Genomic DNA, 113,816 nt, shown 5'->3' with positions numbered 1-113,816 from the left:
AGCCGGCTTAGCTCAATTGGTAGAGCAACTGACTTGTAATCAGTAGGTTGGGGGTTCAAGTCCTCTAGCCGGCACCATTTCAAGATGAGCCATTAGCTCAGTTGGTAGAGCATCTGACTTTTAATCAGAGGGTCGAAGGTTCGAGTCCTTCATGGCTCACCATTTTTATGCGGGTGTAGTTTAGTGGTAAAACAAGAGCCTTCCAAGCTCTGGTCGAGAGTTCGATTCTCTTCACCCGCTTTTTTTCTAGGGCCTATAGCTCAGCTGGTTAGAGCGCACGCCTGATAAGCGTGAGGTCGATGGTTCGAGTCCATTTAGGCCCACCATATTCCGCAGTAGCTCAGTGGTAGAGCTATCGGCTGTTAACCGATCGGTCGTAGGTTCGAGTCCTACCTGCGGAGCCATATAATATAGAGAAGTACCCAAGTGGCTCAAGGGGCTCCCCTGCTAAGGGAGTAGATCGCGTAAGCGGTGCGAGGGTTCGAATCCCTTCTTCTCTGCCAGAAATTGGCCCGTTGGTCAAGTGGTTAAGACACCGCCCTTTCACGGCGGTAACACGGGTTCGAATCCCGTACGGGTCATATTAAAAAAGATAGCAGATTCTGCTATCTTTTTTTGCATTTTAGAGATTTTTTTTCGTATTTAAGAAAGACTAATAATATGGCGAACAAAAGTGAGAATCTTTGGCATAGTTATTAAAGAAGCAACTTTTGATTTGCAGAAATGAAATGGAGCCATAAAGGCTGCTGAGGACTACTGCAAATTATAAAGAGAAAAGGATATTCTAACTTTTCTTTGTATTCGATGGTTTTATATTTTATTAAAAATAAGTTTAATATTATATATTTTACTTTTCACAATCTAAAGAAAACGCTACCATTGAAGTTGATTCCATGCTTGGTATTATAACTTTCTCCTATCTGTGAAAAAGTTCACAAATAGGTCAAAAAACGTGAATATATTCACAAAGAAACGTGCTACAATATGTATGTAAGGAAGTTAAACAATATAAAATCAGTATTTTAATTTTTTACTTAAATGACAATGCTAATAATGATATTAGAAAATAGAGAGGGGATTTTACCATGAAAAAAGGTATCAACCGCGTAGTATTAGTAGGAACAGGAGCTGTAGGTTGCAGCTATGCATATTCTATGATTAACCAAGGTGTAGTTGAAGAGTTTGTTCTTGTTGATGTAAACGAAGCAAAAGCAGAAGGCGAAGCAATGGACTTAAGCCACGCTGTTCCATTCGCTCTAGCTCCAACAAAAGTTTGGAAAGGTAGCTATGCAGATTGTAAAGATGCAGATCTTGTTGTTATCACTGCTGGATTACCACAAAAGCCAGGTGAAACTCGCTTAGATTTAGTTGAGAAGAATACAAAAATCTTTAAACAAATCGTTCGCGGTATTATGGATAGCGGATTTGATGGGATCTTCTTAATCGCAACTAACCCAGTGGACATTTTAACTTATGTAACTTGGAAAGAATCTGGATTACCAAAAGAGCGCGTAATCGGTTCTGGTACAACTTTAGACTCTGCTCGCTTCCGTTATATGTTAGGTGAGTACTTAGATATAGACCCACGTAACGTGCATGCGTATATTATTGGTGAACATGGTGACACAGAGCTTCCTGTATGGAGCCATGCTTCTATCGGTGTACAAAAGATAGAAACAATCTTAGCGAACAATGAGCAGTACAAACAAAGTGACTTAGATGAAATCTTTGCAAATGTACGCGATGCTGCTTACCATATTATTCAACGTAAAGGTTCAACTTACTACGGTATCGGTATGTCACTATTACGTGTAACTAAAGCGATCTTAAACAACGAGAACAGCGTATTGACAGTATCTGCATATCTTGAAGGACAATACGGACAAAGAGATGTTTACGTAGGTGTTCCAGCAGTTATCAACCGTCAAGGTGTTCGAGAAGTTGTAGAGCTTGAATTAAATGCAGAAGAAGAATTGAAATTTGATCATTCTGTAAAAGTGCTAAAAGAAACTATGGCACCAGTGCTATAATCCAAATTGTATAAAATCCCTTTCCGGCCTCCCCTGTATTTCACCCCTTTGCCGGAAGGGGTTTTTTTATGTATTACTTTAATGGAAAGTAATAACAATATAGTGATAAATTCCTTATCTTATCCACTGAAAAAATTATTTTAAAATAAAACGCTTACAATGAATATTCGTCAAAATTCGATATTATTCGGTTAAATTTCATGAAATTATCATGGATTTCTATAAAAAAGCGAATATTTTTTAGAAATTCGCAAGGATATTTCAATTTACCGAAGAATAGTAATAACGTATTTAAAATTCTGTCATCTTGTGAGGTGAACATAGTGATTGAGACAAAGTGTAATGTGAAAGACATGTTATTGTTCCATGAAGAAAAGTTTTATGATAGCTACGATATTCTTGGTGCTCATTTGACGATGGAAAATGGAATGGAAGGCACACGTTTTTCCGTATGGGCACCTCATGCACAAGCTGTGAGTATTGTAGGAGATTTTAATGAGTGGAATAGCGAGATCCATGAAATGATACGAGTGACAGAGAAAGGGATTTGGTCTTTATTTATACCGAATATTCCTCAGCACGAATTATACAAGTATGCAATTCAAACACGAGAAGGGCATACGATTTTAAAAGCTGATCCGTATGCAATGTGTGCTGAAGTTCGGCCAAATACGGCATCCGTTGTTTATGATATAAAAGGATATAAATGGGAAGATCAGAAATGGTTTCAAAAAAAGAAACGAAAGCCAATCTATAATGAACCATTAGCCATTTATGAGCTTCACTTTGGTTCTTGGAAAAAGAAAGAAGATGGGTCTTTTTATTCGTATAGAGAAATGGCAGATGAGCTTATTCCTTATGTAGCGGAGCATCAATTTACTCATGTTGAAATTATGCCGCTCGTTGAACACCCATATGATCGTTCTTGGGGATATCAAGGAACGGGGTATTATGCACCGACAAGTAGATACGGAACACCACAAGATTTTATGTATTTTGTCGATGAATGTCACAAATATGGGATCGGTGTCATTTTAGATTGGGTACCAGGCCATTTTTGTAAAGACGCTCATGGGCTTTATTTGTTTGATGGAGAGCCGACGTATGAATATAAAGATCTTGATGTGCAAGAAAATCGTGTATGGGGAACGGTGAATTTTGATTTAGGAAAACAAGAAGTGCAAAATTTTCTTATTTCAAATGCGCTGTTTTGGATGAAGTTTTATCATATTGACGGTTTTCGTGTGGATGCGGTTGCGAACATGTTGTATTGGGAGCGAAATGGAGAACAGGAAAGCAACGAACATGCAGTAGCGTTCTTGCAAAAGTTAAATGAAGCTGTATTTGCAGAGGATCCAACTTTCTTAATGACTGCGGAAGATTCAACGGCATGGCCGCTCGTAACAGCCCCCACTTATGAAGGTGGACTTGGCTTTAATTATAAGTGGAATATGGGCTGGATGAATGACATTTTAAAATATATGGAATGTGCGCCGGAGTATCGGAAATATATTCATGACAAAGTAACATTTTCGCTGCTGTACGCGTATTCTGAGAATTTTATTTTACCTTTATCGCATGATGAGGTTGTACATGGGAAGAAGTCGCTGTTAAATAAAATGCCGGGTGATTATTGGTCCAAGTTTGCGCAGCTTCGTTTATTGTACGGCTATTTATTTACACATCCAGGGAAGAAACTGCTCTTTATGGGCGGTGAGTTTGGACAATTTGATGAATGGAAAGACCTTGAAAATTTAGATTGGAGTTTACATGATTTTGAAATGCATAATTGTATGCATGATTATTTCAAGGAGCTCATAGCATTGTATAAGCGCTCCAAGCCGCTTTGGCAGCTTGACCATACACCGAAAGGCTTTCAGTGGATTGATGCGGATAACCGTGAGCAAAGTGTTTTTTCGTTTATTCGCCAAGGTGAAAGAGAAGAGGATGTTCTCGTTGTCGTTTGCAACTTTACAAGCGCGGTGTACGAAAACTATAAAGTTGGCGTACCGGCATTCCGCTATTATAACGAAATTTTAAATAGCGATAGTTCTACATACGGCGGTTCGGGAAAAATGAATAAGAAGCGATTAAAGTCGATTATGGAACCTTATCATAATCAGCTTGCACATGTCGAAATGACAATACCACCATTTGGAATTTCAATTTTACGGCCAGTGAAAACACGAAAGGGGAGTAGTAAACAAGATGGTTCAAAAGCAGAAGTGCGTAGCAATGTTATTAGCAGGGGGAAAAGGTAGTCGTCTAAGTGCATTAACAAAAAATCTAGCTAAGCCAGCTGTTCCATTTGGGGGGAAATATCGCATTATTGATTTTACTTTAAGTAACTGTGCAAATTCTGGTATCGAAACAGTCGGGATTTTAACACAATACCAGCCGTTAGAGTTGCATAGTTATATCGGCATTGGAGATGCATGGGATTTAGACCGTGTAAATGGAGGAGTTACTGTACTTCCTCCTTATGCGGAGTCTTCAGGTGTGAAATGGTATACAGGAACGGCAAGTGCCATTTATCAAAATTTAAACTATTTAAAGCAGTATGAACCAGAACATGTTCTCATTTTGTCCGGAGATCATATTTATAAGATGGACTATGCCAAAATGCTCGATTATCACGTGGAACGAGAAGCTGATGTCTCTATTTCTGTTATTGAAGTACCTTGGGATGAAGCGAGCCGCTTTGGCATTATGAATACGAATGAAGAGATGGAGATTATTGAATTTGAAGAAAAGCCGCAATTTCCAAAAAGCAACCTAGCTTCAATGGGAATTTATATTTTTAATTGGGCTATCTTAAAAGAGTATTTAGAAATGGATGCAAGAAATCCAGAATCTAGTAATGACTTTGGGAAAGATGTGATTCCACTTTTACTAGATGAAGGTAAAAAGCTTGTTGCGTACCCATTTAGTGGGTATTGGAAAGATGTTGGAACAGTGAAGAGCTTATGGGAGGCAAATATGGATCTACTTCAGGAAGATTCATCGCTTAATTTATATGATCTTGATTGGAGAATTTGTTCTGTAAATCCGAATCAGCCGCCGCAATATATTGCACCATCAGCAGAAGTGGAAGAATCGTTAATTAATGAAGGTTGTGTTGTTGAAGGGAATGTGCAGCATTCTGTATTGTTTCAAGGGGTAATTATAGAGGAAGGAAGCAGAATTGTCGATTCAGTTATTATGCCAGATGCTAAGGTTGGAAAGAATGTCGTGATTGAGCGTGCTATTGTTGCGCCAGGGATGGTAATTGAAGATGGAACAATTATTCGTCCAGAAAAAAATATAGAAGACGTTGTGTTAATTGCAGAGGAAATATAAAGTGAGACGTTTGTTATACAAGTAAAAAAGACTGAATACCCCCCTTTCTTTTTAGGTGGGCAAGAGCATCTAGCCATGCATAGAAGTGGTTATTGGAAACAATGTAATTTTGTATGGACGATTATTTTACTTTCTGTTAGAGCGTGACGAAAAGGGGATGAGATGAGTGAGAGAATCAATGTTAGGAATTATTAATGCGACAGAGAATTTCCCATCACTACAGCAAGTAACAAATCATCGATCGTTGGCGGTATTGCCGTTTGGCGGACGTTACCGTTTAATAGATTTTATGCTTTCTAATATGGTAAATTCTCATATTCATAGTGTAGCTATTTTCACAAGTCATAAAAATCGTTCGCTCATGGATCATCTCGGTTCAGGGAAACAGTGGGATTTAGATCGGAAACGCGACGGCTTATTTTTATTTCCTCCAAATCGCCAATGTGATCAAGATGAGTTTGGCTCATTTGCTCATTTTAGCAGACATATTGACTACTTTTTGCGTAGTAAGCAAGAATATGTTGTTATTACAAATAGTCATGTTGTAACAGCGCTTGATTTCCAAGCTGTATTAGAGCGTCATTTACATACAAACGCACATATAACGGAAGTATGTCATCGTGGGAAGTCGCTTCAGACGTATGTACTAAAGAAGGAGTTATTATTACATTTGTTTGAGACGTATCAAGATATGGGCTATTATAGCTTACTTGATATTGTTAAAGAAAAACGAGACACTTCGTTACGCATGGAAAGTTATGAACATACTGGTTATGTGGCGGTTATAGATTCAATTGAAAGTTACTATAAGCATAGTTTAGAAATATTGCAGCCGCACATTTGGAAGCAAATCTTTCAGAAAGAAGCACCAATTTTTACGAAAGTAAAGGATGAGCCGCCAACAAGGTACGGAAAAGAGGCAAGGGTACATAATGCGATGATTGCTAACGGCAGCATTATTGAAGGGGAAGTGGAAAATAGCGTTGTCTTTCGTTCCGTAAAGATTGGAAAAGGTTCTATCGTTCGTAATAGTATTATTATGCAAAAGAGCCAAATTGGAGAGAATTGTATACTAGATGGTGTAATCCTTGATAAGGATGTAAAGATTGAAGATGGAACAATATTAACAGGTTCAAGTGATCCATTTGTTGTAGAGAAAGGAAAGATTCAAAGCAGTAATGTAACAATACAGTAAGATCAGAATTGAGAGGAGGAATCTGCATGCTAGGCATAGGTAAATGTTTTACCTATGCCTAGCTATTGCGGAGAGACAATTACAGTGAATATCTTATTTGCAGTATCAGAGTGCGTACCATTTATTAAATCGGGTGGATTAGCGGATGTAGCTGGAGCACTCCCAAAGGCGTTACAAAAACTTGGGATGAACGTGCGCGTTATGCTTCCATATTATAGTTTAATTCCGGAGCATATAAGAAACAAATGTGTGCTTCATAAAGTGATTACGGTTCAGCTTGGCTGGCGTAATCAATATTGTGGTATTTTGAAATTGGAACAGGAAGGAATTACGTATTACTTTATCGACAATGAGTATTATTTTAAACGTGATTCCATATATGGTCATTATGATGATGGCGAACGTTTTTCATTTTTCTCAAAGGCCGTATTAGAGTGTATTCCGCATTTAGACTTTGAAGTGGATGTTCTGCATTGCCACGATTGGCATACAGCGATGACAAACTTTTTACTGCGGGAAAAATATCGTGAACAACCATTATACGAAAAGATAAAGACGGTTTTTACGATTCATAATTTGCAGTTTCAAGGTGTGTTCCCGCGCATTGTTATGCATGACTTATTAGAGCTTGGTGATGAGTATTTTCATAGTGAACAACTTGAGTTTTACGGAAACATTAACTTTATGAAAGGCGGAATTATTGCCTCTGATATTATTACAGCAGTAAGTCCGACATATAAAGAAGAAATTCAATATTTGTTTTTCGGAGAGAAATTAGATGGTTTATTGCGTAGATATAACGATAAACTTGTTGGGATTGTAAATGGAATTGATGATGTTTTGTACAACCCAGAGAATGATGAAACGATAGCAGCAATGTATGATGCAAATTCACTCTATAAAAAAAGAGAGAATAAACGTGCTCTGCAGCGTTATTTTGGATTACCAGAAAAAGAAAATGCACCAATTATTGCAATGGTTACACGTTTAACGAAGCAAAAAGGATTAGATTTAGTGGGTCATGTTTTTCATGAAATCATGCGAGAAGATGTGCAATTTATTGTACTTGGATCGGGCGATAAAGAATATGAACAGTTTTTTGAACAAATGGCATATGAATACCCAGATAAAGTGAAAGTATATATTGGGTTTCATGAGGAACTGGCACATCAAGTATATGCTGGGGCTGATTTATTTTTAATGCCATCTTTATTTGAACCATGTGGTCTTGGACAGCTCATTGCTCTTATGTACGGAGCAATTCCAATTGTACGGGAAACAGGCGGTTTAAACGATACGGTTCAATCGTATAATGAAGCTACAAATGAAGGGAATGGTTTTAGTTTTACGAACTTTAATGCGCACGATATGCTGCATACAGTGCGGCGTGCCCTGCATTATTATCACGACAAAAAGGTATGGCAGTCTCTTATGAAACGCGCGATGACGGAGGATTATAGCTGGAAGCAGTCTGCCCAAAGATATAAAGAGCTATATGAAAGTTTGTCAGGTTCAAATGAAGAACCAGAAACGAATGAGGAAGATAATCAGAAGCAACCGTTTTTTTCTGTAAACAAGTAGGATAGAGCTAACCAGCAGTGGAAAAACCATTGCTGGAAGTTTCACTTTGGAAGAGGTGAGAAAGTTGTTCTCAAATACAGAGAATTTTAAAGCTGCGTTTTTAGAAAAGCTAGAAACAATGTATGGAAAAAGTTTTAAAGATTCGACTGTGCAAGATCAATATAATACGCTCGGTCATATGGTACGTGAATATATTAGTCAGCGCTGGATTGGGACGAATGAACGGTACCGGACAGATATTCAGAAGCAAATGTATTATTTATCTATTGAGTTTTTATTAGGGCGGTTGTTAGGAAGTAATATATTAAATTTGGGAATCCGCGATGTATGTGAACGAGGATTAGAAGAACTTGGGATTTATTTGCAAGATCTCGAGGAAATGGAAGCGGATGCTGGCCTCGGAAATGGCGGCCTCGGTCGTTTAGCTGCTTGTTTTCTTGATTCGCTTGCTTCGTTAAATTTACCAGGACACGGGTGCGGGATTCGTTATAAGCACGGTTTGTTTGATCAAAAAATTGTGGATGGTTATCAAATTGAGCTGCCGGAGCAGTGGCTGCGGCACGGGAATGTTTGGGAAGTGCGAAGACATGACCAGGCGGTGGAAGTTAATTTTTGGGGACAAGTTGATACATTTCAGTCTGGTGGGCGTCTTGAGTTTCGGCATATTAATGCGGAAACGATTATGGCTGTACCGTATGATGTACCTGTTGTCGGGTATGAGACAAGTACTGTCAATACACTGCGCCTTTGGAGTGCAGAGCCTGTTCCCTTTCCGCCGAACTGCAAGGATGTATTGAAATATAAACGGGAAACAGAAGCAGTCTCGGAGTTCTTATATCCAGATGATACGCATGATGAAGGGAAAATACTTCGTTTGAAACAGCAGTATTTTCTTGTATCAGCTAGCTTACAAAATATTGTGCGGTTGCACCGGGAACAAAATGGCACGCTTCGTAATCTGCATGAGAAAATTGCTATTCATATTAACGATACGCATCCAGTTTTAGCAATTCCAGAATTAATGCGCATTTTGCTTGATGAGGAAAAGATGAGCTGGGAAGATGCGTGGTACGTTACAACACATACGATTTCTTATACAAACCATACAACCTTATCAGAAGCGTTAGAAAAATGGCCGATTCATATTTTCGAACCGTTATTACCACGCATTTATATGATTGTCCAAGAAATTAATGAGCGCTTTTGTCATGAGTTATGGGACTGCTATTCGTATGATTGGAATCGCATCGAAAACATGGCGATTATCGCTCATGGGCTTGTGAAAATGGCGCATTTGGCGATTGTGGGGAGTCATAGTGTAAATGGCGTTGCGAAAATTCATACGGAAATATTAAAGCAGCGAGAAATGCGATTGTTTTATGAGTTTTATCCAGAGAAGTTTAACAATAAGACAAATGGAATTACTCATCGGCGCTGGTTATTAAAGGCAAATCCGCAGCTATCGAAATTAATTTGTGACACGATTGGAACGGATTGGATGAAAGAACCGGATCAGCTGCAGTCTTTAGGATACTATAAGTACGATGCAGCGTTCCAGGAGTCACTTCATAATGTAAAACAAGTGCGAAAAGAATTGTTAATGAAACGCATTGAAAAACAAACTGGTATTGTTGTCGATCCATATTCCATTTTTGACGTACAAGTAAAACGTCTGCACGCTTATAAGCGGCAGTTGTTAAATGTACTGCATATTTTATATTTGTACAATCGGTTAAAAGAAGACGCTAGTTTTTCTTTTTATCCGCGTACATTTATTTTTGGGGCAAAGGCATCGCCAGGGTATTATTATGCGAAAAAGATTATTAAACTTATAAATGAATTGGCGCGAAAAGTAAATGATGATCCGTATGTCAATCAATATATGAAAGTTATCTTTCTAGAAAACTATCGTGTTTCACTTGCTGAAGATATTTTTCCGGCCGCAGATGTGAGTGAACAAATTTCAACTGCAAGTAAAGAAGCATCGGGAACCGGAAATATGAAATTTATGATGAACGGCGCGGTGACACTAGGCACATTAGACGGTGCGAATGTTGAAATTAAAGAGGCTGTTGGAAATGATGCTATTTTTATTTTCGGTTTAACAGCCGAGGAAGTACTGCATTACTACCAAAATGGTGGATATCGTGCTAGCGATTATTATCATCATGATATGCGCATTCAAAAAGTTGTCAATCAGCTAACAAATGGCTTTTTTGAAGATGCAGGCGATGAGTTCGAAGCTATTTTTGATTCTTTTCTTATTCAAAATGACGAATATTTTGTTCTCAGAGATTTTGCACCATATGCAGATATACAAGAAAAAATTGGAGAAACATATGAAAACCGAAAAAAATGGTTGGAAATAAGTACGATGAACATTGCGAAATCTGGCCATTTTGCAAGTGATCGAACAATTTTGCAGTACAGTCATGATATTTGGAGAATCACAGAAGAGATGAGAGCCAGATAAAGTGAAACTTCCCTCAGTGACGCTTTTCTCACTGAGGGGTAGCCCGCCCAATCGGGCTTTTACGGGCAGTTATCTTCTCTGCTTTTCTCCAGCTTTACTGCCCGCGGATAGCGGGATAAAGACTCTTCGATGTTGTTCGGCAAAAAAACGACTTGGAAAATTCCAAGTCGTTTTACTTTACCACAGAAATAGAATAGAACGCTGTATATAATATACCGTGTCCATCGTAAATAAGTATAAAAGATTGCTACAATTCTTCCAACGCATCCCTTTGAAAATGGGTCGAAATTGCCATTTTATATGTTGTAATGTGATGATTTTTTATAAAAGAATGCATATTTTTGGTAAATGTCATACTGCGATGGGTATGGGAATATTCCCATTCATTTTGTTCAAATTGCACTTTACGGGGAGGAAGCAGTGGAACGACATCAAATAAATTTACGAAACGAAAGCTATTGGCAACTTGCATTTTATAATAATTTCGAAAGGCGATATCACCGACTTTGGGAGAGCCGAAATTGTAGAGCGTGTAATGAGGGAATGAAGTGTTTACACGTGCATCTAGTATATGCAATGTAGCAAGGGCTCCGCCTAAACTATGTCCCGTAACGAAAAGAGCTTTCGAGGAAGGTAAGGAAACAAGGGTATCCATAATTGTATCTCGGCATGATTCATAAATAGAAAGAAAACCACTATGAACATTTCCGCTATTTGCAGTAAAGGGATACGGTTTTTGTTGAACGATAGAATCAGCAATCCAATCACGGTCTGACTGTGTTCCGCGAAAGGCTACAATAATTTGGTCATCTGACTCTAAAATGAATCCGAACCATGCTGTTGTTTGAATAGCGGTTGCTTGAAAGCCATGTACATACCGGAAGCCTTTCGGAATAGTAAAAATGCCATTTTGGTTATATTGCTCATATGTTAATTCACAGCATGTAGCTAACAATACAGCGGTATCCTTATGAAAGGATACGGAAGTTGGCATAGAAAAATCCTCCTCATGATGAAGTATAATTCAATATATGAGGAGGATATATGTTTCATTCTTTTACAAGATCATTCGCTTCCATCAATCATGCGGCCAATCCCGCCAAGAATGCTACCTTCACCAGAAGTTTTTGCTCCTGGCCCCACGATGCGCTGTGCTAAGCGGCTTAATGTTAAGGATTGAACCCAAACTGTTCCAGGGCCTTGTAATGTTGCGAAGAATAGACCTTCGCCGCCAAAGATAGCGCTTTTCACATTCCCAACAAATTGAATATCATAGTCAACATCTTTTGTCATAGCAACAAGGCACCCTGTATCAATTCGTAATTTTTCTCCTGGCTTTAAATCACGTTGATAAACGGTTCCGCCAGCATGCATGAACGCAAGGCCGTCACCTTCAAGCTTTTGCATAATAAATCCTTCACCGCCGAAGAAGCCGCTACCAAGTTTTTTTGTAAATTCAATGCCGATAGAAACACCTTTTGCAGCGCATAGGAAAGAATCTTTTTGACAGATTATTTTTCCTTGATATCTCGTTAAGTCCACAGGAACAATTTTTCCAGGGTACGGAGCTGCAAATGAGACGTGACGTTTTTCATATCCTGTATTTGTAAATACAGTCATAAACATACTTTCACCTGTCACAAGGCGCTTTCCAGCCCCAACAAGCTTACCGAAAAATCCACCTGTTTGGGCAGAACCGTCACCAAATACGGTTTCCATTTCAATATTGTCTTCCATCATCATCATAGCGCCGGCTTCAGCGACTACGCTCTCCTCTGGATCTAATTCAATTTCAACAAATTGCATATCATCGCCATATAATTTGTATTCGATTTCATGTGCTTTCATCGTTTCACCTCAAATAATAAATATGTATTAATACATCTATATTGTACCGAAATATTTCCAAATATAAAATACAAGTTTTGTAAAATTTTAAGCGAGATATCCCTGTTTTGTTTGACGTTTTATTTCGGGCATGATATAGTAAAAGAACTATTGAGCTGCATAATGTGGTACGGAAATAAAGCGTGTTCGTTTCAAAGCGTTAGCTTGTGAGAAAATCATGATGTTTATCTCGACCTTTGTATGTAGTTTCCAATAGATAGATTTCTTTTTTATTTTAGGAGGTACATGCAATGCAAACAGGAAAAGTAAAATGGTTTAACGGCGAAAAAGGTTTCGGTTTCATCGAAGTTGAAGGTGGCGAAGATGTATTCGTACATTTCTCTGCAATTCAAGGCGAAGGCTTCAAAACTTTAGAAGAAGGTCAAGAAGTTTCTTTCGAAATCGTTGAAGGTAACCGTGGACCTCAAGCTGCTAACGTTACTAAAAAGTAATGACAGCAAAAAGAAACATTCCTTATTCGGGAATGTTTCTTTTTTTATCCCGCTCTAACGGGCAGTAAAAGGTAGGAAAGAAGCGGGAAGGGCAATCCGATGCAAGTTTTACTTTATGGTTTTGAACTGGACTCGTCTGGGGAAAGCTCGCTTCTAAAGGTTCTTGCTTCGTGGTCATCTAGCATTTGTTCATATTCTTCATGTTCTTCTGTAGCGTATACTTGTACGTTTTTTCCGTATATATCTGTTCCGATAAAGTTTTCAAAATCCTCAACATATCCGCGGGGCTCTTCGGCATCTACATACATTTCATTGAAATTTTTAGAGTCACGGCGCTCTAAATCAGCAGGTGTTTCTGACGTTCCATATAAAGCAACGTCTTGCCAAGCATCTTCAGCATCATATCCAACAGCACTATCCATATCATATTTACCAAAAGGTGGTTCAATAAGCTCTTCCTCAATTGGACGTGCGCCTAAGATTAATTTATTATGTGTGTGTTCGATACAAGTCGTTGCAGTTGGCATTGCTTCTAAACGTTCAAGCGGAATCGGTTCGCCTGATACTTCACAGATCCCATATGTTCCAGCTTCTATTTTTTCTAAGGCATGTTTTACATCTGTAAGTTGTTTATGCCAAAATTCTACTAATCCTAAGTCTTTTTCTCGTTCATACAATTCTGTTCCCATATCCCCTGGATGATTATCATATGCGGAGAGTTCTCCAACTGCATCGCGTTCAGAAGCTTGTCCCAGGTGTTCATGGTTTTGCAGCGTTTGTTCCAGCTCTTCCTTTTGCTTTTGTAGTACAGATTGAAAATGATCCATTTGTTGTGGAGTTAGCATAAAATCCACCTTCCTACAATTCGGTTTCTTTAAGTAGTATGAGCTCAATTGCAGGAATTATTACGTTAATATAACGGCGCTTTTGTACAATATAAAGCCCCTTCGACAACAAATGGCATGAGTGTACAATGAAAAAAACGCAAGTGCCTCCACACTTGCGCTTTTCTCATAGGAAATATCCAAGTAATAATCCAATTCCCATTAAAAATCCAAAAATTGTATTCGTTTTTGCTGTGGCAATCATTGCGGGTGCCATCTCCATTGGAATGCTCTTTCCAATAAAACCTTTTGCTGCTTTAAGTGCCTTTGGAACGCTTAAAAAGACTACAAGCATCCACGGTGAGGCAATCCCAACAAGAATAAGGGCAATCGTCCATATATAAGAAATGATAAACATAGATGCTAATACGCCGATTGCATTGTTCCGTCCAACTAAAATAGCTAATGTTTTTCGACCGTTTTCTTTGTCGCCATCTAAATCGCGAATATTATTCGCAAGTAGAATGGCACCGATTAAAATTGCATTTGGAATGGACAGTAATACAATTTCTGATGTTACGATTCCGGTTTGAATAAAGAATGAAATTCCAATAATAATAACACCCATAAATAACCCTGCTGTTAATTCGCCAAAAGGTGTATAGGCAATTGGAAGTGGGCCGCCAGTATATAAATAGGCAACAGCCATACAGATAAGACCAATCGCTGCGAGCCACCAACTGGAGTTCATGCAAATGTAAACTCCTAATAAAATTGCAATGCCAAAGAATCCGAACGCTAAGTTCAATACTGTTTTCGGCTGAATGCCATCGCGAACGATTGCGCCGCCAATCCCAACAGATCCTTCATGGTCGAGTCCTCTTTTGTAATCAAAGTATTCATTAAACATGTTTGTTGCTGCTTGTATGAGAAGGCAAGCAAGAAGCATGATAAGAAAAAGAGGTACATTTATTTTGTTAATACCTTCAACTTGCATCGCATAAGTTGTTCCAATAAAAACAGGCACAAAGGCTGCCGTTAATGTATGAGGACGTAATAAGCTCCACCAAATGCGCCAGCCTGTTTGTTTACTTGGCTGCATGGGAGAGGGATTTGTCTCAACTTTTGCTTCCATATGGAATCCTCCTATCTGTTTGTTATACAAAGTAAAAATGAGTTATTATTACCTATTAGAGCGGGAAACATACACAAAAAGTACACAATTAAGTGTAGGAAAAGCCTCATAGAGTGTCAACGTTTATTTTCTAGGAATGTGCTCGGATTTTCTCAGAAATGCTAAACATTGACACACCTTTCATTTGAGGTGTATCTTAAAATCAAGCGTATTTATGACTATTTTTCGCCCATAGGGGGGAGATTCTGTGATTCAAACGAAACAATATAATGTCAAAGATGTGATTCTGACTGCAATTCAGCGCGCAGCTGAAGGGCAAGTACTCGTTAGTTTTGTAAAGCAAGTGGAATGGATCGATCCACTCCTTTTTTATGCAGCAGGAACACAATTTGGATATAGAGATAGATGTTACTTTGCAGACCCAGCGCAGCATGTTATCTTTGCTGGAGTAGGCTCTGCTTTTACTATAGCAAATTCTTCTGAAAAGCGCTTTCAAAACGCTCGTAAAGAGTGGGCTGAGGTGAGAGAAGAAGCGGTCATTCACCGCACTGCTTATGAATTTGGAACAGGACCGCTTTTGTTTGGTGGTTTTTCTTTCGATCCGCGAAAAGAAAGAACAGATCTATGGAAGACGTTTGAAGATGCAATGCTGCAATTACCAGCCTTTTTATTAACGGTAAAGAATGAAAAAGCTTGGTTAACAGTAAACCGTTTCGTATCTGGAAATGATTGTGCGGAAAAGATTTATGAGGAATTGCAAAATGCCGAGGAGCAATTGTTACAGCAAGGCAAGCATTCCTTCGCAGAAGAAAAGGTAGCCATTCTTTCAAAAGTAGAGGTAGAACCGGAGAAATGGTTGCAAACAATTGAACAGGTGCAGGAAGAAATGAAGCGAGGAGCTGTGCAAAAAGTTGTGTTAGCTCGTGAAATGCAACTTGTTATGGATAAAGATGTGGATTCGACTTCTGTTTTGGCAGCACTTCGCATGGGGCAACCGGATTGTTATGTATTTGCGTTTGATTATAAAGGAACGTGCTTCTTAGGAGCAACGCCAGAGAGGCTTCTTCGTAAAGAGGGAGAAATATATACATCTATGTGTCTTGCCGGTTCGATTGGACGAGGTGCTTCAGAAGAGGAAACGAAAGAGAATGGATATGAACTTTTGCATGATAAGAAAAATTTAGCAGAGCATGGTTATGTAGTAAACATGATTCGCAATGTGTTAACGAAGCATTGTGAAACAGTTGATATTCCATATGAACCGAGTTTATTGAAAACGAAAAATTTACTTCATTTATATACATCAGTAGAGGCAAAGGGAAATGGTGATTTGTTATCGATTATTGAAGAACTTCATCCAACACCAGCTCTTGGAGGAACGCCGCGAGAAGAAGCATTAAAACTGATTCGTGAAGTAGAGCTATTAGATCGTGGTTTATACGGAGGGCCAATTGGCTGGATTGATGAGCAGGGGAACGGTGAATTTGCGGTAGCACTTCGCTGCGGGTTATTGTCTGGTAAACATGTTTCATTATTTTCCGGCTGCGGTATTGTCATCGATTCGAAGCTGCATTTAGAGTATGAAGAAACAAGATTGAAATTTAAGCCGATGCTTTCTGCTTTGGAGGGACTATCTAGATGAGCGATCATATAGAAGCGTTATCGTATTACTTAGGCGCGTTTGTTGATGAATTGGCGCGCCTGCATGTAGAGGATGTCGTCATTAGCCCGGGTTCGCGGTCAACACCGCTTGCCTTATTAATGGCGCAGCATGAACAAATTCGCACATATTTACACGTAGATGAAAGATCAGCAGCCTTTTTTGCGCTTGGTATTGCCAAGGCAAAAAAACGCCCTGTTGCCTTGTTATGTACGTCAGGAACAGCGGCAGCAAACTATTATCCTGCTGTATGCGAAGCATTTCATTCGCGGGTGCCACTTCTCGTATTGACAGCAGATCGTCCACATGAATTGCGAGATATTGGTGCACCGCAAGCGATGAATCAATTTCATTTGTTCGGTTCGTTTGTGAAACAATTTATAGAAATGGCACTACCAGAAGCAGCAGAATCAATGTATCGGTATGCACGGATGACAGCCGGGCGAGCAGTAGCTGGGGCGCTGCAAACACCAAAAGGGCCTATTCATCTAAACTTTCCGCTTCGTGAACCGTTAATTCCCGACTTTTCTTTAAGGGAATTATGGGAAAAAGGCTGCGGGGAATATGCCGCAACTGTTCATCAAGGGAAAATAGCAATAACGGATGAATATGCAGCATCTTTACGAGAGCGCCTTTCGCATATGGAAAAGGGGCTTATTGTATGTGGAGATGATAGTCATCCCGATATTGCAGAAGCTGTCGTGGCTTTTTCAAAAGCATACGGTTATCCGATTCTTGCAGATCCGCTTTCTGGTCTTCGCAGTGGTCTTCATGATAAAGCGACCATTATTGATTGTTATGATACTTTTTTACGTAACGAACAACTTCGTGATAGCTGGAAGCCAACTGTGATTATTCGCTTCGGCGGTATGCCGGTTTCTAAAGCACTTACGCAATATTTGAAAAAGCAAACGGAAGCATTGCATATTGTCGTTGACGAATCTGGAAATTGGCGAGATCCGGTGCTTATGTCTACAGAAGTTGTGTATGCAAATGACACTACATTTTGTGAGCAACTTGTAAATGATGCGAAGCAGCAAAGTAAGCAAGAGTGGCTTCATATGTGGCAACATATGAATGCCGCAGTAAAAGAGAAACTTACGGAAATGAAATCGTATGAGCATGCATTTGAAGGAAAAGTAATTACAGAACTTGTAGATGTTTTGCCAGAATATGCAACTTTATTTGTAAGTAATAGTATGCCGATTCGCGATACAGATACATTTTTCTTTACAAACGAGAAGAACATTGAAGTAGTAGCCAATCGCGGTGTAAACGGTATTGACGGCATTGTTTCGACGGCGCTTGGCGTAAGTGTAGCTCGCACGCCGCTTGTATTAGTTGTAGGAGATTTATCGTTCTATCATGATTTAAACGGATTGTTAGCGGCAAAACTACATGATTTACATGCGACGATTGTTGTTGTAAACAATGATGGCGGCGGTATTTTCTCATTTTTACCACAGTATAAACAAAAAGAACATTTTGAAGCGCTATTTGGCACGCCGCTCGGACTTGATTATGAACATGTCGTGAAGATGTATAACGGTTCATTCCAACGTGTACATACGTGGGAGGCGTTTCGTCATGAAGTGGACAAAGGTACGAGAGAAGATGGCTTGCATGTTATTGAAATAAAAACAGACCGCGAAGAAAACTTGCAGCTTCACCGTGATATCATGGGAAGAGCAGCAACAGTTGTTTCAAGGGCACTGCAAGGTGAAGCGGAATGAAAGTGAACGTACACGGAGTTTCTTACGAATATGAAGTGATTGGAAGCGGCGAGCCTCTTCTTGTCCTTCATGGTTTTACTGGAAGTATGGAAACGTGGCGTTCGTTTGTTTCGGCGTGGAGCGAGCAGTTTCAGGTCATTTTAGTTGATCTAATCGGACATGGTAAAACAGAAAGTCCAAAGGAAGTCCAGCATTATCATATAAAAACAGTAGCTGCGCACCTCATTGCTGTGCTTGATCATTTGCAAATTGAGAAAGTGCATCTGTTAGGGTATTCTATGGGAGGGCGTCTTGCTCTTACACTTGCTTGTTTATATCCTAAGCGCATTTCGTCTCTTTTATTAGAAAACTGTACAGCAGGACTCACAGCAGAAGAAGAACGTAAAGAGCGCAGACAGAAGGATGAACAGCTTGCAGACAAGATTGAACGAGAAGGCGTTGCTGCTTTTGTTGAAAAGTGGGAAAATATTCCGCTCTTTGCTACGCAAAAAAAGCTGCCTCTCCATGTACAAGCTCGTTTACGTGAAGAAAGATTAGCGAATCATCCCAGGGGCCTTGCAAATAGTTTGCGGGGCATGGGAACAGGAGCGCAGCCATCTTGGTGGAATGAACTAGAGCACTTGCAAATGCCAGTCTTACTTATGAGTGGAGAATATGATGAAAAGTTCTTTCACATCTTAACAAAGATGAAAAAACAGATCCCTCATGCTGAATTTGTACAAATTATTGGATCGGGTCATGCAATTCATGTGGAACAACCGCAAAAGTTTGATACAATAGTAAGGGGCTTTTTACAAAACATAAAAGGAGGTAGAAATAAATGACGATTGAATGGGTAAAAGAAGGAAATTATGAAGATATTATTTATTCCACATACAATGGAATCGCAAAGATTTCGATTAATCGTCCTGAAGTACATAATGCATTCCGTCCAAAAACGGTAATGGAGTTAATCGATGCGTTTGCACATGCACGCGATGATCAAAATGTTGGTGTTATCATTTTAACAGGTGAAGGTGGCCGTGCATTCTGTTCTGGTGGTGACCAAAAAGTTCGCGGTCATGGGGGATACGTTGGCGACGATCAAATTCCACGTCTAAACGTATTAGATTTACAACGCTTAATTCGCGCAATTCCAAAACCAGTTATCGCAATGGTAGCAGGTTATGCAATCGGCGGCGGACATGTACTTCACATCGTATGTGATTTAACAATCGCAGCAGAGAACGCAGTATTTGGCCAAACAGGTCCAAAAGTAGGAAGCTTTGACGGTGGATACGGCGCTGGTTATTTAGCTCGTATGGTTGGTCATAAGAAAGCACGCGAAATTTGGTACCTATGCCGTCAATACAACGCACAAGAAGCGCTTGATATGGGCTTAATTAACACAGTTGTACCATTAGAACAACTAGAAGAAGAAACTGTGAAATGGGCAGAAGAAATTTTAGCAAACAGCCCAATGGCACTTCGCTTCTTAAAAGCTGCATTTAATGCAGACACAGACGGCCTTGCAGGTATTCAGCAACTAGCTGGCGATGCAACGCTACTATACTATACAACAGACGAAGCAAAAGAAGGCCGCGATGCGTTTAAAGAAAAACGCCGTCCGGACTTTGGACAATTCCCTCGTTTTCCGTGATTAAAAGCGGAAGCAGCTCGTTTAGAATGAGAGGGGGGGGGGAGCTCCTGACGCAGAGGTGTACTTTACCTCGCAGGAAGGCGCGAAGCCACCGAACATTCTAGCCGCTGTAGCTGGATAAGATAAAAGCGGAGCCGACTGTTGCTTAAGCTGAATAGTAAGGAAAATAAAAAGAGACTTAATGAGAATTCATTAAGTCTCTTTTTTGCATAGTAGCTACAGTTCTCAAAATTGTTTATTTTATCCGGGCGGTAAGCTCTACATTTCAAGCGCTCAATTTAGAAGTTTTGCTTTATTTCTTTATTTATATGTTAAAATGGAAAAAACAACAATATATGATAAAAATATACAAAAAAGTAAATATCTCTTCTCAATATTTTATGATTATTGTTATAATATAATCAACGAATTTCAAGAAATTGTAACTACTCAGTCCGTATTAAAAAACGCAAGACAAATAGGGATAATTGCTCCGAAGCGCTACCTCTAACCTTTGGTTGGAGAAAGATCTAATTCTCCCGTTTCAATCCATTCTTTAGTACATTGGAAAACTCCTGTAAGTTGACTAGCATTAACAGGAAATTCAGAAGATAAACTGCTAAATGAAAATATTAAACAGTTAAAACACTGGGATGACTGAGTAGTTACAAAAAGGCATCTAAGAGTTTTGATACAAATTAAATTTGTTACACTAGAGCGGGTAAATTAGATAATAAAATTATGTAACTATTTCAGTGTTTTAATAAAGTTAGAGTGTTTAAATAGTTACATAGAGTAACTATTTAAAACCTAGTGTTAACTGTATGTTAGACAAGAAGGGGGAATAAAAACTTATATGCGTAGTTTCATTTAATAAGGTTTGAAAGCGCCTTCGTCTTTATGAAACGTAAAAGTTTTTCCAATAAGTAAAAGGGGTTGTCGTATTGAAACAGAAGAAGTTATTGTCACTATTTGTAGTATTTCTTATCTCGTTAACCACGTTTATGCAACCAATGGTAACTTTAGGTGCTGGGAACGATAATGTAAATGGTTCTAAGATTAATCAAGAGTATGTAATTAAGAACCCAGATGGAACTCCCAAAGTAGAGTTCAAAAGAGGTGAACAAGTTACTTATAATATAAACGTAGCAACTAAAGGAGACCCTAATGCCGGTGTTGCTTTAGACTACAAAGTTAGATTAGAGTTACAGGATGCTAAGGCTTATCTTATTGAGATTCCAAAACATCAAGGTTATATTAGTGATGTGAAAGGTTTTGTAGAAAATGGTAAAAGGGTAGCGATTATTTCACTATCAAAAGTACCTAATGATACTAAATTAACGATTCCTGTCAAGTTTAATTTTCATGACGATGCACCTAACGGTCATACAGCAACCCTAAGTGCAACATTACAGTCAGACACAGGAGAAAATTTAGCTTTTGCTAATGATGTATCGTTTAAGGTTTTTATGCCTGTAACTCCTAAAGTAACAAAAGATGTTGAGGATAAAGACCATTTAGAAATTGCAAAAGGTAAAGAGTTTACTTACAATTTAAAAACAGTAGTATCAGAAAACTTAAAGGGATATGAGTCTTTAACTCTTTCTGATACACTAGATAACAAATTAACAATTGTAGGTACAAAAGTACTTGTTGAGGGAAAAGAATCAGAATTAAAAGCTAATGTTAATAAACAATTGGTAACATTAAAGTTAACTCGTGAGCAATTAGAAGTTATCAAAGGTAAAGAGATTAAACTTGTAGTTACATCCAAGATTAACGAAAACGCACCTATTGAAATGATAAGTAGCAAAGCAAATATTCAATTAAACGATAACCCTTCGGAAGATTCTAATGTTGTAACGGTAATGCCTACTAAAGAGGAATCAACTAAAGAGGAATCAACTAAAGAGGAACCAACTAAAGAGGAACCAACTAAAGAAGAACCAACTAAAGAGGAACCAACTAAAGAAGAACCAACTAAAGAAGAACCAACTAAAGAGGAACCAACTAAAGGGGAATCAACTAAAGGGGAATCAACTAAAGAGGAACCAGTTAAAGAAGAACCTAAGCAACCGCAAAAAGAAATTCCTAAGATGAATCAAACTAATAATTCAACAGTTACTCTAATTGGTACATTGTTAGTATTAGGAGCATTATTTTCATTCTTTATTGTAAGACGTAGGAAGAATTCTTAATATGGTAATAAAGAAACCTTCATGCATAAGTATGAAGGTTTCTTTATTACAGTTGAACCATATTTAGAACAGCAGATATTAAAATATTTAGTATATTTTAATAGGAGACTAGGAGGTTTAATATGAAAAATAAATTTTTATATGTGTTAATTGGATTAATCTTTGTAACTGGGATTGGTTTGATTGTTTACCAACCTCTTTTTAACTATTATGTAATCCCTAAACAACTAGAAAAATCGTATGAAGAAAAATATAACAAAATAACTACAAATGAGATAAAAGAGAATTTATATAATTCAAGTAAAAAGGTAAATGCTTTTGATTACGATAGTGTACAAAGCGTAGACGAGTTGGATTTTAATTCTGTAAAAAGTAAATTAGATACAAATATGATTATCGGGTTGATTTACATTCCGAATGTACATATTAAACTCCCCATTTTATATGGTACAAATTATGAGACAATGATGCTAGGTGCAGGTACTTTAAAACCGAATATGACGATGGGTGTAGGAAACTATGTACTTGGTAGTCATAGTATGAGAAACAAAGAGTTATTATTTACACCTACAAGAAATATGGATAAAGGAGATTTAATATATTTAACAGATAAGGAGTATGTATATACGTATAAAACAACTTCAAAAGATGTTATCTCTCCAAAAGAAACACATGTAATGGATGATCAGAATGGGTTAAATGAAGTAACATTGATAAGTTGTTATGACGATAAAGGAGAAACAAGATTAGTAGTAAAAGGGGTATTAGAATCAAAGAAAAAGCTAGGAGAGGTAGACGAAAAAGTTAAGTCTCAACTAACAAGTTATTGAGAGTTTCAATCCATTCTTTTGTCCATTTCATTTATATGTATAAATGAACAGGTTTATACAAAATTTGATAAATATATACAAAATAGTAAATATCTCTTCTCAAAGTTTTATGGTTATTGTTATAATATAATCAGTAAAATTAAAGTTTATTTTACAATTTTTTCAAATTGATAGGGGGAATATTTAATGGCTGGACAAATTCGTATGAGCCCAGAGGAGCTGAAATCAAAAGCAGCTCGTTATGGTAACGGTGGTAATCAAATTGAGGACATTCTAACTGGTTTAACAAACTTACAAAATGAATTACGTGGAGAATGGGAAGGTCGTGCATTTGAAGGCTTTGACCGACAATTTGTCGAATTAGCACCAAAGGTAAAAAACTTTGCCCAATTACTACATGACATCGAAACACAATTGAAAAATACAGCAGAAGCTGTGGCTCGTCATGATGAAGAATTATCTCGTAATTTTGGACTTAGCTAATTACGGTGATGTTATTAGTTGAGGGGATTTTTCATGCTTTACATATTAACGGGCGCGAGTAAATTCTCTTAGTAGTGAGCCACGCAGCAATGCTGCGTGGCTTACTTATTGGGTTTATTTGTAAATAATGGAAGAGATGCTACGATTTTTCTTGAGAGTATATAAAAAAATAAATATAAATGCTCAGTAAAAAAAGATAGAAGGTAGCTTGAAGTTTGTTTGCATTTATCCCGCATTAACGGACAGTAAGGCTCCTATTCATGGAGGTTTCACTTTACCTTGGGCATTAAAAGGAGTATCCGTTTTCGCAACCACTAAAAGCAAACGAATAACAGGACATAGATAAATAGTGTTTACTAGCAGGAGTGGTGATGTGTGAAAAAGATAAAGTGGAGCGTAGTATTTTTCATTATACTGACGCTTGCGCTGTCTGCTGGAACCTCCTTTCTAGCGCTGAATCAAGTGAAGAAAGGAAAGAGCGCTAAAGACACGCAAAAAATGACGGTTGCGCTTGTTAACGAAGATCAAGGTGCAAGCCTGGGTGGAAAAAAGATTGAATTTGGTAACGAGTTTATTACGAGTGTTGAAAAAGATACTACCCATGATTGGTATGTAGTTAGCCGCGGGGTAGCGGAAAGCGGACTGGCACGTAACGTTTATAATATGATGATCGTTATTCCGAACGATTTTTCACAAAAAGCATTATCAATTGAGTCGAATGCACCGGAAAAAGTAACGCTTAACTACAAGGTAAATGCAACTGGTAATAATGATGTGAAAGCAGAAGCGGAAAAAACAGCAAGTTCGATACTTGAAGATTTCAATCGCCGAATTATCGATGTTTATTTTGCTAGCATTATCGGAAACTTGCAAAATGCACAGGATAACATTACAACTCTTGTAAAAAAAGAACAAACTTACACCAATGCATACAATGATGAGGTTCATAGCCCATTAGCTGGTTATACACAACAGTTTAAAAGTGTGCAAGATCAAACAGGTGTATCGAAAAATAGTTTTAGAGGGTTACAAGAGATTTTAAACGGGTTTGGCAACAATTTAAATGAGGGTATGAAATCTAATCAAACATATCAGACAACCTTTGGTGATTTCAATAAAATGAAGGAAGCGAATGGCCTTGTTGTAAAAGACTTCACGACGCAGCTGACTCAGTTTGACCAAGGTATGAATACGACAGATATACTGCAGCGATTTACTAATTTAGAATCAGCGAATAAAGCAATCTATGATCAATTTCAGTTAACGGAAAATAATCCTAAGCTTTTAGCGGATTCAATTAAAAATAATTTGAAGGATAGAAGTGCCGAAATTGATAAGTATAGCAAAGAGTTGGAACCAGAATCAGAGTCAGAGCTTGAGAAATCAATAACTGAAAAGCTGAGGGAGGAGATTTCAAAATCTGCTGAGGTGAAACAAGATGTGTATTTAAATAAATTCTTTGCCGAACCGGATGATCGTGTGAATGAAAAAATCCAAAAGCTCATTGATCATTTGCCGTCATTAAAGATAACTGATATTCAAAATATCGGTTTATCAGATGGGACTAAGAAAGAATTGGAAAATGTCATTGGTATCACAAATATATATATATCGGAAAAGGAAAATGACAAGGAAAAACCTGATACACCTAAGCGAGATGAAGATAATATTCCATTGGCGAAGTTGGTGCAAGATATTAAGAATCAGCTGGCAGGAGAGGGTGTTAGAGTAGAAGATAAAGCGATATTACCAGCTACAAAAAAAGAAGGATATATCACATTGAACATACCAGATGATTATGAAGTGACAAAACTGCTTATCGGAAATGAAGAAGACCGCACTGGCGAGTATCTTGCAAATAAAAAAGTTGTTTTACCACCTGCAGATCAAAGCGATTTCAAGATTGTGGTGATGTTACGTTTAAAAGACGCTAACAGAAATATTTCTGTCTTTGAACCTGTAACTTGGAGCTGGAACTTGACACAAGAGAATACAGGTAATGTCATTGATAAACCATCACCTGTCACAGAACCAACACCATCTGAACCGCCTTTATTCAATCAATTACGTGGGATTACGAATGACAAGGTTTTGAAGAAGGCAGAGAAAAGTGACAGCCAAACGCAAAAAGACGCTAGTCAGCCAGGGGAAAGTGACACTCAAACACAAAACGATGGTGATCAGCCAGGAAAAAGTAATGTGAAGACACAAACAGATCCGCCTCTTACAAAAGATGAAGAAACAAGTACAGATGATGAATGGAAACCTGTCAATAATAATTACATCACCCACCAAGTCATGTCACCGTTGGATGGCGCTAAGGATGGACACGCGGCTGAAGGTACAATGAATAAGGTTATACACGCGGTTGAAGATACGATTAAAAGTTATCAAAAACTATCTAAATTGTATGACTTGTATTATGGTATTGATGCATCAGCGGATTTACCGGAAGGTTTTGATAAAAAATCACTTGCGGATCTAGCTGAACCACATCCTGATTCATTATATTACTTGTTCAACAAACGCGATGTGGTTGACATACTAGCAGAATATGTTGCGAAGCAAACGACAGAAGAGGTAAAGAAAGAAAAGGAAGATTTGAAAACCAAAGTAGATAATTATATGAAATTGGTTGAGGATGCGAATAAAAAATCTGCAGACTTAACAGAGGCACTTACGAAGACAATTGACCAAGCGAATGTGATGAATACGAATCTTACGCAAGCGCTAAAAGATTTAGTAACATGGCGTGAAGCAAGCCGTAAGCTAATTGAACAGCAAGGAAAAGTTGTGACAAATAGCGATGGTGAGCAAACGGCGACGCTTGCATTAGACGGGGCATTCAAGTCTATTTTTGCACAAAGTCAAACACTGGCTGATCAATCGAAGGGTAACTTAATATCAGCTGACGATGTGTATAAAACGTTTGATAATATTGATAACCAAGCGAAAACGATTCAAGATAGTGGAAATACATTAGTGAATCAGGCAACAGCGCTTTCGATTGATCTTAGTAAGAAAATGCTTGACGATAAAGATTTCTTGAAAAACTTCACAAAAGTTCTGGCGAATAGCCGTGTTGGCGAACGACAAAATGAAAACTTATATAGCTTCCTTGCAAATCCAGTACAAACGAAAAATGATGGTGTTGTCGTAGCCGCAGATACGTTTACACCATATTTATTAGTACTGATTTGTTTCATTGTTTCTCTATTTACAGCTTATGTAATTTCAAACCAAGAACGAAAGCGCATAGAAGAAAGTGCTTTTGAGGAAGAATTGTCATTGGTACTGAAAAACGTACCAACTACGACTGTTCAAGTTGGTATTGGAATTGTGGAAGGGATTCTAATTGGTGGTATTTCAGGCTATTTATTGAAAATTGGTCATGCCAAATTCTTAGTATGGATCAGCATTTTTGCCATCACTATGTTAGTGTTGGTTCTCATTTCAGGCTACTTATTACGCCAAATGAAAATGATTGGAATGTTCATTCTACTAGCTACATTTAGCATGTACCTGTTCTTAACAGATGCAGTTGGATTGAACCTTGATAAAATGTCGACTGCTGCTAAAATACGTGAATTTTCACCACTTCAATATATTGAGAGTATGATTACTGGTTTTGCAAGTGACCGAGCAGATTGGCTGACTATTATGTATGGTTTAATTGCAGCTGCCGTTATTGGCCTTGTGACAAACTTGTTTGTTGTACACAAATACCGGAAAGAAGAAGGGGATGAACATGAAGCTGATTCTCATGCGAGCTAGTTTCATTACTGCTTTTTTGTTGCTTATTCTTACACCGGTGTCCATTCACGCTGAGACGGATAGCTATCTTGATCATAACGGGAAGATGGATTTGAAAACTGATCGTGTTGAACAGACGAACCAGGAAAAAATTGAAAAGGAACAAAAGGAAAACCAAGAAACTGAACTCGATAAATATGCACCAGGCTTGTTTAAAGAACAAACAAAAGATGCAATTAAAGAAAAGCAAAAAGAAATAGAAGGCGACACGAAATACTTAAATGACTCGTTATTTGTGACATCAAACAAGAAGGATACAACTGTGAAGGACAGACAGAACAGCTTGTTTGCTCAAAATTATATGGTTAGCACAGCTGTTAACGCTAGCCAAAACACAAATCAACAAGAAACGGATCCTATTAGTAATCAAATGATAGGAATCCTAGCTGCTGTGGTATTAGCAATTTGCTGCGGCATTTATGTTGTAATACGGAAAATTTGGCGGTAAGGGAGAAGAACATATGGCAGGACAAACACATATTAATGTCACAATTGACTTTAATAAAGGGAATGGCAGATTATATGATCTACGCATCCCTACTCATCAGCCCATCAAGCAGCTGCTTATGAACATTGCTGAGGCGCTGAAGCTTGATGTGATGGAAGTTTCTCGCTGCGCTGTTAAGGTTGTTAATAAAGAACTGCTACTAACTGATGATGATCGATTAATTGATTATCAGATAACAGACGGGGACATATTAAAAGTTTTGTAGAATCAAAACCTTTCTTTTTAGGTGGACAAGAGCAACTGGCCGTGTGTAGAAGCGGTCAGTTCCTGTTTCTGCCACGTACAAGGGTGAAAACAAAGTGAGCCAGATCAGGTCACTTCTACATAGTAGCGACTTATATGTTAAAAAAACAAAATGGACTCATATAGAAAAGAACATGACAAAGAGGAGTAAAGGACTATGACAGAAAGAACGATTCAGCTAGATTCGATGCAGTATCTATTTGAAACGACTGAGCATGTACGGAAATTGAAGTTATCGAAATCACAGACGCGTGTGAAGGACATACGGCAATTGGAGTTAATCACGGAAAAATCTAATTTCTTTGTACCGGCTACAGTAGAAGACCATGAAGATATGTTTACGTTTGAGTTTAACGTTAAGGAACAAACAAAGGAATGGAAAGATGTACAAAAACTAGGGAAGAACGATAAATTACGATTATTACTTAATATTGCTCGTTTTCAAGAGTGTTTACAAACTCGAAAAACTTTCTTCCTTCATCCAGAAAACATCGTATTCGATGACAATTATATGCCATATCTTGTTTATCGCGGTATTCGTGATATTGTACCACCATATCGATTAGATGATGCGAAATTTTTACGCCAGTATAAATGTTTAGTTGTTGCGCTATTCTCGAAGAAATATAGTTTTGATGAGTTATATTCTGGTTCATTGGAAAATGCGAAGGATACAGCGTTTGATCGTAGTGTTGTTGATGCTAGTACGTTTAATGATCTTGTAAAGTTGTTAAATGATCATTACAGAAAAGAACAAACGACGACAGAGAAAAACATGCAACTTGTGCCGAAAAAACGATTCCGTTTATTTAAACGATTATCCATTTCGATGATTGTTGCTTCTGTTGTTCTTGCTGTGCCGCTTGGCTATTTCAGTTTTGTGAAAATGCCGTATCAAAATAAATTGTTAGAAGCAGATAAAAATTTCTTGGCAACAGACTATGATAAAGTAATTAGTACTTTAAAGGAGCAGGATCCTGAGAAACTACCAGATGCCTCTAAATATGTTCTAGCTTCTTCATACGTGAAAGCAGAAAAATTAACAGATGATCAAAAAGCAGCAATTATGAAGAATGTGAGTCTAAAAAGTGATAAAAATTATTTACTATATTGGATTTACAACGGGCGCGGGGATTTCTCGAAGTCTTTAGATCTTGCGAAATATATCGATGACCCGCAATTAATTATGTACGGATTAATTAAACAAATCGAACAAGTGAAAAACAATCCCAAATTAACTGGCTCGGCGCGTGAAGAAAAAGTACAGAAATATCAGAAAGAATTGGAAGATTACCAAAAGAAATACAATACGGATTCCTCAGGTGACTTATCAAATAAAAATCCATCAGGAAATAAAGCGAAATAAACATCAGATGAAATAAAAATAATAGAAACGGGAGATAGAGATGGTACAACTACTAACAATTAGTTATGGCAATCAACTGCATAAATGTCATCTTAATCCGAAAAAACGTGAATTAGTCACAATCGGAAACGAATGGTCCGATACCGTTACCTACGCGGAATTAGAAACGCGTGTAGAGGTGAAGTGGGATGGCAAAGCATGGAACATTGAGAATGAAGTCTTACGTGTAAATGAACATGTGACCGTAGATATTACGAAAGAGAAGAAAATGCACTTTTACTTGACTGATGCAGAAGAAGAGTATGTGTATGATATAGCGTCCAAATATAGTATTTCGTTTGGAGCGATGGATTGCGATGACGTAACGATTAAGAATATAAAAGCTAACTTGCTGTTCATCCGTGAAACATTAGGGGAATGTTTTAAAGTCATTGTGAATGACGGCTATGTATATCACAACTTTTTCCGCATTACTGGCGAGGAAATGCTTGAACCAGGTGACCAGCTTTATTTTGACGGTGTAACAATTAAAGTTGGAAAAGAAGATATTCAAATATTAGCTTCATCTAATCGTGTTACAACAAAATTAACACATTTAATCGAAGCTGATAATGATTTTGGTGAAGAATATCCAAATTATCATCGTTCCCCGCGGATTATTTACCGTGAGCCAGAGGAAAAGATAACGATTGGGAAGCCATCTCCCCTACCATCAAAACCAAGTGAACAACTGGCGCAGATGATTGTGCCACCGATTGTAATGATTGTGTTGACTGTAGTCATTTCAATCTTTCAGCCGCGCGGGATTTTTATTCTCACAACACTTGGGATGACAGTAGTAACAGTAATCATTTCATTAACCACATACTTAAGGAGTTTAAAGAAATACAAAATTGATACGAAAGAGCGTAACGAAAGCTATCAAGGTTATTTGAAACAGAAAACGCAAGAATTGTATGCCGCAAGTGAAGAACAAAGGCATGCTTTAGATTATCACTATCCAAACATTGAACAAATTCGTGATATGGCAGTAAGAGTAGATTCGCAAATCTATGAAAAAACAATGTTCCACCATGATTTCTTAACATATCGCGTTGGATTGGGTCGTATTGATTCTAGTTTTGAAATTCAGTTTAACGAAGAAGAGTTTACGCAAAACAAAGATGAATTAGTAGAAGCTGCAAAAGACTTACGTTCGCAATATAAGGGTTTAAAGGATGTACCGGTTGTGACCGACTTAGTAAACGGTCCAGTAGGTTATATTGGACAACGAAAATTGGTAATCGAACAGTTGCAAATGCTCGTAATGCAGACAGCGTTGTTTCATAGTTATTATGACTTACAATTCATTACGATTTTCCCAGAAGAAGAAAAAGCAAGCTGGGAGTGGATGCGCTGGTTACCGCATGCGAGTTTACGAGATATTAATGTTCGCGGGTTCGTCTATCATGACCGAAGCCGAGATCAGGTATTAAACAGTTTGTATCAAATCCTAAAGGAACGCAAATTAGCTTTAGAAGAGAAAAGCAATTCTCAAGAGAAAATGTATTTTGCACCTCATTATGTTGTATTGATTACCGATGAAAAACTAATTTTAGATCATACGGTAATGGAATTCTTTAACGAAGACCCGAGCGAACTTGGTGTATCTCTCATCTTTGTAGAAGATGTGATGCAAAGTTTACCGGAACATGTGAAAACAGTTATTGATATACGCGATGCGAAAAACGGGAACATCATCTTAGAAAAAGGGGAGTTAGTGAATCATCACTTTACGCTTGATCACTTCCCAGATGGTTTCAACAAAGAAGAGCTCTCTCGTGCATTAGCACCGCTGAATCACTTACAAAACTTAAGAAACAGTATTCCAGAAAGTGTTACATTCCTTGAAATGTATGGCGTTGAAAAAGTTCACGAACTAAATATTAAAGGTCGTTGGGCGAAAAACGAAACCTTTAAGAGCTTAGCTGTCCCGCTCGGCTTACGTGGTAAAGATGACATTGTCAACTTGAACTTACACGAAAAAGCGCACGGACCACACGGATTAGTCGCAGGTACAACAGGATCTGGTAAATCAGAAATTATTCAATCGTACATCTTATCCCTTGCGGTGAACTTCCATCCGTATGAAGTCGCATTCTTACTGATCGACTATAAGGGCGGCGGAATGGCGAACTTATTCAAGAACTTACCGCATCTACTAGGAACAATTACGAACTTAGACGGCGCTCAAAGTATGCGTGCCCTTGCATCGATTAAAGCAGAATTAAAAAAACGTCAACGCTTATTTGGCGAATACGATGTAAACCATATTAACCAATATCAAAAACTATACAAACAAGGCAAAGCGAAAGAAGCAATGCCGCACCTATTCTTAATTTCAGATGAATTTGCCGAATTAAAAGCAGAACAACCTGAATTTATGAAAGAGTTAGTATCAACAGCACGTATCGGTCGTTCCCTAGGAATCCACTTAATCTTAGCAACGCAAAAACCGAGCGGGGTCGTAGATGACCAAATTTGGAGTAACTCCAAATTCAAGCTAGCACTAAAAGTACAAAACACATCTGACAGTAACGAAATCTTAAAAACACCAGACGCTGCAGAAATCACACTGCCAGGCCGAGCGTACTTACAAGTCGGAAATAACGAAATCTATGAACTGTTCCAAAGTGCATGGAGCGGGGCGGATTATATTGAAAATAAAGAAGACCAGGAACAGCTAGATACGACAGTTTATGCGATCAATGAGCTTGGACAGTATGAGATTTTGAGTGAGGATTTGAGTGGATTTGGAGATAAAACAGAAATCACAACTGTACCAACCGAACTTGATGCGGTTATCGATTATATTCATGATTACACAGAAGAAAACCGAATCGAAGCATTACCAAGACCATGGTTACCACCGCTTCCAGAAAGAATATTCCTGCAAGACTTACATCCAGTAAACTTTAAGGAAGTATGGTCAGGTGAAAAGAAACCATTACAAGCAACAGTTGGTTTACTAGACCAGCCTGAACTACAAGCACAAACACCGCTTACATTAGACATAAGTAAAGACGGTCACGTTGCAGTCTTCTCAAGTCCAGGATACGGAAAATCAACTTTCTTACAAACTGTTATTATGGATGTAGCGCGTCAGCATAGTCCGGAGCATTTGCATGTGTACTTGCTTGATTTTGGAACAAATGGATTAATGCCATTAAAAACACTACCGCACGTAGCGGATATTATAACGTTAGATCAAGCAGAAAAATGTGAAAAATTTATCCGCCGTATAGAAGAAACGCTTAAGGAAAGAAAGCGACTGTTAAGTAAATACGGTGTTGCTAATCTTGAAATGTATGAACGAGCTAGTGGTGAAACATTGCCGACAATACTCATTACATTAGATAATTATGATGGAGTTAAAGAGGCAGCATTTGTTGATAATTTTGAACGCCTGATTGCACAAATTGTTCGTGAAGGCGCCGCAGTAGGAATTCATTTACTATTATCGGCTATGCGTCAAAATGCATTAAGAATCCAGGTGAATACGAATATTAAGGTACAAATTGCTCTCTACATGATCGATGACACAGAACCTAGAGCAATAGTAGGGCGTACTGATTTGAAAATTGAAGAAGTATCTGGTCGCGGTTTAGTAAAAATAGAAGACCCGACAGTGTTCCAAACTTGTATGCCAACAGAAGGAGAAGATGTGCTCGGTGTAATTGAGCATATACAAGCTGAAGGGCGAGATATGAACGAGTTTTGGACTGGTTCAAAACCAAAAGCTATTCCGATGGTACCAGAGATCTTGGAATATAAAGAATTTATTGCATGGCCAGAAACGAGAAAAATTATGGAAGCTCGTAAACTATCCTTTGGGGTTGAAACTGAGAATGTCACACCAATGGAATTAGATTTAGTAGAAGCTTCAAACCTTGTTGTAGCAGGAATAAAAAAAGACCAAATTGAAAATATGATTTATCAATTTACTAACCAATTAATTGAAAGTCAGGGATTTGATGTGGGTCTTATAGATTCAAGAGCACAAACATTCTCAAACTTTAAGGGCAAAACAGCTTTATATGTAGCTGACAAAGCAGGAATAGAAAAAACGATTCAGCAAGTCGAAGGTGCTTATAGATCAAGGGAAGCTGCATTTAAAGAGGAGCAAGAAGCTTCAAATGACACGATAAATCCAGCAGACTATGTTAAAAAGTTCAAGCCAATTGTCATCGTCATCGCGGACTTAAATGATATTGTTAGTAGTGTAGAAGATAGTGAAACATATCGCTTAGCAGAATTGATTACGAATGGTGCATATATGGGAATCCATTTTGTCATTGGTTGTGATGTCGATGCGATTGATAGCCGCTATGATTCAGCTTCAAAAGCAGTCAAAGCACAATCGCACGTTATTTTGTTAAGAAAATCATCTGGACAAATGGTGTTTGATGTATCCAATAAGGATTTAAGTAGTACGAAGTTAAATCCTTTTGAAGGATACTTTATAAAAGATAGATATGCGACAAAAATTAAGGTACCAACTATTCAGGGGGGATATTAATGGAATTATCGCAACTTGATAGTCAGAAAGCAAATTTACTTAGTAGCATTAGTCAGCAGCAGAGCCATTTAGCGGCTCTGCAGCTAAAAAAACAACGATTAGTACAAGCAAAAGGACAATTTGTAAATAATGTTGAATCCATTCGGCAAAACGAGCAACAATTTAAATCACTAGAAATTAATGATAGTTTGTGGAAAGGACAAAGAGCAACTACCTTCAAGTCCACATATCAAGAACAAGTCCTCTCCAATTTAGGAAGATTTATAGGCGAGTTAGATAGAGTAAAAGAAGATATTGAACATGAGATTCAAAGAATTGATGGACAAATTGCTTCATGTGAATCAGCTATTTCTTCATTAAATAGAAGTGTTTCAATTGTGAACGATAATATTCAAATTGAAAAACAGAAAAAGGAGAATGGATAATGGGCGAAATTAAGTTAAATAAAGCCGTCTTTGATTCGAAAGTAAGTGAACTAAAAAGTGGTGCGAGTGATATAGGGAAAACGAAGTTTAATGATATGAAATTGAGTCGTACTAATTTAACTAGATTAACTCAATTTTGTGAAGCGATAGAACTGTTATCTCAAAAGGTGCAACAGTATGAACAAGTGCTACAAAATGATATTAATAGAATTCAACAAGCTGGGGAAAAAATAGTTAACAAAGATGAAGAACTTGAAAAAAGTCTAAGCACCATTCCAGGCTATTAACTTTGAAATAGGGGGAATGTAAGATGGATAAAAATATTGAATTACAGGAAGTGAAGGAACTTCAAACACGCTTTAATTCAAACGCTGAAGAGTTAAATCAACATTTCGAATCAGTAGTACAAAAAATAGTGGATGTTACACAGATTAGCTCTTTTCAAGGAAAAACAGCTGATGGAATTAAAGGGTATTTAGCCATGGTTCATGGGAAAATTATTTCTAGTTATATGGAATCTGCTGAGTTGTTAAAAGTACAATTTCAAAAAACAATTGATGATTTCAATTCTACGGTTGACAGTGATGCAGATGTGAAAATTTACGGAAGTTATTTGGATGATATAAAGAAAAAAATTAATGGATATAATGAAGGATTTAACTACTCTAATGACGAAGCGAGACAAACGGTGGGATCCATTAGCGATATCATTGCAATTCAATATCCATCATCATCAGGAATTACGGAAGGAGCTGTAAAAAGTCAAAAAGAAATCAGTGACACGCTAGAAAAATTAGAAACTTATAACAGTCAGCAAAATGACCTGCAAGCGTTTCGTGAAATGATGCATGCCTTAGAAAATGGAATGAATCAAATACGAACTAATGGTGGAGATTTTTCTAGTAATTCAATAGAAAAAATTATGTCTAGCAAGTGGTACGAAACCATAAGTAATGGAACCACAGCCACGGGAATAAGTAATGGAACTGGGGGAGATGGAGGAAACATTAGCGATATTCTTATAACAATTTTAACGAAAGGCGGGGTCACAGCTGGAAAATTAGGATTTATATTAGGGACCTTAAATATAGTTCCAAATGCTAAACGTAGCGACCTTGTCGATATTCAGAAAGGTTTCTTAGCAAAAAAAGCTGGAGGGGTATGGGCTAAATGTCTTACATCGATAAATTCAGCGGTGAATTCTTCGGCACACTCTAAGAAACTTTTTGGAAAACTTGCACAAGAATTTTCAACAATTGAGAAATTTGCCGCAAAAATAGGGAATTTAAATCACTCACTACCTGATAATAGTATTAAAGCAAGTAATATGTCAAAACATATGATAAAAAATATGAAATGTTTTAGTATAGTTGGAATGGCGACAACCTCTGTGTCCGAATACTTTGAATTGAAAACAGCCTTTAAATCAGATAAAACAGCCGGTGAAAAATCAATTGATGTCGGTTATTCTGTAGGGAAAGTTATAGGTACTTCTGCATCTTCATGGGGAGGAGGAATAGCCGGTGCAGAAGCTGGTGCAGCAATAGGTACAGCTATCTGCCCTGTTGTTGGTAGTGCAATTGGGGCTGTGGCAGGTGGAATAATTGGAGCTACCATAGGAAGTGCAGCATTTGATGCAGCGGTGGACCGCTTTTTACCAAGAAAAAAAATAAAAGAATATGCATCGAATTTTACAGGCGCCGTAAAAAAATGGTTTAAATAATCTTATTAAAGAAAAGAGGGGAATAAAAGTCTTTCAAATAGACTTTTTAACAGTTATGGATAAACAATATACGTTTTCTCTAGAAGAACTAGCATTCCTATTAAATTATAAAGATAATCAAGCCTTTGCCAAATCATTATTACAAATAGTTTATGATGAGCTTAAAGAAACAGAAACAGAAAAAATCTTTTTAACAGCAGCACATTCCTTATTAGCAAGAAATTTACTAACATTTGATGAACAAAAACAAGAAGTATTCCCGAAGCCTGATGTAGAAACATTATTTAATATTTTCAATCATCCTTCTATTTCTATTTTATTACAAAAAATTGATTTTCAAAATGATACAACAATCACTGGGAATATTTATACTCACGGTAACTTTACTATTTCATATCAAAGTACGAATGGAATTGTACATACAATTGAAAATTTATCAGATTATGAATTGTATGCAGGAGCAAAAGATTTACTACAAATTGAAATTGAAGAACAAAATTTAAATATTGATTTGGAAGAAACTTTACCAAATCATTTGGTTGAAGAAATTGGTAACCTTATTGCAGTTCCTATTGAAGAAGGAATAAATATTTTAGTTGAAAACGGTGTAAAGCTTTCAAATGCAGAAATTTTCATAAACGATATAAAGGCAACAAAAAGTATATACAGTGTTATGCGACTTGATACACAAGAAAATGGCGAAATTATTTCAGATAAAGGTTTCTTTATTATTGAAACAGCACATACACAATGGATATTATCCCAATTAGACAATAGTTCTATATTTGGTTTATCCCAATTAGACGATAATGTTACATTTAGTTTAACTCAATTATCTAATACAATTTTTGAAGATAAACTGAAAACATTATTCATAAGTTAACCTGTAGAGAGAGGAATGTAATACCTTGAATAAAGATTCCAAAACTGTAAAAACAGAAAAAGGTTTTTTTGAAAGTATAATAGCACCTATCATTTCTGGGGTTATTTTCATTTTGTTAATCCTATATAAGGTAATAGAGTTCGTAATGAAATATGTTGTTATCTTAATAATAATTGCTTCTCTTGCTGCTATAATTGTATTTATGTATCTGAAAGAATTTGATGGTGTATTTGGTGCTGGTTTGGCTTTAATATCATCATTGTTTGGATATTTTATTTTTTTCAAAAAGAAAAAGGGTTAACTTATAATGAAATGTATTCTATTAAATAGGTAGATAAATAAAAAGATCTTTCTTTAAGAATATGTGATAAAAAGGGGACTTTGGTATTTTGGTCTTTCCCCCTGTCAATTAGACAATAAAAGAGTAGGTGTCTTTTCATTAAACAACCTTAGTTCTAAATTCAACAGGACAAGGTTGTTTATTTTTTTGGGAATCGTTTGTTATTGTAATACCTCATATATCTTCTAATGGCTTTGAAAACTTGCTCTTTTTTATGAAACTCAATTCTATAAAAACATTCTGTCTTAAAGTGGATAAAAAACTCTCTATATATGCATTACCAAGACCGTGATTACCACCGCTTCCAGAAAGAATATTCCTGCAAGACTTACATCCGGTAAACTTTAAGGAAGCATGGATAAAAATATTGAGTTACAGGAAGTGAAAGAACTTCAAAGTAGATTTCAAGCAAGTACAAATGAGTTGAATCAACACCTGGAATCTTTAACACAAAAAATAGGTGAGTTTATAGAAATTAACTCCCTTCAAGGGAAAACAACTGATGGAATTAAAGATTATTTACAGTTCACGGGGGTATCATCTCTGCATTTATGGTTTTAGATCTTCAATTTCAAAAAGCAATTGGAGATTTTAATAGTTCAGTTGACAGTGATGCAGATACAAAAATTTATGGTAGTTATTTAGATGAGGTAAAGAAAAAAGTTAATGGATATAGTGAAGCATTTAATCATTCCAATGAAGAAGCGCAACAAACAGTGGGGACGATTAGTGACATTGTACCAATTCAATATCCATCATCATCAGGGATTACGGAAGGATATTCTAAAAGTCAAAAAGAAATCAGTGATACGTTAGAAAAGTTAGAAGCTTATAATAGTCAACAACAGGACTTGCAAGATTTTGATGAAATGATGCGTGGGCTAGATGATGGAATGAATCGAGTCCAAGCTAATGGTGGAGATTTCTCTATTGGTGCGGCAGAGAAAATTTTACCTGAAGGATGGTTTGCGGGTATTGTTGCTAGTGCCAAAAAAAAGGTAAATATTGGAAATGCTAAAAAGGTGTGGTAGGTATATTCTCCGGGCTTCTACGCCTTGTTTATATGAAAACAACGCTTGGATTTAGTGTCAAATTTGATGTTAATGGTCGGAAAGGAAAAGGGACATATATATTTGAAACTTCTAAAAGAAACGATATTGTGAAAGTTTCGAAACTTTTAACTACAGATGCTAATGAAGATTCTATTGTTAAATTTATTTTTCAAGATAAATTTAAAATTGATTATAACAAAGTAACAAGAACTGCAAGAAAACAGACATTAAAAGATATTTATAAATTACCTGAATTTGAGGCCTATCATGATTTCAAAATGAATTGGAAGGAAAAAGGTTTTGTAAAAGCTTTTGGAAATAGGTGGGGGGACTCATTTGGAACTGAATTTCAAAAAAGTCTGGATGAATTAAATCCTAAGAAATGGCCAGAAACATTCGAAAAACTCAAGGGCACTGGGAAATTCTTTAAAGGAGTAGCAGTTGTTGGAACAGTTTTAGGACCGCTAGGGACAATAGGTGGAGCAGCAGTAGGGATTGGAGTTTCGATAGCTTTGAATACGAAATTGGAAATTTTAGGAGGAGAAAGTGTAGTTAGTGGAACAAAGAAATTAGTAAAACGGACGGAAGGTTTAGAATATAATATAAAGTCTGGTAATTATAAAGAATTTATAAAAATGACAAACGTAGTAGTGAACAAGGGAAGCTCGGCACTGAAAGAACTGAAATCAATATTTTGGTAATTTATATAACATTAGAAGGTAGGATAAATGAATGGGGAATATAAAAGAAGAAGACTTAGATGCATTTAAAATTACATGTAAAGATCGCTTTAGTCCTGATGTTATAAAAATCTTCTTTTGGGGAGTTTTTATATATACTTCTATACCGATGGGCATCATGTTTGTAGGTGCTTTACTGAATGGAGATAAGATTTCTTTAGGGCCGTTTGAGAAAATAGTTGTACAAGCCGAGATAAAATTATACATCTTGGAATTTATTTTTTTAATGCTATTCACGTCTTCAAAAATTGCTTTTAAATTACAGAAAATCCAAAGCATTGTGATGTTATTTTATTCTTTTCAGATAGCAACATTACCATATATGTTTGTGTTGATTAAAGGTGTATTTGGATTTTCCTACGAAAATAAAACATTAGTTTATTTTGCTTTGTTATTATTGGGAGCAATAGCTACTCATATTGTAGTAACAATCAATACTTTTAAAAAGGCAAAATATGGAGGCTATAGGTTGGAAGGAGGAGTAGTTTCACTTTTCACTGCTAGGAAACTACAATTATCAATTGGAATGTTTATTTATGTGATTGTCCTTTTGGTGTTGATCTTTGTAAGTATTCCTTTTCAGATAGAACCAATTATGTTTTATATTGTACAAACAGTAATATTATATATATTCGCCATTGCATCAGCAGAATTTATCCTATTGGTATACTGTCGCTTCAAATTCCCATCATTTAATATAACATGGGAGCAACACGAAAAGGAGCGTCAAGAATTTATAGCAAATAGAAGAAGAGAAGAGCAAAAGCAAAGCAAAAACTGAAATGAGATTTATAAATGATAATCGTAAACTGATTTTTTATGTATGTGGAAGAATCTATTTATGACGAAAGAAATAAATTACTGTATAAGGGGTAGAGTTTATGAAAGTTTACTATAAAGCATTGTCAATGCTAAATTTAATTAGTATCACTCAAATTGTAAAAAAAGACGATTGGTTGTTACCGGCCATCGCGCTTAGAAATCAAGTACAAAATAAAAGAGAAGACTTACTTAAGTAATATAGATAAAGAGTTATACAAGAAGTTAGACAAAGGCTCTAAAATAGAAGTACTAGAATACAAAGGCATAGTTACGATGTAAAGTAAGGGGTATTATTTTGAAAAAGAAACGGTTTAGAATTGGTTGTATTGTAGTGTTTCTAGTGTGTATGTTCCTACTCATAGGGGTAGGAACATACACACTAGAAACAAGTTAGACAACATGGTAAGTCAAGTATAGCGGAAGTCGTAGACGTGAAAGAATACACACCTAGAGGGTTTAAGACTTATGAAATCAAGTACAAAGTAGAGGGTGAAACGCACACAGGTAGCGTAAGTAAGAAAGTATACAAACGTTTAGACATTGGTTCTCGCATTGAGGTTGTTGAGTACAAAGGAAAGACTATGCTATTTGAAAGTTATGATTCAAATTGAGGGGTATGGGAAATGAATCACAGACGTAAGAAAAAGAAGAATCCAATAAACTTAAGGAAAGTACCAAATAAAGTAGAACCTGTGATAGAAGAAGAGAACTCAAAGGAGGAAAAGAGTAACAAGTTAGTGGAAATTCTCATTGTTATTCTTCTCTTTCCTATCATTATATGGGCTGTATTAGAAAGTTCTAATACACAATTTAGTAAGAAAACAACTCTTGTTATTATCAGTATTATTGTTTTCTTAGTAGTTGGGGTAGTTATAATAGGAGACAAATAAAGGGGGATATTATGAGTGGGAAAAAATTCATAATTTTAGAGAAAGACCCAGAATATGTAGACAACTATGTTGTATTTAGGAGTACAAAGTTTTAAAATACTTTGTCACTTAATCGCCTGTTTTTCTAAATGAAAGATGTAATGAAAAGAAGAAATAGATTTATATTATAACTAAGAATAGAACCAATGTTTCTAATGGAAGAAGCATTGGTTCTGTTTTTATGCAAAGAAGCTGGGAGGATTAATAATAATGTATCTGAATGTAGTAAGAAAACAGATACAATTCATATACAAACGTAAAACGAATTAGAAAAAATCTGGACTCAAGATTGCAGACAGCAGGAGCCTTTGATGCATCTGTAGCAAATAACCAGTGGCTTGAGAAAAAACAGCACCGTTTTTTGAAAACTTGAATTTGAGGAGTGGTTTGAAGGATTTAGAATTAAAAGAATTTACTAAGGGTACGGGGAAAGCTGATAGTAAGATAATTGATGATAACTATCTTATTAGAGCCTATCGTGGGACTGACTTAAGCAAACTAGAAGCGGAATATAGCAGCTACATTCAAAGATTTTGAACTAACTAGAGACGGTACAATGATAGCGAATCAAAGAAAGGGTTACTATTAATAAGCATCATCTAGAGAGAAGTAAGATTATAGATGATGGGATTAAGGAGTAACATTCACCGTTCTAATTAAAATGGTGGTAAAATAAACCATAAATAAGTGTTTAATCTGGATTCACCTGGTAGGGGTATATGGATAAAAATATAAATAAAAGTTGTTATGTAACTTTATTTTTTTAGTATTAAGGAGGATATAAATGAAACCTGATTTTTTTATTATTACAATGTATCCCACAGTATCTTTTAATCAGGAAGAGATACTAGGGCGTCTTTTAGATGTGTTTGAGTCAAATGAAAAATTTGCTCCTACTCATTGGGGCAACTGTGAAACGGTACGGGTAGAATATAATCGTGAGGAAATTATTGAAAAAGTGATTTCGGAGCGTAGGGCATCTGAAGTTCATCTCTATCGTGATAAATCTGTTAATTATAGAGGGAGTTTTCAAATTAACTGGAGCCAGCGCTCATTTTTACAGTTTGAGTTTCATAAATCTATACCAAAAAAATTATGGTCAGCTTTTTTGGAGCTATCTGACCAAATTGCAGAAATCGTGAAACCATGTTATGGAGTAACTCAAATTTTTTGGCCTTTATCCTATCCGTGGAATACAGAACGTGAACGTTTACATATGTGGATGGAAATATCTTCTCAACCTATACCGGTTCGATTTCTTCCCAACGGTCCATTAGGGATGGGAGCTAGAACCTACTTTGGTGGCCATATTTTAGAAATGTTTGGTAGAGATTTGTTGCTAAATAGTCCAGCTGTGGTATCAGAACTGAGTTGGGGTGGTATTTGCATAGATCTTTTAAAGAACCCATTAGAAGCTGATATTGGTACATTACTTGATAGTTGGTTACATGTAATGAAATATTTAGAACCAGCTCAAGTCATGTCTATACCAAGTTTTCGTGAGAATCGAAGAGGTGTAACCTTTTCTCCTAATGTTGTTTGGAAGGACTATCTGGAAAGTTAAATGAAAGGAATTTGTAATCATGAATGAGAAAAGTAATGATAGAATAAGGGTCATGGAAATATTAAATCGATCTCAATATAATGATGAGGTTATAGATCAGTTAGATATGAGTGATTTGGACCTTACTTTTTCAGACCTGTCAGAGGTAATGGGAGATCGTATTATGGCAAAACGGGTCATGTTAAGGGCTTCTTCATTAATGAGAGCGTCGTTTCTTGATTGTGATTTTGAGTTGGCTGATTTCAGAAGTTGTAATTTAGAGGAAATACACATTGCAGATTGTAGGTTTGGCGAAGCGGATTTTTCTAAAGCGAATATGAAATATGCAAAGATAAATATAAGTAGTTGCTTCGAGACTTGTTTTGATGAAGTTGATTTTTCATATGGAGAATTAATTGGAACAGTTTTAAATTATGCTACTTTCCGTCATGCGAATTTATCTAGAATTGATGCTACACAAGCAAATTGTGTTGGAGCAGATTTCAGCAGTGCTACTCTTACAGGTGGTAAATTTGAAAAGACGGATTTGGAAAATGCAAATTTATCAGAAGTAGATGCTAGAAATGCAGACTTTACAAATGCAGATTTAACAGGAGCAACCCTTTTAAATGGGAATTTTACAGAAGCGGATTTTACCGGTGCTAAACTTGACAATGTAGTTTGGACAGGAGCAAATATAGAAGGCGCTAAGTTTGACGAAAATGTGAAGGAACAAGTGTTGAAAATGATATAGAAGTTGATTTTGAATCGTATGTAAACGTGGCAAATAAGTTTTAATGTATTATTTGTCACAACATGTAAAGGGTGTCACAGTGTCACTATAAAACTTGCAAATTTGAAGCACTTGATTGTCTATGATAGGCAACAAGTGATTTTTATTTTAAGATGATGACATAGGGGAAGTGTGGTTTATGTTTTGTTCTGTTCTGAATAGCAGCTACTTATATATTGAAAAATTTAAATGGATTTATATATTTTAACCGTACTTTTAAATTAATAGCACTCAAAATTAGAAAGTAGGTAGTAAATGAATGTTAAAAATGAAGGAAGAGGATTTAGATTTTTTCGAAATAGCAAATAGAAATCGATTTCGTCCTGATAATGTAAAAATCTTTTTTTTGGGGGTTTTTATATATACTTCTATACCGATGTTTATTGTATTTTTAGCTTTTTTGCTGAGTGGTGATAAGATTTTTTTAAGCCCTTTTGAGAAGAAAGTTCTACTAACGGAGCTAAATTTATACGCTTTGGAATTCATTTTTTTAATGCTATACATGTCTCCGAAAGTTGCTTTTAAATTACAGAAACTCCAAGCCATCGTGATGTTATTTTATTCTTTTCAGATAGCAACATTACCATTTATGGTTATGGTGGTTGGAGGAATATTTGATTTTCCATATAGCAATAAGACACTGGTTTATATTGGTTTAATACTATTGGGGGCAATATGTATTCACATTGTAGAAATAATTGATGTTTTTAAACGGGCAAAACATGGAGGGTATAAGTTGGAAGGAGGGACTGTCTCGTTTTTTACTAAAGCGACATCATATTTATGGATTGGTATGATAATCTATGTAGTGGTTCTGCTTGTATTAATTTTTATAAATATTAATTATGCATTTGATGACATGGAGTTTTATGTTGTACAAACAATAATATTATATATATTTGCTATTGAATCGGCAGAATTTGTCTTATTGGCGTATTGTCGATTCAAATTCCCATCATTCAATATTACATGGGAAGAGCATGAAAAAAGAAGACAGGAAAGGCTAAAGTTGTATAAAAAGAGGGAAAAGAAGAAGAAGAAAATATCAATAGAGAGTAAACAAATAAAAACCAAAAAGAAAAGCAAGAAACATATATACATAATTTTATTTATTCTTTTAATCATTGTTCCCACTGTAGGTCAAGGGCTAATAGACCGACAACTACTTAGAAACGGTGAACATAAACAAGCGGTCATGATAAATAAAACAATATACCAAGATACAATCTTTAGGAAAAACTGTCTTAGAGTCATGGTAGACGGAGAACTGGAAGAGATATACGTAGGAGACAGGACGTTTAAGAAAGCAGAAATGGGAGACATATTCGAAGTCATTAAGTACAAAGGGAAAATTGAAGTAAATCCTAAGTACGACTATAACGAGTAATATGTGTAGAGGTAATAAAGTTGCTTAATAATGAAGGCTATACGAAAAATAAAACGGTTGCTTTGAAATAAAGTTTGATTAAAAGCATCTTAATAAAGTGAAACTTCCATCAGTGCGGGGGTACTGCCCACAAATAGGGGGATAAATCTGAGGGCATTAAAAAAGTCCATTGAAAGAGAAAAGAAGATCATCAACTACTATATCGTTGATGATCTTCTTTTGTTTTTTATATAGTATTGTAGTTTCTATTACACTTTTTGTCTCATTTTTAACAGATAACCTCCTGCAATAATAAATCCGATTCCAAAAAGAAGTAAGGACGGAAGTTTCATTCCAGTAGATGGGAGGTATCTTGTATTCTTACGTATAGGTTTATCTATAAGCTGCGTGTTTTTTGAAATCTCATTATTCGGGGGTTGTGGTTGATTTGGTGTTCCTGCTGTTTGCTTTTTCTGATCCTTCACTGTATGTTTAATAATTTGCCCATCTTCTTTAATTTCAAAAGAGAAAGTTTCATCGTTAATAACGTAGCCATCAGGAGCTAAAGTTTCTTTGTAGGTGTATTTGCCGTAAGGAAGTTTAAATGTGGCAGTACCGTTTTGATCCGTTTTCCCTTTTGCGATTTCTTTTCCTTGTATATCATAGATAGTGAACTCAGCATTCGGGAGTTTCGTGTCGTTATTTGCACTGTCAACTTTTGAGATAATTAATTCTCCAGAAATCTTTTTATCCTTCACTGTATGTTTAATAATTTGCCCATCGTCTTTAATTTCAAAAGAAAAGGTTTCATCATTAATAACGTAGCCATCAGGAGCTAAAGTTTCTTTGTAGGTGTATTTGCCGTAAGGAAGTTTAAATATGGCAGTACCGTTTTGATTCGTTTTCCCTTTTGCGACTTCTTTTCCTTGTATATCATAGATAGTGAACTCAGCATTCGGAAGTTTCTTATTGTTATCTGCACTGTCGACTTTTGATATTTCTAGTTGTCCATGTATATTTTCATTTTTAACTTCTAATAAAGCAGTTTCACCTGTTTTTACTTCAATTTTTTTAGCTGTAGTATCTAATATATAGCCATCAGGCGCTTGAATTTCTTTTACGATGTAAGTTCCAATAGGAAGTTGATGCAATTCAGCGATGCCTTGATCATTTGTAGTGATATTTTTTTTGATGTCACTTTTTTCACTTGAAACTTCAAATACAGCACCTTTTAAAGGTTGTTTCTTTTCTCCTAATTTCATAATTTGTAAAGATCCTAGTGTTTCCCAATTTACGACTAAATCTGTACTCATGTTTTCGCTATTTCTTTGTAGTAATACGCCTATATTTTGAACGATGTTTCCTCCATCAAAGGCAATGGCTTGTAAATTCGTTAATGTTGATTTTAATCTGAATTTAAAATCTCCACTAGGTGTATTTTTAGGGATCAAAATTTTAAATTTTTCATTGATAGAAAATGTAGTTTTCTTTTCCCCATTTCCATTTAAGATTTGGGTTCCTTGAGGTGCATTTTCAGTTTGAACGGTATATGTTCCAGAAATTGCGTTTGTTTGAATGGTATATAGACCTGTTTCTAAATAGTCTCCATTTTGTTTTGCAGTTTGGGGATCAGCAGGGTTTACATTAAAAACAATCTTTTGTGATTCTGACTCATCTTTAGATTTTTCAACTAATTGTTTCATAAGAGTATGTACATTTTGATTTTTTGGTATTAAATCATCTACTTGTAATTGTCCCATAGCAATCCATATCGCTAATTGGGTGGCATAATGTGCTTCAGCTGGGGTAGATACACCTAATTCGGCAGGAGTTTTTTGTGGATATCCGTGTAATAGTATACGATATACTGGATCACTTGCGTTCCCCATTTCTGGTAAATCCTCACCGTTAGGGGTACGTAAGCCTAGTATTAAACAATATGCAACATTCCCTGATCCAGTTTTGAATAATGCCGCTTTAATTTCTTTGTCTTTTGATTTACTATAACTCCAATTCATTTGATAGTTTTCACGATGAATAACTTCGGCTTTGACTTGTGGAACAGAAACTCCTAGCAACATAATAAGTACACTTAACATGCAAACCCATTTTGCTAACATTTTTTGTTTCATTTCATTCTCCACCACCATTTATCAAATTTTATGGATAGAAAATCTTATATTTTTATTGTACTTGTTGTTCGAAAAAGAGAATAGGTGGTTTTTTTGTAAGTTTTTGTAATTTTCTGAAACTAAAAAATGTCGTGAAGGTTATGTTAAGTTTTACTAGATTATGTATAATGATGGCGGGTGCGCTCGTTTGAAATAACAACTTTAAATTAAATATATAGAGAAACAAAGGGATTTTTATAAAAAATTGGGGCGAGATTAGTATGGAGATAAAAGAAGTACATAATTTTAAGTTAGATTCGGAGTTCATAGTTAGTGGTCCAAATAAGTGGAATTGACAAAAGGAACCCTAAGATAGCTGCACAAATCCACCACCAGACAGCGACATGTACATTTGGATTCAGGATTATGGGAAGACTAGGTAATAGTAGAAATAATATGGGTAAAAGAAGACGGGTTCCGTTTCCTTTAATCGGACGATACATTGCCCTAGTTCTACGCCATAAGACCAACGCAGCAACTATAATCACAATAGTGTAAAACGATGAAGCATTCATAATCTCACCTCTATACATAGTGTATTTCAATTATTTATATGGGAATTACAAATGGTTGAGCACTAGTATTCGTCTAAAGTGGAAAAAGATAAAACTACTTTATGAATATCACATATAGAATTTTGGGTTTAGATTGAAGTGATTCATAGTGAATATAAATAAGGAGAGGAAATGAAAGAATGGAACCTAAAATAATAAACATTCCAGCAAAAAAGATTGTTGGGATTAAGAGAGAAACAACTTTTGCAACAGATTCCGAAGTTACAAGAGAAATATGGAAAACATTTATGCCATTAAGAAATCGTATTCCTCATAGAAGCAACTCTTGTTTTCTTTCTATAAAGGTGTTGCATACACCTTTAAATATGAATGATATGAACTATGCTTATGAAAAGTGGGCTGCTGTTGAAGTTGAAGATTTTGAAACGGAGACTATTTCAGAATTGTCCACGCATACTTTAGCAGGCGGCTTATATGCTGTTTTTATTCATCACGGAACGGCATCTGATATGAGCACTTTCCAGTATATTTTTCAAGAATGGTTACCAAATTCGAGTTATAGTTTAGACGTAAGAGAGCATTTTGAGGTTATGGATGATCATTATCGTCCGGACGATGTAAATGCAAAAGAAGAGGTATGGATACCGATAAAGTGAAACTTCCATCAGCGGAGGGCTTACTGTCCTCAAATAGTGGGATAAAAGAAAAAATAGAAATACTTAAGTAATGTAGCAAAGCTCCATAAAATTTGTATGTAACGTAATATTGTCAAAAGATTCAGAAAAAGCACCTTAAATAAGGTGCTTTTCTCGCTTTGTTAAAAAAAATATATTTATTATCTCATTTTTAATACGTAACCTCCAGCAATGATAAGTCCAATTCCTAAAAGAGGTAAGAATGGGAACTCTGATCCAGTAGATGGTAGAGATTTTGTGTTCTTACTCACAGTTTTCTCTATATGCTGTGGGTCTGCTGTAATTTCGTTATTCACAGTTTTTGATTGATTATGTTTTATTGTACTCACAGTTTTCGCTACAGGCTGTGGGTCTGCTGTAATTTTGTTAACTAGAGTTTCTGATTGTATTGTACTCACAGTATTTGCTACAAGGTGTGGAGCTACTGTAATTTCGTATTCCAAAGTTTCTGGTGGATCTGGTAATTTGGATATTGGTTTCTTCTGATTTTCCACTATATGTTTAACAATTTGACCATCTTCGTTTATTTCAAGAGAGAAAATATTTTCGCTAAGTATGTATCCTTCTGGAGCTAATGTTTCTTTATATGTATATGTTCCATAAGGTAGTTTGAATGTGATAACACCGTTTGCATCTGTTTTCCCCTTGGTAACTTCTTCACCTTGTTTATTGTATATAGTAAATTCAGCATTTGAAAGCTTCTTATTGTGATCTGCAAAGTCCACTTTTGAGATTTCTAGTTCACCTTGCATACGTTTATTTTCCACTTCTAATAAAGCGCTTTCATTCGTTTGTACGTTCACCTTTTTAATTGTAGGATCAAGTACATATCCTTCTGGAGCTTGAACTTCTTTTACGAAGTAAGTGCCGATAGGAAGTTGACGTAATTCAGCAACACCTGTATCATTGGATGTGATCTGTTTTTGGATATCACCTTTTTCACTTACAACTTCAAATACAGCGCCTTTTAAAGGTTGTTTCTTTTCGTCGAATTTCATAATTTTTAAAGATCCTAGCATTTCTTTTGGTACTTCCGGCACTGGTGTCTTTTTATTTTCTACTATATGTTTAACAATTTGCCCATCTTCTTTTATTTCAAAAGAGAAAGTATTTTCGTTAAGTATGTATCCTTCTGGAGCTAATGTTTCTTTATATGTATATGTTCCATAAGGTAGTTTGAATGTGATAACACCGTTTGCATCTGTTTTCCCCTTGGTAACTTCTTCACCTTGTTTATTGTATATAGTAAATTCAGCATTTGAAAGCTTCTTATTGTGATCTGCAAAGTCCACTTTTGAGATTTCTAGTTCACCTTGCATACGTTTATTTTCCACTTCTAATAAAGCGCTTTCATTCGTTTGTACGTTCACCTTTTTAATTGTAGGATCAAGTACATATCCTTCTGGAGCTTGAACTTCTTTTACGAAGTAAGTGCCGATAGGAAGTTGATGTAATTCAGCAACACCTGTATCATCGGATGTGATCTGTTTTTGGATATCACCTTTTTCGCTTACAACTTCAAATACAGCACCTTTTAAAGGTTGTTTCTTTTCGTCGGATTTCATAATTTTTAAAGATCCTAGCGTTTCCCATTTTACTGCTAATTCTGTACTCATTTCTTCTTTACTTCTTTGCAATAATGTAGTTGTATTTTGAATGCTTCGTTTTCCATCAAAAGTAATTGCTTGTAAATTTGTTAGTGTTGATTTTATTCTGAACTTAAAATCTCCACTAGCTGTATTTTTAGGAATCAAAATCTTGAATTTTTCATTAATAGAAAATGTAGTTTTCTTTTCCCCATTTTCATTTAAGAGTTGAATTCCTGCAGGTGCATTTTCACCTTCAATTGTATATGTTCCAGAAACTGCATTTGTTTGAATTGTATATAAACCTGTTTCTAAATAGTCTCCATTTTGTTTTACGTTTTGTGAATCAGGAGAATTTACATTGAAAAATACGTTTTGGGATTCTTCCCCATTTTTAGATTTTTCGACTAACTGTTTCATAAGAGTATGTATTTGTTGACTTTGTGGTACTAATTCATCTACTTGTAATTGTCCAAGAGTAATCCATACCGCTAATTGGGTTGCGTAATATGCTTCCTCTGGTGTAGATACACCTAATTCGGCTGGACTTTTCTGTGGATATCCGTTTAATAGTACACGATATACTTCGTCTGTCGCTCTCCCCATTTCAGGTAAATCCTGTCCATTAGGGGAAGGTAAGTTTAGTGATAAACAATATTCGATACTCCCTGATGCTCCTTTCAGTGTTCCTGTTTTAATTTCTCGATGTTTTAATTTACTATAACTCCACTTTATTTGAAATTTTTCTTTATGTACAATTTCAGCTTTTGCTTGTGGAACAGAAACTCCTAACAATATAATAAGCACACTTAACATAGAAAACCATTTTGCTAACATTTTTTGTTTCATTTCTTCATCCACCACCATTTATCAAATTTTATGTATAGAAAATCTTATATTTTTATTACACTTACTTCTGGTAAAAGCGAACGATTGATATATCTATCAAAGTTGCGCAAGAAAAGATTTAATAATTAGAAAATTTACACTATTTTTATCCTGTTGTAAATGACATTGTAAAAAAAAGACAAATATTTTCATTTAATTTTGTCATTTTTCCGACAATTTAAGATGCAGGTATTTAATAAAAATTAAAATAGCATTATAAGTTGCATCTTTTTGAATAATATGCATTTGGTTATAAAGAGAACTGTCGGTGCATAAAAGTAAAAATTTACAAGTAAATAGGAAAATATGTATATGCAAAATTACATATTGTTATTATAAATGCTATTGTAGAAAAAGAACAGATGTTTTTTGAATTTAATTTTGTCATTTTTTTGAAAATTCAAGATGCAATTGCTTAATAAAAATTATAACAGCATTATATGTTACAGCTTTTTGAATAATAGTAAACTTTGTGTATTTATTTATCCAAAGAACTGTTGGTGCATACAAGTAAATAGAGAAATATGTATATGCAAAATTACATATTGTCATTATAAATGCTATTGTAGAAAAAGAATAGATATTTTTAATTAAAACATTGTCACTTTTTCGAAAATTCCAATGAGGCTATTTAGCAAAAAGTAAAATAGTATTGCAAAATGAATAAAATGAAACTTTATTCATTTTGCAATACTATTTTTATATCTTTATAGATGAATATAGTGCGCTTATCATTACGTAAAGAATCATAGATGTTTTTATAGATGATATAGTTGAATGATAAATATGCTTTAGAAGAATGGAACACAATTAGGTAAAGAGCTAATATTTGCTATAGGAGTAAGAGATAGATAATATGAAAGTAACGCGAGTTATACGTAAAGGAAAAGAGTTAGAGCTATAGGTTAGCTTTCTATTTTTTGAAAGGAGAATATGGTATGGAAACAATGCCGAATTGGCTTATGCAACGTGCTTTTTTAACACCGGAGCGCATCGCAATTGAAACGAAAGAAAGTACGTATACGTTTTTGCAACTGCATGAGAACGTGCTTTTATGTTGTGAACATCTTGCTTATTTACAAGTGAAAAAGGGGACAAAAGTGGCTGTTCTGATGAAAAATAGTATGGAAATGGTGATTGCAATTCATGCTCTTTCTTATGTAGGAGCAGTCGCTGTTTTATTGAATACACGTCTTTCAAGAGAAGAGCTACTTTGGCAAATGGAGGACGCAGAGGTATCTTGTCTGCTTACGGATGAAGAGTTTGAGGGAGCGCAAGTGCCTGTAAACTTATTTACAGATCTTTCGGCATTGCCGAAAAACAAGGTAACTGTGCAAAGTGAGTTTGTTTTAGCCGAGACGATGACAATTATTTATACGTCAGGTACGACAGGGAAACCAAAAGGTGTGATGCTTACGTACGGGAATCATTGGTGGAGTGCAGTTGGGTCTTCGCTCAATTTGGGGCTTCGAGATGATGATTGTTGGTTAGCGTGTTTACCGCTTTTTCATGTGGGCGGGTTATCGCTGCTAATGAAGAATATTATGTATGGTATGAGGGTGTTACTTGTTCCGAAGTATGATCCGGATTTTATTCATGAAGCGCTGCAAACGAGAGGTGTAACGATGATTTCCGTTGTCTCTAAGATGCTGACAGATTTATTAGAACGACTACAAGAAGATACCTATCCAACGTTTCTTCGCTGCGTATTACTTGGCGGAGGACCAGCTCCAAGACCGCTTTTGGAAACGTGCGTTACAAAAGGAATTCCAGTGTATCAAACGTACGGAATGACGGAAACGTCTTCGCAAATTTGTACGTTGGCCGCTGATTATATGTTAACGAAAGTTGGTTCAGCTGGAAAACCGTTATTTCCATGTCAGCTTCGTGTTGAGCAAGATGGAAGGGAAGCTAGTGTAGGAATGGCCGGGGAAATTTTTGTGAAGGGGCCGAATGTAACGAGTGGTTATTTCAACCGTGAAGAGGCGACAAGAGCGAGTATTCACGATGGTTGGTTACATACGGGAGACATTGGCTACTTAGATGGAGATGGTTTTCTCTATGTGCTAGATCGCCGCAGTGATTTAATTATTTCCGGCGGAGAAAATATATACCCAGCGCAAATTGAGGAAGTCTTACTCATGCATCCTGCTGTTTTAGAGGCGGGAGTTGTTGGAGCGAGCGATGAGAGATGGGGACAAGTTCCTGTCGCATTTGTTGTGAAATCAAAAGAGGTAACGGCAGAAGAATTGCTTGCTTTTTGCGTGGAGAAACTTGCACGGTATAAAGTGCCAAAAGAAATTCATTTTCTTTCTGATTTGCCGCGCAATGCTTCTAAAAAATTATTGCGCCGTGAACTACGGCAGCTGGCGGAGGAAATGTAAATGCGCATAAAAAAAGCGATCCTTCATGTAACAGAAATGCCGCTCATTATTCCGTTTACTGCAAGTTATGGGACGTATGAAAAGCGCGAAAGTATTGTAATTGAATTGATAGATGAAGAAGGGCGAAGCGGCTTTGGCGAAGTGGTTGCTTTTTCAGAGCCTTGGTACACAGAAGAAACAGTTCTGACAGCACTTCATATGCTGCAAGACTTTTTGTTGCCAGTGTTATTTGACCAGCGGCTGTCTCATCCTTCTGATGTTACGTCTCTTTTTCAACATATAAAGCGCAACAATATGGCGAAAGCAGGAATTGAGGGCGCATTATGGGATTTGTATGCAAAGCGTGAGAATCAATCGCTTGCAGCGCTGCTTGGCGGTACAAAACAGGAGATTGAAGTCGGTGTCGTGATTGGACTTGATACAATTTCTAATATGTTAAAACGAATTGAAATGTACGCTGAAGAAGGGTATAAACGGTTTAAAGTGAAAATCAAACCGGGCAATGACTATGCTTTGCTTCACGAAATTCGCAAAGCGTTTCCGACGATTCCGTTGATGGCAGATGCCAATTCAGCCTATACGTTGGCGGATGTGAAGCAGTTACAAAGGTTGGATGAATTTGATTTAATAATGATTGAACAGCCGTTAGCAGATAACGATTTTCTTGATCATGCCAGTTTGCAGCAGCAGATGGAAACGCCTATTTGCCTAGATGAAAGCATTCATTGTTTAGAAGATGCGAGAGTGGCCATAAGACTTGGGAGCTGCCGCATTATCAACATAAAACCTGGACGAGTTGGCGGATTAACAGAATCCATTCGTATCCATGATTATTGTCAGCAGCATGGTATTCCCGTTTGGTGCGGAGGTATGGTAGAAATGGGAATTTCCAGAGCGCAAAATGTTGCGCTTGCATCGCTTCCGAACTTTACAATTCCCGGTGATATTTCCGCTTCTAGCAGGCATTGGAAGCAAGATATTATCTCCCCGGAAGTAATATTGCAACATGGGAAAATTGTAGTTCCTGAGCAAGTTGGGTTTGGTTATAACATAAACCGGGCAAGACTAGAAGAGATAATGAAACAATGTATTGTATGTGAGAGGTGAACAGATGCAAAAGCATGAACAGGTGCTGCGTCATATCCAAAATCGTTTATTAGAAACACCCTTTGTAAAAGTAGCGTACATTTTCGGATCTCATGCAAGAAAAGAACCGACGCTTTCTTCAGACTATGATATAGCGATTGAGACAACGCATATTTCAGTAGGTGCTTTTCAATGGCTTTGGTTTCAATTAGCAGAAGAATTAGACGGAGTCGGAAAAATAGATGTAGTACATTTAAATACATTGTCTAACAGTGAGTTGAAACGTCACATTTTACGAGAAGGCCGTTTGTTTGCACAGCGGATATAAAGTAAAACTTCCGTCAGTGGAGGTACTGCCTACGAATAACAGGATAAAATGAGTGGCGTCATTCATATTGCCACTCTATTGAGCGTTACCATGTATGGTTCCATTTTCACGTTTTTTCGAATCCTTTATTGAGGTTTTTTCTACGAAATCCTTTTCGAATCTTATGCTAGAACAAGCCTGTTTTTAAATAGAACAAGCTTCTTATTTCTGTCCGAAACATAGGATAAATGGAATCCACTGAAAGGATCCCGTAAAGAAAAAGGATTTTTTATTAAAGGAGGAATAGAGCAATGGGTGAAAGTTGTGAACACGGGCACGGACATGGGCATGGGCATCGCCACGGTAATGGCTTTGCGCTTTTAATCGTATTGTTTATTTTATTAATCATTATCGGTGCTAGCTGCTTTGGTGGCTGTGGTTATGGTGGTTATGGCGGCTACGGTGGCCCTGGCTACGGTTACGGCGGTTTTGGTTGCTAACATGTTAAAAACTATTGAAAATAGCCTTGTGCTCTGCACAAGGCTATTTTATTCACAGTTTAATATGTCGTGATAATTTTTGAATGTAAAATGAGCGGATAAAGAAAAAGAAAATGATTTCAATTATGCCAAAGAGACTCAATATTAACAATTCTTCTTTTAGCAATGAGAAAGAGAACATACTTTGTAAAAATTTAATTGCAAATATTGTATGAATACAAGCAATCACATAAGGAACGAAAAATAGGATTGCTAATTGAATCGTTGCCGAACGTATCATTTCGGATTTTGTTAGGCCAATTTTCGTAACGGTCTTATATTTCTCTGTTTCCCTAGTGAGATCAGTGTACATACGGAAATACAAAACACTTCCCGCTCCCATTAAGAAAATAATGCAAAGAAATGTTCCCATAAAGAAGTTGGCAACGTTCTCACGTTTGTCAGCATATAATTCATCACTCGATGTGAAAATTTGAAAATGAGCCCTATGTTTTTGAGCGTCCTGCTGATCTGTATGGAGCAATATACTCTTTTCATCTTCTGTAGTCATACGTAACATGCGCTTTGTAAGGGGCAATGTATTTTCCCAATCATCGACTTGAAAATTATAAAATGTCATTGGTTCGAGATGTGGAATTTCGTTTTCGACGACATGATCTTGCAGTACAATTAAGTAGGTATGAGCGTCCTCCGGTATAATTGGTTTGTCAGCTATTTCTTTTATATGAAATTCTTTTTTATTAGATTGTAACGTAATAGTTGTTTGTGTAAGAAAAGGGTTTGTTAATAGTTCTAATGGCACTGGTGAATATCTTGGAACTAAATATGTTTCTTTGTTTGTTAATTGAATTGGAGGACGATTTAGAAATTTAGCAAGACTATTATAGTCACTTTGCTTTATAATCCAAATGTCTTCATTTCCCGCTTTATCTTGATAAATAATTGCCCTATGCTTTTGGTAAGTAAATTTGTCTGTACGCAATTCTTTCTCTAGTGCTTCCATATGTTTTGTTTCAAACGTATTTCCTTCATGAGAAACGTAAGCAAATGGAAAAGGAAATGCTTCTTCTATAGAAGCATTTGTATATTTATTAAAGGCATATAACGGTGTAATAATTGAAAAAGCGATTGTAGATAGTATTGTTACTATAAAAAGCATATTAATGTTGATGCGGACCCTTGATGGTAAGTCAGATATCCAGAGTATATTCGTTTTTTTCATATAAAAGCGTCGTTGCTTTTTTAATACCCGAATGAAAAGAAAACTAGCCTGTGAAAATAGCAAATATGTCCCAACTGTAACAAGAGGAATAATAGATAAAATAATGAGTAAACCGATTCCATTTGTTAAGTTTTTTTCTGTTATATAAGTTTCTGGATATGCCGCAAAAATATAACCTGAAAGTAAGCACAGTAAACTAAAAATGGAAGTGACAACAGAAGGTGATGTCTCCTTCTGTTTGCATATTCGACCATTTAAAAGATAGATTGCTTTCTGTGTACGGATTAAAGTCGGTGTAAAGAGCGATACGCTGATAAAAAGTATGAGAAACGTTTTTATCGTTATCCAAATTGCTTTTGAAGGCCAATATAAATAAAGGCCGTTAACACCGGAAATTTTTGATGTAATTAATAAGAAAAAGTTAGAAAATACAAGGCCGGCTTGAAGGCCGATACAAATAGCAAGAATCCCAATAATCATATTTTCTAAAAAAATAAGCCATTTCATTTGTTTGTTTGAAATACCTAAAATGAGTAAAATGCCACACTGTTTTTGACGTACCTTTAAAAATGTTCCAATCGAGTACAATAAAAAGAAAAGAGAAAACAGGATAATTACCACTTGAGTAAACCCGATTAAAGTGAGAAAAGGTCCTGTTTCGTTAAAATTTTTTACATTTTGCAAACGTGGATGATACCGATACACAGCAAATGAAAAGAACGCCGTAATAGAAAATGAGCTGCTTAAAAAATAAGCAAAGTAAGCTCTTGAGTTGCGAACGACATTCCTTAAAGCAAACTGCCAAAAATTCATCCACGTCTTCCTCCCAGCAATGCTAATACATCTAATATTTCTTGATAGAACTTCTCACGGTATAAGCCGCGGTGCAGTTCATTATAAAGCTCGCCGTCTTTAATAAAAATAACGCGGTTGCAATAACTAGCAGCAAATGGATCATGTGTCACCGTTAAAATTGTTGCTTGTTCTTCTTTGTTTAACTTTGTAAATAACTCCATCACATCAATTGCAGCTTTCGAATCTAAGTTTCCTGTCGGCTCATCGGCAAGGAGTAACGAAGGTTTATGGATAACTGCACGGGCCACCGCTGTGCGCTGTGCTTGTCCTCCGGAAACTTCAAAAATTCGTTTATTTAAAATATGGTCGATATCGAGTTTGCTTGAAATGGTATCTAATTTTTCATCCATTTCAGAAAGTGGGACATTATCTAATGTTAAAGGCAACACGATGTTTTCACCAATTGTTAATGTATCTAATAAGTTAAAGCTTTGAAATACAAATCCTAATTCTTGCCGACGAAAGATCGCTAACTTTTCACTGCGAAATGTATGAGGCTGTTTTCCGTTAATAAAGACTTCTCCTGCTGTAGGAGAATCAATGGTCGATATAACATTTAATAAAGTTGATTTCCCGCTTCCTGACGGGCCCATAATCGCAACAAATTCCCCTTTATCTACATGCAAATTAATATTTTTTAAAGCAGTATGTGGGACCTTTCCCTCATAAACTTTCGATACATTTTGAATATGCAGTACTTCTTCCATATATCAATCACCTTTCTAATGCTATACATCCATTTTCATTTTTTTACATATAAGTCGCTGTTATGCATTAACAGAGGTATTTATTTTTTATATTTATATATATATATCTGTTTATAGTTTAATATGCTGGGACAACTTTTGCATATATAATGAACGAATTAAAAGGAAAAAGAGAATTTCAATTGTTCCAAAAATGATCAGGACAACGCTAACCTCAGTAAACAAGGATAGATTTATTACGCCTTTCCACATTTTTGCGGCAAACATCGTATGGATGGAAGCCATTATATATGGCACAAAAAACAAGATAGCAAGCTGAATGGTAGCCGACCGCTTCATTTCTGATTCTGTTAAGCCAATTTTTGTAATCGTAATATATTTGTCTTGTTCATTTGTTAAATCCGTATACATCCGGAAGTAAAGCACACTTCCAGCCCCGATAAAGAAGATAACACCAAGGAACGTCCCGATAAAGAAAAAGGAAGCATTTTGGAGTTTCGTTTCATATAGTGTATTGCTTCCTTCAAAAGCTTCATATAAACGTTCTTCAGAATGAATTTGTTTGCGGTCCGCGTAAAGCTTTTTGATGAATGCAGCTGCGATTGTGTGTGTATTTTCCCAATTTTGTACTTGGAAATTGTATAACGTCATATGTTTCATAGTGTGTGATAGCGAGTGTACCGTATTGTCGGATAAGACGAGTACATTTGGAATAATTCCAGTGGGTATCACATTTTTATCACCAACACCTTGCACGTGTAATTTCAAGGGATTTGGCGAAAGGATAATCGGCTGTTTTTGGGATGATGGTTCCAATTTACCAAACATCAATTCATAAGAGTACCCGGGTAGTATATATGTTTCATCATCTTTCAAGAAAATCTGTTTATAGTGTAGTGCAGTAGCTAACTGATTATAATCACTTTGTTTTAATGCATACACTTCATCTCCATAGAGAGAATTTGTTTCTTTTTGTAATGATACACCATACAAGTCTACTTTTATTTTGTTGTATTCAAATTTCTCGTTTTTTAGCTGCTGTTCTAACCAGTCGATATGATGCGAAGCAATTGGATTGGCATCATAAGAAAGATAAGTGAATGGAAAGGGGTTATCTTTCACAATTTGTGCCTTTGTGAATTTACCAAATCCATAGATAAAAGTAATCATCGTAAAGGCGAGAGTAGACAACATCGTTACGACAAAGAGCATATTAATATTTGTACGAATACGGCTTGCTAAGTCAGAAATCCACAGCATATTAATTCGTTTCATATAAAATTTCCGTCTTCTTTTCAATATATGAATGAGCAGAAAACTAGTTTGTGAAAAGAAAAAGTATGTCCCAACAGTCACAAGTGTTGGAATGACAAAAATACTAGAGATAATGTATAGTACACCAATCGTATCACCTAGCGATATAAAGTACTTTGGACATATTGCTAGCATGTATCCAGACAGTAAGCATAAAATGCCGAACAAGGAAATGATGATGGATGGTTTCTTTTCCTTTTGATTTATTTTTCCTTCTTTTAAAAGACGTACAGCTTTTCTCGTTCGAATTAAAACAGGAGTGAAAGCTGATACGAAGATAAAGAGTCCAAGAAAAGTTGATGTTGTTAACAGAATTGCACCTTTTGGAAAATATAAATATAATCCGGGCATGTGCGTAATTTTTGCTGTAACTAATAAGAAAAATTGCGAAAATACAATTCCAAGTTGAATGCCAACAAAAATGGAAAGAATGCCAATTAACATATTCTCAATAAAAATGAGTCGTTTTAATTGCTTCTTTGATATACCTAAAACAGTTAAAACGCCAAATTGTTTTTTTCGAACCTTTAAGAACGTGCCGGTAGAATAGAGTAAAAAGAAAAATGAAAAGAATACAATAACAGCCTCAGATACACCCATTAAGGTGTCGATACCGGAAGTTGTGTCAGCATTTTGTAAACGAGGATGAAATAAATACACGGCAAATGAAAAGAAAATTGTAATGGAAAAGGAACTGCTTAAAAAGTAGGCAAAATAAGCACGGGAGTTACGTGTTACGTTCTTAAATGCAAATTGCCAAAATGTCATATTTTTATCCTCTCAGTCTTAAAATCATTCTTATATGTTGCAAAAGTGCATGAGGAAAGGGTTCCTCATACACTTTGTCATAAATCCATTTTCATTTTTAAACATATAAGTTACTGCTATGCAAATCAAAAAATGGCTTTCTCTGATTGTTTAAAACCTTTAAGCAATGAGAGTTTTAGAGCATTCTATAAGTTAATCTTTATCTGTTTTGTTTAGGGCAGCATTATAGAAAATAATTTTGATACTTGTCCCTTTACCAACCTCAGAATCTAGTTTGACAGAATGACCTAAATAAGAGCAAATTTTACTCACAATATATAAGCCCATACCGGTAGACTCTCCAAACATTCGACCATTTTTTCCTGTATAAAATGGTTCAAATACACGGCGAATATCTTCTTGCGGAATGCCGACACCTTCATCGCGCACTTCTAAAATAATATCTTTCCCGCTTTGAGCAGCAGATAAGAATACTTTTTTTCCTCTTTCCCCTGAATAGCGAACCGCATTTGTCATTAACTGATAAATAATGAATTTTAGCCACTTTGCATCAGAAGTAACCATCAAATCAGAATGCACTTCTAAAACAGGAAAGACACCGTTTCGAATAAATAACTCTTTTAAGCTATTTATATTTTTTGTGACTGCATCTTTTAATGAAATCGTTTCTACATGAAAGTCTTCATGGAAATTATTTAACCGTGCCATATATAATGCCATATCTAGTCCTTGATTTAATTTTTCTAGCTCTTGTTTAAATTTCGGAATAAGATGCTCATCTTCCATTTCAGATACCATGAGTTGCATAACAGAAACGGGCGTTTTCATTTGATGTACCCATTGGTTAATAAACAGTTGATGCTCTTGCTGTTTTACTTCATATGCTTGTAAGTCTTTTTGAAACAGACGATATTGTGTACGAACAAGCTCATTTACACCATGCGGCATAGGGGCAGTTGCTCGCTCAATGAACGCATCTTCTATTTTGTCAGGAAGTTCACTTAGTCGGTTATATAATCTGCGATTTCGAACGTAGCGATAAGTGAGAAAACAAATGAATAGATACATACTTAGCACAATAAAATAAAATTTATTGTTTTTAAATCCATCAACGGTATCATACAAAACGAAGATAACACCAAAGTTTAAAATATAAAGAAGAAAATAGCCAATATGATCACGTAAAAATAACTTCATTCTCTATTCACTCCAAGTTGCGTTTAACCGATAGCCTAAGCCGCGTACAGTCTCGATTGCATTTTCAATTCCAAGCTCAGTGAACTTTTTACGAAGACGCGTAATATTTACGTTTAATGTATTTTCTTCGACAAAGCTTTCATCATCCCAAAGTGCAGATAACAAATCTTCTCTGTTTGCTGTGCGCGGATGTTTAGAAACAAGCATCTCTGCTAGAATTGCTTCTTTTTTGGTGAGCAATACATGCTCATTTTTATAGTGGAGCTCTGGTCGTTCAGGATATAGTTGTAATCCTTCCACTTCAACGATGCGTTCTGTCATACTCGGTGCATAGTCACCGTAGATGCGGCGTAATTGACCTTTAATTTTTGCCATTACAACATCATAATGAAACGGCTTAGTAATATAATCATCAGCACCGCTTTCAATCGCCATAATTTGTTCCATTTCACCAGCGCGAGCAGAAATGAAAACAATTGGACAAGTGGATTCGTGGCGAATTTGACGGCACCAGTAGAAACCATCAAACTTCGGTAAATTTACATCCAATAAAACAAGATGTGGTTTTGTATGATTAAATGAAGCCATAATATCATCAAAGTTATCTGCAACAACTGCCTCGTAACCGTATTTTTGAATATGAGATTGCAGCAAAGATGAAATACTTGGATCGTCTTCTACAATTAAAATCTTGTACATACGTACATGCCTCCTCTAACTTTGTGTATATATAGTGTAACATTTGTTTTCTTCGTTTTCATTATGTCAATCCTTATTATATATACAAGTTTAAGAAACGCCATAAAAACCTCCTTTCTTTTAGAGGGAATCAAATATTTCAGCGACTTAAATGTCGAAAAGTTTTACGATGATCACGTACAGTGTCCTCTTTGTATTGTTTATTGGAAATATGGATGTTATTGCAACTGGACTGGGCTATGATTTACCGATAAATCATTTTTCAGGATTGCTTGTTGGTATTTTATTTTTAGTGATAGGAAACTATTTACCGCAATGTAAACCAAACTATTTCATCGGCATTCGTACTCCATGGACATTAAGCAATGAAGAAGTATGGCGCAAAACCCATCGTTTTAGCGGAAAAGTATTTATCGTTTTGGGGATTATTATGTGTGGAAGTATTTTTGCACCTGTTACTTGGAGAACATATATTATACTGACCGTTGTTTTTGGTGGTGTGGTAGTCACAATGCTGTATTCTTATCTCGCTTATAAGAAAGAGATGAGAGGATAGTCGGAAAAATCAGTTTTCCTTGTTTTTGTATGTAATTATCTGCAAAGTGTAAATAGTAGAGAACTTGTATGGGTACTAATAAAGAAATAAGAAGAAGGTTCTGATATAGTGCTTTTCTTAATATATAGCATAAATATTATATTAAAATAATTATAACCGAGACGTGTTTATAATATGGATTTTATATTAGTAATCTATTTATTATATTTTGTTTAAATAACAACAAAATTTATGAAAAAAGCCAAAAGAAAAAAGCCACTTTTCCATTTGGAAGAGTGGCTTTTTTAAACCTTACATAAATGTAAGGTTTATGTAAGAGAAATAGATAGTCCGCTATTGTTGGGAATGTTATAGTAACAAGATACTTTGGAAAAGAATTCTAATATAATTTTTTATAGAGATAAGGTTTCTTATATAACAATTCTAATTGTGTAAGGAAGTGTAATCGTGGCAACAGTAAGGATGAGATAAGATAAAGCGAGGGATATAGTAATGAAGACAGTGTTAGAAGCTAAGGATATTAGAAAAGTATATAATACTGGTGGAAATACATACGAAGCGTTAAAAGGCATTAACTTGCAAGTGAAAGAAGGCGAGTTCGTTGGAATTATGGGGCCGTCTGGATCAGGAAAAACAACGTTATTAAATGTTCTTTCTACAATTGATAATGCAACGAACGGTGAAATTTTAATTGATGGAAATGATATTGTGAAAATGAATGATGATAAATTAGCGTTGTTCCGTCGTGATCATTTGGGATTTATTTTCCAAGATTATAATTTATTAGATACGTTAACAGTGAGAGAAAATATTGCACTTCCACTGGCATTATCAAAAGTTAAGGCAAATGAAATTGACCGCCGCGTTCTTGAAATCGCGAAAAAATTTGGCATTGATCATATTTTAGAGCAATATCCATACCAAGTATCTGGTGGGCAAAAACAGCGCTGTGCAGCTTCTCGTGCGATTGTTACAAATCCAAGTATGATTTTGGGGGACGAGCCAACGGGTGCGCTAGATTCTAAGTCTGCAACTGATTTATTAGAGAGTTTGAAAGCATTAAATGAATACGATCAATCGACAATTTTAATGGTTACACATGATGCGTTTGCTGCAAGTTATTGTAAACGCGTTATTTTTATTAAAGATGGTGAGTTATATAAAGAACTGCACAGAGGAGAAGTAACGCGTAAGCAATTTTTTGGGCGGGTATTAGACGTAATGTCTACAATCTCTGGAGGTGCAGTAGATGACGTTATCTAGTATTGCCCTTCGCAATATAAAGCGTAACCTTAAAGATTATGCTTTATATTTTATGTCGATGATTTTTAGTATCGTCATTTACTTTACATTTGCATCGCTTCAATATAATACGCAAATGGAAAAAGCAGCGGAAGGATCAAAGAAAATTAGCGGTGCCTTCGAAGTTTCTAGCGTGATGCTTATTATTTTCGTAGCGGTATTTATTATTTATTCCAATGGTTTCTTTACACGTAAACGAAAGAAAGAGGTTGGTTTATATTCTTTACTCGGCATTCGTAAACGCCAAATTGGGAGAATGCTGTTTTATGAAAATATGTTAATGGGGTTAATGTCGCTAATAATTGGGATTGTAATTGGCAGCTTACTGTCTAAGTTATTCCTTGAATTATTAGTAGACTTAATGGGACTCGATTTACAAGTTCATTTTGAGGTGCCACTAGCGGCGATTATGAATACGACTGTTGTTTTCTTTGTTATTATTTTATATACATCGCTGCAAGGATATCGTTTAATTTATCGCTTTAAACTGATTGAACTGTTTCGCGCTGAACGTGAAGGGGAAGGAATGCCGAAAGGATCTACTATTATCGCATGTATCGCTGTATTCTTAATTGGTTCTGGATATTTCTTATCACTTCTGTTTACGAAAGTTATTAAATATGTAGACTTTATGATGACTGCATTTTATATTTTATTTGCGACTGTACTTGGTACGTATTTATTATTTATGTTCTTTACAGTTGTTGTTTTAAGAAGAGCAAGGAATCATAAATCATCCTTTTATAACGGAATGAATATGGTAACTACATCTCAGCTTTTATACCGCATGAAAGGAAATGCAAAATCTTTGGCGACAATTGCTATTTTGAGCGCGGTAACATTAACGGCTGTTGGTACATCTGTTACGACGTATTATAATACATTTACTCAGGCGAAGGATCTTGCTCCGTATAGTTTTTCTTATGAGAAAAAAGATGCCACTTTCGAACGAAAGGTGAATGCAATATTCACAGAAGAGAAGAAATACAACCCGATTACAGCGCAATTTGAAATTGAAATGGTACCGGTGAAAGGGAAATTTACAGGCAAAAAAGCAGATATAAGTATGAATTCTCATTATATGATGACAGAAAGATATCAACTTGTGTCGCAATCTGCCTTTAATATAATTGCGAAAAAAATGGATGTGGATACGGTAAGTTTAACTGCTAGAGAAGCATTTGTATTTGATGGTATGTATATCGAAGGACACGAGTTTAGTACAGCATATAAAGGAAACAAAGCAGTGTTTCCTATTGGGAATGAAACGAAGACATTAACAATTAAAGATGCTGAAGGTCTTAATGTTACGAATTTAGGGGAATTAGTTGTTGTTGTGCCAGATGACGTATACGAGCAAGCGAAAAAGACAGCTGAAACAAGAGTTGTTAAAAATATTAATGTGAAAAATGAGAAAGACAGTAAAGTATTAACGAAGAAGCTAGTAAAGATTATGCCAAGAGAGTCTGAAGCTGCACCGGTCTTTAGAGATTTCTATACAGGGTTTAAAAGCGGAATGGAAGCAACGGGTATGATGATGTTCATCGGTGTTTTCTTAGGGCTTGTATTCTTACTGGCAACAGGATCTATCATTTACTTCAAACAGTTAACGGAAGCAAATGCAGACCGTGATCGCTACATTGTTCTTCGTAAAATTGGAGTAACAAAGCAAGAAATGAAGAAGGCGATTTCAAAACAAATCTTCTTTATTTTTGCTATTCCATTAGTGGTTGGCATTCTGCATAGCTTATTTGCACTAAAAGGATTATCAAACTTATTGTCGTTTGAAATTTTAATTCCGTTATTAATGAGCATCGGTGTGTACAGTATAATTTATATTGGTTATTACTTCTTAACGGTTCGTTCGTATTTTAAGATTGTAAGCGGGGAGTAGTAGAAAAAGAGGTTGTCACAAAAGGTCTAGCCTTTTGGAGATAGCCTTTTTCTCGCCTTCAATATAAAAAACCTCCTATAAACCAGTCCAACTACATCATTTTTTCTCCTGAAAAATAAAGATAGCCGCTACTCCGATGATTGAAGTAGCGGCGTACATTTTTAGATAATGCTGATATAAATCAAAGTGTTTATCTGGATTTTCTGCCTAATTCTTCACTAAAATTGACATATAAGGCATTGTTGTAAATTCATTTTTTTTCAGTAAATCGAGTACCCCTTTTAGATAAATAACGTTATGCTCAACTGTTTTTGCGAATGATTGGATCAGTTTAATTACTAAATCAATTGTTAATCCTTTATGAAAACCTGCCATGCCGATTAAATGAAGTTTTATCATTGAATAGTGAATGACTAGCATTACATAATCATCGAAAAGCGTCTTTTGTCCAAACGGAAACAAGTTTTTAAATATATAATTGACTAGATAGTTTTCTAAAATGTATTCATGTTCTGTCATAAATGGCTTGTAAAATTCTTCATAGGCCTTTTTATAGTACGTTGTAAGTTCTTCAATAGTTGCTTCCTCTGTATATTGAATACCTTTTAACATTTCATCTAAACAGTCACGGTATCGTTGGCTTGTGATAGATTGGTTAGTACGATAACCTACTAAATCTTTACACAATGCCATTTGCACAGATAACTGAGTAGGTATTTTGTCAAGTGACTCTTTCATTCCTTGATTAGACATCCAATCAGTGAAATTAGCAATGACATTTGGAATTGCATGAACATCACCTTGATCGATGTGTTTCTGTACATTTTGATAGAACATTCCTAAAATGATAAGACGCTCCGCTAGCGTATAAGAGCGGTCTTGAATAACTTGAATAGAAAAAACACGTAATTCCCAAAAATATTTTTGGGGTGTATTATCCATTTTCAGGCCATCTGTTTTTAACTGTCTTACAATAGATCCACGAGTATTAGCTGGTTCTTCTATCTCAGCAAAATCAATTCCATTTGGATTCAAAAGAGCTAAACGTGCAGCTTCAGGACATGACATAGTGGCTGATTTCTCAATTATGCCGTTAATACTATTAATAGAGCGAGGGTAGACTGTACAAGTATTAGATAAATACTCTTCTCCTAATTTTAATTGAACTCTGCAAAGATTCTCTTCAGATAGGAAGGAACATCTTCTTCCATCCTCCATTTGAATTTTAGCGTAAGACTCAGAAGAAGGATTTGAACGTTGTCTTGTTACCTTATTTTTGAAAAGCGACTTTAATTCTAAATCACGAGATTTTTTGTATTTTTTATACGTATCTTCATCAACAGTTACTCTCCATCCAATACAACAAGAATCTTCACATTCTGATCCTATACAAGAGAATTGTTGCATATATTTGGGAACAAGCAGCGGTCTATTTTTTGCGTTAGTAAGTGTCATGGTATTTGTCTCCTTAGTTACAATAAACTAATAATTATATAATAATTGTATATTAAGAAATAAGGATTATCAATATTGGATTTGAGTCGATATTTTGGACGGAAAAAAGGGCGTTTTTTTATTAATATGAAAAGACGAGGCTGCTCAAAAGTCTTACTTTTGGGACAACCTCGTTTTTTGCTAAGTATGTATGTCGTATTATTTATCTGTTGCAACTGATGCAATAAACGGTAAGTTACGATATTTCTCAGCACAGTCAATGCCGTAACCAACGATAAATTCATCTGGGATTACGAAGCCAACATATTCCGCTGTTAAGTCAACTTTACGGCGTTCTGGTTTATCAAGAAGCGTACAGAATTTTAACGTTTTTGGTTTATGCATTAAGAAATGGTCTTTTAAGAAGTGAAGTGTTAAACCAGAATCGATAATATCTTCTACTACGATTACGTTTTTACCAGTAATATTTACATCGATATCTTTTAATAATTTTACTTTTCCAGTTGTTGTTGTTTGGTTTCCATAGCTAGATGCCGAAATGAAGTCAATTGTTACATCATTTTTAATATGGCGAATTAAATCTGCTGCAAATACGAAAGAACCTTTTAACACAGCAATAACAAAAATTTCTTCTCCTTCAAAATCACGTTCGATTTGCAGCGCTAATTCTTTTACTTTTTCTTGCAGCTGTTCTTGTGAGATTAAAGTGTCTTTTATTTGAATATCCATCGAAAGCCTCCTACGTTGTAAAACTTATGAACAGTTTGACTGTAAAGGATTGAGGTGGAAAAGTCAAAAAAGAGTACTTACTTTAAATAGAATACACATAATATTAAGAATATAATAGAGTAAAAAGGCAGGTGGACTATGCGGAAACTTCTAGTGACTCTTGTTCATATTTGTTTGCTTCTAGTGACATTTACTCTGTTAGTATGTTTACCAACATTATTTGTAGATGGAAGAGATGTTGGATTTCATGTGAAACCGTTCCTCTCGCAAATTATAAATGTTTTCTCTTCGATATTGCACCCTGCGCAGTTAAAGATGACAATTGGAACGCAAGTACGAGCCATTCCAGATAATGTAGAAGTATTTGTGATGCAGAAAAGGGAATACCCGCTCTTTCCTGTTGTAATAAAGCCTTATATATATTCGATTGGGCTTATTTTCGGCGCATTCGTTGTATCTGTTTTGTTTGCAGTTATCAGTAGTGTAGGAGTTGCTATGCTACCAAGAAACATTCGTATAATAATAGAAGGGTTTGTATCCATTTTGAAGACAGTTCCGGATGTCTTTTTTATTTTCTTTATTCAGCTTCTTATTATAAGTGTGTATCGAAATATAGACTTTTTAGCATTAAATCCAATTTCTACAGAACAAAATCCATCCATCGTACTACCAATCCTCATTCTATCTGTTTTACCGACTATCTCATTATTTCAACTGCAACTATTACTTATCGGCGAGGAACGAAAGCAAGAGTATGTTACCTTCGCAAAGGCACGAGGTTTTAGTGAAATGTATATTTTGTGTAGACATATTTTTCGGAATGTTATCGTTTCTGTTATGAATCACGTGCAATATATATTGTTAATTCTCGTGACAAACTTGTTCATTTTTGAATATCTGTTTCATGCAAATGGGATATTGTCCATTATAATGAGTGGTCAAGATCCATCGGTCATTGTGTATTTGCTTTTGCTTTTTATCGTACCTATTTATGGAGTCGTTCTATTTCTACAATGGCGAAAGGAGAAAATGTATGCGTAGGCACTTCCAGATTATATTTGTTACCATTGTTTTTCTTTTGCTTCTTATTAGTTTTTTTCTGCCATATGTACAGCATGAACCTGCAGTGAAGCAATATCGTTATGATGAAAATGACACACTTGTAGAAGCTGCACCGTTTTCTCCATCTCGTGAGTATTGGTTCGGAACAGATCGAAGAGGGGAAGATTTATTTTATAAGGTAATGGACGGGGCAAAATACACGATTTTAATTGCGCTATTTGTTGCCGTCGTAAGAGTTATTGTATCGCTATGCATTGGTTTTTTTATGAGTCATGTAAAGCGAAAATTAATTTTCTTCCATCATTTTTTGATGAATTTGCAACTATTTCCGCAAACAATCTTTTGTTTTTTCTTACTCACTCCTTTTGTCATATATGAAATACGGACGGAGCAGGTTGTTACAAATGTCCAATTATTATATATACAAATTGCGGTGTTCATTCTCGTTGCCCTTCCGAGTTTAACGCGATTATTTCAGCAAGAAATTCAGCAGATTTGGCAGAAGGATTATGTGCAAAGCTCATTCTTATTGGGAGGAAGTAAAGGGCATGTATTTCGAACGCATATGATTAAGGCACTAAGTCCACAAATTATCTTTCAAGTGGGAGAACAAATGGTACAAGTGCTCCTTCTTATGTTGCATTTGTCTATTTTTAAGTTGTTTCTTGGAGGAACGAAGATTGTTTCCGGACAAACGCACGACCAATTTAACTTGTATTTTCCATATTTAAATGAGTGGTCGAATTTGATTAGTTATTATTATGTAGAGCTCATGATTGAACCGAGAATTATTATGATTCCAGTTCTGTTTTATATGATTTTATTATTTTGTATGACGAAAATTGTGAATGGGTATAAGGAATTGCAGTTTGAGAAAGATTGTAAATGAAATTTTTATATTTGTATATTTTTATTTGATATTATAATTCTTACAAAAATGTAAGGTTCTTTGTAAGGTTAATCGATAGTTAAGCAACGTTATTTTGAATAAACTTATCTATGTAAGGCACACACATTTTAGGGAAATAAGACGTTAGGTACTACAACTGAAGGGAGAAAGAGAATGGAGAAGCACTCAGAGGCTCTTGCTTTATTATTAGAGAATGACGCAATTATGTTAGCTAATAATAAGGATTGTACAACTGTCATTGATCGGCGAGAAATACCAGTAGATTCACGCGATAAAATAGTATGGTACAAATGGAATGAGAACTACAAAGAGAACATAAATGAGCAATATCACATAGGGTATGATGTGCATAGAGTTGTTTTATGGAATGAGATGAAATCTTGGATTCATAAGCAAAACGGTAAGAATAATTTTGAGAGCAGCTGCGCACTCCATTCTCAAACTCCCGAAATCGTAAGAAAAAGAGAATCACATTAGGAAAATAACTTGGAATACTGAGGTAAAAAAAGATTGCTGTTTAAGCAATCTTTTTTCTGTTTGTATGATGTGCATTCGAGCTTGTAAATAAGCGCGGTGCTGTTGTAAATAGAACGACAAGTAGAACCGCACACATTGCGAAAGAACCAATCATTGTGATGCCGTTATAGATAAAGGAATATAAAACAGCTGATTGTCCTTTTGGTGCATATTGTCCAAAGAAGATTACGCCGGCAATGAAGTGCCAAAAGTAACGAGCTAAGCTACCAATAAACGTAGCAATAATGATATACATAGTTGCTTTTGCTTTTTGTTTATTGGCAATTGCTTGTTGAATTGGTGCATGAAATAATCCAGCAAAGCCAATAAAGGCAAAGGCGATGAAGTATTCAATAAACGCTTGTACCGGCGTAAAAATAGCTGCATCTGCTGCGACAATTTGTAATAATCCCCAAACGAGACCACTTAAGAAACTCGCTTTAAATCCCCAGCGGTAAGCAACAATAAAAATTGGAATCATAGCAAATGAGATAGAACCGCCTGTTGGAAGTTTAATAGAGAGCGGCAAAATGTCGATAACTAACGCAAATGCTGCGAGAATCGCTGCCTCTATCATTGCTTGTAAATTTGTGTTACGCATGTAAAAATCCCCCTACATCCAAGTTACAAAAGAAGAATCCTTATCATAGGGGGATGAAAATACACAAATTGAAAATCACTACTTATGTATATACGTCTGCACAATTCCTACGTTAGCATTAACTAACAGGTTCTAAGGGTCGGAACAAAGTATTCCCTCTCAGCAACGTGGCTCCCCCTGTGACAACGAGATTCTTAGATTGTTACTATTATTGTAATAACAATGGATAAGAATGGCAAATGAAAATATAAAACCTTTTCTTTTTAGGAAGGGCGAGAGGGATTGGCTGTGCGTAGAAGTAGTCAGTCCTTTATTTTTCCACGTGCGAGGTTTAAAAAAGGTAGAAAGCGAGAGCGGGTCAGACTTTATTCAATATAACAACAATTTTTATGTTAAATAAGCTGAAATTGTACAAAAAATAGTAATAAATTCACAGCATATTGTATAGTGTTTTTTCAGAGAGTCATGTTATAATTGATATTGATAATAATTATCGTTATCTTTTGAGGGGGATAATTTGATGAATTTAGTTGATATGAGTATAGATGAAAAAGTACGTGTGAAAGATTTACAATCTCTTGATAAATTATTAAAACGTCGCTTAGCTTCATTTGGATTTTCTGAAGGATGCGAGCTTTGTATAAAACAAAAAGCAATGCTTAATGGTCCATGTACATTAGAATGCCGTGGGCAATTAATCTCTATTCGTCATTGTGATGCGAAAATGATAAAGGTGGAATTAACGTGAACAAGGTTGCTTTGCTAGGAAATCCGAATACGGGAAAAACATCATTGTTTAATGCGCTTACTGGTTCTTATGAATATGTTGGGAACTGGAGCGGAGTAACCGTAGAAAAAAAGATTGGTAAGTTAAAAGATAAGCAAGGAATGTTAATAGATTTACCAGGTATATACGATTTAAATCCTGTATCCCGTGATGAAGGGGTTGTTACGCAGTTTTTATTAACAGAAGAATTTCATCGTATGTTAAATATTGTCGACTCTTCACAATTTGAACGTAATATGCATTTAACATTACAATTGTTGGAATTTGGAAAACCACTTTCTATTGGTTTAAATATGATTGATGTGGCAAAACAACGCGGGATTTTGATTGATGTAAAGAAGTTATCTGAAATGCTAGGTGTAACAGTGATTCCCGTTATAGCAAGAAGTGGAAAAGGCTGTGAGGAATTATTGGCTGCTCTTCATGAAAGCGATAAGGCGGAGCAGAAACCGTTTATTCTTTCGTATGGTAAAGCGGTAGAGACAGGAATCCAGCGCGTTATGGAGAAATTGCAGCGAGAAAATGATGACCAGGCAAGATGGCTTGCGCTTCAATTTTTAGGAAATAACGAAGTGGTAGAGAAAGAACTTGCCAAGTCGCATGTATATAAAGAACTTGTAGCAATTCGCTCTGCATTGGAAGAAGAATTAGATGTTACACTAGATCAGCACATATACGGGGTACGTGCAGCGTATATTGAAAAGTTGAAAACAAGTGTGATTCGTCATGAAAAAGAAGGAAGCATTCCATTTTCGGAAAGAATTGATAAATTAATTACGCATAAAATTTTGGGGATACCGATCTTTTTAGGAATCATGTTTTTAATTTTTCAAGTTACGTTTTCGTGGATTGGAACGCCTTTATCTGATCAATTTGATGCATTTGTCGGTGGACCACTTACAGATTGGGTAACAGCAGGGCTTACGAATATTGGAGCGTCTGATTTCATTCGAGCGCTCGTTACAGATGGAATTATTGCAGGAGTGGGTGCTGTATTAGTATTCGTACCGCAAATTTTCGTATTGTTCTTCTTTATTTCATTATTAGAAGATTCTGGATATATGGCGCGTATTGCCGTTGTTATGGATCGTGTGATGGAGTTTTTTGGACTAAACGGAAAAGCGTTTATTCCTATGATTATCGGTTTTGGTTGTAATGTACCAGGCATTATGGCGGCGAGAACGATTGAACAGGAAAAAGAGAGGTTGCTTACGATTTTAGTGACACCGTTTATGTCATGTTCAGCCCGTTTACCTGTATATGCATTATTTGCAGGGGTCTTTTTCCCAAATAGTCAAGCGGTTGTTGTATTTTCTTTATATCTCATTGGTGTTATTCTAGCGTTAGTCGTTACAAAAATTATGTCTATTACGGTTTTAAAAGAAGAGAAATCTATTTTCGTTATTGAACTTCCGCCTTACCGTGTGCCGCAAGTAAAAACATTATGGCGTAGTACGTGGGAAAAAGGAAAAGGATTTGTACGTAAAGCAGGTACATTTATCTTCGGTGGTTCTGTTGTGATTTGGTTATTAAACTATGCGGGCCCATCTGGATTTGGTGTAGATATGGGTGATAGTTTCTTAGCAATGATTGGCGGATTATTCGCTCCAATTCTTGCGCCGCTTGGGTTTGGAACATGGCAAGCAGCTGCATCTCTGTTAACAGGATTTTTAGCAAAAGAAGTTGTTGTTTCGACAATGGCAATTATTTATTCTGTGAAAGAAGATGTACTAGGAAACGTAATCGGTACGCATTTCACAACGTTATCAGCATATTCGTTCATGTTCTTTATTTTATTATATGTACCATGTTTAGCAACAGTTGCGGTTATCCGTCGTGAAACAGGATCTCTAAAGTGGACGATTTTCTCTGTTGTGTACCCGCTTGTGGTTGCATACGTATTAACACTAGTAATATACCAAGTCGGATCCATACTCGGATTCTAAAAGGAGATGTATCATAATGATAGTTAACATTGTAATTGGAGCTGTCATTTTTGGATATGCAGGATATACGCTAATGAACTTCGTAAAACGAAGCAAAAAAGGGAAATGTGCAGCATGTTCCTTAAATAAATCGTGTCAGTCAAAGATTTGCAGCCCGGATATGGAGCAAGTCGTGAATAAATAGAAAAAAGCTTTGCGAATTTCGCAGAGCTTTTTTTATCTACTTTTTACAAGTTGTAGCGGGAATGTCAGATTATCGTTTGTATATTTGTAAAACAAGATGTAAGTGCATTTTATTTTTGATATAATGTACACATGGGTTTGAAATATGAATATTCTTACTGTAAAGGGAGATTTTTGGGTTTTCCAAGTACTGAATTTGAAATAGGAAGCAATTTACTTAGGAGGAATTAGAATGTCTGTATTTAAGCGATTAAGAGATTTAACGATGTCAAATGTATATTCATTAATTGAAAAAGCGGAAGATCCAGTTAAAATGACGGATCAGTATTTACGTGATATGCAAGAGGATGTACAAGAAGCTGAGAAAAGCGTAGCAGCACAAATTGCACTTGAGAAAAAATTTAAATTGTTGTTTGAAGAGCAAGAAGCACTTGTAAAGAAACGTGAAGAACAAGCGCATATGGCTGTTCAAGCAAATAACATTGATCTTGCACGCCGTGCTTTAGAAGAAAAGCAAACTGCAGAACAAAAAATGAATGAATATAAAGCAAGCTATGAGCAAAATAAAGCGGCTGCTGATAATCTTCGTATGAAATTAGAAGAAATGCGTAAGCAATTAACAGAATTAAAAAATAAACGTGAAACGCTTGTAGCGCGTGTGAACGCAGCAAAAGCACAAAAGAATATTAATCAGGCAATGTCTGGTTTTGATGCGAATACAGCAAAAGCAGGTTTAAGCCGGATGGAAGAAAAAGCTCTTCAATTAGAAGCTGAAGCAGAAGCGAGCGGAGAAATTTATAAAAAAGAAAAATCATTAGATGACGAATTTGCGAGTTTAAACAAAAACTCAGCTGTAGATGATGAATTAGCTCGTATTATGAAGCAGTATGAGAAATAATCTAGAATAGACAAGAGAACCGACATGTCATAGAAGGAAGTCATGTCGGTTTTCTATTATTTTTTCAGAGGTGGTTTTTTAATGACAGGGATGAATATTTTAGCCATGCTTGTATGGACAGGCGCAGGCGCTCTCCTTTTATTTCTACTGATGTGGATTGATTCACTTTTTACTAAATATAAAGATTTAGAAGAAATTAAAAAAGGAAATATGGCGGTTACGACACGCTTTGCGATGAAGTTGTTCGCGCAAGGATATATTTTATCGCAATCGATTTCGAAATCAAATGATCTATGGCAAGCATTACTTGCATCAGCGGTATCTTTTGTAATTTTATTATTTGTAGAAATGTTTGTTGAACTTGTTTTGCGAAAAACAGTCAATTTAGATTTAGATGAAGGGACGAAGCAAGGATATGTGGCGCATGCTGTCTTGGCAGGTTCGTTACATATTGTCGGTGCCCTTATTTTATCAGCATGTCTATAACGAGAAAAGGATGGGGCGGTCAATGAGTTTATTTAAACGTATTAAAAATATAATAAAAAGTCCGGAACCTGCTAAACCTGAGAAAACGGTACTCACGTTAGCTCCTGGTGACATGATTGAAGTTTCATTAGTCATGTATGAAGTGATTGGAAAAACAAGCATGCACTCTCGAAATGAACTTGTTTTAACGTTGCGAGATGGAAGAACCATTCGGTATTTAAAAATTGAAAATCGTGAGAACACGTATTATAAATTATATGCGCCTATTGATGGACGATTAGATTCAATCAATGAAATTCCAACGACAATTGAAATGGACGACATTGAATATCATATGGAAGAGCAATATAACGGTCGTGTTGTTGTCATGGGGAAAACACCATTTGCAGCATCTGATGAACAATACGTATGGGAGTTTCAATCTGATAATCGAAAGCTACTTCGCGTTGAGTGGCAAGATGGACGTACAATGATGTATGAGGGAGAATTGATTCTTTCAGCTGATGTACAAATCATAAGAGCAACGTAAGGGGGCGTAATCATGTCAAAACGATTGTTTCCCATGATTAAATCGCTCGGCATCGCTATACTTGCTATTGTTATGTTACTTGTAATTGCAGGTTTTGCCTTATCGGGATGCCAAAATGAAAAGTCGATTCAAGACCGTTACCCGTTAGAATCAGTTGCGAAAGACGGTAAGCAAGAATCTTATGTGTATAGGGCTGCCAATAAATCAGTTCCTCAAGTTGCTAAAGAATTAATTGATGAACAGGAACCAAAACAAGCGTCTAAAGAAGACGAAAATCAAATGTTCCTTGTGTATTCTGATAAAATCTATAACCTTCAAAAGGATAAAGAGAAGCCATCGGATACGTTAATTGAAATCAGCAATAAAGAGTTTGTTCGTCAAAATTATCAGCCATCCTTTTTAGAAGGATATATTATGGCAAGTATATTAAATGATATATTTGATTCGCGTAAATCGTATCACGGCGATTACCGCGGGTATACAGACAGACAAAATCATAAACCGGTTATCCAAGAGCGACCACCTACAAAAGAAGAAAAGAAAACACCTCCGCCTATTACGAAACAAGGTAAAGGCTCTATTATTAAAAGAAGTGATAAAGTAGAGCAAAAACCATCTGTAGGTGATTCGGGAAATATTACGGAAAAAGGAACTCAATCTGTTCCACCTTCTACGGAGAATAAAGGGAAAATTATAAAATCACCAGGTGGTTCTAGTGAATCAGATGTGAAGCCGAAATCATCGACAACAGGCCCACCGAAGAATACGTCTCCCCCTAAAACAAAGGTTGGCGGTTCTGGAAAAGTTACGAAAAGAAGATAAAGAAAAAAGCGCAAGAAGCATACTAGTTGCTTCTTGCGCTTTTCTTGTATGTTAAGAAAATAGAAAACTAATCGCTGTAAGGAGTATGGAGAATCCTAAGATAACTCCTACAACCTTAACATGGTGCTTACGACCCATGACAACAATCGCAATATACTCTCGAATCATCGCATTTGGCCAGTAATAAAAAGCGGTTTTGGAGCCAATTCCTTGGCTGTTAAGTCCGGCTTCTTTTGCATATAATCCAGCGCGGAAAAGATGGAAATTGTTCGTTGTAAAGATACTTTTGTATTGTCCTTCTTTTCGTGAATCCATAATTTGTTTTGAAAATAACATATTTTGATACGTGTTAACAGAACGATCTTCTTTTATCGTATGCTCGGTAGGAATTCCTTTTTCAACGGCGTACATTTGCATCGCCTCAGCTTCAGGAAGGTTTTCATCAGGACCTTGTCCACCAGAGAAAATAATGATAGGCGGAAAAGAAACAGCTGCTTGTTTCCAATAAAAATCAATTGCCTTATTAATTCTGCTTGCTAAAAGTGGTGGCACTTTATCATTAATTAATCCACTACCAAGGACGATAATGAAATCTTGATTGCGTCTTGGTCTATTAAATTGATACAGAAAGTAAGCTGTTAAGAAGTTAGATAAGTGGAAAAAGAAATATACCATAATGAAAAATACTCCTGTAAAAATCGGTCCGAAATGAGGGGATAAGAATCGAGTTGGCTCAACTACTAAGAATATTATACTGAATAAAATACCTAATCCAGCTAGTAGTGTTAAACAATTTGAAAAACGTCGTCCTTCTTTTCTCATTAAAATCCTTGCATTCAAAAATAGTCCGATCATTAAAGCGAATATACCAAAGGTTAACATAAAGCCAATGATGAAAAGAGGGATAGCGGCAATTATTCGAAATATCGCATTATCGGAGCTAAAACCTAAATAAACAAACAGGATAAGGAATGAGCAAAAGAACAGATTAAATAAAAATCCAATTATTAAACTTCTTGGATCTCGTAAATAAAAGAATAGAAAAATAATGAGTAAAATAAAGGTGATGATTTCTAAAAACATATCTTTTGTGATTACCTCAACTTTCTGATAAATTCCTTTTTTATTATATATCACGGAGTAAAGAAATGAATAGAAAAAACCATCCCCGGATAGAGGATGGTTCGCAATTTTAGTGATAACCTTTTGCAGAGTCTTTATGAATTTTCTCTTTAAAGATTGTGTAGCTCCATAATTGATAGCCAATAACGATAGGCACCATTACCATTGCAACAAAGAACATAATTTTTAAGTTTAATTCACTACCTGCTGCTTGGAATAATGTTGTGCTGTATGCATCGTTAATACGCGATGGCAGCATTCTTGGGAACATGCCAGCAAAACCAGTTGCCATAAACGTAGCAATTGTTAAGCAAACAAATGTGAAGGCTAATCCAATTTTACGTTTGAAAACCATCGCCATAGCGATGACGCTCATTAACATCGCAAGCGCTGGGATTAAGAACAGTACAGGATATTCCGTAAAGTTTTGGAATAAGTTTGTAAGGTTTGACGTTGCGACATAAAAGATAGCTAGAATAATTGCGGCTGCCATTGAAAATGGCTTGGCAATTTTATAAGCGCGATCTGATACTTCACCAGTCGCTTTAATCATAACCCAAAGCGCACCGGATACGACAAATATTGCTGTAAAGAATAGGCCGCCTAAAATGCCGTAAGGGTGTAATAAGCTAAGTAAATTTCCGTCATAGCCATTTTTACCAATTTGTAATCCGTAGTACAGGTTAGCGAATGTAACGCCGAATAAGAAGGCAATTAAGAAACTACCAACGGCATATGTCCATTTACAAACAGTTTGCCAAACTGGTGAATCATCTTTATGCATGAATTCTAGTCCTGCTGCACGAGCAAATAGAGCAAGTAATACTAAGAATAACGGTGTATATAAGTAACTGAACATGTTTGCATATGTGATTGGGAAAGCAGCGAATGTTGCCCCCCCAGCTGTAATTAACCATACTTCATTTCCGCCCCAGAACGGTCCGATTGCTTCTTGCATTTGGTTGCGTTCTTGGCGATCTTTCGTAACGAATGGGAAAATCATTCCGTTACCAAGTGCATAGCCATCGAGAATAAAGTAAACTGTCCAAATCACGCCCCATAAGCCGAACCAAATAATTGCAAGTGTATCATGAGACATGATATGCACCTCCCTCTGTAGTATCTTCTAATGCTTCAGGTCCTTTTTTCGCAAATTTCAACATAAGGTATACATCAGCAATTAATAGTAAAGTGTAGAATAAGATTAAGCTAATTAAAGAGAACCAAATTTGTGGTACAGAAATTGGTGAAACGGATTCTGCTGTTCGCATTAGTTTGTATACTGTCCAAGGCTGACGTCCCGCTTCTGCAACAATCCAACCTGCGTTAATTGCTACATATGGAAGTAATACAGACCACATTGTAATTTTTAAGAAACGTTTTGAGTTTTCTAGTTTTCCTTTGCGGCTTAAATAGAAACCAAACCATGTAAGTGCCATAAAGAATGTACCAAGCGCAACCATTAAACGGAAGCTGTAATAAACAAGATTTACGTTTGGACGTTCGTCTTTTGGAATATCTTTTAAACCGACAATTTTTCCATCAAATGAATTTGTATAGAAGAAGCTGCCGAGTTTTGGAATTGTTAATGCTTCGAAATTTTTCTCATTTTTTACATCAGGAATTTGAATAATTGAGAACCCTTTTCCTTCTCCAGTGTCCCAAACAGCTTCCATTGCTGCACCTTTAGCAGGTTGCATTTTTGCTGCGAAGGCACCGGATTCGTGACCGATGAATGGTGTTGCAGTTGCTGCAAATAAACCGAATATTAAACCATACTTAAATGATTTTTTAAAGAATTCAACATCATTTTTACGTAGTAAGTGATACGCACTAATCGCCATAACGAAGAATGCACCAACGATATAACAACCAACCACAGTGTGGAAGAATATATGCCATGCATATGGGTTTGTAACTAGTGCCCAAAAGTCATTTAATTCAGCGCGGCCATTTCGGACTACATAACCAACTGGGTTTTGCATGAAGCCGTTTGCTGTGATGATCCAAAGTGCAGAAATATTTGTTCCAAGTGCGACCATCCACATAGAGAAAGCACGGAACTTTGGTGAAATTTTATCTTTACCGAACAACCAAATTCCCATGAAAGTAGACTCTAAGAAGAAGGCAACAAGTGCTTCGATTGCTAGTGGAGATCCAAAAATATCTCCCATATATTTGGAGTATTCAGACCAGTTTGTTCCAAACTGGAATTCCATTGTAATCCCGGTGATGATTCCCATTACGAAGTTAATTGTAAATAACTTACCCCAGAAGTTCGCCATTTTTCGGTATGTTGGATTTAATGTACGTGCATATTGCGTTTCCATGAACGCTACTAAAATAACAAGTCCGAGTGTTAACGGTACAAATAAGAAATGATAAAAAATTGTAATTGCAAATTGAAAACGACTCAGTAACAAAACGTCGGACATAATAAAACTCACTCCCTTTTTTCATTATCTACATTTAGTTTATAGTGAAAATATGAGCAAAGTCCGAGGTAGTTGTTACAGAACTGTGTGGAAATTATGGAAGAATTATGACTGTTGTCTGAAAAATTATATTCTTAGGATAAAGCAATACATTTTTTGTTTTTTTTATTCTTTGGTACACTTACATTATAGCTACATATAAGAAAGAGGGGATTGATTATGAAAGCTCTAGAAGAGATTTTGCAATATAATAAGGAATTTGTTGAAAGTAAAAAATATGAAGAATACGAAACAGGAAAATACCCAAATAAAAAAATGGTGCTTATTTCATGTATGGACACGCGTCTAGTTGAACTATTGCCAAAAGCGATGAACATGCGTAATGGTGACGTGAAAATTATTAAAGTAGCTGGCGCTGTTATTTCGCATCCATTTGGAAGTATTATGCGCAGCATTTTAGTCGCGATTTATGAACTTGGTGCAGATGAAGTATGTGTAATTGGTCACCATGATTGCGGTATGGCGAAAATTCAAGCGAGCAGCACGATTGAAAAAATGAAAGAGCGCGGTATTTCAGAAGAGAAACTAGATACACTTCGTTATTCTGGAATCGATTTAGAGAAGTTTTTACGCGGGTTTTCAAGTGTAGAAGAAAGCGTGGAGCACAGTGTGTCTATACTGCATAACCATCCGCTTATGCCAACAGAAGTACCTGTACACGGACTTGTTATTCATCCGGACACTGGAAAGTTAGATGTTGTTGTGAATGGTTACGAAGGTTAATTCTTCTCCTGTTTTTTCTCCGGGACAGGATCGAATCCGCCTGGATGAAATGGGTGGCATTTCAAAATGCGTTTCACTGTAAGCCAACTTCCTTTTAATGCACCGTGAGTTTGAATCGCTTCGAGCCCGTAGTGAGAACATGTTGGATGGAAGCGGCACGTCGGCGGTGTCATTGGAGAAATAAACTTTTGATAAAAGCGAATAATACCGATGAAAATGCGTTTCATAATGGTCTCCTTTCCTGCATATGCTGTAAGTATTATAGCATGGTCTGTACATAATACTTTACTAATTTGTAATTCCGTTATATCATATTGGATATATAGGAATTATAAATAAAGGCGGGAGAGATGAATATGCCATCAGTAGAAAGCTTTGAATTAGATCATACAATTGTAAAAGCGCCTTATGTAAGACATTGCGGCGTTCATCAAGTAGGAAAAGACGGTATTGTAAATAAATTTGATATCCGTTTTTGCCAACCAAATAAACAAGCGATGAAGCCAGATGTTATTCATACGCTAGAGCATTTATTAGCATTTAATTTACGTAAATATATCGATCGTTATCCACACTTTGATATTATTGATATTTCGCCAATGGGCTGCCAAACAGGATACTACCTTGTCGTAAGTGGTACACCAACAGTACGCGAAGTTATCGATTTATTAGAGTTAACATTGCAAGACGCAATACAAATTACAGAAATTCCTGCGGCAAACGAAACGCAGTGTGGCCAAGCGAAACTTCATGACTTAGAAGGCGCAAAACGCTTAATGAATTTCTGGTTAAGCCAAGAGAAAGACGAACTTGAGAAAGTGTTTGGATAAGATGTTTGGAAAGCTGCCTGGGAAAGGCAGCTTTTTTATTTAGAAATAAGGAAAAAGCCAATTTCATTGAGGTGAAATAAGTGTACTACACTAATAAGAAGAAAAGGAGGCGATTGTAATGAACTGGTCAGAAGTAAGAGGGAAATATCCTCATACATTTGTACTTATCGAGGCTGTTTCGGTATATTCAAAAAACAATAAGCGGATGATTCAAGAGATGGCTGTGGTAGATGAGTACAAAAGTACAAGCGTTGCATGGAATGCGAAGTATTTTTAGCATGATAGCACTCCTTATCATTTTTTGTGGTAGTTTTTAGTGAAAGAATTGCGAGAGCGGAACATATATCGCAAAGGCACCAGTAAGAAACAGTAAAATCCCAGTAGACGTTTGTTGTTTTTTGAATTCTGCAATACTTGAAATGACACACATGAGTCCTAAAGAGATGAGCATACAAGGTAAAATGAATAGATTGTTATCTGTAAAAAATCCAAATACTCCTAAAAGTAGCGTGATGATGGAAAAAGTAATACGTAATATTTTGAGCATATTCGTATCCTCCTTAACTAAATCCTTTTAAAACGGTACCGAGTAATAGCGCCGTTTTTTATAGTTGAATCCACAAAAGATTTATCCCGCATTAACGGGCAGTAAGACCCCCACCTCAAGATTCAGAGAAAAGCGAAGAAGATAGGTGGGGGATAACTGCCCGTAAAAGCCCGATTGGTTCAACTAACCATCAGTGGGGGATGAAGAAAACCCCCACTGATGGAAGTTTCACTTTATTGCGAGTATTTTGTTCAGAATATTAAGATTTATAACCTTGTGTTTATTTTATCATTAAACTAACTATATTTTTACATATTTTTGTAAAAAACGAAAACAATAGAAAGTAAAGTAGGTGAAAGAAGGGACGTTCTATGGATAGGAAAACATACTATATTTCAGTTGCAAATGGCGAAATTTCACAAGTGAAAACAGCCAATACATATAGTTTTACGATTGAAGCGACGGATGAAGAAATTCTGAGGCTGCGAGAGTACTTTGATAACGCGTATCGTGAAGATCTTGGGACATTTGTGCGTTCGCATGTGCCGTTTGTAGAATATCATCATGATTCCAATAATGATCGGTATGATGAGCAATTGCAAAAAGCATATCGAATGATTTATGAGCTTGGTGACAATGAGGCGAAAGAGTTAATTGCACAAATGGGTATTATCGACGGGTTATGATAGGATAAGATTAGTCATACTAGTCAGAATGTGCTACAATTTATGGTAAGAAATTTGTAACCATCAATAGGGGAGTAGGGCATGTACACATTTAAAGATTACTATCATAACACTGTACAATTATCGTTTGAACGTTACCCATTTTCTCCTGAGCCAAAGCATGTGTGGGTTGTATGCCGGTACGGAGATCAATGGTTATTAACCCATCATTTGCGCCGTGGTCTTGAATTTCCAGGTGGAAAGGTAGAAGAGGGAGAAACACCAGAAGAAGCGGCAGCTCGTGAAGTTCATGAAGAAACGGGTGGTATTGTATCAAGCTTAACGTATATTGGCCAATATAAAGTATCCGGGAAAGATAAAATAATCATTAAAAACATTTATTTTGCAACAATTAGTGCCTTAGAACAACATACGCACTATGAAGAAACGAAGGGATCTGTATTATTGACACATATTCCAGAGGACATTAAAGTAAATAGACGCTTCAGTTTCATTATGCGCGATGACGTACTTGCGCGCACGATGCGACATATAGAAGAAATCGGCTGTTTTACGAAGTAGAGCAACCGATTTCTTTTTTATTTGTACAAAATTAGGTCTGTTAATACGTGATAAACAACTACAATGTCTATATAGCTTTGTTTTGATTTTTTAAATATCTTTGTTAAGTCCTCGGTGTTTTTTGTAAAGATTGATAAATAAGTAAAAAATAATCTTTTATGATATAAATTGCTTTATATTCACTTAATTCTCTTTTCTTCTTGATGAGGAGTAATTGGCACATTTGAAACATGGTGGAAGAACAAAGAGGAATACTAATTAATTGTCCATATAAATGACATTCTAGCCGTTCTAAATTTACAGAATTACAGTAATGAATACGAAAAAATGATTCTATCTTAAATACAGAAAATCGTTATTAAAAAATATGGTTGCTAATTTTATCCCGCATGAACGGGCAGTAAGACCCCCACCTAAAGATTCAGAGAAAAGCGAAGAAGATAGGTGGGGGATGAAGAAAACTCCCACTGATGGAAGTTTCACTTTATTTCGATCTTCCTTGCACCCAAGCAGCAATATCATTTATAACATACTCAGGGATATTAGCAGGACTATAATATTCATCCGGTTTACTTAATTCTCCATTTCCTTCTGTAAAGAAGTGATTTAACTTTGGATATAGTCGATAATCAACGTTATCTCGCTCTTTTAATTGTTCTTTCCAAAGAGGAATTTCGATTTTTGATTGAACTTGATAGTCTCTTTCTCCTTGAATAATAAGAAGCGGTGTCTTTTGTTCTTTTGACATTTCTGCTGCTTTAATTTTACGGATAGAATCCCAAAATACTGGTGATCCTAAATAAAAATCTTTTGGAGGATTCTGACTAGAGAAATTGGGATCATTTAATAATTTAAATTGCGATTTGTAAAATTTATATTCTTCAGGTTTCATTGCTCCAATAGAAAAAAGATACTCAAATTGATCTAAAACAACATCTTGGATTGTACGGGCTGGTCCTCCCATCACAATTGCCCCAGCAATATTTTGATTTTGGTCTTTTTCGATCATTTTCGGAAGCATCATTCCACCTTGACTATGACCAAGGATATAAATTTGATTCTTATTTATCATAGGTTCATTTTGAAGAAAACGAGTCGCAAGAAGTGCATCATCCGTTGTCTCTTTATCAACTGTATAAAAAGGACTAAGTTGTGTTTTTAATCCATGTTCATAAGTTCGTTTATTATAGCGAAGGACAGCAATTTCTTTCGAGGCAAGACCTTCAGCTAAATCGCGAAATGGTTTTAAAGCAAACGCTGTTTCATCCTGATCGGTTGCTCCAGATCCTTGAACAAGAATAACCGCTGGGAAAGGCCCCTTTCCCTTTGGAACAGACAATGTTCCTGGTAATGGAAACGCACCACTTCCAACTACTACTTCTTTATCAACAAATGATTCAGGCTTACTATATGGTGGACGCTCTGCAACAGGACTAAATGACATGCTAAGCTGAAAATCATCTATTTTTCCAGATGGATCTAGTTTAATTAGTAAAGGTACAGTAAATAGTTCAAAAACTAATTTAATCTCTACATTTGTATGAACGGAATTTGTCTCTTTTTGTGTTACCTCTCCAATTCCTATAAAAGAACCTGCTTGTAATTGCACCGGGAGTCCCTTCCAATAGCTCTTCAGCCGTTTTTCGGAGATTATTTTCTGTAATGATCGAGAAGTTAAATCAAATGCAGATTTATAATTTTCAGTATGCATATAGCGGATAAATGTAAGAGTAGTAGATATAACAGGATTTTCATTATCAGTATTGTCTATTTTTTTTATATTTGTGTTTGTTTCCTGTAATGTCGAAATAAATTGGTGGTTGAACGGATTATTATATGTATTGGGATATAAACTTGTTTTCAATACATCTGTATTCCGTCCCTCATATAAACTTGAAGAACTCGCGAAATTTTTAGGTGAAATTACTTCCTCCGCATAAGAAACAGAAGGAATAGTTATCGCACAAATTGCACTGACAAGTAATAACTTATTCCCTATTCGTTTTTTCGTGCTCATATTTATTGATTCTCCTTTCAAAATTAAAATTTTTTAATACAACATGCCAAGTACTATAAGGAAAATAAAAATTATCAAAGAGATTCATAATCTACTACGATTCCCCTAACAAGTTAAAAAGCCATTATAAACAAACTTCAATAAAAAATGCCTTCTCCCTCTTTTTTTATGACTGGATTTTTTGAGTGGAATGGAAGGGCCGCGCTGAATCACATATAACTGACCAAAGGTAAACCAGTATCATATGGTGGATATAAAATAAAATTCCAGTAGAAATGTTATTTTTGATTTCATACTTTGTTTGAACTGAAAAAGTATTTATAAAAAAGGGGGCTTTTTAACCAACTGACTAAAGCATATTATTGTATCTTTTGCCAAAATTGATTATGATTTCAATGAAATAATAGAATGCAAGGAGGATGTTATGAGGAAAAACCATATTCATTTTTTATTTTTGCTCATATTTATTTGCTTGATTAGTAGCTGTAGTAAAGCAAAGAATGTGGCAAAAGAAGTATGTAAAACAAAAGAAGAGTGTTTAAAAACCGGAGATGCATTCCTTAGTAAAATTAATAAAAACATGCAAGGAATCTCTGAATTAGAAACACATACGGAAGTAGAAAGTAAGGAAGAATTAGCAGCTTATGAAGAACAAAGAGGAGATGACGAACGTTACTTCTTTTTAGCCTCTTATTATATTGATAATAATGAATTAGTAGATCCATATTTTGAAAAGCTAGATAAAAAAAGATTACAGAAAGTCTTTGCTGATGATAAAGAAGTTAGAGAAGAAATTAGTGCATTTCATGAAGAAACAGATTATCACGAAGCATTATGGGATATGTACAGTGTGTTAATACCAGCAAAATATAGAGAGGATATAAAAGAGTTTGATATTGTATCGGATGGATATGATAACATCGTTGCTCATGTGATGCAAAATGAAAACAATCCTGAAGACTGGGTATTAAGTTTAGATGCATTAGATTCCAACGTTAATATAAACGAAGTGATGAAAACGTTAATTCATGAAACGGCTCACGTTTTAACGTTAAATAAAACGCAAATTCCTGTAGATAAAAAGTATGTAAAAGCTGTTACGGAAGAAAAAGATATCTCCGCATATGAATCGAAATGTACGACACTGTTTTTAACAGAAGGCTGTACAAAGAAAAAGTCGTATGTGAATCAATTTTATGAACAGTTTTGGAAACTACTTGAAGGTGAATGGAAAGAGAAGAAAGTAGAGACAAATGTAGAAGCGCAAATGCAGTTTTTTAAAGAACATGAAGACAAATTTGTTTCTGAATATGCAACAACGAACGTCACAGAAGATATTGCTGATACATTTACAGCGTTCATTTTACAAGATTCTAACAAAGTGAAAGAGTCAAAAGAAGTAAAGTATCAAAAGATTGCTTTCTTTTATCAATTTCCAGAGCTTGTGAAAATGAGAGCGGAGGTGCTATCAGGATTACAGCAAATTTCGGAGGAAGTGGAAGAAGCGTAGGATAAAGATATTAATCCTATAATTTGGGAGATAATTTACAAACGAAATGTCGAACTTAGTCGAAGTTTGTTGTAATATGGAGGTTATAGTTTTAGGATGTGATTTATAGAGGAGATGCGAATCCTTTTGCTTGAGCAAGAGGAGAGAATTTATACATATATCCAAAATGTAAAGAGAAATACATAAGAGAATGGAGAAGAGAATATGAATCAAGAGCTAGCAGGGTTTTGGAGACGATTTGGGGCTATCCTTTTAGATGTATTAGTATTTGTTCCCCCTATTGTGATTTTTACATTAATAGGTATGTCTGATGAGGCATCAGACACAATAGTAGGTATTTCACAAACGCTATACTTATTAATTGTTCCTATTGTATGGTCTGGGTTTACAGTAGGTAAGAAAGCAGTAAACATTCGAATTGTACGAATGGATGGACAGAATATTACGATTTGGACTACAGTAAAACGTTACTTATTAAGTGGAATTATATATGGTTTTATGTTTGGAAGTGGTTTTATTGTAAGTGCATTTATGGTAGCACTGCGAAAAGATAAACGTTCTATTCACGATTTTATTGCAGGAACGCAAGTTATTCGTGATTAATAAGAAAGCAACCTACATTGTGTTAGGTTGCTTTTTTCGTGCGTGTAACGAATTTTTCAAATGCTGCGACAAGTACATACATAAGGGTGGCAAGAATACAAGTGAGAAGCACGCTCAGCAAGACGAGTGTAAAGTTAAAGACTTGAAAGCCGTAGCTAATTAAATAGCCGAGTCCTTCTTTGGAAATGAGCAGTTCACCGAAAATGACCCCAACCCAAGAGAGACCGACATTTACCTTTAATGTGGAAATAATCGCTGGGAACGATGCTGGTAAAATGACTTGTTTATAACATTGCCATTTATTTGCACCAAAAGTTTGCATGACCTTTACATAATTGGCGTCTACTTCTTGAAAAGCGCTATAAATGACGAGGATTGTAACGATGATGGAAATGATGACACCCATCGCTACTGCCGATGAAATATTAGGCCCGAAGATGACGATAATAATGGGGCCAAGCGCTACTTTTGGCATTGCGTTTAAGACGACAAGGTACGGGTCGAGTACACGAGCAATGAATGGGCTCCACCATAAAAAGGTTGCGATGCACGTACCGAGAAGTGTGCCAAGGATAAAGCCAAGACACGTTTCAAGGAGCGTTGTATATATGTGTGGCCAAAGGGAATGATCTTGCCATTTTGTGATGAGCAAATGAAAGATGCTAGACGGTGAGCTAAATAATAATGGATCAATCCACTCGTTTCGGCTGGCGATTTCCCATAATGCGAAAAAGAGTATGAGCAGGAGCAGCTGCAAGATTCGAACAGCAAATGTCCGCTTTTTTTCACGTTTTTGAAAACTTTGATGAAATTCTTTTATATTATTCAAGTTGTTCCAACTCCTTCCATATTAACTGGAAGAATGAAGGGAAATCGTGGTGCTGACGTGCTTCAAACGGCGAGAGGGAGCGAATGGTTTCTGGGACTGAAAATACTTTCGCGATGCGGCCTGGTTTTGCTTGCAACAAGTATATACGATCGCTCATCGCAATGGCCTCTTCAATGTCATGTGTAACGAGAAGTGATGTTTTCTTATATTCTTTTAAAATAGAAAAAACGAGTTCTTCTAATTTTAGTTTTGTTTGATAATCAAGGGCAGAGAATGGTTCATCTAGTAATAATATTTTCGGATTTGTGACCAGTGTCCGAACGAGAGCAGCGCGCTGGCGCATTCCGCCTGATAATTCACGCGGGTATTGCTTCTCAACACCTTGCAAACCAACTTGTTCTAACAAATGCAAAGCATGTTGCTTCGTTTTAGATGTGTATGTTTTTGTAATGTATAAGCCGACGGAAATATTATCTTCAATCGTTTTCCATGGAAACAAGTAATCTTGCTGAAGCATATAACCGATGGAAGACGTTGGTTTTGTGATGCGTTCACCATCAAGAAAGACGGTTCCTTCAATGGAGTGTAGTAAACCTGAAATGATAGAAAGTAATGTTGTTTTGCCGCAGCCGCTTGGGCCAAGGAAGGAAATAAATTCTCCTTCTTCGATTGTTAAAGAAATATTCGATAAGACAAGACTGGCATTGTCTTTTGAGAAGAAGCAATGAGATACGTTGGAAAGCTCTAGGAAGTTCATGAGACTCGCCTCTATTTCTTAATGACACTTTCCGCAATGGATGTGTTCACTAACTCTTTATGTTGCACTTCTTTCGGTAATTCGCCAGCTTCTTTCATAATGGTTTGCAGTTGTTTCCACTCTGCCTCGTCTAACAGTGGATTCGTTGCGTACGAATGTTGTTGTTTATAGCGATCGATGACTTTTACCATAATATCTTTTGGTGTATCTTTAAAGCGCGGTTCAACAGCTTTTGCAATTTCTTCTGCGCTATGTGTATCGACCCATTGCTGCGCTTTATAAATAGCACGTGTAAATTTCTCTGCGGTTGCCTTATCTTTCTTTAAGAAGTTTTCTTTTGCCATAAAGGTTGTATACGGAACAGTTCCGGATTCAACGCCGAATGAAGCAACGATATAACCTTTTCCTTCTTTCTCGAAAATGCTAGCAGTCGGTTCAAAGAGTTGCACGAAATCGCCGGTACCAGATGCAAAGGAATTTGCGATATTCGCAAATTCGATATTTTGAATTAAATTTGTATCTTTGTGCGGATCAATTCCATGTTTTTTCAGTACGTATTCGCCAACCATTTGCGGCATCCCGCCTTTACGCTGACCAAGAAAAGTTGTGCCTTTCACATCATTCCAGTTAAAAGAATTAAGTTTTTTGCGAGAAACGAGAAATGTTCCATCTGTTTGTGTTAATTGGGCAAAGTTAATTGCCGGATTTTTTGCTCCTTGCGCATAAACATAAATAGATGTTTCTGAACCGACAAGCGCAATATCGATGCCATTTGATAATAAAGCTGTCATCGTTTTATCGCCACCAGCAGTTGTTTGCAGATCAACTTCTAGTTCTTCATCTTTAAAAAATCCTTTTTCCATTGCAACATATAACGGAGCGTAAAATAATGAATGTGTCACTTCACCAACGCGTACTTTCTGTACCTTTGCATTTTCATCTTTTTTATTACACGCAACAAATGTAAAGGCAGTAAGAAAAACAATTAAAAAACACGCTAGAATTTTTCGCAATGTATGACACCTCCCAAAATACATTTACTTTAATGTATGTAGGTAAATGCCTATATGTGAGTGGACATAGGAGGAATTTTTTGAGCATGGAAGAAGTGAAAGATAAGGGATAGCTAACAAAGAAATAAGGAGGATTTCTATGATTAATTTTCTTTTTTTCTTTTTCATATTGACCACCGGTTTCACAGTACTACAATTTCTATTTTATAGGTATGCAATGAAAAGCATTCATAAGTATAAGGAAGGAAATTTGGTTCATACGTTGTTAGAGATGCAAGTGAAGAAGGGACCAAAATTAGATTTCAGTGATTATTCATTCGTTTTTATCGTGTGTCTCCTGTGGAAATTTTGGCTTTTTTCGTCATGAAAATGGAAGTGTCATTTTGTTAATAGAGACGAGGTATGTAACATGAATACGAAAGTAAAACAAGCAATGCAATATTTTAGAGGAAAAGAAGAAAGCTGTAAGAAACTCTCTAGTGGGTTTCAAAATGAAGTATACGAGTATACATATGAAGGAGAAAGCCGGATTTTACGAATAACTTCAAACTCTCGTAGAAGTGTCAAACAAATCCAAAGTGAACTGGATTTTATACGTAGCTTACAAGCAGGCGGCGTGAATGTTTCCTTGCCGGTTGCTTCTTGTTTTGGGAATGAGGTTGAACAAATAGATAGAGAAGAAGAATCATTTTTTCTTACTTCATTTATAAAGGTACCTGGTCAGTTTGTGAATGTGGCGGATGAAAGAGAATGGAATAGGAAGCTATTTCAAAATTGGGGGCAAACAATTGGGAAGATGCATGCGATCGCGAAACAAAATGCTAGCAATTATGAATCGTATGAGAGACCCGTTTGGAAGTGCGATATAAAATCTATGAACTTTTTAAAATCGATCAGTACAACGTTAGCTGCAAGCTATGAAAACATGATTAGCGAAGTTCAAGAACTGTCTAAGGAGCAAGATACATACGGGCTCGTTCATAATGACCTTCATCAGGGGAACTTTTTTGTTCAAGACAACACATTAACAATTTTTGATTTTGATGATTGTTCGTTTAACTGGTTTGCTCAAGATATTGCTGCGTCATTTTACCATGCAGTGTGGCAAGGATTATCAGTAAGGCCAGAACATGTATCGTTTCCGCAAGAATTCATGAAGTATTTCACCGAGGGATACAACAAAGAACATTTAATGAATAAAGAGATACTAAGGCAAGTTCCGCTTTTTCTAAAACTGCGCGAAGTCTTTTTATTTACGCTGTTTCATAACGTGTGGGATGCAAAAAATTTAGAAGATTGGCAAGCGTATACACTGCAAGATTTACAGCACCGGATTGAACATGAAATTCCGTATACGAATGTAGACTTTTTGACGTTTGTTTAAGAACTCCTTTTTTAAACTCTGTTTAGTAACAGGGTTCTTTTTGTGCATAAAAAAATACAGCAATCGTTACAATAAAGTACATAAAAAGATTATGGAGGATACACGTGGAAACGAAGTCGATTATAGCACTAGGGATTTTCTTGATTACATACGCTGGGATTATTTCAGAAAAACTCCACCGTACACTTATTGCAATGTTAGGTGGAATCTTAATGGTGGTCTTCGGGGTCATCGATCAAAAAACAGCTATTCATCATATTGATTTTAATACAATCGGTTTGTTGGTTGGGATGATGATTATTGTATCAATTACTGCGCAGACAGGTGTATTTGGCTACATTGCGATACGGGCTGCGAAAAAGGTGAAAGGAAATCCAATCCGACTTCTTTTTGTGCTCGGACTGATTACTGCCATCGCATCCGCCTTTTTAGACAATGTCACGACAGTTTTACTCATCGTTCCAGTTACATTAAGTATCACATCACAACTGAAAGTAAATCCTACTCCTTATTTAATCACTCAAATTTTCGCTTCGAATATTGGTGGCACTGCTACTATGATTGGAGATCCGCCTAATATTATGATTGGTAGTGCTGTAAAAGAACTAACATTTCTTGCATTCATTAATAATTTATCATTGATTAGCTTTATTATTTTATTAGTGTCTCTTGTTATATTTACGCTCATTTATAGAAAAAAACTCAAAACAACACCTGAGTTAATAAACGAATTACTGAACAAGGATGAAAGAAACGAGATTAAAGATGTAAGGCTATTGAAAAAGTGTGTCTTTGTTATTGTAGTGACAATTGGCGGTTTTTTTCTGCATCAATTTATCCATATTGAAACAGCTACAATTGCCTTGTTTGGGGCCTTTCTTTTACTGCTGATGACAGGAGATAGATATTTAGATCGAACATTAGAAAAGGTAGAATGGACCATTCTTTTTTTCTTTATCGGCTTATTCGTTATAGTTGGTGGATTGGTGGAAACAGGGCTTATCGCAATGGTGGCTAAAAAAGCGATGGCTCTAACCGGGGGGGAGGTAAAAATGACAACGCTCTTAATTTTATGGATGAGTGCGATTGTCTCTGCTTTTGTTGACAATATTCCATTTGTAGCGACAATGATCCCCATGATAAAAGAAATGGGGTCAATTGGAATCACAAATTTAGAACCATTATGGTGGAGTTTATCACTAGGAGCCTGTTTAGGTGGTAACGGAACGCTAATCGGAGCCAGCGCCAATTTAGTAGTAGCTGGACTAGCCGCAAAGCAAGGACACCATATCTCCTTTATGAAATATTTAATAGTTGGATTCCCTGTGATGATAATCTCCATTATCTTATCAACGATTTACATATATGTTCGGTATTTAATGTGAAGAAAGAAGAGAAGAAAAGTTTTCCTCAAAAAAATGTATAGGAGAAACAACTATGAAGAACAAACGGATTTATATGGATCCTCCGAAAACATTAGTAGTAGGATTCGCTCTCATTATTTTCATCGGCGCGCTTCTTTTAACGCTTCCAGTTGCAACAACAGATGGTCAAGGTCTTCCTTTCTTAAATGCATTGTTTACAGCTACATCTGCTACATGTGTAACAGGACTTGTCGTAGTGGATACGGGAACAACTTTCACGTTGTTCGGCCAACTCGTTATCTTGTTTCTTATTCAAGTAGGCGGTTTAGGATTTATGACATTTGCGATCTTTTTTTCCGTTTTGTTAGGAAAAAGGATTTCTCTGAAAGAAAGGCTGTTATTACAAGAGGCATTGAACAATTTATCCATTGCGGGCATTGTTCGTTTAGCAAAAAGAATTCTTATTTTTACAGTTGTAATTGAATTCATCGGTGCCGCTTTATTAGCGATTCGCTTTGCGTTTGATATGCCTCTTTCCAAAGCAGTGTATTACGGCATATTCCATGCTGTTTCCAATTTTAATAACGCAGGATTCGATATAATGGGAGAGTTTAAAAGCTTGACTGCGTATGTAGAAGATCCAATTGTTACATTGGTCGTCTGTGCATTAATTACACTAGGCGGTATTGGATTTATCATTATGAATGAAGTATATGAATATAAACGGATTAAACGCCTTTCCTTGCATACGAAGGTAGTTCTGTTTACAAGTTCTTTGTTAGTAGTGGTGGGAACGGTTCTAATTTTCTTATTGGAATTTCATAATCCAAAAACGTTACAACCGTTATCTGCATTTGGAAAATTTTTAGCTTCTTTATTTCAAGCTGTCACCCCAAGAACAGCTGGGGCAAATACACTCAATATTCCAGATTTACATCATTCAACCCTTTTTATTATTATTATTCTCATGTACATCGGGGCATCTCCTGGATCTACGGGTGGAGGAATTAAAACAACTACATTTGCAACTCTTTTAGGTGCAGTATGGTCACAAATAAAAGGAAAAGAAGATGTAACCTTTTTTCGAAAAAGAATTGCATACGATACAATTTATAAATCACTTACCGTTATGTTAGCTGGTCTTTTCATCGTTATAATAGCTGCCATGTTGCTAACAATAACAGAACCAGGGAAGGACTTTTTAATGATTCTCTTTGAAGCAACATCTGCTTTTGGAACGGTAGGGCTCTCTATGGGACTGACCCCTGAATTATCTCCTCTTGGAAAAATTATCATTACTTTAACGATGTTTGCAGGAAGGGTAGGACCATTGACTATCGCTTTTGCCGTTACACTGCGAAGAAATGCAGATCCGTTCAGTTATCCGAAAGGAAAAATTATGATTGGTTAGATGTTCATTCATCCTTAGAGGAGCGATAGAAATATGAGAAAGCAATACGCAGTCATTGGACTCGGAAGGTTTGGTTCAAGTATTGTAAACACATTAGTAGAAGCAGGACATGAAGTGTTAGCAATAGATAGCAATGAAAAACGTGTAAATGAACTTGAGGATGCGGCTACCCATGCTGTTATCGCTGATGCGACAGATGAAGAGGTATTAAAAGCAATCGGTATTCGAAATATTGACACAGTCATTGTCGCAATTGGAAATGATATTCAAGCAAGTATTTTGACAGTGTTGGTACTAAAAGAATTAGGGGTAAACAAGGTTGTGGTCAAGGCGCTAAATAAACGACACGGACAAGTGTTAGAGAAGGTAGGCGCGGATTGGGTCGTATTTCCTGAGTGGGATATGGGTGAGCGTGTAGCACATCAGCTTATGTTACCAAATGTTCTTAATTTCATTGAACTCGCTAAAGATTATAATATTGAAGAAATTAAAGTGCCTCCTAGCATGTCAGGAAAAAGCCTGAAAGAGTTGGATATTCGAGCAAAATTAAATTTAAATGTCATTGCGATTAAAAGTAAGGGGAGAATCAACATTTCTCCTTCTCCAGATGAGGTTGTGCAAGAAGGGGATGGTTTAGTGATGATTGGAGAAAAGATAAATTTGCATCGTTTTGCAGATTTTGAATAAGAAGTAAGTTTGAAAGGGATGTAACTTAAATACCTTTCTTTTTAGGAGGAACGAGAGCATCTGGCCGTGCATAGAAACGGTCAGGGGCTTTTTCTGCCACATGCAATGTTTAAAACAAAAGAAGAAATCAAGAAAAAAGCGATGTAATAGCTCACTACATATGTAAGCTATTACATCGCTTTTTTATACAGACCTCATTCAATATGGTATCAAAATTTTGAAAAACAGTCTATTTCTTTTTGAATCATGTAGTTAACATGAGAGTGAAAGCAATGATGAATGGGGGCTATTCTATGTCAGTGTTTGCACAATCTTCATTTCAGTGCCGCATCGAGTGGGGACGGCGCGGAGCTAGAGAAGCAGCTAAGCGTGGTGATATTACCATTATTGTAGATGTTCTTAGCTTTTCTTCAGCAGTGGCCAGCGCCTTACATGTAGGCGCTGAAATTTTTCCATATCCGCCGCCATTGAATGAAGAAGCAAAAGTGTATGCGAATCAATTGGGTGCAGAGCTTATATTAAGTAGGGCAGAAGCGGCGAAGGCAGGGAGACATTCGTTATCCCCAGTAACATTTAGCGCTGCTGATTTTGGGAAAAGATTTGTTTTATGTTCGTTAAACGGTGCAGCTTGTACGTGGATTGCTTCGAAAGTTCCGGCTCTTTTAATTGGCTGTTTACTTAACGCTTCGGCAATTGCAGAGGCAGCGAATCATATCCAAAAACAAACAGGCGCAAATATAACAATTGTTCCTTGCGGTGAACATTGGGAAGATCCAAAAGAAGATGAAAATGATTTAAGACCAGCGATAGAAGACTACTTAGGCGCAGGTGTAATCATAGAAAAATTACAAGGGAGTAAATCAGTAGAAGCACAATTATGTATGGGCGCTTTTCAGTATGCAACGTCCAATCTTAATGAATTCATTTGGGATTGCGGAAGCAGTAGGGAGTTACGAGAGCGTGGATTTGCGGAAGATGTAACGTATAGTGCAGCTGTAGATGTGCTGCAAGTAGTGCCGGTTTTTCAGAATGGTCGCTTTGTGAATTTCTTGAAATAAGATCTTCTTTAGGAATCTGCTGCATAGTTACATTATTTTCTAGCAGTTTTATATTTTATATAAAAAGCGAAGTCTTCATCAGACTCCGCTTTTTTCATGTATCATAAATCAATTGTTTAACACAGTATAGAAACTTAAGTTTGCAACAACCAAACTTCGTTTTTTCGACGTAAAGTATAATAAATTACAACAACTTTTTTGTCTAATTTTTCGGGTTCAGTTCATTATATTTTCTATTTTGTCTTTATATACAATGTATTCTTTCCCATCCACTACTGCTACCACCGCAAATTCATCTTTTGGATTGAATGAAAGCCAATCAGCCCACATGTTTGTATTTGGTCCTCCACTCCACATGTTATGAACAGTGTTTTTAGTTAAATTCATAACTTTATAAGACGCATTTGGTGCATTTGTTCCAGTCTTTATTTCAAATGTGTATGCGTTATGTATTTTTTTATAAAAGTAGAAAACGTTTGATGGACGAAGCTGATTCATAAGATCCTGTTCTTTTTTCTCTGCAATTTTCATCCCTTCTTGTAATGTGACAACATCTGTTCTTAATGTTTTCCAACTGTCTTTAGCTGCATTTAAGTTAGGGGTTAAGAATTTATATCTATTTTGATCAGCTTTTTGAGCTGCTTTATCAATATGTCCCAGTACGCCTGAATATTGAGAGTCTAAATCATCCCATTGCGTGGACATATAAGTAAGAGCAGTAATAGCATTATCAATTGTACTATGCATATCACTAATATTATGAAACGCAACTCCAACTACACGATTTAATGTTATTTTATAATCTACAGTCTTACGTAATTCTGTTAATGTAGGCTCTAATCGGCCTAAATTATCTCTTGCTGTACCTATCATTATACCACCAGAAATCAACGTGGGAATAAAGGGGATTTTTACCATTGTTAATCCATCAGATTCTAATTTTTTATAATAGTTTACTTGTCCTAAAACTTCATCTAAACGCTTTTGGTCAGTCTCCACATCAGCACCTTGGTTTTTTAAAATCGATTGCAAGGTCTCTTTATGGCTTCCAAATGCTCTGACATCTTCTCCAATATCGTTTTTGAATTTAGTTAATTCTTCTATTAATGCTTTTGCAGACTTTTGATTTTGTTGAATTTCACCTCGTAAATCTGTAATGCCTTTTTTTAAAGTATCTCCATTCCCTGTATTAATCGCCTCTACTAATGTTCCGTATTGACTATCAAATTTTGTATCGTATTCAATAATGTCTGTCAATGTATCTAAAAATTGTTTTTTTACTTTCGTATCCCATGTAACAGCGTGTGCTCTTGCGTTCTTTTGATCTTGTAAAATTTTAATAGGTAAATCTGCATACCCATTAATAGTAATTCCTTCAAAACTCACATCTGGATTATTAGTTAGCAAGTAAGAATAGTCATTCATAGATTTTGTAAATACCGCAGCATCTTGCAAAGCTTTTTTCATCTGTTCTTCATTTGCTGAAAGAGACATATCTTCATTGTTAGTTTGTTCAATTTCACTTGCAAAAGTTGCTATTGGTGTGACTGCATAAGTTGTTGTAATAGTTAAAAAAGTCGATACAGCGAGTAGTTTGTAAGGGAGCTTTTTCATCATTTCATATTCCTCCTATATAGGCTTTGATTGTAAGTTCTACTTTTCTTTAAAAAATACTATTCCAATTTTGTTTAGCAGCCTTTAAGTCAACAAGTATTAAAGAGAATTTATGTTGTTGAATATTTGTTAGATTGTTAAATTGTTAAATTGAAGAAATTCTCGTTATTATGTACTTTCATAGAATGTAAGGACCTTACGCCCTCATTTAAACATTATGTTTTTAAGAAGTAAATAATAAAATTTCACCACATATATTATTAAATTTTTATATTCGGTATTGCTTTTATAAAAAACATTATAGCTAAAAAATTAAATACTATGAATCACTTCACTAAGTGAAATAGTTATGATTTGATAATTAAATCTAAAATATAATAAATTACATTGATCTATATAAATCACTTGATAAAAAATGTTTTTAATATAATTTAATAGTACTTTGTATGTTGATTTACTTTATTTAGGAAATGCAAAATTGCATATAAATAGGATCATATCAACGATACATAATCCAAAATATTATTATCATATGGATAGTAATTATATTTCCTGTAAACATTACAGGGAAAAGTTTCTTCTATAGGGAATGAGATGAGATATGCTAAAAAAATTTCTAAACGTATAGGTACAAACTAGACACATCCAGAGAATACAAAGCAAAAAACAAGGATAACGGTATAGAAGATAAAACGCTTGAAGGGCATAAAATGAAAAATAATACAGAATAGAATTTGATCTCTCATTAACGGGCGATAAGACCTTATTTTAAGATTGAGAGAGAAGTAAAGAAGATAGGTGGAGGATAAAACGTTATGAAATGAAGGAAATGAATAGATTCTGTTGTAAAGTTTTAAAAATAAGCAAAACGGCACGGGTATCTTGGCATTTGGATGAAACTTATATAAAAGCGAAAGGCGAAGTCTGTAATTAGACTCCGCCTTTTTGGTTTATAAGGAATTATTAATTGTAATACTATCACTTAAAGGTATAATCCTGGATTCAGACCTGATATTACCTTATTTTTGCGGAGTAACTGGTTCCACTTTTAATTCTTTTATTCCTTCTTTTAATGTGACCGCATCTGTTCTTAATGTTTTCCAACTGTCTTTAGCTGCATTCAAGTTAGGTTTTAAGAATTTAAATTTATTTTGATCAGCCTTTTGAGCTGCAGTATCAATATGTCCCATTACTCCCGAATATTGAGAATCTAAATCATGCCATTGCGTGGACATATAAGTAAGAGCATTAATTGCATCATCAAGTGCCTTATGCATCTCACTAATATTAATATACGCAACTCCAACTACACGATTTAATGTTGTTTTATAATCTACAGTTTGACGTAATTCTGCTAATGTAGGCTCTAACTTAGATAAATTATCTCTTGCTATACCCACTATTATGCCACCAATTATCGGTAGGCCCAAAATGGCGCCCTTCATTACATTGAATCCATCAGACTCTAATTTTTTATAATAGTTTACTGAGTCTAAAATTTGTTGTAGACGCTTTTCATCAGCCTCAACATCCGCACCTTGGTTTTTTAAAATCGACTGTAAGAGCTCTTTATTGCCTCCAAATGCTCTAACATCCTGTCCAATAGCGTCTCTTAACTTAGTTAATTCTACTATTAAATTTTGTGCAGTCTTTTGGTTTTGTTGAATCTCAGTTCGTAAATCTGTAATCCCTTCTTTTAAAGTATCTCCATCCCCTGTATTAATCGCATCTACTATTGTGTCATAATAGTTGTCAAACGTTGTATCGTATTCGACAATGCCTGTCAATGTATCTAAAAGCTGTTTTTTTACTTGCGTATCCCATGTAACAGCATGTGCTCTTGCATTCTTTTGATCTTGTACAATTCTACCAGGTAAATCTACATATCCATTAATAGTAATTCCTTCAAAGTTCACATCTGGATTTTTAATTAACATATAAGAATAGGCATTCATAGATTTTGCAAATAATCCAGCCTTTTGCAAGGTTTCTTTCATCTTTTGTTCATTAGCTGAAAGAGACGTGTCTCCAGCGTTAGCTTGTTCAATTTCGCTTGCAAAAGTTGCCACTGGCGAAACTACTGAAGTTGTTGTCATCGTTAAAAGTACTGATGCAGCAAGTATTTTATAAGGGATTTTTTTGATCATTACATATTCCTCCTATATAGGTTTTGATTTTTAGTTCTTTGCTTCTTGTGTAAAAGCGATGTCCTTCGAAATGAATTCGGCATCTTTATGAATATCACTCCAGCTTTGTTTCGCAGCTTTTAAATCATCAAGTATTAAAGAGAATTTATGTTCTTGCATAGAGTCGATATTATCATGTAAATCTGTATAATTAGCACCCATTTTATTCCATTGTTGTTGGATACTTGTTAGAGACATTATTGCTTGATCCACTGTTTGATAAAGATCTGTCAAAGTTGATTTCGCGTTAGTGAGCGAAATAACTGCTTGGCTAGCAACATCGGCTTTCGTACCTAATTCTCCGATTTTTTTAGAAATTTCATTATAGGAGTCCATATGTTTAGACGCCGTGACACCAGCTGCTGTTCCTAAACCGATACCAGCTGCGCCGAGAGCTGCAAGGCCACCAACAACAGCTGGTGTTGCTGTACCGCCAGTCACAACAATTACTACCGTTCCTGCAATGGCTGCAGCAATTAAAATGAATGCTCCTAATCCACCACCAATTGACCATGCTAATACATTGTTAAAATGCTCTGTCTGAGTAGAACGTAGCTTCTCAATTTCAGCTTGAATTTGTGGAATCAGTGCATTTTTTCCGGCTAATAGTGCTGTTAATCCACCTTGCCCATCTGGACCACCAACATTATTTTTAAACCCTGTAGAATTGTCATACAGTTTTGCTTTGAAGTCTTGTAACATCTTAATTACTTCTGTAACTTCTTTTGAATTTGTATTAATTGTAGTGATTAAATCATTTAGGCCCTCTTTTAACTCTGCTTTATCTTTCTTTTGTACAGCAGCTTCTAATATATCGTAATAATTTTTAAATTGTTCATCGTAATTTACAATATTACGTGCTGTTTTTTGAATCTTCGGCTTCGCTGTATCTAACCAATAATTTGCATTGATTCGTGACAGTTCCTGATTAAGGTGAATATTTTTAATTAATTCTGCTCCTTCTGAACCTAAATCAATATTGGATAAATTTACATTTGGTTGTTTAATCATTGTTTTTGCGTACAAATCCATTACAAGAATATTAGATCCTGTTTGAGCTAATGCTTTCTTCAGCCCTTCAGGTCCTAATTCATAATTCCCTACTTTTTGTTCTTGAGCGGTTTGTTCCTGGGCAAGTACATGAATAGTGTTACCGTTAGTAGCAGTTATAAGTGTTGCTAGAGTGGCTACAGCTAGCACTTTAAATGGAAGTTTTTTCATAACCATTCTCCTTTTCAGTATTTTGATAGATTCTTATAATCTTTATATTTTTATTAAATTCATAATATTAAAACTTATTAGCTTGTTCTTCAAGGTAACTTGTTACATTTTTTAATTGTCTTAATGTATCTTTTTGAGACTGCTGGTCAGTTGTATCAACATTAGTAGATAATTTTGTAATATTATTTTTGATTAGATTCAAATCTTCTTTATAGCGTTTCAGTAAGTCAAGTTCTACATCCACTTGATTAGCAAATGTATGTAAATCATTTTGCATAATAAGAAGCATTGATTTTTGCAGATCTGCTACTGTTAGATTCTTTGTTAAATCATAAAATTTTTGGTTTTGTGTCTCTAAATCAGCTAAATGTGCTCGTTGCTCTGCTGTTAGTTTATTTATTTCAGCAAAGGCACTATATGTTTGTTTAATTTTTTCAGAATCAATAACTTTCGTAAGATCATACTCTTTCGTTTTTGTAACTGCAGCTGCAGCTATTTCAGCTTGCTTAGTTTTCTCAATTGCTTCACGAGCTTCTTTTTTGGCAGCTTCGATCTCTACAGCAGATTTACCTTTTTCTTTCAATTCTTGCTCTACTTTTTTCTCTGCCTCTAAAATAGAGTTGTTAATTTCTTTTCCTTTGTTATATGCTGCCACTGCTGTTTGAGCAGCCGGTTCAATGATATCTTTTGAAAGATTATAGACTTCTTTGAATATAACAAACCCTTGTTCATTTAAAGCTCCTGGTAACAACGCTATTTGTTGTAAATCATCTTGAATTGATTTTTGGGTATTTAGTATTTCACCTTTTAGCTGGTCTATTTTTCCTGTTCCATCTGAACTTAGTACCCCTTGCGCTTTTGTAACATCAGCATCGAGATCTGTAAGTTTTTTATCAAGCTCTGATTTAAGATCTGTTAATTCATTAATTTGGCGTTGTACGTTGTCTTGGTTCGTCATAGTCATGTCTTGAAGAACTTCTAGTCTATCCAAAAATCCTTCTTTATCTTCTCTATTGTCTACAAATCCTTTTAATGCTGGATAGTAGCTATTAAATTTAGTTACAAATCCCTTACTTTTTGAGTTTAATAGAATTAGCTTTGGATAAAGTTCCGATGACCATTCGTTCATATCTTGTTTGATTAAGGATTGGTTCGTATTTAAAGATGGAACCTCCATAAGCTGTACATTAGGACTCATTAAAGCTTTATCTATATATGTTTGGATTAATTTAGATTGTGCACCTAATTTTCGTAATGATGAGGAAATATCCGTGTTCTCTTGTTGCGTTTCTGCCTGAACGATTGGCGTTGCGAGAGTATTGATAGGAATATTTGCTCCAGTAACAATGGATGTTATTAAAAATCCTGTAAGTATTTTATTTTTCATTCAGTACACCTCTTCACTATTGTCTTTTTACAATTTTATTCATACATCTTGAACGAACTATCTCTTTGCTTTCTTCTTGCATAATTGAGGTAAGAAAATTCTTTCGGATAGAGTGTGAAATCAAGAAACTCTCGTTATGATCTATTTTCATGGAATGTAAGGACCTTACGCCCTCATTGTAAACATTATGTTTTTGATAAGTAAACAATAAAATTCCATCGACTATATTTTAAAATTTAGATGTTCCATATTCGCATTTGAAAAAATATTATATCTAAAAAATTAAATGCTATGAATCACTTCATTAAGTGAAATAGTTATAATTTGATAATTAGGACTTAGATGTAAAGGTTTTCATCAGTTTATATAAATCGCTTATTAAAATATGTTTTTAATATAATTTAATAGTACCTTGTATATTGGTTTACTTTATTTGGGAAATGTAAAATTGCATATCAATATAGTCATTTCAACGATAAATAATCTATAAAATTATTATCCTATGAATAGTAATTATGTTTTCTATAAAGTGAAATTTCCATGAGTGGGGCTTCATCCCCCACTCATGGTTAGCCCTCACCAATTGGGCCTATACGGACAGTTATTCCCCGCCTATCTTCTTTGCTTCTCTCGCAATCTTGAATTGGGGATCTCACTTCCCGTTAATATGGGATAAACATTACAGGGGGATCTTCTACAGGGAATGAGATATACTAAAAATATTTTTAAACGTACATTTTTCTTTTTTTGATACCGTCCCTCTAACAGAGAAATTGCAAGGGAACAAATCAGTAGATGCACAATTATGTATGGGAGCTTTTCAGTAGCTTAATGAATTCATTTTGAATTGCGGGAGTGGTAGGAGTTAAGAAAGCATGGATTTGTGGAAGACGTAACATATGGTCCAGCTATAGATGTATTCCAAGTAGTGTCTATTTTACAGAATGATCAGTTTGCGAATTTCTTTAATCACCTTAACAAAACATGGATTATTACGACAAAATTCGACAAATGTAAAATTGTATATTTGTTAATATAGATTAAGGAATTATTTATACCATTGTTCTAGGAGGATTACTAAATGTTGAAAAAGTTAGCAACATTGCTTATGTGTAGTGTGTTTGCCTTTCATTTAGCTGCATGCGGCAATAATGCAAAAGCGACAGAAAACAAGGATGCAAATGTAGAAAAACAAAAAAAGGCTGAGGAACAGCAGAAAGCTGAGGAACAAAAGAAGCAAGAAGAGGACCAGAAAAAGCAGGAAGAATTAAAAAAACAACAAGAAAACAGTACGTATGAAGATGTGACAGTGGCAGATCGTGAAAATAACACGCCAAACAGTGCAGAAAATAAAGTACAAAACGAAAGCTTAGTGAATGATTCGATTCATCATATTGATGATGAAAAAAATAAAATGAATACGAATCGCGTGGTAAATGCAACTGTACGTAAAAATATTGACGGCGATACGCTGAAAGTGCAATTAGAGAATGGGAAAGAAGAAACAGTGCGCTTTTTGCTTGTTGATACACCCGAAACAAAACATCCACGTCTAGGTGTGCAACCATTCGGACCAGAAGCAAGTGCATTCACGAAGAAATACGCAAGCGAGGGAAAGAAAATTCAGCTTGAATTAGATGTAAGTGAACGTGAAAAATACGGACGTCTATTAGCTTATGTATGGGTAGATGGACAGATGCTAAATCGATTACTAATTGAACAAGGGTTAGCGCGCGTGGCATATATATATGCGCCGAATACAAAGTATGTCGATTATTTACGCGAATTCCAAACAAAGGCACAGGCAAATAAGAAAGGTATTTGGAGTGTAGAAAACTATGCAACAGATAACGGCTTTGATAAAAATAAAACAGCAAAGCCTGCTACATCTGCACCGGCCTCGAAACAATCACAACCTGCGCCAACTGAAGCACAGCCAAAACCAGAACAGAAACAACAACCCAATAACAACTTACCACAGGGTGAATACCATTTTAGCAGCTGTAAAGAAGCAAAAGCAGCTGGGTTCTCCAATATTCCAAAAGGTCATCCAGCCTATTCGTCTAAATTAGACCGAGATGGCGATGGAATGGCTTGTGATAAGTAAATACAAAAAAAGCTGTTTCCAAAATATTTTGGAACAGCTTTTTTCTTTAGCATCAGCAGCCGAATCCGCCTCCAAAACAACTACAACCGATTATGATTAGTAGAATAAACAATACAATCAGTAAGGCAAATCCGCCACCGAAGCCACTACAACCAGCTCCAAAACCCATAATTTATTCCTCCTTTTAATAGAAACAAACAATGAGAGCTACAGTTAGAGATCTTTCGGCGGATTTACAATACATTATGTGTCCTAGAACGATAGAGTGCATGGCTTAAAAGATGATTTTTGTTGCTTATAGTACAGCATGTTTTTGTCGGTATTGTCTCGGAGTAGTATTCGTGAATTTTTGAAAACCTTTGGGAAATCTAGAACTCTCTGTATTTTTTCTAAAAGATTAATAACGTCATAGTAACAATGAAAGTTTTTCGCAAGACTTTTGTAACATTTATGAGAGAGAAATGAAAGATTTGTTAGATATGATGAAGTCAATCTTACTAGTGAATGTACTCATGTCCTTAGTAAACAAGGAGGAAAATGATAATGAAGAAAAAAAAATTGAAGCCAGCATTTGCTGTATTAAGCAGTGTAACGATGGCGCTAACTTTAGCATCCCCTGCTTTAGCCGAAACAAAGCCTGAACAAGATGGAAAAGTGGAGACCTTTAAAGAAGATAAAAATCTAAAGGACGGACAGAATATTATCTATGGTGATTCTGGAAAAAAGGGAATCATGATTATGGAAGAGCCACAGGCAAATAACGATTGGGACGAGGATGGTATTCCTAATGATGTGGAAGAAAAAGGATTTAAAATTGTATTTAATGAAAAGACAGGGAAAAATGAAGCCCAGTTATATGACCTTGTGGAAGACTTTGGGAAAAAGAGATTTATAACAAATCCGAAGAGTGCAAACTCAGATGGGGACCCTTTTACAGATAACTATGAAGTGGAGCATTATGATAGTGATTCTGATATAGATTTTAATCCCATGATTGCGAATGTACCAAATCTACAAATTGCTGTAAAACGTATCGATATTACTCCCGTTGCTAGTATTACAGATTCAAATGGTGAATCGCGTACTAAAAGTTGGGAAAAAAGTTTATCTGTCCAACATTCTTTTAATGTTGGATTAGGTGTTGAAGGCGGCGCCGAGGGATCGGCAGCGGGTCCTGTCCCTTCAGGAAAAGGATCGTTAAATGTAGGATATGGTTACTCTAATACAAAAACGGAAACAGAAAGCATCTCTAATAGTTTTGATTGGTCAACAGCAACAACTGTTGATTCAGCTAAAGCAGCAAATGTGCGTTTCCATCTAGAATATAAAAACACAGGTACTGCATCTGCTGGGGATGTTTCACCTCACTTTAACATTCGATTAGGTAATAAAATTATTAATACTGTAAAGGCAACACAAGATCGTTATAAAGCCAACTTGTTAACTACAGCAAAAGGTGGAAACAATAAAACTGAAATTCTAATGGATAGTGTAGAAGGTCAAGTGGATGTAAAAATTTCCCTAACACTGGATGAATTAAAAGCAGTAGAACAAGGGGCACCCCTTTCTATTGAAGTCTTGCCTACTAGTACGATGAATGTGTATACAATGAAAGATGGACAATTTGTAAATTTAGGAGATTGGTCGCATTTTGCATCAAATGTAAATGCTTCTACTACATTAGTAGAAACAAACTACGGTTCTATACCAAAATATAGAGTCTATACACCAAGAACGGGCAAGGAAAAGCCTGCTAACATTAATCATAATCTTTCACTAGACGAATTCTTTGCACATACTGAGATAGCTGATAAAGGTTGGGTAGCGAATTATATAGTAAATGGTCGACTAAACCCAGAGCGAGTTCGTTATGGTCCAAATCGGACTCTTTTAGAACGAGGTAAGAACCTTGGTTTCTTTGATAACCGTGCACTACGACCGACTCTATCATATAGCAGTTATGATTATAGCAAGAAAAAGATTTACGCATCAGTTATACCAGGGATATTTAATTTGAATGAAGAAATATTTGTTACGGTTCGTAATAAAAAAGGTGAGAATCAAAAGGTAACACTAGTTCGAAATCAGAATTCAAATGTGTATGAATCTAAAGAAAATGAACCTGTAGACTTAGCGATAAACCGTAGATCTCTTGGAGAAAATTCCGCTAAGTTTGAACTTATTGATGAAAAAGAGAATAAAACTGAAGTCTTCACGCCTCTTGTGTCAAATAAAAGCTATCTAGAAGCTATCGATAAATTAGTAGTAGATAATTCTGGAGAACCTATAGTAGAAGGTAAAAAGTACTATTTGAAGTCATCTGTTAACTTTCATGATGGTGTAAAGGAATCCTGGTCCGCCGGTACTTTAAGTCAATCAATTAATGGGAGATATGTACACTTTTCACTTAAGAGTAATAATTGGGATGGATTGAGACTCGGTCCTATCCAACAAGCAATACATGGACCAGACATTCAAGCAACACCAGTATTAATTGAAAGAAAAGGAAAACCTAAACCTGAAGAACCATTCAAAAAAGATGAAGAAGTGTTTCTTAAGTTTACGAATAGTAATCACAGTGGTTATCAGTATCTCAACATTGGAAATGGATATGATTATAGCTGGTTAGATCAAGAAAATAATAGATCTGCTATTAAATTAGACAAACTTCCTAATCAGAAGAACTTCTATCTAAAATCTGATTCTACTTATATAACATCTAGAGAAAATCAGTGGACTAGTTCTGTTGCAGATAATGGTATTGCCCCGCTTGTGGGTGCTGGTGAGCGTGTTTTAAGATCTGAGCATACAACTTCACCAGGTAATTATCACCAATGGGAATTAGAAAGTGTGAAATAAAGTAAGAAATTATAAGACTGCAAAGTGTTTCTTTTAGATGGCTTTGCAGTCTGTTTCTATTTTTTACTGAAAGATTTCTATGTTGAAGAACCGCAACGAAAAAATTCATTCCGCTTCTTGCTTCAATCTTTTCAATTTGTATTGTACTCTCTTATATCATTGACTTTTCTGTTATAATAGCTCTTGCATTCAATTTTGGAATGGTTATCATAACAATGGTATTTTTACTACAAGATTTTTCTAAGCTTAGTAGAAATTGATTAGTGTATTAATCCCATTAATCGCAATAAGGACTTATATTATGTAACAAAGCCTTTCCAATTCTATGCTCAACATTTAAAACTTCGATATGTAATCCTCAAAGGGTTGAAAATATAACAGTATTCTCCTTTTAAGTATGTCACCTGAATTGTATCATTATTTTTCGTGAATAAATGACTATAGTTCTTGACTTGGAATATATATATTATCAATTATTATATTTGCATAAAAGATAACTATAAGCAAAAAATGATAGATTTCTTTTCATGTACAAGAGTATATGCTTGTTTTCTACCATAGGCAAAGTTGAAAACAGAAGAAGAGAGAGTACAGGTTTTGTTGTATTCTGCTTATATGTCGGGAAATTAAAATAGATACATAGAAAAGAACAGCGGGGGTTCTAGTTATGAAACAAAGAATTGTAATTATAGAAGACGAAGAGAATATTAGAGAAATATGTAAACGGTATTTAGAGAGAGAAGGGTATGAAGTATTTACAGCTGAAAATGGAACAGAAGGCTGGAATGCGTTTCAACAATATCAACCAGATTTAATTATTTTAGATTTAATGATGCCGAAAAAAGATGGCTGGGAGTTATGTGAGGAAATTCGTCAACAATCGAACGTTCCTATTATTATGTTAACCGCTAGAGGCGAGGAAAGAGATCGCATTTTAGGCTTAACAATTGGGGCAGATGATTATGTGACAAAGCCGTTTTCGCCTCGCGAATTAGTTTTAAGGGTTCAAATTATATTAAGAAGAGGGAACCAGCCAGTCGTGCAAACGAAAGAACCGGAATTAGAAGTGATAGAGTTTTCAGATTTAGAGATTTATCCAGCAAAGAGAAGTGTATTTGTTTGTGGAAATGAAGTTGACTTAACCGTTAAAGAGTTTGAAGTACTTTATACGATGGCAAAACATCCAAAACAGGTGTTTTCTCGGTCGCAGCTTCTTGAGCAAATTTGGGAATTTGAATATGAAGGTTGCACCAATACAGTAACGGTGTTAATGAGTCGTTTACGTGAAAAATTGGATAAGCACACGACAAAGAACCGTTGGATTCATACTGTTTGGGGCATAGGGTATCGTTTTGATCCGAGTGGAGGAAATGAAACATGAAACTACGTTATCAATTGTTATTGATGAATTCATTAAGCATGAGTATCATGGTCATTGCGATATGGTACAGTGATACGAGAATGTTACTTAGACCAGAACAAACTCGGTTATTAACAGGAGTTGCGATTGTAGCAATGATTCTGTCAACTCTTATCTATTGGTTATTAACACGCCCGATTATGAGATCCATTCAAAATTTAATTGCATTATCACAACAATTTAGTGATAGGCATTTTGAAACGATGTATATAATTGGAAAAGAACCCCGAGAGTTTAAGGAACTCGCAACAGCTTTTCAGAAGATGGCGAAAAAGTTAGAAGAAGGATTTACGAAGTTAGAAGAAGGGGAAAAAGCGCGTACAGAGCTGATTTCCAATATTTCACATGACTTAAGAACACCCATTGCCAGCGTACAATTGATGATAGAAGCAATGCAAGATAATGTAATTGAAGATCCTGACATGAAAAAGCAGTACTTAGCCACAATATTAAAGGAAATGCAAAGATTAAATGGTTTAATTAATAACTTATTTGATCTTTCCAAGTTAGAACTTGGACAAGAAGAGTTTCATCCAAGTTTAACACATGTGGACAGAGTGCTATTAGAAGTACTAGATTCACATTCTATCTTGCTAGAGGAAAAACGAATGCATTTAGAAGTACAGGTGTCTGATACATTGCCTCGGCTTTTGATTATGCCGTGTAAAATAGTACGGGTTATTAGTAATTTGTTACATAATGCAATTCGGTATTCTCCTGCAGCTTCCACAATTGATTTGATTGTGGAAGAAAATAAGCAGAAGCAACATGTCCAATTTATTATTCGTGATGAAGGACAAGGCATCAAATACAATGATCAATTACGCATATTTGAACGTTTCTATCGAACGGATCAGTCCAGAAGTTCGCAATCTGGAGGATCCGGGCTTGGATTAGCTATCGCAAAATCATTAGTTGAAATGCACAAAGGCGAAATTGGTGTGCGAGATCGTTTAGATGGGAAACAAGGAACTGAATTTTGGTTTACGCTTCCTATTACATTAGAAAAAAAATAAGGCGTGAAAGACTTTTGTAATAGTTATGTTATGGAAATGAGAGATTTCCTTGCTAACATATAAGTGTTAGAGGAGGGAACTTACTTTATGAAAAGAAAACATATATTCCTTATAGGAGCATTCATAATTGTTGGGGGGATATTGTGGTCCTTATTCCGCCCAGAGAAATTATTTATTGATAAGAAAGTAAATGAAACATTGCCGCAAACAGAAATGAAATCAAAAGAAACAAAGCAGGTAATAAGCCAAGGACAGTTTCAAAGCGGTGTCCATGAAACAACTGGAACAGCAACAATCCATCAATTAGCAGATGGAAAACGTATTTTACGCCTTACTAATTTTACAACTTCTAACGGACCGGATGTTCGAGTTGTATTAGTTCCTACAAAGCAATTGAAAAATAATGAAGATGTTAAAAATTATAAGTATATTGAATTAGGAAAATTAAAAGGAAACAAAGGCGATCAAAACTATGAGATTCCTGATGAGATAGATGTAAGTGCATACGGCGCAGTTTCTGTATGGTGTAAGAGATTTAATGAGAACTTTGGCGTGGCATATGTAAATAAAAATTGAAAAACGGACATACCCCCCTTTTTTCTAGGTGATCAAGAGTATCTGGCTATGCATAGAAGCGATCAGGATCTATTCCTGCCACGTGCGAGGTTTAAAACAAAGGAAGCAAGCAAGTACAGGTCATGTTGTATTCTGTATAGCAGCGACTTATATGTCGAAAAATGAAAATGGATGTATATAAAAAACGGGTGATAGAACTGAAATCTATTACCTGTTTTTTAATTTTTATAAAATTATATTTATAAACATAAATTAAATAATATATAAAACCCTTTTTTTTAGGGGGAACGAGAGCATCTGGCCGTGCATAGAAGCAGTCAGGGTCTATTCCTGCCACGTGCGAGGTTTAAAACAGGGGGAGAAAGTAAGTAGCGGTCATGTTATGCTGCTGTATAGCAGTGACTTATATTATATGTCGAAAAATGAAAATGGATTTATAATACATATAAAAAGCTAGTAAAATATGAGAAAAATAATGCAAACGATTGCAATAAATGATAATATGTAAACGCATACATGTATGTTTGTAATTACAAATATAGAATGAAACCCTTTGCCTTCATTCAAGTTTTTATTATTTGTAGTCTTAATTTTTAGAAAAGGAGAGAGCGTATGAAAAAATATTTAAAAGGCTGTAGTATTGCCATGTTATCTGTTCTTATATTGTTTGCTTTTTCAATTTTTCCAAGCCAGAGTTATGCAGCTGTAAACGGGCAATCAATGAACGGAAATTACAAAGCATATATTATGGCACCGCTAAAGAAAATACCCGATATGATGACATGGGAGACGTTTGAAAATGATTTACGCTGGGCAAAACAAAACGGCTTCTCTGCTATTACTGTTGATTTTTGGTGGGGAGATATGGAGAAGAATGGAGATCAACAATTTGATTTTTCTTATGCCCAGCGCTTTGCACAATCTGTAAGAAATGCTGGTATGAAAATGATTCCGATTATTTCAACGCATCAATGTGGCGGTAATGTTGGAGATGATTGCAATGTACCGCTTCCTTCTTGGATATGGAATCAAAAATCAGATGATAGTTTATATTTTAAATCGGAAACAGGAACGATTAATAAAGAAACATTAAATCCGCTAGCTTCAGATGTAATTCGAAAGCAGTACGGAGAACTATATAATGCTTTTGCAGAGGCGATGGCTCCGTATAAAGATGTCATTTCGAAGATTTATTTATCGGGCGGTCCGGCTGGAGAAACACGTTATCCATCTTATACGTCGGCTGATGGATCAGGTTACCCGTCTAGAGGGAAGTTTCAAGCTTATACGGAATTTGCGAAAGAGCAATTTCGTTCTTGGACATTACAAAAATATGGATCTTTAGCAGGAATAAACAAAGCTTGGGGGACAAACTTAACTTCTATGTCACAAGTACTTCCTCCATCTGATGGAAATCAATTTTTGACAATCGGCTATCAAACAAAGTACGGTGAAGATTTCTTAAAGTGGTATGAAGGTGTGTTAGAAGAACATACAAAATTGATAGGTGAATTAGCTCATTCTGCATTTGATAATACGTTCCACGTACCAATTGGAGCAAAAGTTGCTGGTGTTCATTGGCAATACAACAATCCAAATCTTCCGCACAGTGCTGAAAAGCCGGCGGGATATAATGATTATAGTAGTTTGTTAGACGCCTTTAAGAGTGCAAAATTAGATTTAACATTTACCTGCTTAGAAATGTCAGATAAGGGAACATATCCAGAATATTCAATGCCAAAAACACTTGTAAAACAAGTAGCTAAGCTTGCGAATGAAAAAGGGATTGTCCTAAATGGCGAAAATGCGTTAAGCATAGGAAGCGATAATGAATATAAGAAAGCAGCTGAAATGGCTTTTAATTATAACTTTGCGGGATTCACACTGCTTCGTTATCAAGATGTTATGTACAATAATACATTGATGGCACAGTTCAAAGATACTTTAGGAGTTACTCCTACTTCGCAAACAATTGTTGTAAAAAATGCACCAACAACTACTGGAGATACAGTGTATATTGCTGGAGATCGTGCCGAGTTAGGGCAGTGGGATACAACACTATATCCTATTAAATTATCATATAACTCTACTTACGGAGATTGGAGAGGCACAGTTTACTTACCAGCTGAGCGAAATGTTCAATTCAAAGCGTTTATTAAGCGCCAAGATGGAACGATTAAAGCATGGCAGCCAAATCAGCAATATTGGACACCAATTCCAGTGACTTCTACTGTGTATACGGATTTATGGTAGTTTCATTGCTTAAAAGAAATTTTTAATTTTTGTTGAAGTAAACAATGATAAAGGGCAAGCTAAGCAACCAAATATATGATAAATTTGGTTGCTTTATTTTTCATACAGAAAGGATAGCGCTTTCTAAATTAATACCACCATTTTTCCTGCGGCAGCAAGACAACATTGACATTAAAATTTTGCGAAAACCAGTCATACATGAGTGTCTTCTTTACTAAATACTCCGATGCAGAGTGGGAAACGCCGATGAGCGACATATTTGTATGCGGTATGTACTCTTTCATGATGGCATATTTCCTTTTGCCATAGTCGTTGTCGATATGACAATGCACTTCCCCAGTAACATAAGCTTGCGCGCCTTTTTCCTCAGCTTCTTGCATCATGCTTACTTTATCACCGCAGCCAGCGATGATTGCGATTTTCGAAATATGAGAACGTGTTTGTCCTTCAAAGTCTACATACGGGATGTCAAAAATCTTTTTTGCTTTTTCCATTAGCTCATTTGTATGTGTTGGAGCTATTTCACAAATCAATCCATCGCCTTCAGCGAAGCTTTCAATTACGGATGCATGTAGTGCTTTGGCGATGGCGATACTTGTCCCATACGTTTGATGACGGTCCATTGGCGCATGACATGTGTATACGGATAATCCCTTGTCCTTTATTGCTTGCAAATAGTGATTTGGAATAGGAATGAACCCGCGCCCTGGTAAGCCTTGCGGATCGCCGCATTCCATGACAAGCGGATGATGCATAAATAATAAGTCTCCAGCTGTTCCTTCAGTAAGAAACTTATCAAGCACTTCGTTAGTTGGAAAAACAGCTAGAAAGACATTGCGAACAACAGCTGCTCCTTTTATCATGAGCCCATTAAAGTATGTCACGAAATCATCTTCAAAGAACTCTTGCCAAGGAAATGAAATTGGATCATAAGCAGCTGGGAGGAAACGGCTAAACCCAGGATCTATTCCGTATTTGTGTACGGAAAATAACGTATTCAACTGATATTCTAGTTCTTGAAGTTTTGGCATGAGGAAAACCTCCTTTGGGAAAATATATCAATTTAATTATATGGTTTAATGAATTTTCTGTATATAAAAATCGAACCGATTTATAAAAAAAGAATGCTACAATAGAATAATCGTGATATAGGTAGGAGGAAAAACAATGAATGTGACCGTAACGGACGCAGCATATGCGAAAATAAAAAAGATAATTCCAAGTGAAGCTAAATATATAAAATTATTTTACGATACAGAAGGATGCGGCTGTGTGATGAGTGGGATTATTGACTTAGTCGCTGCACTAGAAAAAGATGAGCAAGACGTGGACATTCCATCAAACAAGTTTCAGTTTATTGCCGATCGAACGAAGCTTGTTTTTATGGATGATAACTTGACTGTTGATTTTTCTGAATCTGGGGGAACCTTTCAATTAAAAAGCCCGAGTCAATATTATAATCCGAATA

At 35.8% G+C, this 113,816-nt stretch carries 96 protein-coding genes, 7 tRNA genes, 5 pseudogenes and 1 riboswitch (1 of these 109 cut by a window edge); of the genes and pseudogenes, 76 read left to right on the top strand and 32 right to left on the bottom strand.

What is annotated here, in order from left to right:
- Nucleotide 1: 1 nt before the first annotated feature.
- From PLX19_RS11485 to PLX19_RS11425, 13 genes are all read left to right on the top strand, one after another.
- Nucleotides 2-77 (top strand) — tRNA-Thr (locus PLX19_RS11485).
- A 9-nt stretch (nucleotides 78-86) separates the two neighbouring features.
- Nucleotides 87-162 (top strand) — tRNA-Lys (locus tag PLX19_RS11480).
- 7 nt (nucleotides 163-169) lie between these two features.
- Nucleotides 170-240 (top strand) — tRNA-Gly (locus PLX19_RS11475).
- 9 nt (nucleotides 241-249) lie between these two features.
- Nucleotides 250-326: transfer RNA gene (locus tag PLX19_RS11470), tRNA-Ile, on the top strand.
- 3 nt (nucleotides 327-329) lie between these two features.
- Nucleotides 330-404 (top strand) — tRNA-Asn (locus PLX19_RS11465).
- 8 nt (nucleotides 405-412) lie between these two features.
- A tRNA-Ser gene (locus PLX19_RS11460) sits at nucleotides 413-503 on the top strand.
- Between the two features lie 6 nt (nucleotides 504-509).
- A tRNA-Glu gene (locus tag PLX19_RS11455) sits at nucleotides 510-581 on the top strand.
- Between the two features lie 504 nt (nucleotides 582-1,085).
- Entirely contained in the window at nucleotides 1,086-2,030 is a 945-nt protein-coding gene (locus PLX19_RS11450; RefSeq protein WP_272188721.1) for an L-lactate dehydrogenase, read from the top strand.
- 353 nt (nucleotides 2,031-2,383) lie between these two features.
- Nucleotides 2,384-4,291 (top strand): 1,4-alpha-glucan branching protein GlgB, encoded by a 1,908-nt coding sequence (gene glgB, locus PLX19_RS11445; RefSeq protein ID WP_272188734.1) that lies wholly within the window; start codon nucleotides 2,384-2,386, stop codon nucleotides 4,289-4,291.
- A complete protein-coding gene (locus PLX19_RS11440) occupies nucleotides 4,239-5,369 on the top strand; it encodes a glucose-1-phosphate adenylyltransferase (protein WP_272188720.1) in 1,131 nt (376 codons plus the stop codon). Before glgB ends, PLX19_RS11440 begins: the two co-directional genes overlap by 53 nt.
- 166 nt (nucleotides 5,370-5,535) lie before the next feature.
- Complete coding sequence (locus PLX19_RS11435) at nucleotides 5,536-6,564, top strand: sugar phosphate nucleotidyltransferase (RefSeq protein WP_272188719.1); 1,029 nt, start codon at nucleotides 5,536-5,538, stop codon at nucleotides 6,562-6,564.
- A gap of 84 nt (nucleotides 6,565-6,648) precedes the next feature.
- Nucleotides 6,649-8,145 carry a glycogen synthase GlgA gene (gene glgA / locus PLX19_RS11430; protein WP_272188718.1) on the top strand — a complete coding sequence of 499 codons (1,497 nt, stop codon included), beginning with the start codon at nucleotides 6,649-6,651 and terminating at the stop codon, nucleotides 8,143-8,145.
- A 64-nt stretch (nucleotides 8,146-8,209) separates the two neighbouring features.
- Nucleotides 8,210-10,618 carry a glycogen/starch/alpha-glucan phosphorylase gene (locus tag PLX19_RS11425; protein WP_272188733.1) on the top strand — a complete coding sequence of 803 codons (2,409 nt, stop codon included), beginning with the start codon at nucleotides 8,210-8,212 and terminating at the stop codon, nucleotides 10,616-10,618.
- Nucleotides 10,619-10,865: 247 nt separating this feature from the next.
- Here PLX19_RS11425 and PLX19_RS11420 read toward each other — a convergent pair whose 3' ends face one another.
- Complete coding sequence (locus tag PLX19_RS11420) at nucleotides 10,866-11,612, bottom strand: lipase family protein (protein WP_272188717.1); 747 nt, start codon at nucleotides 11,610-11,612, stop codon at nucleotides 10,866-10,868.
- A gap of 71 nt (nucleotides 11,613-11,683) precedes the next feature.
- Nucleotides 11,684-12,466, bottom strand: coding sequence for a TIGR00266 family protein (locus tag PLX19_RS11415; RefSeq protein WP_272188716.1), 783 nt, complete (start codon nucleotides 12,464-12,466; stop codon nucleotides 11,684-11,686).
- A gap of 290 nt (nucleotides 12,467-12,756) precedes the next feature.
- Between PLX19_RS11415 and cspD the strand changes: the two genes are divergently transcribed.
- The gene (cspD, locus tag PLX19_RS11410; protein ID WP_035432508.1) at nucleotides 12,757-12,957 is read left to right on the top strand and encodes a cold-shock protein CspD; all 201 of its coding nucleotides are present in this window, start codon (nucleotides 12,757-12,759) and stop codon (nucleotides 12,955-12,957) included.
- 113 nt (nucleotides 12,958-13,070) lie between these two features.
- On the opposite strand, the gene PLX19_RS11405 is transcribed toward cspD, so the two are convergent.
- Nucleotides 13,071-13,802: a yteA family sporulation protein gene (locus PLX19_RS11405; RefSeq protein WP_272188714.1), complete on the bottom strand. Its 732-nt coding sequence runs from the start codon at nucleotides 13,800-13,802 to the stop codon at nucleotides 13,071-13,073.
- A 166-nt stretch (nucleotides 13,803-13,968) separates the two neighbouring features.
- Complete coding sequence (locus PLX19_RS11400; RefSeq protein ID WP_272188712.1) at nucleotides 13,969-14,916, bottom strand: 1,4-dihydroxy-2-naphthoate polyprenyltransferase; 948 nt, start codon at nucleotides 14,914-14,916, stop codon at nucleotides 13,969-13,971.
- A gap of 247 nt (nucleotides 14,917-15,163) precedes the next feature.
- Here PLX19_RS11400 and PLX19_RS11395 point away from each other — a divergent pair, with 247 nt between their 5' ends.
- The 17 genes from PLX19_RS11395 to PLX19_RS11315 all read left to right on the top strand — a co-directional run bounded on the left by PLX19_RS11395 (nucleotide 15,164) and on the right by PLX19_RS11315 (nucleotide 37,258).
- Nucleotides 15,164-16,558: an isochorismate synthase gene (locus tag PLX19_RS11395; protein WP_272188710.1), complete on the top strand. Its 1,395-nt coding sequence runs from the start codon at nucleotides 15,164-15,166 to the stop codon at nucleotides 16,556-16,558.
- Nucleotides 16,555-18,309 carry a 2-succinyl-5-enolpyruvyl-6-hydroxy-3-cyclohexene-1-carboxylic-acid synthase gene (menD, locus tag PLX19_RS11390; RefSeq protein WP_272188709.1) on the top strand — a complete coding sequence of 585 codons (1,755 nt, stop codon included), beginning with the start codon at nucleotides 16,555-16,557 and terminating at the stop codon, nucleotides 18,307-18,309. The genes PLX19_RS11395 and menD overlap by 4 nt, the downstream gene beginning before the upstream one ends.
- Complete coding sequence (gene menH / locus PLX19_RS11385; protein ID WP_272188707.1) at nucleotides 18,306-19,133, top strand: 2-succinyl-6-hydroxy-2,4-cyclohexadiene-1-carboxylate synthase; 828 nt, start codon at nucleotides 18,306-18,308, stop codon at nucleotides 19,131-19,133. The genes menD and menH overlap by 4 nt, the downstream gene beginning before the upstream one ends.
- Nucleotides 19,130-19,948: a 1,4-dihydroxy-2-naphthoyl-CoA synthase gene (gene menB / locus PLX19_RS11380; RefSeq protein ID WP_090919266.1), complete on the top strand. Its 819-nt coding sequence runs from the start codon at nucleotides 19,130-19,132 to the stop codon at nucleotides 19,946-19,948. Before menH ends, menB begins: the two co-directional genes overlap by 4 nt.
- 983 nt (nucleotides 19,949-20,931) lie before the next feature.
- Nucleotides 20,932-22,125 (top strand): isopeptide-forming domain-containing fimbrial protein, encoded by a 1,194-nt coding sequence (locus PLX19_RS11375; RefSeq protein WP_272188705.1) that lies wholly within the window; start codon nucleotides 20,932-20,934, stop codon nucleotides 22,123-22,125.
- A 122-nt stretch (nucleotides 22,126-22,247) separates the two neighbouring features.
- Nucleotides 22,248-22,955, top strand: a complete 708-nt coding sequence (locus PLX19_RS11370; RefSeq protein ID WP_272188704.1) for a class A sortase — start codon at nucleotides 22,248-22,250, stop codon at nucleotides 22,953-22,955.
- A 186-nt stretch (nucleotides 22,956-23,141) separates the two neighbouring features.
- Nucleotides 23,142-23,438: a WXG100 family type VII secretion target gene (locus PLX19_RS11365; protein WP_272188703.1), complete on the top strand. Its 297-nt coding sequence runs from the start codon at nucleotides 23,142-23,144 to the stop codon at nucleotides 23,436-23,438.
- Nucleotides 23,439-23,813: 375 nt separating this feature from the next.
- Nucleotides 23,814-27,212, top strand: a complete 3,399-nt coding sequence (gene esaA, locus PLX19_RS11360) for a type VII secretion protein EsaA (protein ID WP_272188701.1) — start codon at nucleotides 23,814-23,816, stop codon at nucleotides 27,210-27,212.
- The gene (gene essA / locus PLX19_RS11355) at nucleotides 27,187-27,699 is read left to right on the top strand and encodes a type VII secretion protein EssA (protein ID WP_272188700.1); all 513 of its coding nucleotides are present in this window, start codon (nucleotides 27,187-27,189) and stop codon (nucleotides 27,697-27,699) included. The genes esaA and essA overlap by 26 nt, the downstream gene beginning before the upstream one ends.
- 13 nt (nucleotides 27,700-27,712) lie before the next feature.
- Nucleotides 27,713-27,964, top strand: coding sequence for an EsaB/YukD family protein (locus PLX19_RS11350; RefSeq protein ID WP_272188699.1), 252 nt, complete (start codon nucleotides 27,713-27,715; stop codon nucleotides 27,962-27,964).
- 195 nt (nucleotides 27,965-28,159) lie between these two features.
- The gene (gene essB, locus PLX19_RS11345; RefSeq protein WP_272188697.1) at nucleotides 28,160-29,368 is read left to right on the top strand and encodes a type VII secretion protein EssB; all 1,209 of its coding nucleotides are present in this window, start codon (nucleotides 28,160-28,162) and stop codon (nucleotides 29,366-29,368) included.
- A 40-nt stretch (nucleotides 29,369-29,408) separates the two neighbouring features.
- A complete protein-coding gene (gene essC, locus PLX19_RS11340) occupies nucleotides 29,409-33,926 on the top strand; it encodes a type VII secretion protein EssC (RefSeq protein WP_272188696.1) in 4,518 nt (1,505 codons plus the stop codon).
- Nucleotides 33,926-34,351: a YwqH-like family protein gene (locus PLX19_RS11335; RefSeq protein WP_272188695.1), complete on the top strand. Its 426-nt coding sequence runs from the start codon at nucleotides 33,926-33,928 to the stop codon at nucleotides 34,349-34,351. The genes essC and PLX19_RS11335 overlap by 1 nt, the downstream gene beginning before the upstream one ends.
- Nucleotides 34,351-34,638 (top strand): TIGR04197 family type VII secretion effector, encoded by a 288-nt coding sequence (locus PLX19_RS11330; protein ID WP_272188694.1) that lies wholly within the window; start codon nucleotides 34,351-34,353, stop codon nucleotides 34,636-34,638. Before PLX19_RS11335 ends, PLX19_RS11330 begins: the two co-directional genes overlap by 1 nt.
- A 23-nt stretch (nucleotides 34,639-34,661) precedes the next feature.
- The gene (locus PLX19_RS11325; RefSeq protein ID WP_272188693.1) at nucleotides 34,662-36,074 is read left to right on the top strand and encodes a T7SS effector LXG polymorphic toxin; all 1,413 of its coding nucleotides are present in this window, start codon (nucleotides 34,662-34,664) and stop codon (nucleotides 36,072-36,074) included.
- 55 nt (nucleotides 36,075-36,129) lie between these two features.
- Nucleotides 36,130-36,957, top strand: a complete 828-nt coding sequence (locus PLX19_RS11320; protein WP_272188692.1) for a hypothetical protein — start codon at nucleotides 36,130-36,132, stop codon at nucleotides 36,955-36,957.
- A gap of 25 nt (nucleotides 36,958-36,982) precedes the next feature.
- The gene (locus PLX19_RS11315) at nucleotides 36,983-37,258 is read left to right on the top strand and encodes a hypothetical protein (RefSeq protein WP_272188690.1); all 276 of its coding nucleotides are present in this window, start codon (nucleotides 36,983-36,985) and stop codon (nucleotides 37,256-37,258) included.
- A 178-nt stretch (nucleotides 37,259-37,436) separates the two neighbouring features.
- On the opposite strand, the gene PLX19_RS26185 is transcribed toward PLX19_RS11315, so the two are convergent.
- Nucleotides 37,437-37,553 (bottom strand): IS3 family transposase, encoded by a 117-nt coding sequence (locus tag PLX19_RS26185; protein WP_442869043.1) that lies wholly within the window; start codon nucleotides 37,551-37,553, stop codon nucleotides 37,437-37,439.
- Between the two features lie 98 nt (nucleotides 37,554-37,651).
- Here PLX19_RS26185 and PLX19_RS11310 point away from each other — a divergent pair.
- From PLX19_RS11310 to PLX19_RS11275, 8 genes and pseudogenes are all read left to right on the top strand, one after another.
- Nucleotides 37,652-39,050 (top strand): annotated as a pseudogene (locus PLX19_RS11310) (T7SS effector LXG polymorphic toxin).
- Between the two features lie 31 nt (nucleotides 39,051-39,081).
- Nucleotides 39,082-39,870, top strand: a complete 789-nt coding sequence (locus tag PLX19_RS11305; protein ID WP_272188689.1) for a hypothetical protein — start codon at nucleotides 39,082-39,084, stop codon at nucleotides 39,868-39,870.
- Nucleotides 39,871-39,970: 100 nt separating this feature from the next.
- Nucleotides 39,971-40,108: a hypothetical protein gene (locus PLX19_RS11300; RefSeq protein WP_272188735.1), complete on the top strand. Its 138-nt coding sequence runs from the start codon at nucleotides 39,971-39,973 to the stop codon at nucleotides 40,106-40,108.
- Nucleotides 40,109-40,534: 426 nt separating this feature from the next.
- On the top strand, nucleotides 40,535-40,801 hold the full coding sequence (locus PLX19_RS11295; RefSeq protein WP_272188687.1) for a hypothetical protein: 267 nt from the start codon (nucleotides 40,535-40,537) through the stop codon (nucleotides 40,799-40,801).
- 426 nt (nucleotides 40,802-41,227) lie between these two features.
- Nucleotides 41,228-41,377, top strand: coding sequence for a hypothetical protein (locus PLX19_RS11290; protein ID WP_272188685.1), 150 nt, complete (start codon nucleotides 41,228-41,230; stop codon nucleotides 41,375-41,377).
- A 247-nt stretch (nucleotides 41,378-41,624) separates the two neighbouring features.
- A complete protein-coding gene (locus PLX19_RS11285) occupies nucleotides 41,625-42,404 on the top strand; it encodes a hypothetical protein (RefSeq protein WP_272188684.1) in 780 nt (259 codons plus the stop codon).
- Between the two features lie 19 nt (nucleotides 42,405-42,423).
- Nucleotides 42,424-43,137, top strand: a complete 714-nt coding sequence (locus PLX19_RS11280) for a pentapeptide repeat-containing protein (RefSeq protein WP_272188683.1) — start codon at nucleotides 42,424-42,426, stop codon at nucleotides 43,135-43,137.
- 298 nt (nucleotides 43,138-43,435) lie between these two features.
- Nucleotides 43,436-44,218: pseudogene (locus PLX19_RS11275) on the top strand (hypothetical protein); the annotation flags it as partial.
- A 593-nt stretch (nucleotides 44,219-44,811) separates the two neighbouring features.
- Here PLX19_RS11275 and PLX19_RS11270 read toward each other — a convergent pair.
- Together PLX19_RS11270 and PLX19_RS11265 are read right to left on the bottom strand one after the other, a co-directional pair.
- Complete coding sequence (locus PLX19_RS11270; protein ID WP_272188682.1) at nucleotides 44,812-46,674, bottom strand: SpaA isopeptide-forming pilin-related protein; 1,863 nt, start codon at nucleotides 46,672-46,674, stop codon at nucleotides 44,812-44,814.
- 296 nt (nucleotides 46,675-46,970) lie between these two features.
- Nucleotides 46,971-47,228, bottom strand: a pseudogene (locus PLX19_RS11265) (CcdC protein domain-containing protein); the annotation flags it as partial.
- Between the two features lie 179 nt (nucleotides 47,229-47,407).
- Between PLX19_RS11265 and PLX19_RS11260 the strand changes: the two are divergent.
- Complete coding sequence (locus PLX19_RS11260) at nucleotides 47,408-47,884, top strand: GyrI-like domain-containing protein (protein ID WP_272188681.1); 477 nt, start codon at nucleotides 47,408-47,410, stop codon at nucleotides 47,882-47,884.
- A gap of 179 nt (nucleotides 47,885-48,063) precedes the next feature.
- On the opposite strand, the gene PLX19_RS11255 is transcribed toward PLX19_RS11260, so the two are convergent.
- Nucleotides 48,064-50,358 carry a SpaA isopeptide-forming pilin-related protein gene (locus PLX19_RS11255; protein ID WP_272188680.1) on the bottom strand — a complete coding sequence of 765 codons (2,295 nt, stop codon included), beginning with the start codon at nucleotides 50,356-50,358 and terminating at the stop codon, nucleotides 48,064-48,066.
- 977 nt (nucleotides 50,359-51,335) lie between these two features.
- Between PLX19_RS11255 and PLX19_RS11250 the strand changes: the two genes are divergently transcribed.
- The 4 genes from PLX19_RS11250 (at nucleotide 51,336) to PLX19_RS11235 (ending at nucleotide 54,674) form a co-directional block, all read left to right on the top strand.
- A complete protein-coding gene (locus PLX19_RS11250; protein WP_272188679.1) occupies nucleotides 51,336-52,781 on the top strand; it encodes an o-succinylbenzoate--CoA ligase in 1,446 nt (481 codons plus the stop codon).
- Nucleotides 52,782-53,888, top strand: a complete 1,107-nt coding sequence (gene menC, locus PLX19_RS11245; RefSeq protein WP_272188678.1) for an o-succinylbenzoate synthase — start codon at nucleotides 52,782-52,784, stop codon at nucleotides 53,886-53,888.
- A gap of 4 nt (nucleotides 53,889-53,892) precedes the next feature.
- Nucleotides 53,893-54,195: a nucleotidyltransferase family protein gene (locus PLX19_RS11240; protein ID WP_272188677.1), complete on the top strand. Its 303-nt coding sequence runs from the start codon at nucleotides 53,893-53,895 to the stop codon at nucleotides 54,193-54,195.
- A 290-nt stretch (nucleotides 54,196-54,485) separates the two neighbouring features.
- Nucleotides 54,486-54,674: a YjcZ family sporulation protein gene (locus PLX19_RS11235; RefSeq protein ID WP_272188676.1), complete on the top strand. Its 189-nt coding sequence runs from the start codon at nucleotides 54,486-54,488 to the stop codon at nucleotides 54,672-54,674.
- 52 nt (nucleotides 54,675-54,726) lie between these two features.
- Here the strand turns inward: PLX19_RS11235 and PLX19_RS11230 are convergent, their stop codons facing one another.
- From PLX19_RS11230 to PLX19_RS11210, 5 genes are all read right to left on the bottom strand, one after another.
- Entirely contained in the window at nucleotides 54,727-56,709 is a 1,983-nt protein-coding gene (locus tag PLX19_RS11230) for an ABC transporter permease (RefSeq protein WP_272188675.1), read from the bottom strand.
- Nucleotides 56,706-57,458: an ABC transporter ATP-binding protein gene (locus PLX19_RS11225; RefSeq protein WP_272188674.1), complete on the bottom strand. Its 753-nt coding sequence runs from the start codon at nucleotides 57,456-57,458 to the stop codon at nucleotides 56,706-56,708. Before PLX19_RS11225 ends, PLX19_RS11230 begins: the two co-directional genes overlap by 4 nt.
- 111 nt (nucleotides 57,459-57,569) lie before the next feature.
- Entirely contained in the window at nucleotides 57,570-59,540 is a 1,971-nt protein-coding gene (locus tag PLX19_RS11220; RefSeq protein WP_272188673.1) for an FtsX-like permease family protein, read from the bottom strand.
- 192 nt (nucleotides 59,541-59,732) lie between these two features.
- Nucleotides 59,733-60,737, bottom strand: a complete 1,005-nt coding sequence (locus PLX19_RS11215; protein ID WP_272188672.1) for a sensor histidine kinase — start codon at nucleotides 60,735-60,737, stop codon at nucleotides 59,733-59,735.
- 3 nt (nucleotides 60,738-60,740) lie between these two features.
- Entirely contained in the window at nucleotides 60,741-61,436 is a 696-nt protein-coding gene (locus PLX19_RS11210) for a response regulator transcription factor (protein WP_272188670.1), read from the bottom strand.
- Between the two features lie 154 nt (nucleotides 61,437-61,590).
- On the opposite strand from PLX19_RS11210, the pseudogene PLX19_RS11205 reads away from it, so the two are divergent.
- The 3 genes and pseudogenes from PLX19_RS11205 to PLX19_RS11195 all read left to right on the top strand — a co-directional run.
- A pseudogene (locus PLX19_RS11205) lies at nucleotides 61,591-61,992 on the top strand (SdpI family protein); the annotation flags it as partial.
- Nucleotides 61,993-62,484: 492 nt separating this feature from the next.
- Nucleotides 62,485-63,255: an ABC transporter ATP-binding protein gene (locus tag PLX19_RS11200; protein WP_272188669.1), complete on the top strand. Its 771-nt coding sequence runs from the start codon at nucleotides 62,485-62,487 to the stop codon at nucleotides 63,253-63,255.
- Nucleotides 63,242-65,188: an ABC transporter permease gene (locus PLX19_RS11195; RefSeq protein WP_272188668.1), complete on the top strand. Its 1,947-nt coding sequence runs from the start codon at nucleotides 63,242-63,244 to the stop codon at nucleotides 65,186-65,188. The genes PLX19_RS11200 and PLX19_RS11195 overlap by 14 nt, the downstream gene beginning before the upstream one ends.
- A gap of 207 nt (nucleotides 65,189-65,395) precedes the next feature.
- Here the strand turns inward: PLX19_RS11195 and fliB are convergent, their stop codons facing one another.
- On the bottom strand, nucleotides 65,396-66,643 hold the full coding sequence (gene fliB, locus PLX19_RS11190; protein WP_272188667.1) for a flagellin lysine-N-methylase: 1,248 nt from the start codon (nucleotides 66,641-66,643) through the stop codon (nucleotides 65,396-65,398).
- Nucleotides 66,644-66,841: 198 nt separating this feature from the next.
- Nucleotides 66,842-67,372: a hypoxanthine phosphoribosyltransferase gene (hpt, locus tag PLX19_RS11185; RefSeq protein ID WP_272188666.1), complete on the bottom strand. Its 531-nt coding sequence runs from the start codon at nucleotides 67,370-67,372 to the stop codon at nucleotides 66,842-66,844.
- A gap of 138 nt (nucleotides 67,373-67,510) precedes the next feature.
- Here hpt and PLX19_RS11180 point away from each other — a divergent pair, with 138 nt between their 5' ends.
- The 3 genes from PLX19_RS11180 (at nucleotide 67,511) to PLX19_RS11170 (ending at nucleotide 69,821) form a co-directional block, all read left to right on the top strand.
- Nucleotides 67,511-68,413, top strand: coding sequence for an ABC transporter permease subunit (locus PLX19_RS11180; RefSeq protein WP_272188665.1), 903 nt, complete (start codon nucleotides 67,511-67,513; stop codon nucleotides 68,411-68,413).
- Nucleotides 68,406-69,323, top strand: coding sequence for an ABC transporter permease subunit (locus PLX19_RS11175; RefSeq protein WP_272188664.1), 918 nt, complete (start codon nucleotides 68,406-68,408; stop codon nucleotides 69,321-69,323). Before PLX19_RS11180 ends, PLX19_RS11175 begins: the two co-directional genes overlap by 8 nt.
- Before the next feature lie 174 nt (nucleotides 69,324-69,497).
- The gene (locus PLX19_RS11170; protein WP_272188663.1) at nucleotides 69,498-69,821 is read left to right on the top strand and encodes a hypothetical protein; all 324 of its coding nucleotides are present in this window, start codon (nucleotides 69,498-69,500) and stop codon (nucleotides 69,819-69,821) included.
- Nucleotides 69,822-69,861: 40 nt separating this feature from the next.
- Here PLX19_RS11170 and thiT read toward each other — a convergent pair whose 3' ends face one another.
- Nucleotides 69,862-70,461 (bottom strand): energy-coupled thiamine transporter ThiT, encoded by a 600-nt coding sequence (gene thiT, locus PLX19_RS11165; RefSeq protein ID WP_272188662.1) that lies wholly within the window; start codon nucleotides 70,459-70,461, stop codon nucleotides 69,862-69,864.
- 86 nt (nucleotides 70,462-70,547) lie between these two features.
- Nucleotides 70,548-70,649, bottom strand: a riboswitch (TPP riboswitch).
- 332 nt (nucleotides 70,650-70,981) lie between these two features.
- On the opposite strand from thiT, the gene PLX19_RS11160 reads away from it, so the two are divergent.
- The 7 genes from PLX19_RS11160 to PLX19_RS11130 all read left to right on the top strand — a co-directional run bounded on the left by PLX19_RS11160 (nucleotide 70,982) and on the right by PLX19_RS11130 (nucleotide 76,112).
- Nucleotides 70,982-71,209 carry a FeoA family protein gene (locus PLX19_RS11160; RefSeq protein WP_272188661.1) on the top strand — a complete coding sequence of 76 codons (228 nt, stop codon included), beginning with the start codon at nucleotides 70,982-70,984 and terminating at the stop codon, nucleotides 71,207-71,209.
- Nucleotides 71,206-73,194, top strand: a complete 1,989-nt coding sequence (gene feoB / locus PLX19_RS11155) for a ferrous iron transport protein B (RefSeq protein ID WP_272188660.1) — start codon at nucleotides 71,206-71,208, stop codon at nucleotides 73,192-73,194. Before PLX19_RS11160 ends, feoB begins: the two co-directional genes overlap by 4 nt.
- A 16-nt stretch (nucleotides 73,195-73,210) precedes the next feature.
- The gene (locus PLX19_RS11150) at nucleotides 73,211-73,378 is read left to right on the top strand and encodes a FeoB-associated Cys-rich membrane protein (RefSeq protein ID WP_272188658.1); all 168 of its coding nucleotides are present in this window, start codon (nucleotides 73,211-73,213) and stop codon (nucleotides 73,376-73,378) included.
- A 231-nt stretch (nucleotides 73,379-73,609) separates the two neighbouring features.
- Nucleotides 73,610-74,275 carry a PspA/IM30 family protein gene (locus tag PLX19_RS11145; RefSeq protein WP_272188657.1) on the top strand — a complete coding sequence of 222 codons (666 nt, stop codon included), beginning with the start codon at nucleotides 73,610-73,612 and terminating at the stop codon, nucleotides 74,273-74,275.
- Between the two features lie 81 nt (nucleotides 74,276-74,356).
- Nucleotides 74,357-74,761, top strand: a complete 405-nt coding sequence (locus PLX19_RS11140) for a DUF350 domain-containing protein (RefSeq protein WP_272188656.1) — start codon at nucleotides 74,357-74,359, stop codon at nucleotides 74,759-74,761.
- Between the two features lie 22 nt (nucleotides 74,762-74,783).
- Nucleotides 74,784-75,290 carry a DUF4178 domain-containing protein gene (locus PLX19_RS11135; RefSeq protein ID WP_272188655.1) on the top strand — a complete coding sequence of 169 codons (507 nt, stop codon included), beginning with the start codon at nucleotides 74,784-74,786 and terminating at the stop codon, nucleotides 75,288-75,290.
- Nucleotides 75,291-75,302: 12 nt separating this feature from the next.
- The gene (locus tag PLX19_RS11130; protein ID WP_272188654.1) at nucleotides 75,303-76,112 is read left to right on the top strand and encodes a DUF4247 domain-containing protein; all 810 of its coding nucleotides are present in this window, start codon (nucleotides 75,303-75,305) and stop codon (nucleotides 76,110-76,112) included.
- Between the two features lie 51 nt (nucleotides 76,113-76,163).
- Here the strand turns inward: PLX19_RS11130 and PLX19_RS11125 are convergent, their stop codons facing one another.
- The 3 genes from PLX19_RS11125 to PLX19_RS11115 all read right to left on the bottom strand — a co-directional run bounded on the left by PLX19_RS11125 (nucleotide 76,164) and on the right by PLX19_RS11115 (nucleotide 79,669).
- The gene (locus PLX19_RS11125) at nucleotides 76,164-77,195 is read right to left on the bottom strand and encodes a YdcF family protein (RefSeq protein ID WP_272188730.1); all 1,032 of its coding nucleotides are present in this window, start codon (nucleotides 77,193-77,195) and stop codon (nucleotides 76,164-76,166) included.
- A 109-nt stretch (nucleotides 77,196-77,304) separates the two neighbouring features.
- Nucleotides 77,305-78,333 carry a cytochrome d ubiquinol oxidase subunit II gene (gene cydB, locus PLX19_RS11120; RefSeq protein WP_272188653.1) on the bottom strand — a complete coding sequence of 343 codons (1,029 nt, stop codon included), beginning with the start codon at nucleotides 78,331-78,333 and terminating at the stop codon, nucleotides 77,305-77,307.
- Nucleotides 78,323-79,669 carry a cytochrome ubiquinol oxidase subunit I gene (locus PLX19_RS11115; RefSeq protein WP_272188652.1) on the bottom strand — a complete coding sequence of 449 codons (1,347 nt, stop codon included), beginning with the start codon at nucleotides 79,667-79,669 and terminating at the stop codon, nucleotides 78,323-78,325. Before PLX19_RS11115 ends, cydB begins: the two co-directional genes overlap by 11 nt.
- Nucleotides 79,670-79,888: 219 nt before the next feature.
- On the opposite strand from PLX19_RS11115, the gene PLX19_RS11110 reads away from it, so the two are divergent.
- Nucleotides 79,889-80,452 carry a beta-class carbonic anhydrase gene (locus PLX19_RS11110; protein WP_272188651.1) on the top strand — a complete coding sequence of 188 codons (564 nt, stop codon included), beginning with the start codon at nucleotides 79,889-79,891 and terminating at the stop codon, nucleotides 80,450-80,452.
- Here the strand turns inward: PLX19_RS11110 and yidD are convergent.
- The gene (gene yidD / locus PLX19_RS11105; RefSeq protein ID WP_272188650.1) at nucleotides 80,449-80,679 is read right to left on the bottom strand and encodes a membrane protein insertion efficiency factor YidD; all 231 of its coding nucleotides are present in this window, start codon (nucleotides 80,677-80,679) and stop codon (nucleotides 80,449-80,451) included. The two genes, PLX19_RS11110 and yidD, sit on opposite strands and share 4 nt — an antisense overlap.
- Nucleotides 80,680-80,808: 129 nt before the next feature.
- Between yidD and luxS the strand changes: the two genes are divergently transcribed.
- Together luxS and PLX19_RS11095 are read left to right on the top strand one after the other, a co-directional pair.
- The gene (gene luxS, locus PLX19_RS11100) at nucleotides 80,809-81,282 is read left to right on the top strand and encodes an S-ribosylhomocysteine lyase LuxS (protein ID WP_272188649.1); all 474 of its coding nucleotides are present in this window, start codon (nucleotides 80,809-80,811) and stop codon (nucleotides 81,280-81,282) included.
- 118 nt (nucleotides 81,283-81,400) lie between these two features.
- Nucleotides 81,401-81,559, top strand: a complete 159-nt coding sequence (locus tag PLX19_RS11095; RefSeq protein WP_272188648.1) for a hypothetical protein — start codon at nucleotides 81,401-81,403, stop codon at nucleotides 81,557-81,559.
- A 36-nt stretch (nucleotides 81,560-81,595) separates the two neighbouring features.
- Here PLX19_RS11095 and PLX19_RS11090 read toward each other — a convergent pair whose 3' ends face one another.
- Nucleotides 81,596-81,829: a DUF3953 domain-containing protein gene (locus PLX19_RS11090; RefSeq protein WP_272188647.1), complete on the bottom strand. Its 234-nt coding sequence runs from the start codon at nucleotides 81,827-81,829 to the stop codon at nucleotides 81,596-81,598.
- A 371-nt stretch (nucleotides 81,830-82,200) separates the two neighbouring features.
- Between PLX19_RS11090 and PLX19_RS11085 the strand changes: the two genes are divergently transcribed.
- On the top strand, nucleotides 82,201-82,515 hold the full coding sequence (locus PLX19_RS11085) for a hydrolase (protein ID WP_272188646.1): 315 nt from the start codon (nucleotides 82,201-82,203) through the stop codon (nucleotides 82,513-82,515).
- An 81-nt stretch (nucleotides 82,516-82,596) separates the two neighbouring features.
- The gene (gene ytkD, locus PLX19_RS11080) at nucleotides 82,597-83,076 is read left to right on the top strand and encodes an RNA deprotection pyrophosphohydrolase (protein WP_272188645.1); all 480 of its coding nucleotides are present in this window, start codon (nucleotides 82,597-82,599) and stop codon (nucleotides 83,074-83,076) included.
- Between the two features lie 118 nt (nucleotides 83,077-83,194).
- Here the strand turns inward: ytkD and PLX19_RS11075 are convergent.
- Together PLX19_RS11075 and PLX19_RS11070 are read right to left on the bottom strand one after the other, a co-directional pair.
- Nucleotides 83,195-83,410: pseudogene (locus PLX19_RS11075) on the bottom strand (IS4 family transposase); the annotation flags it as partial.
- A 150-nt stretch (nucleotides 83,411-83,560) separates the two neighbouring features.
- Complete coding sequence (locus PLX19_RS11070) at nucleotides 83,561-85,093, bottom strand: alpha/beta hydrolase (protein ID WP_272188644.1); 1,533 nt, start codon at nucleotides 85,091-85,093, stop codon at nucleotides 83,561-83,563.
- A gap of 424 nt (nucleotides 85,094-85,517) precedes the next feature.
- Between PLX19_RS11070 and PLX19_RS11065 the strand changes: the two genes are divergently transcribed.
- Nucleotides 85,518-86,603: a recombinase family protein gene (locus PLX19_RS11065; protein ID WP_272188643.1), complete on the top strand. Its 1,086-nt coding sequence runs from the start codon at nucleotides 85,518-85,520 to the stop codon at nucleotides 86,601-86,603.
- Nucleotides 86,604-86,807: 204 nt separating this feature from the next.
- Complete coding sequence (locus PLX19_RS11060; protein WP_272188642.1) at nucleotides 86,808-87,206, top strand: RDD family protein; 399 nt, start codon at nucleotides 86,808-86,810, stop codon at nucleotides 87,204-87,206.
- A gap of 22 nt (nucleotides 87,207-87,228) precedes the next feature.
- Here the strand turns inward: PLX19_RS11060 and PLX19_RS11055 are convergent, their stop codons facing one another.
- The 3 genes from PLX19_RS11055 to PLX19_RS11045 are packed head-to-tail and all read right to left on the bottom strand — an operon-like array spanning nucleotide 87,229 to nucleotide 89,829.
- Nucleotides 87,229-88,035: an ABC transporter permease gene (locus tag PLX19_RS11055; RefSeq protein WP_272188641.1), complete on the bottom strand. Its 807-nt coding sequence runs from the start codon at nucleotides 88,033-88,035 to the stop codon at nucleotides 87,229-87,231.
- Complete coding sequence (locus PLX19_RS11050) at nucleotides 88,028-88,792, bottom strand: ABC transporter ATP-binding protein (protein WP_272188640.1); 765 nt, start codon at nucleotides 88,790-88,792, stop codon at nucleotides 88,028-88,030. Before PLX19_RS11050 ends, PLX19_RS11055 begins: the two co-directional genes overlap by 8 nt.
- Nucleotides 88,793-88,803: 11 nt before the next feature.
- Entirely contained in the window at nucleotides 88,804-89,829 is a 1,026-nt protein-coding gene (locus tag PLX19_RS11045) for an ABC transporter substrate-binding protein (RefSeq protein WP_442869040.1), read from the bottom strand.
- A gap of 385 nt (nucleotides 89,830-90,214) precedes the next feature.
- Here PLX19_RS11045 and PLX19_RS11040 point away from each other — a divergent pair, with 385 nt between their 5' ends.
- The 5 genes from PLX19_RS11040 (at nucleotide 90,215) to PLX19_RS11020 (ending at nucleotide 95,709) form a co-directional block, all read left to right on the top strand.
- Complete coding sequence (locus PLX19_RS11040) at nucleotides 90,215-91,189, top strand: phosphotransferase enzyme family protein (RefSeq protein WP_272188637.1); 975 nt, start codon at nucleotides 90,215-90,217, stop codon at nucleotides 91,187-91,189.
- A 104-nt stretch (nucleotides 91,190-91,293) separates the two neighbouring features.
- Nucleotides 91,294-92,574, top strand: a complete 1,281-nt coding sequence (locus PLX19_RS11035; RefSeq protein ID WP_272188636.1) for an ArsB/NhaD family transporter — start codon at nucleotides 91,294-91,296, stop codon at nucleotides 92,572-92,574.
- Between the two features lie 52 nt (nucleotides 92,575-92,626).
- Nucleotides 92,627-93,964 (top strand): TrkH family potassium uptake protein, encoded by a 1,338-nt coding sequence (locus PLX19_RS11030; RefSeq protein WP_272188635.1) that lies wholly within the window; start codon nucleotides 92,627-92,629, stop codon nucleotides 93,962-93,964.
- A 33-nt stretch (nucleotides 93,965-93,997) separates the two neighbouring features.
- The gene (locus PLX19_RS11025; RefSeq protein ID WP_272188634.1) at nucleotides 93,998-94,651 is read left to right on the top strand and encodes a potassium channel family protein; all 654 of its coding nucleotides are present in this window, start codon (nucleotides 93,998-94,000) and stop codon (nucleotides 94,649-94,651) included.
- Nucleotides 94,652-94,908: 257 nt separating this feature from the next.
- Nucleotides 94,909-95,709, top strand: a complete 801-nt coding sequence (locus PLX19_RS11020) for a 2-phosphosulfolactate phosphatase (protein ID WP_272188633.1) — start codon at nucleotides 94,909-94,911, stop codon at nucleotides 95,707-95,709.
- A gap of 216 nt (nucleotides 95,710-95,925) precedes the next feature.
- Here the strand turns inward: PLX19_RS11020 and hblB are convergent, their stop codons facing one another.
- The 4 genes from hblB to hblC all read right to left on the bottom strand — a co-directional run bounded on the left by hblB (nucleotide 95,926) and on the right by hblC (nucleotide 102,117).
- Entirely contained in the window at nucleotides 95,926-97,326 is a 1,401-nt protein-coding gene (gene hblB / locus PLX19_RS11015; protein ID WP_272188631.1) for a hemolysin BL regulatory component HblB, read from the bottom strand.
- Nucleotides 97,327-98,342: 1,016 nt separating this feature from the next.
- Entirely contained in the window at nucleotides 98,343-99,470 is a 1,128-nt protein-coding gene (hblA, locus tag PLX19_RS11010) for a hemolysin BL binding component B (protein WP_272188629.1), read from the bottom strand.
- A gap of 30 nt (nucleotides 99,471-99,500) precedes the next feature.
- On the bottom strand, nucleotides 99,501-100,730 hold the full coding sequence (hblD, locus tag PLX19_RS11005; protein WP_272188628.1) for a hemolysin BL lytic component L1: 1,230 nt from the start codon (nucleotides 100,728-100,730) through the stop codon (nucleotides 99,501-99,503).
- A 67-nt stretch (nucleotides 100,731-100,797) separates the two neighbouring features.
- Complete coding sequence (hblC, locus tag PLX19_RS11000) at nucleotides 100,798-102,117, bottom strand: hemolysin BL lytic component L2 (RefSeq protein WP_272188626.1); 1,320 nt, start codon at nucleotides 102,115-102,117, stop codon at nucleotides 100,798-100,800.
- A 1,081-nt stretch (nucleotides 102,118-103,198) separates the two neighbouring features.
- On the opposite strand from hblC, the gene PLX19_RS10995 reads away from it, so the two are divergent.
- Nucleotides 103,199-104,224, top strand: coding sequence for a thermonuclease family protein (locus PLX19_RS10995; protein ID WP_272188624.1), 1,026 nt, complete (start codon nucleotides 103,199-103,201; stop codon nucleotides 104,222-104,224).
- A 52-nt stretch (nucleotides 104,225-104,276) separates the two neighbouring features.
- Here the strand turns inward: PLX19_RS10995 and PLX19_RS10990 are convergent, their stop codons facing one another.
- Nucleotides 104,277-104,393, bottom strand: a complete 117-nt coding sequence (locus PLX19_RS10990; protein WP_272188623.1) for a YjcZ family sporulation protein — start codon at nucleotides 104,391-104,393, stop codon at nucleotides 104,277-104,279.
- 374 nt (nucleotides 104,394-104,767) lie between these two features.
- On the opposite strand from PLX19_RS10990, the gene PLX19_RS10985 reads away from it, so the two are divergent.
- The 5 genes from PLX19_RS10985 to PLX19_RS10965 all read left to right on the top strand — a co-directional run bounded on the left by PLX19_RS10985 (nucleotide 104,768) and on the right by PLX19_RS10965 (nucleotide 112,348).
- Nucleotides 104,768-107,083, top strand: a complete 2,316-nt coding sequence (locus tag PLX19_RS10985) for a binary toxin-like calcium binding domain-containing protein (protein ID WP_272188622.1) — start codon at nucleotides 104,768-104,770, stop codon at nucleotides 107,081-107,083.
- A 667-nt stretch (nucleotides 107,084-107,750) separates the two neighbouring features.
- Entirely contained in the window at nucleotides 107,751-108,464 is a 714-nt protein-coding gene (locus PLX19_RS10980; protein ID WP_272188621.1) for a response regulator transcription factor, read from the top strand.
- Nucleotides 108,461-109,519 (top strand): sensor histidine kinase, encoded by a 1,059-nt coding sequence (locus tag PLX19_RS10975; protein WP_272188620.1) that lies wholly within the window; start codon nucleotides 108,461-108,463, stop codon nucleotides 109,517-109,519. The genes PLX19_RS10980 and PLX19_RS10975 overlap by 4 nt, the downstream gene beginning before the upstream one ends.
- Before the next feature lie 87 nt (nucleotides 109,520-109,606).
- Nucleotides 109,607-110,095: a DM13 domain-containing protein gene (locus PLX19_RS10970; protein WP_272188619.1), complete on the top strand. Its 489-nt coding sequence runs from the start codon at nucleotides 109,607-109,609 to the stop codon at nucleotides 110,093-110,095.
- 645 nt (nucleotides 110,096-110,740) lie between these two features.
- Complete coding sequence (locus PLX19_RS10965; RefSeq protein ID WP_442869042.1) at nucleotides 110,741-112,348, top strand: family 14 glycosylhydrolase; 1,608 nt, start codon at nucleotides 110,741-110,743, stop codon at nucleotides 112,346-112,348.
- A gap of 128 nt (nucleotides 112,349-112,476) precedes the next feature.
- Here the strand turns inward: PLX19_RS10965 and PLX19_RS10960 are convergent, their stop codons facing one another.
- Nucleotides 112,477-113,379 (bottom strand): Nif3-like dinuclear metal center hexameric protein, encoded by a 903-nt coding sequence (locus PLX19_RS10960; protein WP_272188616.1) that lies wholly within the window; start codon nucleotides 113,377-113,379, stop codon nucleotides 112,477-112,479.
- Between the two features lie 136 nt (nucleotides 113,380-113,515).
- Here PLX19_RS10960 and PLX19_RS10955 point away from each other — a divergent pair, with 136 nt between their 5' ends.
- Nucleotides 113,516-113,816, top strand: partial view of an iron-sulfur cluster biosynthesis family protein gene (locus PLX19_RS10955; RefSeq protein ID WP_272188615.1) — the 5' portion only. It continues 23 nt past the right edge of the window; only the first 301 of its 324 coding nucleotides appear in the window; the start codon lies at nucleotides 113,516-113,518; its stop codon lies beyond the right edge, outside the window.

Source organism: Bacillus sp. BP-3 (assembly GCF_028401955.1).
GTDB lineage: Bacteria > Bacillota > Bacilli > Bacillales > Bacillaceae_G > Bacillus_A.
The sequence above is the reverse complement of the archived record's forward strand: the minus strand, read 5'-3'. Positions and strand labels throughout refer to the sequence as shown.

Coding starts and splice junctions, on each gene's coding strand:
- PLX19_RS11450 (WP_272188721.1), top strand. CDS start 1,086: ATGAAAAAAGGTATCAACCGCGTAGTATTAGTAGGAACAGGAGCTGTA.
- glgB (WP_272188734.1), top strand. CDS start 2,384: ATGTTATTGTTCCATGAAGAAAAGTTTTATGATAGCTACGATATTCTT.
- PLX19_RS11440 (WP_272188720.1), top strand. CDS start 4,239: ATGGTTCAAAAGCAGAAGTGCGTAGCAATGTTATTAGCAGGGGGAAAA.
- PLX19_RS11420 (WP_272188717.1), bottom strand. CDS start 11,612: ATGCCAACTTCCGTATCCTTTCATAAGGATACCGCTGTATTGTTAGCT.
- PLX19_RS11415 (WP_272188716.1), bottom strand. CDS start 12,466: ATGAAAGCACATGAAATCGAATACAAATTATATGGCGATGATATGCAA.
- cspD (WP_035432508.1), top strand. CDS start 12,757: ATGCAAACAGGAAAAGTAAAATGGTTTAACGGCGAAAAAGGTTTCGGT.
- PLX19_RS11405 (WP_272188714.1), bottom strand. CDS start 13,802: ATGCTAACTCCACAACAAATGGATCATTTTCAATCTGTACTACAAAAG.
- PLX19_RS11400 (WP_272188712.1), bottom strand. CDS start 14,916: ATGGAAGCAAAAGTTGAGACAAATCCCTCTCCCATGCAGCCAAGTAAA.
- menD (WP_272188709.1), top strand. CDS start 16,555: ATGAGCGATCATATAGAAGCGTTATCGTATTACTTAGGCGCGTTTGTT.
- menH (WP_272188707.1), top strand. CDS start 18,306: ATGAAAGTGAACGTACACGGAGTTTCTTACGAATATGAAGTGATTGGA.
- menB (WP_090919266.1), top strand. CDS start 19,130: ATGACGATTGAATGGGTAAAAGAAGGAAATTATGAAGATATTATTTAT.
- PLX19_RS11375 (WP_272188705.1), top strand. CDS start 20,932: ATGCAACCAATGGTAACTTTAGGTGCTGGGAACGATAATGTAAATGGT.
- PLX19_RS11370 (WP_272188704.1), top strand. CDS start 22,248: ATGAAAAATAAATTTTTATATGTGTTAATTGGATTAATCTTTGTAACT.
- PLX19_RS11365 (WP_272188703.1), top strand. CDS start 23,142: ATGGCTGGACAAATTCGTATGAGCCCAGAGGAGCTGAAATCAAAAGCA.
- essA (WP_272188700.1), top strand. CDS start 27,187: ATGAAGCTGATTCTCATGCGAGCTAGTTTCATTACTGCTTTTTTGTTG.
- PLX19_RS11350 (WP_272188699.1), top strand. CDS start 27,713: ATGGCAGGACAAACACATATTAATGTCACAATTGACTTTAATAAAGGG.
- essB (WP_272188697.1), top strand. CDS start 28,160: ATGACAGAAAGAACGATTCAGCTAGATTCGATGCAGTATCTATTTGAA.
- essC (WP_272188696.1), top strand. CDS start 29,409: ATGGTACAACTACTAACAATTAGTTATGGCAATCAACTGCATAAATGT.
- PLX19_RS11335 (WP_272188695.1), top strand. CDS start 33,926: ATGGAATTATCGCAACTTGATAGTCAGAAAGCAAATTTACTTAGTAGC.
- PLX19_RS11330 (WP_272188694.1), top strand. CDS start 34,351: ATGGGCGAAATTAAGTTAAATAAAGCCGTCTTTGATTCGAAAGTAAGT.
- PLX19_RS11325 (WP_272188693.1), top strand. CDS start 34,662: ATGGATAAAAATATTGAATTACAGGAAGTGAAGGAACTTCAAACACGC.
- PLX19_RS11320 (WP_272188692.1), top strand. CDS start 36,130: ATGGATAAACAATATACGTTTTCTCTAGAAGAACTAGCATTCCTATTA.
- PLX19_RS11305 (WP_272188689.1), top strand. CDS start 39,082: ATGGGGAATATAAAAGAAGAAGACTTAGATGCATTTAAAATTACATGT.
- PLX19_RS11300 (WP_272188735.1), top strand. CDS start 39,971: ATGAAAGTTTACTATAAAGCATTGTCAATGCTAAATTTAATTAGTATC.
- PLX19_RS11295 (WP_272188687.1), top strand. CDS start 40,535: ATGAATCACAGACGTAAGAAAAAGAAGAATCCAATAAACTTAAGGAAA.
- PLX19_RS11285 (WP_272188684.1), top strand. CDS start 41,625: ATGAAACCTGATTTTTTTATTATTACAATGTATCCCACAGTATCTTTT.
- PLX19_RS11280 (WP_272188683.1), top strand. CDS start 42,424: ATGAATGAGAAAAGTAATGATAGAATAAGGGTCATGGAAATATTAAAT.
- PLX19_RS11270 (WP_272188682.1), bottom strand. CDS start 46,674: ATGAAACAAAAAATGTTAGCAAAATGGGTTTGCATGTTAAGTGTACTT.
- PLX19_RS11260 (WP_272188681.1), top strand. CDS start 47,408: ATGGAACCTAAAATAATAAACATTCCAGCAAAAAAGATTGTTGGGATT.
- PLX19_RS11255 (WP_272188680.1), bottom strand. CDS start 50,358: ATGAAACAAAAAATGTTAGCAAAATGGTTTTCTATGTTAAGTGTGCTT.
- PLX19_RS11250 (WP_272188679.1), top strand. CDS start 51,336: ATGGAAACAATGCCGAATTGGCTTATGCAACGTGCTTTTTTAACACCG.
- menC (WP_272188678.1), top strand. CDS start 52,782: ATGCGCATAAAAAAAGCGATCCTTCATGTAACAGAAATGCCGCTCATT.
- PLX19_RS11240 (WP_272188677.1), top strand. CDS start 53,893: ATGCAAAAGCATGAACAGGTGCTGCGTCATATCCAAAATCGTTTATTA.
- PLX19_RS11235 (WP_272188676.1), top strand. CDS start 54,486: ATGGGTGAAAGTTGTGAACACGGGCACGGACATGGGCATGGGCATCGC.
- PLX19_RS11230 (WP_272188675.1), bottom strand. CDS start 56,709: ATGAATTTTTGGCAGTTTGCTTTAAGGAATGTCGTTCGCAACTCAAGA.
- PLX19_RS11225 (WP_272188674.1), bottom strand. CDS start 57,458: ATGGAAGAAGTACTGCATATTCAAAATGTATCGAAAGTTTATGAGGGA.
- PLX19_RS11220 (WP_272188673.1), bottom strand. CDS start 59,540: ATGACATTTTGGCAATTTGCATTTAAGAACGTAACACGTAACTCCCGT.
- PLX19_RS11215 (WP_272188672.1), bottom strand. CDS start 60,737: ATGAAGTTATTTTTACGTGATCATATTGGCTATTTTCTTCTTTATATT.
- PLX19_RS11210 (WP_272188670.1), bottom strand. CDS start 61,436: ATGTACAAGATTTTAATTGTAGAAGACGATCCAAGTATTTCATCTTTG.
- PLX19_RS11200 (WP_272188669.1), top strand. CDS start 62,485: ATGAAGACAGTGTTAGAAGCTAAGGATATTAGAAAAGTATATAATACT.
- PLX19_RS11195 (WP_272188668.1), top strand. CDS start 63,242: ATGACGTTATCTAGTATTGCCCTTCGCAATATAAAGCGTAACCTTAAA.
- fliB (WP_272188667.1), bottom strand. CDS start 66,643: ATGACACTTACTAACGCAAAAAATAGACCGCTGCTTGTTCCCAAATAT.
- hpt (WP_272188666.1), bottom strand. CDS start 67,372: ATGGATATTCAAATAAAAGACACTTTAATCTCACAAGAACAGCTGCAA.
- PLX19_RS11180 (WP_272188665.1), top strand. CDS start 67,511: ATGCGGAAACTTCTAGTGACTCTTGTTCATATTTGTTTGCTTCTAGTG.
- PLX19_RS11175 (WP_272188664.1), top strand. CDS start 68,406: ATGCGTAGGCACTTCCAGATTATATTTGTTACCATTGTTTTTCTTTTG.
- PLX19_RS11170 (WP_272188663.1), top strand. CDS start 69,498: ATGGAGAAGCACTCAGAGGCTCTTGCTTTATTATTAGAGAATGACGCA.
- thiT (WP_272188662.1), bottom strand. CDS start 70,461: ATGCGTAACACAAATTTACAAGCAATGATAGAGGCAGCGATTCTCGCA.
- PLX19_RS11160 (WP_272188661.1), top strand. CDS start 70,982: ATGAATTTAGTTGATATGAGTATAGATGAAAAAGTACGTGTGAAAGAT.
- PLX19_RS11150 (WP_272188658.1), top strand. CDS start 73,211: ATGATAGTTAACATTGTAATTGGAGCTGTCATTTTTGGATATGCAGGA.
- PLX19_RS11145 (WP_272188657.1), top strand. CDS start 73,610: ATGTCTGTATTTAAGCGATTAAGAGATTTAACGATGTCAAATGTATAT.
- PLX19_RS11140 (WP_272188656.1), top strand. CDS start 74,357: ATGACAGGGATGAATATTTTAGCCATGCTTGTATGGACAGGCGCAGGC.
- PLX19_RS11135 (WP_272188655.1), top strand. CDS start 74,784: ATGAGTTTATTTAAACGTATTAAAAATATAATAAAAAGTCCGGAACCT.
- PLX19_RS11130 (WP_272188654.1), top strand. CDS start 75,303: ATGTCAAAACGATTGTTTCCCATGATTAAATCGCTCGGCATCGCTATA.
- PLX19_RS11125 (WP_272188730.1), bottom strand. CDS start 77,195: ATGTTTTTAGAAATCATCACCTTTATTTTACTCATTATTTTTCTATTC.
- cydB (WP_272188653.1), bottom strand. CDS start 78,333: ATGTCTCATGATACACTTGCAATTATTTGGTTCGGCTTATGGGGCGTG.
- PLX19_RS11115 (WP_272188652.1), bottom strand. CDS start 79,669: ATGTCCGACGTTTTGTTACTGAGTCGTTTTCAATTTGCAATTACAATT.
- PLX19_RS11110 (WP_272188651.1), top strand. CDS start 79,889: ATGAAAGCTCTAGAAGAGATTTTGCAATATAATAAGGAATTTGTTGAA.
- yidD (WP_272188650.1), bottom strand. CDS start 80,679: ATGAAACGCATTTTCATCGGTATTATTCGCTTTTATCAAAAGTTTATT.
- luxS (WP_272188649.1), top strand. CDS start 80,809: ATGCCATCAGTAGAAAGCTTTGAATTAGATCATACAATTGTAAAAGCG.
- PLX19_RS11095 (WP_272188648.1), top strand. CDS start 81,401: ATGAACTGGTCAGAAGTAAGAGGGAAATATCCTCATACATTTGTACTT.
- PLX19_RS11090 (WP_272188647.1), bottom strand. CDS start 81,829: ATGCTCAAAATATTACGTATTACTTTTTCCATCATCACGCTACTTTTA.
- PLX19_RS11085 (WP_272188646.1), top strand. CDS start 82,201: ATGGATAGGAAAACATACTATATTTCAGTTGCAAATGGCGAAATTTCA.
- ytkD (WP_272188645.1), top strand. CDS start 82,597: ATGTACACATTTAAAGATTACTATCATAACACTGTACAATTATCGTTT.
- PLX19_RS11070 (WP_272188644.1), bottom strand. CDS start 85,093: ATGAGCACGAAAAAACGAATAGGGAATAAGTTATTACTTGTCAGTGCA.
- PLX19_RS11065 (WP_272188643.1), top strand. CDS start 85,518: ATGAGGAAAAACCATATTCATTTTTTATTTTTGCTCATATTTATTTGC.
- PLX19_RS11060 (WP_272188642.1), top strand. CDS start 86,808: ATGAATCAAGAGCTAGCAGGGTTTTGGAGACGATTTGGGGCTATCCTT.
- PLX19_RS11050 (WP_272188640.1), bottom strand. CDS start 88,792: ATGAACTTCCTAGAGCTTTCCAACGTATCTCATTGCTTCTTCTCAAAA.
- PLX19_RS11045 (WP_442869040.1), bottom strand. CDS start 89,829: ATGTATTTTGGGAGGTGTCATACATTGCGAAAAATTCTAGCGTGTTTT.
- PLX19_RS11040 (WP_272188637.1), top strand. CDS start 90,215: ATGAATACGAAAGTAAAACAAGCAATGCAATATTTTAGAGGAAAAGAA.
- PLX19_RS11030 (WP_272188635.1), top strand. CDS start 92,627: ATGAAGAACAAACGGATTTATATGGATCCTCCGAAAACATTAGTAGTA.
- PLX19_RS11025 (WP_272188634.1), top strand. CDS start 93,998: ATGAGAAAGCAATACGCAGTCATTGGACTCGGAAGGTTTGGTTCAAGT.
- PLX19_RS11020 (WP_272188633.1), top strand. CDS start 94,909: ATGAGAGTGAAAGCAATGATGAATGGGGGCTATTCTATGTCAGTGTTT.
- hblB (WP_272188631.1), bottom strand. CDS start 97,326: ATGATGAAAAAGCTCCCTTACAAACTACTCGCTGTATCGACTTTTTTA.
- hblA (WP_272188629.1), bottom strand. CDS start 99,470: ATGATCAAAAAAATCCCTTATAAAATACTTGCTGCATCAGTACTTTTA.
- hblD (WP_272188628.1), bottom strand. CDS start 100,730: ATGAAAAAACTTCCATTTAAAGTGCTAGCTGTAGCCACTCTAGCAACA.
- hblC (WP_272188626.1), bottom strand. CDS start 102,117: ATGAAAAATAAAATACTTACAGGATTTTTAATAACATCCATTGTTACT.
- PLX19_RS10995 (WP_272188624.1), top strand. CDS start 103,199: ATGTTGAAAAAGTTAGCAACATTGCTTATGTGTAGTGTGTTTGCCTTT.
- PLX19_RS10990 (WP_272188623.1), bottom strand. CDS start 104,393: ATGGGTTTTGGAGCTGGTTGTAGTGGCTTCGGTGGCGGATTTGCCTTA.
- PLX19_RS10985 (WP_272188622.1), top strand. CDS start 104,768: ATGAAGAAAAAAAAATTGAAGCCAGCATTTGCTGTATTAAGCAGTGTA.
- PLX19_RS10980 (WP_272188621.1), top strand. CDS start 107,751: ATGAAACAAAGAATTGTAATTATAGAAGACGAAGAGAATATTAGAGAA.
- PLX19_RS10975 (WP_272188620.1), top strand. CDS start 108,461: ATGAAACTACGTTATCAATTGTTATTGATGAATTCATTAAGCATGAGT.
- PLX19_RS10970 (WP_272188619.1), top strand. CDS start 109,607: ATGAAAAGAAAACATATATTCCTTATAGGAGCATTCATAATTGTTGGG.
- PLX19_RS10965 (WP_442869042.1), top strand. CDS start 110,741: ATGTTATCTGTTCTTATATTGTTTGCTTTTTCAATTTTTCCAAGCCAG.
- PLX19_RS10960 (WP_272188616.1), bottom strand. CDS start 113,379: ATGCCAAAACTTCAAGAACTAGAATATCAGTTGAATACGTTATTTTCC.